The organism is Pseudomonas putida group bacterium ESBL64 (genome assembly GCF_045277175.1).
Lineage (GTDB): Bacteria > Pseudomonadota > Gammaproteobacteria > Pseudomonadales > Pseudomonadaceae > Aquipseudomonas > Aquipseudomonas alloputida.
Genome location: NZ_CP145799.1, coordinates 4,229,513 through 4,344,855, shown reverse-complemented (window position 1 = coordinate 4,344,855; position 115,343 = coordinate 4,229,513). Strand labels below are relative to the sequence as shown.

92 protein-coding genes and 2 pseudogenes (1 of these 94 cut by a window edge) are annotated in these 115,343 nt (G+C 62.3%); 32 read left to right on the top strand and 62 right to left on the bottom strand.

What is annotated here, in order from left to right; genetic code table 11:
* Window positions 1–108: 108 nt before the first annotated feature.
* Together V6093_RS19745 and V6093_RS19740 are read left to right on the top strand one after the other, a co-directional pair.
* A pseudogene (locus V6093_RS19745) lies at window positions 109–1,473 on the top strand (methyl-accepting chemotaxis protein); the annotation flags it as partial.
* Window positions 1,456–2,328, top strand: coding sequence for a methyl-accepting chemotaxis protein (locus V6093_RS19740; RefSeq protein ID WP_370626949.1), 873 nt, complete (start codon window positions 1,456–1,458; stop codon window positions 2,326–2,328). The pseudogene V6093_RS19745 and the gene V6093_RS19740, both read left to right, overlap by 18 nt.
* A gap of 109 nt (window positions 2,329–2,437) precedes the next feature.
* On the opposite strand, the gene V6093_RS19735 is transcribed toward V6093_RS19740, so the two are convergent.
* The 15 genes from V6093_RS19735 to hutC form a co-directional block, all read right to left on the bottom strand.
* Window positions 2,438–3,172: an amino acid ABC transporter ATP-binding protein gene (locus tag V6093_RS19735; protein ID WP_003249271.1), complete on the bottom strand. Its 735-nt coding sequence runs from the start codon at window positions 3,170–3,172 to the stop codon at window positions 2,438–2,440.
* Window positions 3,165–4,127 (bottom strand): amino acid ABC transporter permease, encoded by a 963-nt coding sequence (locus V6093_RS19730; protein WP_003249268.1) that lies wholly within the window; start codon window positions 4,125–4,127, stop codon window positions 3,165–3,167. The genes V6093_RS19735 and V6093_RS19730 overlap by 8 nt, the downstream gene beginning before the upstream one ends.
* Window positions 4,128–4,206: 79 nt before the next feature.
* The gene (locus tag V6093_RS19725; protein WP_029380729.1) at window positions 4,207–5,004 is read right to left on the bottom strand and encodes a transporter substrate-binding domain-containing protein; all 798 of its coding nucleotides are present in this window, start codon (window positions 5,002–5,004) and stop codon (window positions 4,207–4,209) included.
* A gap of 340 nt (window positions 5,005–5,344) precedes the next feature.
* Window positions 5,345–7,918, bottom strand: coding sequence for a glucans biosynthesis glucosyltransferase MdoH (gene mdoH, locus V6093_RS19720; RefSeq protein ID WP_003249265.1), 2,574 nt, complete (start codon window positions 7,916–7,918; stop codon window positions 5,345–5,347).
* Window positions 7,911–9,650, bottom strand: a complete 1,740-nt coding sequence (locus V6093_RS19715) for a glucan biosynthesis protein G (protein WP_003249263.1) — start codon at window positions 9,648–9,650, stop codon at window positions 7,911–7,913. The genes mdoH and V6093_RS19715 overlap by 8 nt, the downstream gene beginning before the upstream one ends.
* 263 nt (window positions 9,651–9,913) lie before the next feature.
* On the bottom strand, window positions 9,914–10,351 hold the full coding sequence (dtd, locus tag V6093_RS19710) for a D-aminoacyl-tRNA deacylase (protein ID WP_003249262.1): 438 nt from the start codon (window positions 10,349–10,351) through the stop codon (window positions 9,914–9,916).
* Window positions 10,348–11,319: a prolyl aminopeptidase gene (gene pip, locus V6093_RS19705; RefSeq protein WP_003249260.1), complete on the bottom strand. Its 972-nt coding sequence runs from the start codon at window positions 11,317–11,319 to the stop codon at window positions 10,348–10,350. Before pip ends, dtd begins: the two co-directional genes overlap by 4 nt.
* A gap of 169 nt (window positions 11,320–11,488) precedes the next feature.
* On the bottom strand, window positions 11,489–12,292 hold the full coding sequence (gene hutG, locus V6093_RS19700; RefSeq protein WP_003249258.1) for an N-formylglutamate deformylase: 804 nt from the start codon (window positions 12,290–12,292) through the stop codon (window positions 11,489–11,491).
* 10 nt (window positions 12,293–12,302) lie between these two features.
* Window positions 12,303–13,508 carry an imidazolonepropionase gene (gene hutI / locus V6093_RS19695; RefSeq protein WP_014860367.1) on the bottom strand — a complete coding sequence of 402 codons (1,206 nt, stop codon included), beginning with the start codon at window positions 13,506–13,508 and terminating at the stop codon, window positions 12,303–12,305.
* Window positions 13,509–13,523: 15 nt separating this feature from the next.
* Complete coding sequence (locus V6093_RS19690; RefSeq protein ID WP_003249253.1) at window positions 13,524–14,927, bottom strand: amino acid permease; 1,404 nt, start codon at window positions 14,925–14,927, stop codon at window positions 13,524–13,526.
* Between the two features lie 158 nt (window positions 14,928–15,085).
* Window positions 15,086–16,618 (bottom strand): histidine ammonia-lyase, encoded by a 1,533-nt coding sequence (hutH, locus tag V6093_RS19685; protein ID WP_003249248.1) that lies wholly within the window; start codon window positions 16,616–16,618, stop codon window positions 15,086–15,088.
* A gap of 108 nt (window positions 16,619–16,726) precedes the next feature.
* Window positions 16,727–18,400: a urocanate hydratase gene (hutU, locus tag V6093_RS19680; protein ID WP_004577162.1), complete on the bottom strand. Its 1,674-nt coding sequence runs from the start codon at window positions 18,398–18,400 to the stop codon at window positions 16,727–16,729.
* Between the two features lie 510 nt (window positions 18,401–18,910).
* Window positions 18,911–19,861 (bottom strand): IS110 family transposase, encoded by a 951-nt coding sequence (locus V6093_RS19675; protein WP_004577666.1) that lies wholly within the window; start codon window positions 19,859–19,861, stop codon window positions 18,911–18,913.
* Between the two features lie 287 nt (window positions 19,862–20,148).
* Window positions 20,149–20,721: a HutD family protein gene (locus tag V6093_RS19670; protein ID WP_047603575.1), complete on the bottom strand. Its 573-nt coding sequence runs from the start codon at window positions 20,719–20,721 to the stop codon at window positions 20,149–20,151.
* Window positions 20,718–21,428 carry a histidine utilization repressor gene (hutC, locus tag V6093_RS19665; protein WP_173881450.1) on the bottom strand — a complete coding sequence of 237 codons (711 nt, stop codon included), beginning with the start codon at window positions 21,426–21,428 and terminating at the stop codon, window positions 20,718–20,720. Before hutC ends, V6093_RS19670 begins: the two co-directional genes overlap by 4 nt.
* Before the next feature lie 144 nt (window positions 21,429–21,572).
* Between hutC and V6093_RS19660 the strand changes: the two genes are divergently transcribed.
* Window positions 21,573–22,937 carry a formimidoylglutamate deiminase gene (locus V6093_RS19660; RefSeq protein ID WP_406669588.1) on the top strand — a complete coding sequence of 455 codons (1,365 nt, stop codon included), beginning with the start codon at window positions 21,573–21,575 and terminating at the stop codon, window positions 22,935–22,937.
* Between the two features lie 149 nt (window positions 22,938–23,086).
* Here the strand turns inward: V6093_RS19660 and V6093_RS19655 are convergent, their stop codons facing one another.
* The 5 genes from V6093_RS19655 to V6093_RS19635 form a co-directional block, all read right to left on the bottom strand.
* Entirely contained in the window at window positions 23,087–23,659 is a 573-nt protein-coding gene (locus V6093_RS19655) for a lipocalin family protein (protein WP_004576931.1), read from the bottom strand.
* Complete coding sequence (gene bamE, locus V6093_RS19650) at window positions 23,656–23,910, bottom strand: outer membrane protein assembly factor BamE (protein WP_003249234.1); 255 nt, start codon at window positions 23,908–23,910, stop codon at window positions 23,656–23,658. Before bamE ends, V6093_RS19655 begins: the two co-directional genes overlap by 4 nt.
* A 227-nt stretch (window positions 23,911–24,137) precedes the next feature.
* On the bottom strand, window positions 24,138–24,734 hold the full coding sequence (locus tag V6093_RS19645) for a DUF924 family protein (RefSeq protein WP_003249232.1): 597 nt from the start codon (window positions 24,732–24,734) through the stop codon (window positions 24,138–24,140).
* A 3-nt stretch (window positions 24,735–24,737) separates the two neighbouring features.
* Window positions 24,738–25,748: a class 1 fructose-bisphosphatase gene (locus tag V6093_RS19640; protein ID WP_003249230.1), complete on the bottom strand. Its 1,011-nt coding sequence runs from the start codon at window positions 25,746–25,748 to the stop codon at window positions 24,738–24,740.
* Window positions 25,749–25,985: 237 nt separating this feature from the next.
* Window positions 25,986–28,436 carry a glycogen/starch/alpha-glucan phosphorylase gene (locus V6093_RS19635; RefSeq protein ID WP_047603580.1) on the bottom strand — a complete coding sequence of 817 codons (2,451 nt, stop codon included), beginning with the start codon at window positions 28,434–28,436 and terminating at the stop codon, window positions 25,986–25,988.
* Window positions 28,437–28,620: 184 nt separating this feature from the next.
* On the opposite strand from V6093_RS19635, the gene V6093_RS19630 reads away from it, so the two are divergent.
* Window positions 28,621–29,025: a YkgJ family cysteine cluster protein gene (locus V6093_RS19630; RefSeq protein ID WP_003249225.1), complete on the top strand. Its 405-nt coding sequence runs from the start codon at window positions 28,621–28,623 to the stop codon at window positions 29,023–29,025.
* Window positions 29,026–29,123: 98 nt separating this feature from the next.
* Here V6093_RS19630 and V6093_RS19625 read toward each other — a convergent pair whose 3' ends face one another.
* The 3 genes from V6093_RS19625 to thiI all read right to left on the bottom strand — a co-directional run bounded on the left by V6093_RS19625 (window position 29,124) and on the right by thiI (window position 34,134).
* Window positions 29,124–30,545 (bottom strand): PhoPQ-activated pathogenicity-related family protein, encoded by a 1,422-nt coding sequence (locus V6093_RS19625; RefSeq protein ID WP_047603584.1) that lies wholly within the window; start codon window positions 30,543–30,545, stop codon window positions 29,124–29,126.
* A gap of 185 nt (window positions 30,546–30,730) precedes the next feature.
* On the bottom strand, window positions 30,731–32,551 hold the full coding sequence (gene typA, locus V6093_RS19620; RefSeq protein WP_003249222.1) for a translational GTPase TypA: 1,821 nt from the start codon (window positions 32,549–32,551) through the stop codon (window positions 30,731–30,733).
* A 128-nt stretch (window positions 32,552–32,679) separates the two neighbouring features.
* Window positions 32,680–34,134, bottom strand: a complete 1,455-nt coding sequence (thiI, locus tag V6093_RS19615) for a tRNA uracil 4-sulfurtransferase ThiI (protein WP_003249221.1) — start codon at window positions 34,132–34,134, stop codon at window positions 32,680–32,682.
* 470 nt (window positions 34,135–34,604) lie between these two features.
* Between thiI and glnA the strand changes: the two genes are divergently transcribed.
* From glnA to ntrC, 3 genes are all read left to right on the top strand, one after another.
* Entirely contained in the window at window positions 34,605–36,011 is a 1,407-nt protein-coding gene (glnA, locus tag V6093_RS19610) for a type I glutamate--ammonia ligase (RefSeq protein WP_003249219.1), read from the top strand.
* Window positions 36,012–36,376: 365 nt separating this feature from the next.
* Entirely contained in the window at window positions 36,377–37,462 is a 1,086-nt protein-coding gene (gene glnL, locus V6093_RS19605) for a nitrogen regulation protein NR(II) (RefSeq protein WP_003249215.1), read from the top strand.
* Window positions 37,459–38,895 carry a nitrogen regulation protein NR(I) gene (gene ntrC, locus V6093_RS19600; RefSeq protein ID WP_003249213.1) on the top strand — a complete coding sequence of 479 codons (1,437 nt, stop codon included), beginning with the start codon at window positions 37,459–37,461 and terminating at the stop codon, window positions 38,893–38,895. Before glnL ends, ntrC begins: the two co-directional genes overlap by 4 nt.
* A 459-nt stretch (window positions 38,896–39,354) precedes the next feature.
* Here the strand turns inward: ntrC and V6093_RS19595 are convergent, their stop codons facing one another.
* Window positions 39,355–39,792, bottom strand: a complete 438-nt coding sequence (locus V6093_RS19595) for a hypothetical protein (RefSeq protein ID WP_003249211.1) — start codon at window positions 39,790–39,792, stop codon at window positions 39,355–39,357.
* Between V6093_RS19595 and trmL the strand changes: the two genes are divergently transcribed.
* Window positions 39,791–40,252, top strand: a complete 462-nt coding sequence (gene trmL, locus V6093_RS19590; protein ID WP_003249209.1) for a tRNA (uridine(34)/cytosine(34)/5-carboxymethylaminomethyluridine(34)-2'-O)-methyltransferase TrmL — start codon at window positions 39,791–39,793, stop codon at window positions 40,250–40,252. The two genes, V6093_RS19595 and trmL, sit on opposite strands and share 2 nt — an antisense overlap.
* Before the next feature lie 155 nt (window positions 40,253–40,407).
* Here trmL and secB read toward each other — a convergent pair whose 3' ends face one another.
* From secB to V6093_RS19575, 3 genes are read right to left on the bottom strand one after another with little or no spacing between them, the layout of a single operon-like run.
* Window positions 40,408–40,893: a protein-export chaperone SecB gene (gene secB / locus V6093_RS19585; protein ID WP_003249206.1), complete on the bottom strand. Its 486-nt coding sequence runs from the start codon at window positions 40,891–40,893 to the stop codon at window positions 40,408–40,410.
* Window positions 40,894–40,932: 39 nt separating this feature from the next.
* On the bottom strand, window positions 40,933–41,187 hold the full coding sequence (gene grxC, locus V6093_RS19580) for a glutaredoxin 3 (protein ID WP_003249204.1): 255 nt from the start codon (window positions 41,185–41,187) through the stop codon (window positions 40,933–40,935).
* Window position 41,188: 1 nt separating this feature from the next.
* Complete coding sequence (locus V6093_RS19575; RefSeq protein ID WP_003249200.1) at window positions 41,189–41,602, bottom strand: rhodanese-like domain-containing protein; 414 nt, start codon at window positions 41,600–41,602, stop codon at window positions 41,189–41,191.
* A gap of 207 nt (window positions 41,603–41,809) precedes the next feature.
* On the opposite strand from V6093_RS19575, the gene gpmI reads away from it, so the two are divergent.
* The 4 genes from gpmI (at window position 41,810) to V6093_RS19555 (ending at window position 46,973) form a co-directional block, all read left to right on the top strand.
* A complete protein-coding gene (gpmI, locus tag V6093_RS19570) occupies window positions 41,810–43,345 on the top strand; it encodes a 2,3-bisphosphoglycerate-independent phosphoglycerate mutase (RefSeq protein ID WP_003249196.1) in 1,536 nt (511 codons plus the stop codon).
* Between the two features lie 140 nt (window positions 43,346–43,485).
* On the top strand, window positions 43,486–44,802 hold the full coding sequence (locus V6093_RS19565) for a murein hydrolase activator EnvC (protein WP_012053937.1): 1,317 nt from the start codon (window positions 43,486–43,488) through the stop codon (window positions 44,800–44,802).
* Window positions 44,803–44,880: 78 nt separating this feature from the next.
* Complete coding sequence (locus V6093_RS19560) at window positions 44,881–46,197, top strand: S41 family peptidase (RefSeq protein WP_047603589.1); 1,317 nt, start codon at window positions 44,881–44,883, stop codon at window positions 46,195–46,197.
* Window positions 46,198–46,205: 8 nt separating this feature from the next.
* Window positions 46,206–46,973 (top strand): divergent polysaccharide deacetylase family protein, encoded by a 768-nt coding sequence (locus V6093_RS19555; RefSeq protein WP_014859110.1) that lies wholly within the window; start codon window positions 46,206–46,208, stop codon window positions 46,971–46,973.
* Between the two features lie 39 nt (window positions 46,974–47,012).
* Here the strand turns inward: V6093_RS19555 and V6093_RS19550 are convergent, their stop codons facing one another.
* The 3 genes and pseudogenes from V6093_RS19550 to V6093_RS19540 form a co-directional block, all read right to left on the bottom strand.
* Window positions 47,013–51,698 (bottom strand): dermonecrotic toxin domain-containing protein, encoded by a 4,686-nt coding sequence (locus V6093_RS19550; RefSeq protein ID WP_406669587.1) that lies wholly within the window; start codon window positions 51,696–51,698, stop codon window positions 47,013–47,015.
* Between the two features lie 117 nt (window positions 51,699–51,815).
* The gene (locus V6093_RS19545; protein WP_177331254.1) at window positions 51,816–52,280 is read right to left on the bottom strand and encodes a hypothetical protein; all 465 of its coding nucleotides are present in this window, start codon (window positions 52,278–52,280) and stop codon (window positions 51,816–51,818) included.
* Window positions 52,228–53,762, bottom strand: a pseudogene (locus V6093_RS19540) (BCCT family transporter). The gene V6093_RS19545 and the pseudogene V6093_RS19540 overlap by 53 nt, the downstream one beginning before the upstream one ends.
* 532 nt (window positions 53,763–54,294) lie before the next feature.
* On the opposite strand from V6093_RS19540, the gene betI reads away from it, so the two are divergent.
* From betI to betA, 3 genes are all read left to right on the top strand, one after another.
* Complete coding sequence (gene betI, locus V6093_RS19535; RefSeq protein ID WP_003249185.1) at window positions 54,295–54,951, top strand: transcriptional regulator BetI; 657 nt, start codon at window positions 54,295–54,297, stop codon at window positions 54,949–54,951.
* A 39-nt stretch (window positions 54,952–54,990) separates the two neighbouring features.
* A complete protein-coding gene (gene betB / locus V6093_RS19530) occupies window positions 54,991–56,463 on the top strand; it encodes a betaine-aldehyde dehydrogenase (protein WP_003249182.1) in 1,473 nt (490 codons plus the stop codon).
* 77 nt (window positions 56,464–56,540) lie between these two features.
* Window positions 56,541–58,238, top strand: coding sequence for a choline dehydrogenase (gene betA / locus V6093_RS19525; RefSeq protein ID WP_047603594.1), 1,698 nt, complete (start codon window positions 56,541–56,543; stop codon window positions 58,236–58,238).
* A gap of 42 nt (window positions 58,239–58,280) precedes the next feature.
* Here betA and V6093_RS19520 read toward each other — a convergent pair whose 3' ends face one another.
* Window positions 58,281–60,431 carry a dermonecrotic toxin domain-containing protein gene (locus tag V6093_RS19520; RefSeq protein ID WP_406669586.1) on the bottom strand — a complete coding sequence of 717 codons (2,151 nt, stop codon included), beginning with the start codon at window positions 60,429–60,431 and terminating at the stop codon, window positions 58,281–58,283.
* 177 nt (window positions 60,432–60,608) lie between these two features.
* Between V6093_RS19520 and V6093_RS19515 the strand changes: the two genes are divergently transcribed.
* The 4 genes from V6093_RS19515 (at window position 60,609) to trxC (ending at window position 67,868) form a co-directional block, all read left to right on the top strand.
* Window positions 60,609–62,351 carry a potassium/proton antiporter gene (locus tag V6093_RS19515; protein WP_003249176.1) on the top strand — a complete coding sequence of 581 codons (1,743 nt, stop codon included), beginning with the start codon at window positions 60,609–60,611 and terminating at the stop codon, window positions 62,349–62,351.
* A 35-nt stretch (window positions 62,352–62,386) separates the two neighbouring features.
* Window positions 62,387–65,695, top strand: a complete 3,309-nt coding sequence (gene mscK / locus V6093_RS19510; protein ID WP_047603599.1) for a mechanosensitive channel MscK — start codon at window positions 62,387–62,389, stop codon at window positions 65,693–65,695.
* Window positions 65,696–65,857: 162 nt separating this feature from the next.
* A complete protein-coding gene (selO, locus tag V6093_RS19505) occupies window positions 65,858–67,318 on the top strand; it encodes a protein adenylyltransferase SelO (RefSeq protein ID WP_014859118.1) in 1,461 nt (486 codons plus the stop codon).
* Between the two features lie 115 nt (window positions 67,319–67,433).
* Window positions 67,434–67,868, top strand: coding sequence for a thioredoxin TrxC (gene trxC / locus V6093_RS19500; RefSeq protein ID WP_406669585.1), 435 nt, complete (start codon window positions 67,434–67,436; stop codon window positions 67,866–67,868).
* Here trxC and V6093_RS19495 read toward each other — a convergent pair.
* Complete coding sequence (locus V6093_RS19495) at window positions 67,865–68,638, bottom strand: ParA family protein (RefSeq protein ID WP_003249168.1); 774 nt, start codon at window positions 68,636–68,638, stop codon at window positions 67,865–67,867. The genes trxC and V6093_RS19495 overlap by 4 nt on opposite strands.
* Before the next feature lie 76 nt (window positions 68,639–68,714).
* Complete coding sequence (locus tag V6093_RS19490) at window positions 68,715–69,614, bottom strand: LysR family transcriptional regulator (protein ID WP_143999834.1); 900 nt, start codon at window positions 69,612–69,614, stop codon at window positions 68,715–68,717.
* A 166-nt stretch (window positions 69,615–69,780) separates the two neighbouring features.
* Between V6093_RS19490 and V6093_RS19485 the strand changes: the two genes are divergently transcribed.
* A complete protein-coding gene (locus V6093_RS19485; RefSeq protein WP_218643496.1) occupies window positions 69,781–70,968 on the top strand; it encodes an MFS transporter in 1,188 nt (395 codons plus the stop codon).
* 36 nt (window positions 70,969–71,004) lie between these two features.
* Here the strand turns inward: V6093_RS19485 and V6093_RS19480 are convergent, their stop codons facing one another.
* The 24 genes from V6093_RS19480 to pilM all read right to left on the bottom strand — a co-directional run bounded on the left by V6093_RS19480 (window position 71,005) and on the right by pilM (window position 97,465).
* Window positions 71,005–71,352: a NirD/YgiW/YdeI family stress tolerance protein gene (locus V6093_RS19480; protein ID WP_014754709.1), complete on the bottom strand. Its 348-nt coding sequence runs from the start codon at window positions 71,350–71,352 to the stop codon at window positions 71,005–71,007.
* A gap of 70 nt (window positions 71,353–71,422) precedes the next feature.
* On the bottom strand, window positions 71,423–71,821 hold the full coding sequence (locus V6093_RS19475) for a hypothetical protein (RefSeq protein ID WP_406669584.1): 399 nt from the start codon (window positions 71,819–71,821) through the stop codon (window positions 71,423–71,425).
* 68 nt (window positions 71,822–71,889) lie between these two features.
* Window positions 71,890–72,999, bottom strand: coding sequence for a type II secretion system protein GspL (gene gspL, locus V6093_RS19470; RefSeq protein ID WP_406669583.1), 1,110 nt, complete (start codon window positions 72,997–72,999; stop codon window positions 71,890–71,892).
* Entirely contained in the window at window positions 72,992–73,810 is an 819-nt protein-coding gene (locus V6093_RS19465; protein ID WP_223817425.1) for a general secretion pathway protein GspK, read from the bottom strand. Before V6093_RS19465 ends, gspL begins: the two co-directional genes overlap by 8 nt.
* Before the next feature lie 35 nt (window positions 73,811–73,845).
* Window positions 73,846–74,436, bottom strand: coding sequence for a type II secretion system protein GspJ (locus V6093_RS19460; protein ID WP_047603608.1), 591 nt, complete (start codon window positions 74,434–74,436; stop codon window positions 73,846–73,848).
* The gene (gene gspI / locus V6093_RS19455) at window positions 74,423–74,806 is read right to left on the bottom strand and encodes a type II secretion system minor pseudopilin GspI (RefSeq protein ID WP_014754714.1); all 384 of its coding nucleotides are present in this window, start codon (window positions 74,804–74,806) and stop codon (window positions 74,423–74,425) included. Before gspI ends, V6093_RS19460 begins: the two co-directional genes overlap by 14 nt.
* On the bottom strand, window positions 74,784–75,248 hold the full coding sequence (locus V6093_RS19450) for a prepilin-type N-terminal cleavage/methylation domain-containing protein (protein ID WP_047603610.1): 465 nt from the start codon (window positions 75,246–75,248) through the stop codon (window positions 74,784–74,786). The genes gspI and V6093_RS19450 overlap by 23 nt, the downstream gene beginning before the upstream one ends.
* On the bottom strand, window positions 75,245–75,691 hold the full coding sequence (gene gspG, locus V6093_RS19445; protein ID WP_047603612.1) for a type II secretion system major pseudopilin GspG: 447 nt from the start codon (window positions 75,689–75,691) through the stop codon (window positions 75,245–75,247). Before gspG ends, V6093_RS19450 begins: the two co-directional genes overlap by 4 nt.
* A gap of 1 nt (window position 75,692) precedes the next feature.
* Complete coding sequence (gene gspF / locus V6093_RS19440) at window positions 75,693–76,898, bottom strand: type II secretion system inner membrane protein GspF (protein WP_047603614.1); 1,206 nt, start codon at window positions 76,896–76,898, stop codon at window positions 75,693–75,695.
* 1 nt (window position 76,899) lies between these two features.
* Window positions 76,900–78,363 (bottom strand): type II secretion system ATPase GspE, encoded by a 1,464-nt coding sequence (gene gspE, locus V6093_RS19435; RefSeq protein WP_047603617.1) that lies wholly within the window; start codon window positions 78,361–78,363, stop codon window positions 76,900–76,902.
* Complete coding sequence (gene gspD, locus V6093_RS19430) at window positions 78,360–80,201, bottom strand: type II secretion system secretin GspD (protein WP_047603619.1); 1,842 nt, start codon at window positions 80,199–80,201, stop codon at window positions 78,360–78,362. Before gspD ends, gspE begins: the two co-directional genes overlap by 4 nt.
* Entirely contained in the window at window positions 80,198–80,695 is a 498-nt protein-coding gene (locus tag V6093_RS19425; protein WP_406669582.1) for a protein XcpP, read from the bottom strand. Before V6093_RS19425 ends, gspD begins: the two co-directional genes overlap by 4 nt.
* Window positions 80,696–80,700: 5 nt before the next feature.
* Complete coding sequence (locus V6093_RS19420; protein ID WP_047603621.1) at window positions 80,701–81,213, bottom strand: cytochrome b; 513 nt, start codon at window positions 81,211–81,213, stop codon at window positions 80,701–80,703.
* 48 nt (window positions 81,214–81,261) lie between these two features.
* Complete coding sequence (gene gbpA / locus V6093_RS19415; RefSeq protein ID WP_047603798.1) at window positions 81,262–82,725, bottom strand: N-acetylglucosamine-binding protein GbpA; 1,464 nt, start codon at window positions 82,723–82,725, stop codon at window positions 81,262–81,264.
* Window positions 82,726–82,897: 172 nt separating this feature from the next.
* Window positions 82,898–83,962: a uroporphyrinogen decarboxylase gene (hemE, locus tag V6093_RS19410; RefSeq protein ID WP_017148005.1), complete on the bottom strand. Its 1,065-nt coding sequence runs from the start codon at window positions 83,960–83,962 to the stop codon at window positions 82,898–82,900.
* A 194-nt stretch (window positions 83,963–84,156) separates the two neighbouring features.
* Window positions 84,157–85,575 (bottom strand): FAD-dependent oxidoreductase, encoded by a 1,419-nt coding sequence (locus V6093_RS19405; protein WP_003249156.1) that lies wholly within the window; start codon window positions 85,573–85,575, stop codon window positions 84,157–84,159.
* A gap of 123 nt (window positions 85,576–85,698) precedes the next feature.
* Window positions 85,699–90,144, bottom strand: coding sequence for a glutamate synthase large subunit (gene gltB / locus V6093_RS19400; RefSeq protein WP_047603622.1), 4,446 nt, complete (start codon window positions 90,142–90,144; stop codon window positions 85,699–85,701).
* A gap of 373 nt (window positions 90,145–90,517) precedes the next feature.
* A complete protein-coding gene (locus V6093_RS19395) occupies window positions 90,518–92,119 on the bottom strand; it encodes an SPOR domain-containing protein (protein WP_003249151.1) in 1,602 nt (533 codons plus the stop codon).
* A gap of 15 nt (window positions 92,120–92,134) precedes the next feature.
* Window positions 92,135–93,232 (bottom strand): 3-dehydroquinate synthase, encoded by a 1,098-nt coding sequence (gene aroB, locus V6093_RS19390; RefSeq protein ID WP_003249149.1) that lies wholly within the window; start codon window positions 93,230–93,232, stop codon window positions 92,135–92,137.
* 96 nt (window positions 93,233–93,328) lie between these two features.
* The gene (gene aroK, locus V6093_RS19385) at window positions 93,329–93,847 is read right to left on the bottom strand and encodes a shikimate kinase AroK (RefSeq protein ID WP_003249147.1); all 519 of its coding nucleotides are present in this window, start codon (window positions 93,845–93,847) and stop codon (window positions 93,329–93,331) included.
* 4 nt (window positions 93,848–93,851) lie between these two features.
* Entirely contained in the window at window positions 93,852–95,114 is a 1,263-nt protein-coding gene (locus V6093_RS19380) for a type IV pilus secretin PilQ (RefSeq protein ID WP_080756735.1), read from the bottom strand.
* On the bottom strand, window positions 95,038–96,039 hold the full coding sequence (locus tag V6093_RS19375) for a pilus assembly protein PilP (RefSeq protein ID WP_047603626.1): 1,002 nt from the start codon (window positions 96,037–96,039) through the stop codon (window positions 95,038–95,040). The genes V6093_RS19380 and V6093_RS19375 overlap by 77 nt, the downstream gene beginning before the upstream one ends.
* A gap of 11 nt (window positions 96,040–96,050) precedes the next feature.
* The gene (locus V6093_RS19370; RefSeq protein WP_004575490.1) at window positions 96,051–96,587 is read right to left on the bottom strand and encodes a PilN domain-containing protein; all 537 of its coding nucleotides are present in this window, start codon (window positions 96,585–96,587) and stop codon (window positions 96,051–96,053) included.
* Window positions 96,584–97,465, bottom strand: a complete 882-nt coding sequence (gene pilM, locus V6093_RS19365) for a type IV pilus biogenesis protein PilM (protein WP_047603628.1) — start codon at window positions 97,463–97,465, stop codon at window positions 96,584–96,586. The genes V6093_RS19370 and pilM overlap by 4 nt, the downstream gene beginning before the upstream one ends.
* 206 nt (window positions 97,466–97,671) lie before the next feature.
* Between pilM and V6093_RS19360 the strand changes: the two genes are divergently transcribed.
* Window positions 97,672–100,122, top strand: a complete 2,451-nt coding sequence (locus V6093_RS19360; protein WP_370626948.1) for a penicillin-binding protein 1A — start codon at window positions 97,672–97,674, stop codon at window positions 100,120–100,122.
* A gap of 402 nt (window positions 100,123–100,524) precedes the next feature.
* Here V6093_RS19360 and V6093_RS19355 read toward each other — a convergent pair whose 3' ends face one another.
* The 3 genes from V6093_RS19355 to rpmE all read right to left on the bottom strand — a co-directional run bounded on the left by V6093_RS19355 (window position 100,525) and on the right by rpmE (window position 103,010).
* Entirely contained in the window at window positions 100,525–101,793 is a 1,269-nt protein-coding gene (locus V6093_RS19355; protein WP_004575488.1) for a malic enzyme-like NAD(P)-binding protein, read from the bottom strand.
* A gap of 177 nt (window positions 101,794–101,970) precedes the next feature.
* Window positions 101,971–102,792 carry a thermonuclease family protein gene (locus tag V6093_RS19350; protein WP_004575487.1) on the bottom strand — a complete coding sequence of 274 codons (822 nt, stop codon included), beginning with the start codon at window positions 102,790–102,792 and terminating at the stop codon, window positions 101,971–101,973.
* Window positions 102,793–102,794: 2 nt separating this feature from the next.
* Window positions 102,795–103,010, bottom strand: coding sequence for a 50S ribosomal protein L31 (rpmE, locus tag V6093_RS19345; protein ID WP_003249127.1), 216 nt, complete (start codon window positions 103,008–103,010; stop codon window positions 102,795–102,797).
* A gap of 167 nt (window positions 103,011–103,177) precedes the next feature.
* Here rpmE and V6093_RS19340 point away from each other — a divergent pair, with 167 nt between their 5' ends.
* The 3 genes from V6093_RS19340 to V6093_RS19330 all read left to right on the top strand — a co-directional run bounded on the left by V6093_RS19340 (window position 103,178) and on the right by V6093_RS19330 (window position 108,021).
* On the top strand, window positions 103,178–105,397 hold the full coding sequence (locus V6093_RS19340; protein ID WP_004575486.1) for a primosomal protein N': 2,220 nt from the start codon (window positions 103,178–103,180) through the stop codon (window positions 105,395–105,397).
* A 187-nt stretch (window positions 105,398–105,584) separates the two neighbouring features.
* Complete coding sequence (gene argS, locus V6093_RS19335; protein WP_265977849.1) at window positions 105,585–107,321, top strand: arginine--tRNA ligase; 1,737 nt, start codon at window positions 105,585–105,587, stop codon at window positions 107,319–107,321.
* Between the two features lies 1 nt (window position 107,322).
* Entirely contained in the window at window positions 107,323–108,021 is a 699-nt protein-coding gene (locus V6093_RS19330; RefSeq protein WP_003249122.1) for an SPOR domain-containing protein, read from the top strand.
* 91 nt (window positions 108,022–108,112) lie between these two features.
* Here V6093_RS19330 and V6093_RS19325 read toward each other — a convergent pair whose 3' ends face one another.
* Window positions 108,113–108,532, bottom strand: a complete 420-nt coding sequence (locus V6093_RS19325) for a TM2 domain-containing protein (RefSeq protein ID WP_003249120.1) — start codon at window positions 108,530–108,532, stop codon at window positions 108,113–108,115.
* A gap of 166 nt (window positions 108,533–108,698) precedes the next feature.
* Between V6093_RS19325 and V6093_RS19320 the strand changes: the two genes are divergently transcribed.
* The gene (locus tag V6093_RS19320) at window positions 108,699–109,325 is read left to right on the top strand and encodes a C40 family peptidase (RefSeq protein ID WP_003249118.1); all 627 of its coding nucleotides are present in this window, start codon (window positions 108,699–108,701) and stop codon (window positions 109,323–109,325) included.
* A gap of 127 nt (window positions 109,326–109,452) precedes the next feature.
* Here V6093_RS19320 and V6093_RS19315 read toward each other — a convergent pair whose 3' ends face one another.
* Window positions 109,453–110,451 carry a type IV pilus twitching motility protein PilT gene (locus V6093_RS19315; RefSeq protein WP_054888583.1) on the bottom strand — a complete coding sequence of 333 codons (999 nt, stop codon included), beginning with the start codon at window positions 110,449–110,451 and terminating at the stop codon, window positions 109,453–109,455.
* A 65-nt stretch (window positions 110,452–110,516) separates the two neighbouring features.
* Between V6093_RS19315 and V6093_RS19310 the strand changes: the two genes are divergently transcribed.
* From V6093_RS19310 to rdgB, 7 genes are all read left to right on the top strand, one after another.
* Complete coding sequence (locus V6093_RS19310; protein WP_047603634.1) at window positions 110,517–111,203, top strand: YggS family pyridoxal phosphate-dependent enzyme; 687 nt, start codon at window positions 110,517–110,519, stop codon at window positions 111,201–111,203.
* 38 nt (window positions 111,204–111,241) lie between these two features.
* Entirely contained in the window at window positions 111,242–112,060 is an 819-nt protein-coding gene (proC, locus tag V6093_RS19305) for a pyrroline-5-carboxylate reductase (protein WP_004575483.1), read from the top strand.
* A 10-nt stretch (window positions 112,061–112,070) separates the two neighbouring features.
* Window positions 112,071–112,661 (top strand): YggT family protein, encoded by a 591-nt coding sequence (locus V6093_RS19300; RefSeq protein WP_012053960.1) that lies wholly within the window; start codon window positions 112,071–112,073, stop codon window positions 112,659–112,661.
* 99 nt (window positions 112,662–112,760) lie between these two features.
* The gene (locus V6093_RS19295) at window positions 112,761–113,900 is read left to right on the top strand and encodes a homoserine O-acetyltransferase (RefSeq protein ID WP_003249108.1); all 1,140 of its coding nucleotides are present in this window, start codon (window positions 112,761–112,763) and stop codon (window positions 113,898–113,900) included.
* 7 nt (window positions 113,901–113,907) lie between these two features.
* Window positions 113,908–114,528: a methionine biosynthesis protein MetW gene (metW, locus tag V6093_RS19290; RefSeq protein WP_003249106.1), complete on the top strand. Its 621-nt coding sequence runs from the start codon at window positions 113,908–113,910 to the stop codon at window positions 114,526–114,528.
* 22 nt (window positions 114,529–114,550) lie between these two features.
* A complete protein-coding gene (locus V6093_RS19285; protein ID WP_047603637.1) occupies window positions 114,551–114,985 on the top strand; it encodes a DUF4426 domain-containing protein in 435 nt (144 codons plus the stop codon).
* A protein-coding gene (gene rdgB, locus V6093_RS19280) for an RdgB/HAM1 family non-canonical purine NTP pyrophosphatase (protein ID WP_003249101.1) crosses the window boundary here: on the top strand, window positions 114,982–115,343 show its 5' portion. Its footprint extends 235 nt past the window's final position; 362 of the gene's 597 nt are visible here — the first part of the coding sequence; it begins with the start codon at window positions 114,982–114,984; its stop codon lies beyond the right edge, outside the window. Before V6093_RS19285 ends, rdgB begins: the two co-directional genes overlap by 4 nt.

Below are 115,343 nucleotides of genomic sequence, written 5' to 3'. Positions count from 1 at the left end.
CTGGCCAATCTCCACCCGCCGCTCACCGTTGCCGGCACCACCGTATTCGCGGGTAAACCCGCTCCTACACACATGCACAGGCCGTCGTAGGAGCGGGTTCACCCGCGAATGGGCCGGCCCTGCTGGCCAACTTCCACCCGCCGTTCACCGTTGCCGGCACCACCGTATTCGCGGGTAAACCCGCGCCTACACGCATGCACAGGCCGTCGTAGGAGCGGGTTTACCCGCGAAGAGGACGGCACAGGACGAAATATATCCTACTGTTCGCGGCGAACTTTCCTACCTGTTTATCAGGTCAAGTCCTACAGCTCCGCTGCCGATGGGCAGAGATGTGATGCCAGCCATGCGCCTGCATCCTTTCTCTCACTCGCTCGGAGATTCCCCATGCTTGGCTCCCTCAACCGCAAGCTCGGCAACATCAGTGTCGCCGCCAAGCTGGCCCTCGGCTTCGCCGTGGTCCTGCTGCTCACCCTGGCCACCACCATCAGCGGCTGGCGTGCCCTGGATGGTGCCATCGTGCGCTCACAGCAACTCAGCGAAATAGGCCTGATCAACGACCTGACAAAAGACCTGCGCGCGGAACGCATCACCTACCGCGTGCTCAACGACGATGCCAGCAGAGCACGCATCAGCAACATCCTCGACCAGCTCAACAGCATGCTGACCACCCTGCAACAACGCAGCAACGTCGATGAGTCACGGCAGTTGCTGACAGAAAAAATGGCATTGTTGCAGAACCTGCGCGACACCTTCAGCGAACTGCAGCGCAGCGTCGTCAGCCGTGTAGCCCTGCGCGAAGCCCTGCAGTCACAGGAGCATGCACTCAGCGAGGCGATTGACCAACTGCAGACCCAGGCCTTGCTGAAAATGCCTGACAACAGTCAGCAAAGTGGTGTGCTGGGCCTGATGGATACCCTCAGCCGGCATGTCGAAGGTGCCAACCAGCAAAGCCTGGTTCCCGCCTACACCTTCGCCCCGGTCGAGGATTTTGCCAAAGTCGGTGATAACGCCCTGGATGCCGCCGACAATAGCCTTGCGCAACTGCTTGAAGGCCTTGCGCCGTTGGGCTTGCCACGCGCCATCACTGAGCAACCGGGTGTCGAGCTGAGCAAGTACCGCACCAGCCTGGATCAGTACCGCCGCGCCGCCGTACGTGTGGAGCAGTTGCAGAACAACATGGAAAACATGGGCAACGAGCTGCGAACGGTGAGCCTCGAACTGGGCAAACGCAAGGTCGAACAACGCGACAGAGAGGCCTTGGCCGCCCGGTCGCTGCTGACCAGTGTGGCGCTGCTGGCCATGGTGGTAGGGGCGCTGGCCGCTTGGCTGATCACCTTGCAGATCACCCAGCCGTTGCGCCAGACACTGGCCGTGGCTGCCCGCATCGCCAAGGGTGACCTGAGCCAGGTCGACACCGTGCAACGTCGCGACGAAATGGGCCAGCTGCAAACCAGCATGCGCGAGATGACCTTGAGCCTGCGCGAGCTGATCGGTGGCATTGATCAGGGTGTCGGCCAGCTGTCACAGGCCGCGACGCAGTTGGCGGCCAGTAGCGAAGACACCAAGCTGCGCATCAATCAGCAGCGCGAGGAAACTGACCAGGTGGCCACTGCCATGAACCAGATGAGCGCCACCGTGCAGGAAGTGGCACAGAACGCCGAGCAAGCCTCCCTGGCCGCGACCAGCGCTGACCAGCAGGCACAGGTGGGTGACCAGGTCGTCGCCGAAGCCATCGGCCGTATCGAACAGCTGGCCGGGCAGATGGACCATTGCCTGGCGGCCATGCAGCACCTGGCAGGCGAGAGCCAGCGGATTGGCAGCATTCTCGATGTGATCAAGTCGGTGTCCGAACAGACCAACCTGCTGGCGCTGAACGCAGCGATCGAAGCGGCACGGGCCGGTGAAGCCGGGCGTGGCTTTGCCGTGGTGGCCGATGAGGTGCGTGGCCTGGCACAGCGCACGTCGACGGCGACCGAAGAGATCGGCCAACTGATCGACAGCCTGCACAACGGTACCGACGAAGTGACCCGCTTGCTGGACAGCAGCAAGAGCCTGACCGAACAGAGTGTGGAGCTGAGCCGCAGGGCCGGGCACGCACTGAGCCAGATCACCGACACGGTGTCGAGCATTCAGGGCATGAACCAGCAGATCGCCACCGCCAGTGAAGAGCAGAGCGTGGTGGCCGAGCAGATCAACCGAAGTGTGATCAATGTGCGGGATGTTTCGGATCAGACCAGCGCGGCCAGTGAGCAGACGGCAGCCTCGAGTGGAGAACTGGAGCATCTGGGGCAGCAATTGCGGGGGATGGTGGGGCGGTTCAGCCTCTGACTTCGCCTCGCCCTCTTCGCGGGCAAGCCCGCTCACACAGGTACATCACCCCCCTCAAGGCAGTGGTGGACATGCAGGAGCGAGCTTGCCCGCGAAGAAGCCAGCGCGGTTACAGCACCTGGCGCAGGAATGCCTGCGCACGCGGGTCTTTCGGCGCAGCGAAGAACGCGGCCGGGGCCGAATCTTCCAGCAGTTTGCCGTGGTCGAAGAACAGCACGCGGTCAGCCACTTCGCGGGCGAAGCCCATTTCGTGGGTGACGCAAACCATGGTCATGCCTTCCTGGGCCAGGGTCTTCATCACGTCCAGCACCTCACCGACCATTTCCGGGTCAAGCGCCGAGGTAGGCTCGTCGAACAGCATCACTTTCGGGTCCATCGCCAGGGCCCGGGCAATCGCGACCCGCTGCTGCTGGCCGCCAGAAAGCCGGGACGGGAATTCGTTGGCCTTCTGCGCGATACCGACCTTTTCCAGCAGCGCCCGGGCCTTGGCCTCGCGGTCAGCCTTGTTGCGCTTGCGCACCACCTTCTGCGCCAGGCACAGGTTTTCCAGCACAGTCATGTGCGGGAACAGGTTGAAGTGCTGGAACACCATGCCAACTTCGCGGCGGTAGGCATTGATGTCGGTCTTGGGGTCGGCCAGTTGCAGGCCATCGATGGCCACATGGCCTTGGTCGAAATGCTCCAGGCCGTTGAGGCAGCGCAGGAACGTCGATTTGCCCGACCCCGACGGGCCGAGCACGACCACCACTTCGCCCTTGGCGACCTGAGTGGTGACGTTATCCACAGCCCTTACCACCTGGCCACGGGTGTCGAAGACTTTCAGCAAATCACGGACTTCAATCACTTTGCGCGAGCCTCCGCTCGAGCCGGCTGGCAATGTGCGACAGCGGCAGGTTGATCAGCAGGTACAGGCCTGCCACGCAGAACCAGATCTCGAAGGTAGAGAACGAGGTGGTGATGGCCTCACGGCCACTCTTGGTCAGTTCGGTGATGGCGATCACCGAGACCAGCGAGGTGTCCTTGACCAGGCTGATGAACTGGCCGGCCAGGGGCGGAAGCACGCGCTTGAACGCCTGCGGCAAGATCACATGGCGCATCGACTGGCCAGCGTTCAGGCCCAGCGACCGGGCAGCCTCGTTCTGGCCCTTGGCGATCGACTGCACGCCTGCACGGACGATTTCGGCCACGTAAGCACCAGTAAACAATGCCAGCGCCGCTACCCCGGCAAACTCGCGGGACAGGTTGAGCACGGTGCCGATGAAGAAGTAGAAGATGAAGATCTGCACCAGCAGCGGCGTGCCGCGCACCAGCTCGACATAGACGGTCGACAGGTCGCGCAGGGTCGGGTTGTTCGACAACCGGCACAATCCTGCGAACAGGCCGATCACCAGGCCCAGCGCCCCGGACACCACCGAGATCCACAAGGTGGTCCACAGGCCCCATGCCAGCGGGCCAGCGGCCCAATGGCGGGTTACCCCAATCTGGTCGCCTTCGGCAACATCGTCGCCGCGGCTCAGTTGCAGGCTGTCCTTGGCCACATCGAGCACTTGCTCGGCACCACTTTCGTCCTTCAGCGTGACGCGGGCGTTGTCACCGGAGATGACGATTTCCTGCACAGTGCCGTAGCCGGCAGCGCGTTGTGTTTCCTCGGCCTTGTAGGCGAAGTACTGCGGTACGCGGTTCCAGCGCCACTCGTAGGAAATCATCGAGGTGGCCATGTAAAGGCTGAGCGCCAGGCCTACCAGGACCAGGGCAGTCAACCCATGCCAAGGCCACTGGGCTTTCTTGTGTTTGATCACGTGGGGTACTTCCGTAAATGCGAACGCGCAGGGTTTGCCTGCGCGTCGGGGTCATAAAGCCGGGCTTGTGGCCTGAGCCTTATTCCATTTCCTTCAGCCAGTCCTTGTTCTTGAACCACTTGTCGTGAATACGATCGTAGGTCCCGTCGTGCTTGATCTGGTGCAGGAAGTTGTTGATGAAGTTGATGCTGTCGTAGTCGCCTTTCTTCAGGCCGAAGGCCAGCGGCTCGTAGGTGAAGGGTTCTTCGAGGAACAGCAGCTTGCCGGCGCCGGCTTTCTCTACCGCCACCACGTTGTACGGCGCGTCATAGACAAAGGCGTCGGCCTTGCCATTGACCACGTCCATCACCGCTTCCTGCTCGTTGTCGTAACCGTGGTACTTGGCTTTGCTGATCAGCTTCTTGGACACCATTTCGCCGGTGGTGCCAAGCTTGGAGGTCAGGCGATACTTCTCGTTGTTCAGGTCCTTGTACGACTTGATCTCGCCAGCCAGTTCCTTGCGGATCAGCAGGGTCTGGCCAACCACGATGAAGGGTTCGCTGAAGTTCAGACGCAGGTTGCGCTCCTGGGTCAGGGTCATGCCGCTGCCGATCATGTCGAACTTGTCGGTCAGCAGGGCCGGGATGATGCCGTCATAGGCGGTGGACACGGCCTCGAACTTCACGCCCATGGACTTGGCCATGGCTTTGAGGATATCGACTTCGAAGCCGATGATCTCGCCACGTTTGTTGGTCATCTGGAACGGCATGTAGGTTGGGTCCATGCCCACCCGCAAGGTGCCGCGCTTGACCGCGTCATCGATGGCGCCCGCCTGGGCCGCGGTCACGGCGACCAGGGCGGTCACACCGACCAGCAGTCGCGAAAGGTATTTCTTGATCATCACCAAGTCCCCTAGCAAGAAAAGTAGCGAATCTTATTGTGTTGGCACGGCCGTACTGGCCGAAGCGTCGTATCGGAGAGGGATGCTAACGCATGGCGGCCCGTGGACCTAGAGCCGCGGGGGGACTTTGTTGGCCAAAATGAGGGGGCTAGGCCAAAAAGCTTCGCGGGTGAACCCGCGCCTACAAGGGAATGTGTATCCCTGGTAGGAGCGCGTTCACCCGCGAAGAGCCCCGATCAGGCGCCCCGTAGGAGCGGGTTCACCCGCGAAGAGGCCCTGTCAGGCGCCCCGTAGGAGCGGGTCCATCGGGGCGCCGAACCGCCGCGAACAGGCCCGATCAGGCGCCGACGAGTGCCGGTTGGCCTGCGTTTTCCGGGTGCAACGGCAACAGCGGCGAATGCGGGTCATTGTTGATCGACGCACGCCACACATCGATCCAGGCCGCATTGTGCTCGGCCCACACCTGCTCGTGCAGGCGGCTCAGTGCCACCGGGTCGCTGAGCAGGGCCAGGCGAGTATTGAGGTCCAGGCCTTTTGGCCCGACTTCAATTGCCTTGGCAACGCGCTCGGCACGCAACGCTTCGATCGGTGCCGCCTGGCCATGGCGGGCAGTGGCCATGGCGCAGGCCAGGGCGTTCTGCCGCGGGTCGACCACGGCCCGCACGAAACCATCATGCAAGGCATGCCAGCGGTTTTCGTGGGTGTACTGGTCGGTAGCCAACAGCTCTTGTGGGGTGGCGTATTCCTCTGGGATGAGGAACAGCTTCTCGTCCTTGGCCGCCAGGCCCAGGCGGGTGCGGCTGGAAATCACCGATACAGGGATCGACAGCACCAGCGAACCGACGATAGGCGCCAGCCACCACAGGAAGCTCGGGTTCAACCACGCCACCAGTGCGGCCCAGGCAACGCCCAGCAGCGTCTGCGGGCCATGCCGGCGCACGGCTTCGCCCCACGGCGTGGAGTCGTCGTCACGCTGCGGCGAGTTCCAGGTCGCAGCCCAGCCGAGGAACGCGGCCAGCACGAAGCGGGTGTGGAAGATCATGCGTACCGGTGCCAGCAACATGGAGAACAGCATCTCCATCAGCATCGACAAGGTGACCTTGACGCGTCCACCGTACTCGACGGCGCCCTTGGCCCAGATCAGGATGACGCTAAGCAGCTTGGGCAGGAACAGCAGCACAATCGTGGTGGAGAACAGCGCCACAGCCTTCTCCGGGTGCCATTGCGGCCACAGCGGGTAAAGCTGGTAAGGCTCGATGAAATACTGCGGCTCCATCAGCGTGTTGGTCGCCAGCAGCGCGGTCGACAGCACCAGGAACAGGAACCACAGCGGCGCCGACAGGTAAGACATCACCCCGGTGAGAAACACCGCACGGTGAACCGGGTGCATGCCCTTGACCAGGAACAGGCGGAAGTTCATCAGGTTGCCGTGGCACCAGCGGCGGTCGCGCTTGAGCTCGTCGAGCAGGTTTGGCGGCAGTTCTTCGTAGCTGCCCGGCAAGTCGTAGGCAATCCACACACCCCAGCCGGCACGGCGCATCAGCGCGGCTTCGACGAAGTCGTGGGAAAGGATGGCACCGGCGAACGCGCCCTTGCCCGGCAACGGCGCCAGGGCGCAGTGCTCGATGAACGGCTTCATGCGGATGATCGCGTTGTGGCCCCAGTAGTGCGACTCACCCAACTGCCAGAAGTGCAAACCGGCAGTGAACAGTGGGCCGTACACGCGGGTAGCGAACTGTTGCATGCGTGCATACAGGGTATCCATGCCCGAGGCTTTCGGCCCGGTCTGGATGATGCCGGCGTCCGGGTTGGCCTCCATCAGGCGCACCAGGCTGCTCAGGCACTCGCCACTCATGACGCTGTCGGCGTCGAGCACAACCATGTACTTGTACTCGCCACCCCAGCGACGGCAGAAGTCATCGAGGTTGCCGCTCTTGCGCTTCACACGGCGCCGACGGCGGCGGTAGAAGATGCGGCCAAAGCCTTTGGTTTCGCGGCACACATCCAGCCAGGCCTGTTGCTCGGCCACGGCGATGTCGGTGTCGTTGGTGTCGCTGAGCACAAAGAAGTCGAACCGGTCGAGGTTGCCGCTGGCGGCCACCGACTCGAACGTTGCGCGCAGGCCGGCGAACACCCGCGGCACGTCTTCGTTGCAGATCGGCATCACCAGCGCGGTACGCGCCTCGGGCGCGATCGGCTCGTTGCCTGCGCTGCTGCCGGAAATCTTGTATTTGTCGCGCCCGGTGAGCAGCTCGAGGAAGCCCATCAGCGCGGTCCAGAAGCCCGCCGACACCCAGCAGAACAGGATGCCGAAGAGAATCAGGATGGAGGTTTGCAGGGCATACGGCCACACCTGCACCACCGTGTCCCACAGCGGCTGGTTGACGATTTCGTCAAAGTCCACGAACGACCAGCCCTGGTACGGCAGGATGCCTTTCATGTACCAGCCAGCGACGATGGTCTGGCCGATCATGAGCGTCAGCAGGATGTAACGGCGGATCGAGCCAACCGTGCGCCAGCGGGCCGGCGGCAGCTCGCGCTTGGGCGGCTGCGGGGCGTTGGGGCGGCCGGTCATGCGTCGCCACATGCGGATCAGCACATTGGTGCGCCATGGCTCGGGCACGACCTTGGTGCGCTTGATCGGCGGGGCGATCTTCAGGCACAGGCGACCGCTGCCGTCGACGCCGAGCATTTCAGCATCTTCCAGCTCGGCGGCGCTGCCCACGGTCAGGCGCGGGCCCACCGAGGCCTGCACGGCCTCGGCAGAGCTGGCGGCCGGGTTGGCCGCCAAGCGTTGGTGTAGCTCACTGAACGAGGTGCAGCTGGCAAGTTCAGCCCGCTGCTCGTCGCTCAGGGGTAGGTGGGCCAGGTACTCGCCAAGCGATTCCGGCCTTGCGCTTGAGTTACTCATCGGCAGGCAACTGATAGCTCCAGGTCTCGGTCAGCACCTTCTCGGTGGTGGCCGGGGCCCCGTTGGTGGGCGCCGCATCGGCGGCAGGTTGTTCGGCCTTGGCAGATTGCTCAGCCTTGACGGCTTTCTCGGCCTTGGCATGCTTGGCTGCGGCCTTGTCCTGCTTGGCGTCCTGGGCAGGCTTGGCGGGCTCGACCGGTACATCACGCACCAGTGCGGCGCGCATTTCGGTCGACTTGTTGGCTTCCTTGACCTTCAGGCGCAGGGTCAGGCGCCAGCCCTTGGTCTCAGGGTTATAGCGCAGATTGTTCTCGACCACCTCAGCGTTGTCGCCCACGCTGATCTGGCTGCGCACGGCGGTGTCTTCCGGCAGGGCGGCAAGCGCCGGGCCGGCGAAGTCGACCAGGAATGCCACGCTGCCATCTGGCTGGCGGATCAGGTTGGACTGCTTGACGTCACCCGTGGAACGCAGGGTCTGCTTGACCGAGCCCAGGTCAGGGGCCTGGAACTTCGGCTCGTCGATGGTCCAGTGCAGGCGGTAGGCGTACTCGAACGGTTTACCTGGCTCCGGCAGTTTCTCCGGGCTCCAGAAGGCCACGATATTGTCGTTGGTCTCATCGGCGGTCGGGATTTCGACCAGGTCGACGCTACCCTTGCCCCAGTCACCCTTCGGCTCGATCCAGGCGCTTGGGCGCTTCTGGTAGTTGTCGTCGAGGTCTTCGTAGTCGCTGAAAGCACGCTGACGCTGCATCAGGCCGAAACCACGCGGGTTCTCGACGCTGAAGTTACTTACAGCCAGGTGTTTCGGGTTGTTCAGCGGGCGCCACAGCCACTCGCCGTTGCCGGCATGGATCGACAGGCCTTCGGAGTCATGCAGTGCCGGGCGGTAGTTGAGCACCTTGGACGGCTGGTTGGGGCCGAACAGGTACATGCTGGTCAGCGGCGCAATGCCCAGGCGGCTGACATGGTCACGTAGGAACACGCGGGACTGCACGTCGACCACGGTGTCGTTGCCTGGACGCAAGGTCAGCTTGTAGGCGCCGGTAGAGCGCGGCGAATCCAGCAGCGCGTAGATCACCAGGTGCTTGTCGGCTGGCTTGGGCTTTTCAACCCAGAACTCGGTGAAGCGCGGGAATTCTTCGCCCGACGGCAGGGCGGTGTCGATGGCCAGGCCACGGGCAGACAGGCCGTACACGTGGCCCTTGCCGACAACGCGGAAATAGCTGGCGCCAAGCAGGGTCATGATCTCGTCCTGCTTGTCGGCCTTGTTGATCGGGTACAGCACGCGGAAACCGGCATAACCGAGGTTTTTGGTGGTTTCCGGGTCGTGCGGCACGTCACCGAACTCGAAGCGGTCCGGGTCGTACTTGATTTCCTCGACCTTGGTGGCGGTGACCTCGTTGATTTTCACCGGGGTGTCGAAGTGCATGCCCTGATGATAGAACGACAGTTTGAACGGGGTCTTGTCCTTCGCCCACTCGGCCTTTTCCTGCAGGAAACGGATTTTCTGGTAGTCCGCGAACTTCATGTCGCGGAACACGGCCGGCAGGTTGCTTTTGGGCGCGTCGTACTTCTGGCCGGCCAGATCCTTTGCCTTGGCAGCAACATCGTCAAGATTGAATGCCCACAGCTGGCCCGCGCTCATCAGGCCGACCAGAGCCACACTGGCCATCAGCGCCTTGCGTAGCCCGACGCTGGGGATTCTTGATGCTTTTTGGGGACTAACAATCACGAGCAACCCTCGCCGAAAACAGATCATGAAACCAACGGCCAGCGACAAATGCCGGGTTGGCGAGCACTGTTCGGACCCCGCGAGGGCGTAATGATTCCCCAAACGGATCCAGACAATGCTCGAGTCAGAGTGAAACGGACCTACGAACGCAGGTCCATGCAGCGCGCGATTATCCAGCAGGTTGCGTGACAACGCATCAGGCTGGAGCAACTATTTATCGTACAAAACCCCTTGTTTTCCTGTGAACAAAGGGTTTTTTGACCTCATATTTGTAACATAAATGTTACCGGGCCATCATTGACCAGGTGCACCTGCATATCTGCACCAAAACGGCCGCTGGCTACGTCGGCGTACTGTGCTTTTGCCTGTTGCAAAAGATAGTCGAACAACTCGGCGCCGAGGGCCGGTGGCGCTGCGGTCGAGAAGCTTGGGCGCATGCCGTTGCGGGTGTCGGCCGCCAAGGTGAACTGTGACACCAGTAGCAGGCCACCCCCGACATCCTTGAGCGACAGGTTCATTTTGCCCTGCTCGTCACTGAACACACGGTAGTTCAGCAGCTTGTGCAACAGCTTATCGGCCTGTTCACGGGAATCTTCAGGCTCGACCGCGACCAGCACCAGCAACCCTTGGTCGATGGCGCCGACCACCTCCCCCGCCACTTCAACCCGCGCACCGCGCACGCGCTGCAGCAGGCCCCTCATGCTTCTTCCAGGGGCAGGTCGAGCAGGCGCCGGGCCATCTGGTCGGCGGCACGCACCAAGGCATCGGTGATGCCAGGCTCGGAAGCCGCGTGACCGGCGTCACGGATCACTTTCAACTCACTGTTCGGCCAGGCCTGGTGCAACGCCCAGGCGTTGTCCAAGGGGCAGATCACATCGTAGCGCCCATGCACGATCACCGCCGGCAGGTGGGCGATTTTGGGCAGATCACGGATCAGCTGGTCCGGTTCGAGGAAGGCGTTGTTCATGAAGTAGTGGCATTCGATGCGGGCGATCGACAACGCCCGCTGCGGTTCGGAAAAGCGGTCGACCACCAGCGGGTTGGGGCGCAGGGTGGCGGTACGGCCTTCCCAGGTGGACCACGCCTTGGCGGCGTGCATCTGGGCGATCTGGTCGTTACCGGTCAGGCGCTTGTGGAAGGCCCTGACCAGGTCGCCGCGTTCCTCCGGTGGAATCGGTGCGATGTAGTCCTGCCAGTAGTCGGGGAACAGGCGGCTGGCGCCTTCCTGGTAGAACCACTCGATTTCCTGCGGCCGGCACAGGAAGATGCCGCGCAGGATCAGGCCGTGCACGCGTTCTGGGTGAGCCTGAGCGTAGGCCAGGGCCAGGGTCGAGCCCCAAGAGCCACCAAACAGCACCCACTTGTCTATGCCAAGGTGTTCGCGAATGCGCTCCAGGTCTTCGACCAGGTGCCAGGTGGTGTTGTTCTCCAGGCTCGCATGGGGCGTGGAGCGGCCACAGCCGCGCTGGTCGAAGGTGATGATGCGGTACAGGTTGGGATCAAAGTAGCAGCGGCTCTGGGCGTCGCAGCCAGCGCCTGGGCCTCCGTGGATGAACACCACGGGCAAACCTTCCGGCGAGCCGCTTTCGTCGACATAAAGCACATGCGGCGCTTCCACGGCCAGATCGTGCCTGGCGTAGGGTTTGATCTGCGGGTAGAGGGTCTGCATTGCGCACTCCGTGTGAGGATTATTCGGCCGTGGGCCATCATAAACCTGAATTGCGCTTTCAGCACCGTCCTTGCTGACGCGTTCGAACGGCGCGAATGGGCCATTGCGCAGATTTCCGGCAACTGCCCCCCACGGTGCCTGGCGACGCCGTTAGCGTCGCCGCCTCCACTCAACGCTTGTAACGCGCGTCGCCCCAGGCCAGCAGCGCTTGCAGAAGCTGCCTCAATACCGCTTGCGTCGGTTGCGCCAAGTCTTCCCGGTAGGCAAACGGCTCGACTTCCTCCATATAGGTGCTTTGCGCCAGCTCCAGTTGCACAGCATGGATATGGTTGGCCGGGTCGCCATAATGCCGGGTGATGTGACCGCCTTTGAACCGACCATTAAGCACATGGCTGTAACCTTGCACCTCGGCGCACACACCCTGCAGCCGCTCAGCCAGTGCCGGATCGCAACTGGCGCCGTTGAAAGTACCTAGGTTGAAGTCCGGTAGCTTGCCGTCGAACAGGTGCGGGATCAGCGAACGGATCGAATGGGCATCCCACAGCAGCGCATAGCCAAACTGCTCACGCAAGCGGTCCAGTTCACGACGAATGGTCGCGTGATAAGGGCGCCAGATTTGCTCCAGATAGCGTTTGCGCTCTTCGCCAGACGGCGCCAGCCCGTCTTTGAAGAGGGGTTCGCCGCCGAACAAGGTCGCCGGGTACAAGCCCGTGGTGGCGCCGGCGTACAGCGGCTTGTCGTCGTCCGGACGGTTCAGGTCGATGACGAAGCGTGAGTACTCTGCGGCCACCACGCTGGCACCCAAGTCACGGGCAAAGTCGTACAACTGCGGGATGTGCCAGTCGGTGTCCGGCAAGCTTTGCGCCTGGTCGACCAGGCCGTCGCGCACGGCGTCGGTCAGACGCAAGCCAGCGTGCGGCATGCTGATCAGCAGCGGCAGGCGACCTTGGTGAAAACTCAATACCTTGTCCATCGTGCCTCGCTCAGTTGGAGATTTCGTGGCCCATGCGCACTACGCGCTTGGGCAGGTCGCCACCCAGCCAGTAGGCCAGGTCGGCGGGGCGTTCGATTTGCCAGGCAACGAAGTCGGCCACCTTGCCCACTTGCAGCGAGCCGTGACTGTCACCCAGGCCCAGCGCCGTGGCGGCGTGCACCGTAACGCCTGCCAGGGCCTCTTCTGGTGTCATGCGGAAGCAGGTGCAGCCCATGTTCAGCATCAACCGCAGCGACAAGCCTGGCGAGGTGCCGGGGTTGAGGTCGCTGGCCAGGGCAATCTTTACCCCGTGGCGGCGCAATGCATCCATTGGCGGCAGCTGGGTTTCACGCAGGAAGTAGAACGCACCCGGTAGCAGCACGGCGACCGTGCCGGCGTTTGCCATTGCCACTGCGTCTTCCTCTGTCATGAACTCCAGGTGGTCAGCCGACAGTGCCTGGTAACGCGCGGCCAGGCTTGAGCCGTGCAACGATGACAGCTGTTCGGCATGCAGCTTGACCGGCAGGCCCAGTTCGCGCGCCTTGATGAACAGCCGCTCGACCTGGGCCGGCGAGAACGCGAGGTGTTCGCAGAAGGCATCCACCGCATCTACCAGGCCTTCGGCGGCCAGGGCCGGCAACATTTCATCGCAGATGTGCGCGATGTAGTCATCGGCCCGGCCTGCGTACTCCGGGGGCAAAGCGTGCGCTGCCAGGCACGTGGCACGCACCGTCAGCGGCAGCTCGTCGGCCAGGCGCCGGGCCACTCGCAGCATCTTGCGCTCATTGGCCAAGTCCAGGCCGTAGCCGGACTTGACCTCGAGGGTGGTCACGCCATCGCGCATCAGTGCCTGAACGCGCTGGCGAGCACTGGCGAACAGCTCGTCTTCGCTGGCCGCCCGGGTAGCCCGCACGGTACTCGCGATACCCCCACCCTGCGCGGCGATTTCGGCATAGCTCACGCCCTGCAGGCGCTGCTCGAACTCGCCGCTGCGGTTGCCACCGAACACCGCATGGGTGTGGCAGTCGATCAGCCCGGGGGTGACCCAGGCCCCGCCCAGGTCAACCGTGCGGTCAGCTTCGACGGGCGCCAGCTCGGCGCGTGGGCCTATCCACTCGATCAGCCCGGCGCTGGTGACGATCGCCGCGTCCTCGATGGCCGAGTAACGGCCATCGGCCATGGTTGCAACATGGCAATGCTGCCAGAGGGTTCTCATGCACAATCTCCTTTGCTAGCGGTGCAGCTCGGCCGGCTCCGCTACCGGCTGGCCCTGCCCTGCGCGCGGCTTGCACCACAGCAGGTAGGACGCCACCAGGAACACCACCCAGATCACGCCGACGATCAATGCCGCCTGGGTGTCCGGGAAGTAACCGAGCACGCCAAAGATGAACACCATGAACGCAATGGCCATGGCCGGGCCGTATGGCCAGAACGGTACCGGGAACTTGAGCTGGGCCACTTCCTCGCGGCTCATGCTGCGGCGCATGGCTACCTGGGTGAGCAGGATCATCAGCCACACCCACACCGTGGCGAAGGTGGCGATCGAGGCAATCAGCAGGAACACATTTTCCGGGATCAGGTAGTTGAGCAATACGCCGATCAGCAGCGCAGCCCCCATCACCACGACGGTCATCCACGGTACGCCATGTTTCGACAACTTGCTGAAGCCGCGCGGGGCGTGGCCTTGCTGGGCCAGGCCATACATCATGCGGCCAGCGCCAAAGATGTCGCTGTTGATGGCAGAGATGGCAGCGGAAATCACCACGACGTTCAGCACAGCAGCGGCAGAACCAATGCCCAGGTTGCTGAAGATCTGCACGAACGGGCTGCCCTGGCTACCGATCTGCGGCCATGGGTACAGGCACATCAGCACGAACAGGGTGAGCACGTAGAACAGCAGGATACGCAGTGGCACCGCGTTGATCGCTTTGGGAATGACGCGCTGCGGGTCTTTTGCCTCACCGGCGGTGACGCCGATGATCTCGATACCGCCGAAGGCGAACATCACCACGGCAAACGACGCAATCAAGCCCCCCACGCCGTTAGGCATGAAGCCGCCGTGGTCGAACAGGTTGCTCATGCCTACGGCATGCCCGGTACCCACCTGGCTGAAACCGAAGGCCATGATGCCGAGGCCGGCCAGGATCATCGCCACGATGGCGCCGACCTTGAGCAGCGACAGCCAGAATTCCATTTCGCCGAATACCTTGACGTTGCACAGGTTGAGGCCGCCGATCAGGAAAACGATGCCCAGCACCCAGATCCAGCGGGCTACCTCCGGGAACCAGAAGCCCATGTAGATACCGAACGCGGTGACGTCGGCGATGGCGACGATGACCATCTCGAAAGCGTAGGTCCAGCCAAGGATGAAACCGGCCATTGGGCCGAGGTAGGTCGTGGCGTAGTGGCCGAAGGAGCCGGCCACCGGGTTGTGCACGGCCATTTCGCCAAGGGCGCGCATGACCATGAACACGGCGGCGCCGCCGATCAGGTAGGCCAGCAGCACGGCCGGGCCTGCCATCTGGATGGCCGAGGCAGAACCGTAGAACAGGCCGGTGCCGATGGCGGAGCCGAGGGCCATGAAACGGATGTGGCGGGCACTTAGCCCGCGCTTGAGACCTTGAGCTTGTTGCATGTCACGTCCTTGAATTGTTTTTGTGGTCGTGAGATTGAGCGGCTGCTGCGCAGCCCCTTCGCGGGCAAGCCCGCTCCTACATGGATAGCGTTTGCAGATCGCAATCTGTGTAGGAGCGGGCTTGACCGCGAAGGGCCGCCAAGCGGCCCCAAGGGGCATTACAGGCTTGGCAGCACACCCGCCGGCAGCAAGCCGGTCAGACTACCCTTGGCCAACAGGTCCACGGCCTTTTCGATATCCGGCGCGAAGAAACGGTCACGGTCGTAATGCGGCACCTCGCTGCGCAGCGCCTGGCGCGCCTGCTCCAGCTTGGCCGAAGTCTTCAGGCCTTTGCGCAGGTCCAGGCCCTGGCACGCGCCCAGCCATTCGATGGCCAGCACGCCACGGGTGTTTTCGGCCATTTCCCACAGGCGCTTGCCGGCAGCCGGGGCCATCGACACGTGGTCTTCCTGGTTGGCCGAAGTTGGCAGGCTGTCGACACTGTGCGGGTGCGACAAAGCCTTGTTCTCGCTGGCCAGGGCGGCAGCGGTGACCTGGGCGATCATGAAGCCAGAGTTGACCCCGCCGTTTTCCACCAGGAACGGCGGCAATTGGGACATGTGCTTGTCCATCATCAGCGAGATGCGGCGCTCGCTGAGCGAACCGATTTCGGCGATGGCCAGGGCCAGGTTGTCGGCGGCCATGGCCACCGGTTCGGCGTGGAAGTTGCCGCCGGAGATCACATCACCTTCGGCAGCGAACACCAGCGGGTTGTCCGACACGGCGTTGGCTTCGATGCCCAGTACCTCGGCGGCCTGGCGCAGCTGGGTCAGGCAGGCACCCATGACCTGCGGCTGGCAGCGCAGCGAGTACGGGTCCTGGACCTTGTCGCAGTTCTTGTGCGACAGCGACACTTCGCTGGAGTCGCCCAGCAGGTCGCGGAAGCAGGCAGCGGTGTCGATCTGGCCGCGCTGGCCACGCACTTCGTGGATACGCGCATCGAACGGCGAACGCGAGCCCAGCGCAGCTTCGACGCTCAGGCCACCGCAGGCGATGGCAGCGGCATACAGGTCTTCGCCCTGGAACAGGCCACGCAAGGCATAGGCGGTGGAGGCCTGGGTACCGTTGAGCAGGGCCAGGCCCTCTTTGGCGGCCAGGGTCAGCGGCTCGAGGCCGGCAATCGCCAAGGCCTCGGTGGCCGGCAGCCACTGGCCCTTGTAGCGTGCCTTGCCTTCACCCAGCAGCACCAGCGACATATGCGCAAGCGGCGCAAGGTCACCGGATGCGCCGACCGAGCCTTTCAGCGGGATGTGCGGGTAGACTTCGGCGTTGACCAGGGCAATCAGCGCGTCGATGACTTTGCGGCGGATGCCGGAGAAGCCACGGCTGAGGCTGTTGATCTTCAGCACCATGATCAACCGCACCAAGTCGTCATCCAGCGGCGCGCCGATACCGGCGGCGTGGGACAGCACCAGCGAACGCTGCAGGTTCTCCAGGTCATGGCTGGCGATGCGGGTCGAGGCCAGCAGGCCGAAGCCGGTGTTGATGCCGTAGGCAGTACGGTCTTCGGCAATGATCTGTTCGACACAGGCGACGCTGGCGTCGATGGCCGGTGCGGCGCTGGCATCCAGTTGCAGGCGCACGGGCGCGGCATGGATCGCGCGCAGCTGGGCCAGGGTCAGGGTGCCAGGCTTGAGGGTGAGTTCGGTCACGTTACTACTCCAAATCGCGTGGAGCCGCAGGCCCGCTTGTGGGTGCCTGCGCGCTCCTTCTTGTTGTTCAGTATCACCCCTTGCAGGGTGCGATCCAAAGCGTGGTGATCAGCCGGTGATCATCGGCAGGTCCAGGCCCTGCTCCTTGGCGCAGTCGATGGCGATGTCATAACCGGCATCGGCGTGACGCATGACGCCAGTCCCTGGGTCGTTGGTCAGTACCCGGGCGATGCGCTCGGCGGCCTCATCGGTACCGTCGCAGACGATGACCATGCCCGAGTGCTGCGAGAAGCCCATGCCCACGCCACCGCCATGGTGCAGCGATACCCAGGTGGCGCCGCCTGCGGTGTTCAGCAGGGCGTTGAGCAGCGGCCAGTCGGAAACAGCGTCCGAACCATCACGCATGGCCTCGGTTTCGCGGTTCGGGCTGGATACCGAGCCGGAGTCGAGGTGGTCACGGCCGATCACCACCGGTGCCGACAGCTCGCCGCTGCGGACCATTTCGTTGAAAGCCAGGCCCAGCTTGGCGCGAAGGCCCAGCCCCACCCAGCAGATACGTGCCGGCAGGCCCTGGAAGCTGATGCGCTCGCGGGCCATGTCCAGCCAGCGGTGCAGGTGGGCGTCGTCGGGGATCAGTTCCTTGACCTTGGCGTCGGTCTTGTAGATGTCCTCGGCTTCACCGGACAGCGCCGCCCAGCGGAACGGGCCGACCCCGCGGCAGAACAGTGGGCGGATGTAGGCCGGGACGAAGCCTGGGAAGTCGAAGGCATTGGCCACGCCCTCTTCCTTGGCCATCTGGCGGATGTTGTTGCCGTAGTCGAAGGTCGGGATGCCCTGCTTCTGGAAGTCCAGCATGGCCTGCACGTGCACGGCCATCGACTGCTTGGCAGCCTTGACCACTGCAGCTGGTTCGGTCTGCGCACGGTCGCGGTACTGTTCCCAGGTCCAGCCGGCAGGCAGGTAGCCGTTCAGTGGGTCGTGGGCGCTGGTCTGGTCGGTGACCATGTCCGGGCGCACGCCACGTTTGACCAGCTCTGGGAGGATTTCGGCGGCGTTGCCATGCAGGGCGATGGAGATGGCCTTGCCTTCGGCGGTGTACTTGGCGATGCGTGCCAGAGCGTCGTCGAGGTCAGTGGCCTGCTCGTCGACGTAGCGGGTTTCCAGGCGGAAGTCGATACGGCTCTGCTGGCATTCGATGTTCAGCGAGCAAGCACCGGCCAGGGTCGCGGCCAGTGGCTGGGCGCCGCCCATGCCGCCCAGGCCAGCGGTGAGTACCCACTTGCCTTTCAGGCTGCCGCCGTAGTGCTGGCGACCGGCTTCGACGAAGGTTTCATAGGTGCCCTGGACGATGCCCTGGCTGCCGATGTAGATCCAGCTGCCGGCGGTCATCTGGCCGTACATGGCCAGGCCTTTGGCGTCCAGTTCGTTGAAGTGTTCCCAATTGGCCCAGTGTGGCACCAGGTTGGAGTTGGCGATCAGCACGCGCGGTGCGTTGCTGTGGGTCTTGAACACACCGACCGGCTTGCCCGACTGCACCAGCAGGGTTTCGTCGTCTTCCAGGCGGGTCAGGGTTTCGACGATCTTGTCGTAGCAGGCCCAGTTGCGCGCGGCGCGGCCGATACCGCCGTATACCACCAGCTCTTTCGGGTTTTCCGCGACCTGTGGATCGAGGTTGTTCATCAGCATGCGCAGTGGCGCTTCGGTCAGCCAGCTTTTGGCGGTCAGCTTGTTGCCACGTGGGGCACGGATTTCAACGTCACGGTATTTGTTGTTGTCGGTCACGGGAAAGGTCCTCTGCGGTCGTCCGCGGGCGGGTATGTCGTGGTCAATATACAAACACACCTTTACTTGTATGTACAAGCATGGACAACCAAAATAATTGGACCTGTTGTTCCTGCTTTGATTTTTTTTTGGGGGGGGGTGAAGCGAGCGTCGGTCCGGCTTGAGTTTTGCGGCGGCGCATAAATCGAGCGCCGCCCGCGCGGCGCATCGCGACGCAAGGCCGCTCCCACATTTGTTTCGGGCCAATTACTCCTGTGGGATTCGCGCGCGAGCCCCTTGGCGCATGGCTCAATATCGCGTCGTACAAACAAGGCGGTCGCGCGCGCATGGCACAGGAGGGACTGGCCCGAAACAAATGTGGGAGCAACTGTCTTGCTCAATTTCTAAAAGCTGGCGCCTTCCCTGTGGGAGCGGGCTTGCCCGCGAACACGGGCGAAGCCCGTGCCATCCACCACGGTGTTGGCTTCGCGGGCAAGCCCGCTTCCACGCGGCTCACGCTGCGTTCTGGATTTACGTTGTACTTTCAGGCTGCGGTAGCACTAGATCGAGCCATGATGTACCCGTTCTGAGCATGGCATTTAACCGCACGATGAACGTTCTCATGCAGGCCACGATAGCGACTTTGGGAAGTTTTCCGCGCTCCCGCAGTGACTGATAACGAGCCTTGAGTGCTGGGTTGTATCTCATCGCCACAAGGCATGCCATGTACAGCGATCGCCTGACCGCAAATCGTCCGCCAGAGATAGAGCGCTTGCCCATGAATTTCCCGCTGTCGTGGTTGAAGGGCGCCACTCCGACCAGGGAGGCAATTTCTCTGGATTCAACCCGACCCAGCTCCGGCAGCAGCGCTACTAGCTTGCCCGCTGTCACCATCCCAATGCCTTTCACTTTAATCAGTTGGGTAACCCGTTCGTCGTTCAGCATCGCGGTTTGCTGTTCGATCTCACGCTCAACCAGTTTGATCTGCGCTTTGAAGTGTTTCAGGTTGGCATTCAGGTAGTTAGCAACTGCAGTCGATTGCACCTGCTTCAGGCGCCGCAGGTCGTCATCTCGCTGTTGAACCAACCGATCACGTTGCTGAAGCAACTCTCGCAGAAGCGCTCGTTCGGGGCTGATTCGCAGGGAGGGTTGATCTGGAATGACTTCGGCATAGTGCGCCAGAACCTCGGCGTCGATGGCGTCAGTCTTGGCCTTGATGCCTAGAGAGTCAGCGAATGACCTGGCTCGCCTGGGATTAACGCGTATGACCTTGTAGCCAGCGTCCTGTAGAAAACGCATGACATCTCGCTCGTAGCCACCCGTCGCCTCTAACAGGACGCGCTTGATACTGAGCTTGCGAAGGCTCTCCAGTAGCGCCTCAAAGCCTGTGGGATCATTGCTTAAATGCATTTTGATGCCCTGTGGCCGCACCGCAGCATCAAGGGAGAGACTGGAAACATCGATACCCAAGAAGGAAGCCATCACCAAAACCTCCTAAACTCAACACAGTGAGAGGACTTTGGCTTGGCCCACGCTTGTGATTCGAGATCAGAGCCGCATCCAACTGTTCGGGCTCTCGCCAAAGTGGAACGGTGAATGGCAGCTTGTGCTCCCACACGTGCTCAAGGCACCTACGGCATTCAGCTTGCCATTCACCGCTCTCACTCCAGATTCTAATCCCCCATCAAGACACAAGCGGCCTTGCGTCGCGATGCGCCGCGCGGGCGGCGCTCGATCTCACAGGCGATGAAAATGTATCGCCAAGCCCATCAGCGAGAAATGAGCTCAATCAAGCAAAACCGCCCCTGGACCTCCAGCCCAAGCAACTCATCGTTGCCCTCCAGCCGCAGGCAGTCATACAACCCCAACCGCTGCACCTCACGCCCCGCCATGGACACTTCCACGTGACTGCTGGCAGCAAACAACAGCACTGTCGACGCCGAGCTGTACAAACGGCTCGTGCCATCAAACCACTGCAACCTCGCCCGGTACCGTTGCGGTGCATAGATCAGGTTGAAATCGCGGATCGCCCCGCCCAGCAACTTGCAGCTGACCTGGCTCTCGCCGCTGAACGCAAACGCATCGAACGCCAGCAATGGCCGACTGGCCTGGCCGTCGACCAGCAGGCGCATGCCGTCGCCCTGCAGCACGGTGATGATCCGCTGGTAGCCGGCAAAGGTGGAAAACCCGCCCGACTCTTCGATATCGGCAATCGACAGACGCCAGCCAAAACCGTCCAGGCCCTCGCCACTGTCGCGGGTAATCTCTTCGGTGAAACCGCCACCGTTCTTCCACGGCATGCGCGGGTAATCGTGCGCACGCAACAACTGCAGCTGACTCATTTGCTGAAACGTCCTTCCAGGCGATGACGGGAACCGGGGTGGATCAGCCGTGCAGCGGTCACCGGCTGGCGGCCGGACCAGGTGCGACGACGAATCAGCAGGCAAGGCTCGCCCCGCTCGATCTGCAACAGGCGGCATTCTTCCGGCTCGGCCAGGATCGCCTCGACCACATGCTCACCTTCGGTCAACGGCGCCACCTGGGACAGGTAGGCGTAAGGCGTCTGCCGGGTGAAATCCTGCTTGAGGTAATCGGGCGCAATGGCCGCGTTGACGTAACGGTCCTCGATCTGCACCGGCACACCGTTCTCAAAATGCACGATCAGCGAATGGAACACCCGCTGACCTTCACGCATGTCCAGAGCCAGCGCCCGCTCGGAGCCGGCCGCTTCTTCGGCAAGCGTGATCACCTGGCAGCTATGCTGGTGCCCGCGCGCGGCAATTTCGTCGGCAATGTTGTTGACCTCGAACAGCGCCGAACGGCCCTTGGGCTCGGCCACGAAGGTGCCGACCCCTTGCATGCGCACCAGCAGGCCTTCGGCGGTGAGTTCACGCAGGGCGCGGTTGATGGTCATGCGGCTGAAGCCCAGCTCGTTGACCAGCTCGCTCTCGGAGGGTACCCGGTGATGCGGTGGCCAGCTGCCGTTGTCGATCTGCTGGATGATCATCTGTTTGACCCGGGCGTAGAGCGGCGCCGGGCCCTCGCCCATCTGGGCAACCAGCACGGAGACAGGAGGTGTCGGCACGGCGATGGATCCTTGTGCAAATGAAATGAGCGGTAGCTTGCCGCAGTTTACCCGGCAGGCAAACGCCTGTATATGTATATACAAGTTAACAATAACAGGATTCCACCGATGTCAGCCTACTTCGTCGAACGCGCCCTGCTACCTACGGGCTGGGCCAGCCATGTGCGTATCGAGGTCGCCAGCGATGGCCGTGTGGCCAGCATCGAGCCTGGCGCTTCGGCCGAAGACGCCGAGCGCCTGGCCGGCCCGCTGCTGCCCGGCATGCCCAACCTGCACTCGCACGCTTTCCAGCGCGCCATGGCAGGCCTGGCGGAAGTTGCCGGCAACCCCAACGACAGTTTCTGGACCTGGCGAGACCTGATGTACCGCCTGGTCGGGCAGATCAGCCCAGAGCAGCTTCAGGTCATCGCCCGCCAGCTGTACATCGAGATGCTCAAGGCCGGTTATACCTCGGTGGCGGAGTTCCACTACGTGCACCACGACCAGGCCGGCAAGCCCTACGCCGACCCGGCCGAGCTGTCGCGACGCATCAGCGCGGCCGCAGCCGACAGCGGCATCGGCCTGACCTTGCTGCCGGTGCTGTACAGCCATGCAGGCTTTGGCGGCCAGGCGCCGAACGACGGGCAGCGGCGCTTCATCAACTCCACCGGGCAGTACCTGCAGCTGCAAGCCCAGCTCGCCCCGCTGCTGGCCGCGCAACCGGCGCAGCAACTGGGCCTGTGCTTCCACTCACTGCGGGCGGTAACGCCTGGGCAGATCGCCGAAGTGTTGGCGGCCAGCGACAGGCAGTGCCCAGTGCATATCCACATCGCCGAACAGCAGAAGGAAGTCGACGACTGCCTGGCCTGGAGCGGCCTGCGCCCGCTGCAGTGGCTGTACGAGCACGTGGACGTGGACCGCCGCTGGTGCCTGGTACACGCTACCCATGCCGAACCGGACGAAGTCACTGCCATGGCCCGCAGCGGCGCAGTGGCCGGGTTGTGCCTGACCACCGAAGCCAACCTGGGCGATGGGATCTTCCCGGCAGTGGACTTCCTGGCACAGGGCGGACGTATGGGCATTGGCTCGGACAGCCATGTGTCGTTAAGCGTGGTGGAGGAGTTGCGCTGGCTGGAATATGGCCAGCGCCTGCGGGACCAGCGGCGCAACCGCCTGTATCGCGGCGACCAACCGATGGTCGGGCGCACGCTGTATGACGCGGCGTTGGCCGGTGGTGCACAGGCGCTGGGGCAGGCGGTCGGCGAGTTGGCGGTGGGCAAGCGTGCCGACTGGCTGGTGCTCGATGGGCAGGACCCCTACATCGCCATGGCGGAGGGTGATGCCATTCTCAACCGTTGGCTGTTTGCCGGCGGCGATCGCCAGGTGCGCGATGTGATGGTGAATGGGCAGTGGGTGGTGCGCCAGGGGCGGCATGCGCAAGAAGAAGAAAGCGGGCGGGCGTTTGCCGAGGTGTTGCGCCAGCTTTTGGGCTGAGTGTACCGGGGCTGCGTTGCAGCCCTTCGCGGGCAAGCCCGCACAGGTTGGACTGCCCCACAAAATCTCTTGGGGGCAGCCCAGGGTTCAGCGCAGAACCTGTGGGAGCGGGCTTGCCCGCGAAAGGTTGCAAACCAACCCCAAAAAACTCAGTGCATTTTTACTATTTGCTGATCGGACGCCCGCCAGATCAAGCGGCTGGTGTCATACCCCTGCTGCCGCGCCCTGGACAGCAGGTTCTCACGCTCCCAGGCCGGCAGTGTCGGTGTGCGCGACAGAATCCAAAGGTATTTGCGGTCCGGGCTGCCGACGATGGCCGTACGGTAGTGGTCGTCCACATAAAGAATCCAGTACTCACCCCGCGCCACGCCTGGCACCAGCCTGGTGAACCAGTTATCGAACTCGACCCACAGCTTGTCGGTGTGCCCCGGCTCCTGGATATTCGCATGCCCTTCTGCGCGAAGCCATTCATCACCCATGGTGCGGCAGCGGTTGAGCACGCCATAACTGCCATCAGGCCTGAGGTTGTAATGGGCCTCGGACTGCTCGCAGCCTTCCTGGAAGCGCATGGGCAGGCGCGCCAGCTCGTACCATTTGCCCTGGTAGCGCTTGAGGTCGACATGGCCGGCGGTTTTCGGCGCCAGCGGGTCGTGCACGGAACCTGCACAACCGCCCAGCAGCAACGCCAGGCATACCCCCATCAGCAGGTACGCACGCCTCATTTGAGGCCCTGCCCGGAATACATCAGCACCTTGTCAGCTGCGTACTGCACGCTTATGAAGCTCTTCTCGTCCCCCCAGGTGCAGCTGCTCATGCCCAACGCGCCAGAACACTCGGTCGGCGTGCCGAGCAACTGCTCGACCTCGGCCTTGTTCATACCGGCCTTGATCTTGGAATAGTTTTCCTGATTGATCTTGCTGCAGGCAGTCAGCACGACGCACAGCGACAACAGGGCGAGGGAACGCAACGACATGAAGGGACACTCCTGAAAGATGATACAGGCGAGTGGCCTGCAGTGACCTTCGACGTGAAAATCCCTCCCAGGTTCCCTGCCCCACCCCCTATGTCCCTACACCATTGGTCGGATGGCCACTACTGTGCGATTAATCACAAAGCACTAATCATGCGCCCAATAAAAAAGGCCGCCCCCAATGGGAGCGGCCTTGCGTCGCGATGCCTGCACAGCAGGCCCCTTGGGCCTCAGAACCGGGACCCAGGCTCCAGCAAAAAGTCCATCTCTTCGCTGGTGCTCGGCCGCTCCAGCACCAGGTTGCGGTGCGGGAAGCGCCCGAAGCGAGCAATTACCCGCTGGTGCTGCTCGGCATAGTCGAGGAAGCCTTCAAACAGCCGGCGGTTGGCCTCGGGCTGTTCGTCCAGCAGCATTCGATAACGCTCCACGCACAGGTTCTGCCAGTCCAGCACTTCGGCATGCTCCAGTACCAGCAGCACGAACACGCGCTGGATCGGCAGCAGCTGGTAATCCCAGCCCTTCTGCAGGCCCTGCATGGCCACCACCTGGGCACGCCGGTCGCCCTCGAAGGCACGCTGCGTGTCGCGGTAGATCATGCGTGGCAGCTGGTCGAGCAAAATCAGCAGGCCCAGCCAGCCCTGCGGGCTTTGCTGCCACTCTTCGAGCCCACCCGCCAGGGCATGCTCGACCAGGTCGCCAAACAGCGCATGGGCCTCGGCATCGTAATGTTTGCCGAACCACAGCGTGCTCTTCTCGTCAGCCACGGCCTGGGCACTGGTGCCCCAACCGAACCACCACTCCAGCAACGGCTGCCAAGGTGCGAGCATGACTTACTCCTTGTGGTAAGCGGTGACGCGCTCGACCTCTTCCTTCGAGCCGAGAATCACCGACACGCGCTGGTGCAGGCTTTCTGGCTTGATGTCGAGGATGCGATCGTAACCGTTGGTGGAAGCGCCACCGGCCTGTTCGATGATGAACGACATCGGGTTGGCTTCGTACATCAGGCGCAGCTTGCCCGGCTTGCTTGGTTCGCGGGCGTCACGTGGGTACATGAACAGGCCGCCACGGGTCAGGATGCGGTGCACGTCGGCCACCATCGAGGCGATCCAGCGCATGTTGTAGTTCTTCTTCAGCGGGCCGGTCTCGCCTGCCAGCAGTTCGCCCACATAGCGCTGTACCGGGGCTTCCCAGTGGCGCTGGTTGGACATGTTGATGGCGAACTCGGCGGTGGTCTCCGGTACGCGGATGTTTTCGTGAGTCAGCACGAAGCTGCCCAGTTCGCGATCCAGGGTGAAGCCCTTGACGCCGTTGCCCAGGGTCAGGATCAGCATGGTCTGCGGGCCGTAGATGGCATAACCGGCAGCAACCTGCTCGGTACCTGGCTGCAGGAACGCTTCTTCGTTGAGGCTTTCGTTCTGGCTCAGGTACTGGTTAGGGCAACGCAGAACCGAGAAGATGGTACCGACCGACACGTTGACGTCGATGTTCGACGAACCGTCCAGCGGGTCGAAGACCAGCAGGTAGGCGCCTTTCGGGTACTTGCCCGGGATCTGGTACGCGTTGTCCATTTCTTCGGAAGCCATGCCAGCCAGGTGACCGCCCCACTCGTTGGCTTCCAGCAGAATATCGTTGGAAATCACGTCCAGTTTCTTCTGGACCTCGCCCTGCACGTTTTCAGTGCCCATGCTGCCCAGCACACCACCGAGGGCGCCTTTGGACACGTGATGGCTGATTTCCTTGCACGCACGCGCTACCACTTCGATCAGGAAGCGCAGATCGGCAGGGGTATTGTTGCTGCGGGTCTGCTCAATCAGATAGCGACTCAGGGTAACGCGGGACATGTATGGCTCCGAACGGATTGGGGGGATGAAAAACCCCCGCAGTTTACAGGGAGAGTGACGGGCTAGCGAGTGATGAGACTCGCCACGGCTCTCAGACGGCACAATAGGTCGGTAGTTCAGCCTTCGCCAGGCCGGTGGTCTGGTTGTGGGGCCATTCGCGGACGCGCCCGCGCCTACAGGTGGATAAGGGCCCTGTAGGCGCGGGTTTACCCGCGAACAAGCCAGCACAGGCCCGCCTCAGTCCAGCGCCTTCCAGATCTCGGTCGCATACTCGCGAATGGTCCGATCCGAGGAGAACCAGCCCATCCGCGCGGTATTGAGCACCGCCTTGCGCCACCACTCCTGCGGTGTGTGCCACAGATCCTCGACCCGCCGCTGGGCATCCCAGTAGGCATCGAAATCGGCACACACCAGGAAGCGATCGTAGGCCACCAGGCCGTCGATCAACCCGGTGTACCGAGAAGGGTCGTCTGGCGAGAACACACCACTGCGGATGGCCTGCAACACATCGGTCAAGCGGTTGGAAGCAGCTATGGCGGCATTGGCGCCAAAATCACCGGCACGCTTGCGCGCTTCAACCTGCTGCGCGGTCAGGCCAAAGATGAACATGTTGTCGGCCCCCACCTGTTCGCACATCTCCACGTTGGCGCCATCCAGGGTGCCGATGGTCAGCGCACCATTGAGGCCGAACTTCATGTTACTGGTACCGGAAGCTTCGTAACCCGCGGTGGATATCTGCTCGGAAAGGTCCGCCGCCGGGATGATGCTCTCGGCCAGGCTGACGTTGTAGTTGGGCAGGAACACCACCTTCAGCAGGCCGCGCACCGTCGGGTCGTTGTTCACCACCCGGGCGATGTCGTTGGCCAGCTTGATGATCAGTTTGGCCTGGTGGTAACTGGCCGCAGCCTTGCCAGCGAAGATCTTCACCCGCGGCACCCAGTTGGTGCCAGGGTCGTTGCGTATGGCCTGGTACAGTGCAACGGTGTGCAGCAGGTTGAGCAACTGGCGCTTGTATTCGTGAATACGTTTGACCTGAACGTCGAATAGCGCCTCGGGGTTGACCGTGACGCCGATACGATCCTGAATGATGCTGGCCAAGGCGCGCTTGCTGTGCAGCCGCTGGGCAGCGAACTGCTTGCGGAAACCGGCTTTTTCGGCGAACGGCACCAGGCCCGCCAGACGCGTCTGTGGGTCGTCCTTGAGTTCCGGCCCAAGCGCCTCGACCAGCATCTCGGTCAGTTGAGGGTTGGACTGGTACAACCAGCGGCGGAAGGTAATGCCGTTGGTCTTGTTGTTGATCCGTTGCGGGTAGAGCTTGTGCAGTTCGGAGAACACCGTGCTTTTCATCAACCTGCTGTGCAGCGCCGACACGCCGTTGACGCTGTGCGAGCCGAGAAACGCCAGGTTGCCCATGCGCACCCGTCGGCCGTTGTCTTCCTCAATCAGCGAAACCGCGCGCAGCACGTCGAAGTCGTGCAGGCCTTTGGCCCGCAACGCATCGATATGGTAGGCATTGATCAGGTAGATAATCTGCATGTGCCGTGGCAGCATGCGCTCCATCAGCGCTACCGGCCAGGTTTCCAGGGCTTCTGGCAACAGGGTATGGTTGGTGTAGGCGAGCGTGCCGACGGTCAGCTCCCAGGCCTTTTCCCAAGGCACTTCGTGCTGATCCACCAGCAACCGCATCAGCTCCGCCACCGCAATCGAGGGATGGGTGTCGTTTAGCTGGATGGCCGCTGCATCAGGCAGGTTGAGCAGGTCCTTGTGCATGTTCAGGTGGCGCCGCAGCAAGTCCTGCAGCGAAGCCGAGACGAAAAAGTACTCCTGGCGAAGGCGCAGTTCCTGACCGGCCTCGGTACTGTCGGCGGGGTAAAGCACACGCGAAATGCTCTCGGCACGCGCCACTTCAGCCACAGCCCCCAAATGGTCACCGGCGTTGAAGCGCTCCAGGTGCAGCTCTTCCAGCGCGCGCGCGCGCCACAGGCGCAGGGTGTTGACGCTGGATCCGCGCCAGCCGACTACCGGCGTGTCGTAGGCCACCGCCCGCACCGTCTCGCCAGGCCACCATACCTGGCGCTGGCTACCGCTTGCATCGTGCACCGTTTCGACACTGCCGCCAAAGCTGATCGGGTAGATCACCTCGGCGCGCTCGAACTCCCAGGGGTTGCCGAAATCCAGCCAGTTCTCGGTCTGTTCCTGCTGCCAGCCATCGACCACGGCCTGACGGAACAGCCCGTGCTCGTAGCGGATGCCGTAACCATGGGCAGCGATACCCAGGGTAGACATGCTCTCCATGAAGCACGCAGCCAGACGGCCAAGGCCACCATTGCCCAGCGCGGCGTCCGGCTCGAGCAGGCGAATGCGTTCGAGGTCCACATTCAGCCCTTCCAGCGCATCGCGGGCGACGTCCAGCAGGCCCAGGTTGCTCAGGCTGTCGTACAGCAAGCGGCCGATGAGAAACTCCAGGGAAAGGTAGTAGACACGCTTCTGGCTGCGCCGATAGGCCTGCCGGGTGTGATCCATCCAGTGGTCGACCATGTGATCGCGCGCAGCCAGGGCAATGGCTTCGAACCAGTCATGGTCGAAGGCGTGCTCGGGATCCTTGCCGACCGCGTAGGTCAGCTTGTTCAGTACAGCAGCGCGAAAATCCGCGACTTCGGCGTCACGTGCTTTGGGTTCCTGGGACATGCGGCATCCTCGGGCAAGTTGACGAAAGCGGAGGGAGAGTGTTGAGACTAGACCCTTCGACAGAGAGCGACAGTTACGGTTCGCAGTTTTCATGCCCACTCTGCGATTCCGGCAAAAGGTTGTTCATAAATTGAACAATTCCGGTATCATCGCGCGCCCCAAGACCGTGATCCACCCTATAAAGATGAAAACGACCCTGATCGCCGCGGCCGAAGTCGACCGCCTGGAGACCTGGCAGCGCTATACCAGCAACATGTGCCATGGCTGCCATTCGACCTGCTGCACCCTGCCGGTGGAGGTGAAGATCAAGGATCTGATCCGTATCGGCGTGGTCGACGAGTTCGAAAAAGACGAACCCCCCAAGAACGTGGCCAAGCGCCTGCAAAAAGAAGGCATCATCGAGCGCTTCAACCAGAAGTCCGGGATCTTCACCCTGACCCGGATGAGCAACGACGACTGCATGTACCTGGATCGTAAAAGCCGGCTGTGCACCATTTATGACAAGCGCCCGGATACCTGCCGCAACCACCCCAAGGTCGGGCCGCGGCCGGGGTATTGCGCCTACAAGCCCAAGGTGGTTGGGCGTTGAGTCTTGCGCCGGGGCATAAATCGAGTGCCGCGCGGGCGGCGCTCGATTCTGTGGCGATGCCGAGTTGGGCATGAAGCACTGAACCCACCGCTCCCATTTCAACCAGCGGGGAAGCTCCGGCAAGCACCCCCCTGATCCGCTGGTGGATGCTCAGGATAAGTCTGCGGCAAAACGCTGACCGGGCTGGTGACTACGAAACCATCAGCAAACCGCGCCTCTACGAACCGCGCCTGCCAGCCTTGCGCCGGCGGCGCCCAGTCAAGGCTGAAGGCCTCACTGGGGATGATCGTCTGCGATGTGTAGCGTACCCCACAGGCATGGCGGAAGTCCCGATCCAAGGGGTTAGCCGCAGTCCACACCTTCACTGCTACAGGCATTTCCGAAAGCCGTACCAGCACATGCGCAGCTCCTTCGCCCGGAGCCACTTGCACGCGAGGCATGGGCAGGCTGGCCTGGATACGCTGAACCATCGGCACGAGGGTAGTGACAACATGCGCACGCACGCCCCCATGGTCCGAGTTCGGCAGCACCCTGAGGCTGGTCTGGCCAGGCAGGCGCTGCAGGTAGTCCGTGGCGTGATCAGGGGCGAAGAAATCATCCCCGCTGGCGGACACCAGGTATTTCGGTATCTTCAGGCGAGCACCCGGCTCATCCAGGTACTGCATCGGGTCCATCAGTGCCATCAACCGAGCGAAGGCCGGGCTGCCCAACTGCTGCAATACTTCCGCAGCCTGATAGGGCCAGAGCGCCAATGGCCATGAACCACCGTACCGCTTGCGCAAGCCCTCCAGCATGCTGGAAGTGTCGGCAACATCGATGACGCTGGGCACGATGGCAACTACCCGATCATCAGCCATGGCCGTCAGCCATGCACTCCAACCGCGTTTCGAGGCACCGGTGATGATGAACTGCTCGAGGCGTAGCTCGGGCAACGCGTCAGCCATGAGGTCCATGCCCCTGCTGGCGACAGCGGCCATTGGCACATGCAGCGGCAGCTCCGGGGCAGCCGCTTCGTTACGCAGCCAATGCGCCCAGGTGTGAGCCACGGCATCATCCTCGCGCATCGGCGCTTGTGCATCACGGAAGGTCACATACTGGTTGGGCACATCGCTGATCGACGCCACAACAGTCTGTGTCTGCACGGCAATGGCACTCAACGCCTCGGACGAGTAGTCAGGGATTTGTTGTTCCTCACCAAACCTCACACCGTTATTGACCACTACCAACGCTTTCTCCGCCAATGCCACGTCTGGCACGAACAGTTCGACGCGGTGCTCCCACAGGCGGGGCTCAACAACGGGCTCAGGCGACCAGGTCTGTGAGGTCATCCGGTATTGATACAGCGTATAGCCCTGTGCGGGCGTCTTCTGCTCCAACTGGTACTGCAAGGGTGCCTGTCTCACCTTCTCGACATGACAGCGGGCTAATTCCTGCGGTCGCAGCGCGCTACACGCCTGCTGGGCACTGGCCTGAAAACTGACGGCGAGACACGGAATAAACAACAGGTAACGACAATTCATGTTCCAAGCTCCAAAGCAAGAGCCAGCCAACCTAGGCAGGGCCTCTGATTGTCACAAGGCTCCTCGGTTTGCCGTCGAACAAGCACCTGCAAAACACCGTCGCTTCCTACTGGAGCTTTCCACAAGGCAAACAAAAACGCCCCCGGCCTTTCGACCGGGGGCGTTTTCATTCAGCCTGAGCTAACTCAGTTCTTGGCTTTCTTGGCTGCGCGGGTACGCTCGCCTTCGTCCAGGATCTTCTTGCGCAGACGGATCGACTTAGGCGTCACTTCGCACAGCTCGTCGTCCTGGATGAATTCCAGGGCCTGCTCGAGGGTGTGGCGAACTGGTGGTACCAGGGCGATGACTTCGTCTTTGCCCGAAGCACGCATGTTGTCGAGCTTCTTGCCTTTGGTCGGGTTCACGCCCAGGTCGTTGTCACGGCTGTTCAGACCGATGATCTGACCGTTGTAGATCTCCTGGCCGTGTTCAACGAACAGCTTGCCGCGAGCCTGCAGGGTTTCCAGCGAGTAGGTCAGTGCCTTGCCGGTCTCGACCGAAACCAGTACGCCGTTGAGGCGGCCGGACATCTGGCCCGACTTCATGGTGTCGTAGCGATCGAAGATCGAGGTCAGGATGCCTGCACCGTTGGTCAGAGTCAGGAACTGGTTACGGAAACCGATCAGACCACGGGCTGGAATGTTGTACTCCAGACGAACGCGGCCCTTGCCATCCGGAACCATGTTGGTCAGGTCGCCTTTACGCAGACCCATCTCTTCCATGACCTTGCCCTGGGATTCTTCAGGGATGTCGATGGTGACGTTCTCGAACGGCTCCTGCTTCACGCCGTCGACTTCGCGGATGATCACTTCAGGACGGCCCACGGCCATTTCGAAGCCTTCACGACGCATGGTTTCGATCAGCACCGACAGGTGCAGCTCACCACGGCCCGAAACCTTGAACTTGTCAGGGGAGTCGGTCTCCTGAACGCGCAGGGCAACGTTGTACAGCAGCTCCTTGTCCAGACGGTCCTTGATGTTACGGCTGGTGACGAACTTGCCTTCTTTACCGCAGAACGGCGAGTCGTTGACCTGGAAGGTCATCGAAACGGTCGGCTCGTCAACGGTCAGCGGCTTCATCGCTTCTACCGCATCCGGGGCGCACAGGGTGTCGGAGATGAACAGCTCATCGAAACCGCTGATGCAGACGATATCGCCAGCCTGGGCTTCTTCGACGTCAACGCGGTGCAGACCGTGGTGACCCATCAGCTTCAGGATACGGCCGTTACGCTTCTTGCCGTTGGTGTCGATGGCGACAACCGGGGTGTTCGGCTTGACGCGGCCACGGGCGATGCGGCCAACACCGATAACGCCGAGGAAGCTGTTGTAGTCCAGTGCGGAGATCTGCATCTGGAACGGGCCGTCGCGGTCAACAGACGGTGCTGGTACGTTGTCGATGATCGACTGGTACAGCGGGGTCATGTCTTCGGCCATGGCAGTGTGGTCCAGGCCGGCAATGCCGTTCAGGGCCGAGGCGTAGACCACTTTGAAGTCCAGCTGTTCGTCGGTGGCACCGAGGTTGTCGAACAGGTCGAAGATCTGGTCCAGAACCCAGTCAGGACGTGCGCCCGGACGGTCAACCTTGTTGATCACGACGATTGGCTTCAGGCCGGCTTCGAAAGCCTTCTTGGTCACGAAGCGGGTTTGCGGCATCGGGCCGTCTTGGGCGTCGACCAGCAGCAGCACGGAGTCGACCATCGACATTACACGCTCAACCTCGCCACCGAAGTCGGCGTGGCCGGGGGTGTCGACGATGTTGATGTGGTAGCCGTTCCAGTTGATGGCGGTGTTTTTCGCCAGAATGGTAATACCGCGCTCTTTTTCCTGGTCGTTGGAGTCCATGACGCGCTCGTCATTGAGCTCGTTACGCTCCAGAGTGCCGGACTGACGCAGGAGTTTGTCGACCAGAGTGGTTTTACCATGGTCAACGTGGGCGATGATGGCGATGTTACGCAGATTTTCGATCACAAGTGTATCTCGATCAGAGGATTCGGTTGCCGCCCAGTGTAGGCGGCCAATATGTACTGTTTAAGGCTCAGCGGGCCCGGCGGTCGGGAGGGCGATGGCGGATACTGCCGCCATACAGCCCCGGCGTCTTATGTCGGACGATAAACACGCACATTGGCATGTCCCTCACTGAGCAGGTGGTGTGCGTGCAAACGGCTCATCACACCCTTGTCGCAATACAGCAAGTACTGGCGCGTGGGGTCCAGGTGCTTGAACTTGCTGTTGATGGCGTAGAACGGCATGGCCTGGACTTCGATACCTTCCAGCACCAGAGGTTCGTCCTCCTGGGCATCGGGGTGGCGAATGTCGATGACGATCTGGCCTGGCAGCGCCTCGGCCACTTCCTCGATTTCGATGTCCTTGCCCAGCTCATCGATCACATGGTCGATGGAAATGAACTTGGCGCGCTCAAGAGCGCGCTCCAGCACGGCCATGTCGAACTGCTTTTCTTCGTGCTCCATGCGGTGACGCTTGGCATGGGTGGTCGGGTTTACCGAGATCACGCCGCAGTATTCCGGCATGTGCTTGGCAAAGTCCGCGGTGCCGATTTCGGTGGCCTGGTCGATGATGTCCTGCTTGTGGCTGGCCAGCAGCGGGCGCAGCACCAGCTTGTCGGTGGCCGAGTCGATGATCGACAGGTTCGGCAGGGTCTGGCTGGACACCTGGGAAATCGCTTCGCCGGTCACCAGCGCGTCGATCTGCAGGCGGTCGGCCATATGGGCGGCGCCGCGCAGCATCATGCGCTTGAGGGTCACGCCCATGTAACTGTTGTCGACCTTGTTGAGGATCTCGCCAACCACTTCTTCGAACGGCACGCTGATGAACAGTACGCGCTGGCTGCTGCCGTACTTTTTCCACAGGTAGTGGGCCACTTCCATCACGCCCAGTTCGTGGGCACGGCCGCCGAGGTTGAAGAAGCAGAAGTGGGTCATCAGGCCGCGGCGCATCATCTGGTACGCCGCAACGGTGGAGTCGAAACCACCGGACATCAGCACCAGGGTCTGCTCCAGGGCACCCAGCGGATAACCGCCGATGCCGTTGTGCTGGTTGTGGATCACGTACAGGCGCTGGTCGCGGATTTCGATGCGCACCAGCACTTCAGGCTTTTTCAGCTCGATCCCGGCGGCGCCACACTGCTGGCGCAGCTGGCTGCCGACGTAACGGTCGACGTCCATCGAGGTGAAGTCATGGTGGCCACCGCGCTTGCAGCGCACGGCGAAGTGCTTGCCGGCCAGCAGGTGGCCGAAGTGGTGCTTGCACTTGGCGACGATGTCGTCGAAGTCACCCAGCGGGTATTCCTCTACCTGCAGGAAGTGGGTGATACCCGGGGTGCAGGTGAGGCGTTCGATCATCTCGCGCTGGACTTTTTCGTCTTCGACGCGGGTGACCACCTCGAGATTGTCCCAGACACCATCGACCGCGAGCTCAGGGTCGAGATCCTTGAGCACGTTGCGGATGTTCTTGCCAAGCTGGCGGATGAAGCGCTTGCGCACCGGCCGGCTTTTGATGGTGATTTCTGGGAAGACTTTGACGATAAGTTTCATTGGTTAACAGCGCGCGCAGGGCCTGCCGAAAATGAGGGGCGCGAATTATATCGGAAATTGCTCAGGATTTGACCAACTTTTGATCAGAAGCTTTGAGATAAATGCAGAGGCCAGGTTTTGCAGTGCCTGTTACGGCCCTTTCGCGGGTAAACCCGCGCCTACAGGCGGTGCAAAGCCCGTAGGAGCGGGTTTACCCGCGAAGAGGCCCTAGAACCTGGCACACCACTCACGCAACGCACCCTATTGGTGCGATACGATCAAAAAACGCATCGTAAGGGTGCACTTTTACCCGCCAACCCAACGCCAAATGCCCGCAAACGCCCCCTTTTATCCCACCCTCGCCATTTTCGGGCACTGGCATGCAATTTGCTCCCTTGTGAGGCAGGTAAGCTTGGCCGACTATCCGCGCCCGGCAACACCCTTTTTCCAGGGCAGCGGCCCACCGCGCTCTAGACCATCCGGAGGACAACATGTCGAAGTCGGTTCAACTCATCAAAGATCATGACGTCAAGTGGATTGATCTGCGTTTCACGGACACCAAAGGCATTCAGCACCACGTGACCATGCCGTCGCGTGATGCGCTGGACGAAGACTTCTTCGAAGTCGGCAAGATGTTCGACGGTTCCTCCATCGCTGGCTGGAAAGGCATCGAAGCTTCCGACATGATCCTGATGCCGGTCGACGAAACCGCCGTTCTGGACCCGTTCACCGAAGAACCAACCCTGATCATCACCTGCGACATCGTCGACCCGTCGAGCATGCAGGGCTACGACCGCGACCCACGCGCCATCGCCAAGCGTGCTGAAGAGTACCTGAAGAGCACCGGCATCGGTGACACCGTATTCGCCGGCCCAGAGCCTGAGTTCTTCATCTTCGACGAAGTGAAGTTCCACTCGGACATCTCCGGTTCGATGTTCAAGATCTTCTCCGAGCAGGGCTCGTGGATGACCGGCGCTGACGTGGAAGGCGGCAACAAAGGCCACCGTCCAGGCGTGAAAGGCGGCTACTTCCCGGTTCCGCCGTTCGACCACGACCACGAAATCCGTACTGCCATGTGCAACGCCCTGGAAGAAATGGGCCAGACCGTTGAAGTTCACCACCACGAAGTGGCGACTGCCGGCCAGAACGAAATCGGCGTCAAGTTCAACACCCTGGTGAAGAAGGCTGACGAAGTACAGGCGCTGAAATACGTCGTGCACAACGTTGCCGACGCTTACGGCCGTACCGCCACCTTCATGCCGAAGCCACTGTACGGCGACAACGGCTCGGGCATGCACGTGCACATGTCGATCTGGAAAGACGGCAAGAACACCTTCTCGGGTGAAGGCTATGCCGGCCTGTCCGACACCGCCCTGTACTTCATCGGCGGTATCATCAAGCACGGTAAGGCCCTGAACGGCTTCACCAACCCGTCGACCAACTCGTACAAGCGTCTGGTCCCAGGCTTCGAAGCCCCGGTAATGCTGGCCTACTCGGCTCGCAACCGTTCCGCCTCGATCCGTATTCCTTACGTTGGCAGCCCGAAAGCCCGCCGTATCGAAGCACGCTTCCCGGACCCATCGGCCAACCCGTACCTGGCGTTCGCGGCCCTGCTGATGGCTGGCCTGGACGGCATCCAGAACAAGATCCACCCAGGCGACGCGGCCGACAAGAACCTGTACGACCTGCCGCCAGAAGAAGCCAAGAACATCCCGCAAGTGTGCGGCAGCCTGAAAGAAGCTCTGGAAGAGCTGGATAAAGGCCGTGCGTTCCTGACCAAGGGCGGCGTGTTCTCCGATGACTTCATCGACGCCTTCATCGAACTGAAGAGCGAAGAAGAAATCAAGGTCCGTACCTTCGTACACCCGCTGGAATACGAGCTGTACTACAGCTGCTGATCTGATTGGCGCCTCGCGCCGATGACATGATCACAACGGCCTCCCTCGGGAGGCCGTTTTTGTTTCTGCGCACCTTGCAGAAGCACCACTGATTCGCCTGCCACGCTATGCTCTATCTTGGTGCACTAATTCACGCCATGCCCTCAATTGCTCCCCAATCTGGTTCAGATTAAACGTTTCACCAAGACTTTCTGATCCGAATTTGCGCAGATTCAGGCCTTTATCGGTAAATCCCGCTTCTTTTCGGAGCTTTGGTTTGTTTCTTGCATTTTCTTATCCAGAGTCTCGCATCAGTGGATCCACCCCGCGTCCGGCCCTGACCAAAGCAGTGCCAGGCAAGCGCCAAACGAGGTCAACGACGCCTTATGACCATCAGCGATGCACAGCACCGTCTGCTTCTGGACAACCTGACCACCGCCACGTTGCTGCTCAACGCCGAGCTGCGCCTGGAGTACATGAACCCGGCCGCAGAAATGCTACTGGCCGTCAGCGGCCAGCGCAGCCATGGGCAGTTCATCAGCGAGCTGTTCACCGAATCGACCGAGGCGCTCAGTTCGCTGCGCCAGGCGGTCGAGCAGGCGCACCCGTTCACCAAGCGTGAAGCGCAGCTTACATCGCTGACCGGGCAGACCATCACCGTCGACTACGCGGTAACGCCGATACTGCATCAAGGCCAGACCCTGCTGTTGCTCGAGGTGCATCCGCGGGACCGTCTGCTGCGCATCACCAAGGAAGAGGCCCAACTGAGCAAGCAGGAAACCACCAAGATGCTGGTGCGCGGCCTGGCCCACGAAATCAAGAACCCCCTTGGCGGCATCCGCGGAGCGGCCCAGCTACTGGCCCGCGAACTGCCCGAGGAAGGGCTGCGCGACTACACCAATGTGATCATCGAAGAGGCCGACCGCTTGCGTAACCTGGTCGACCGCATGCTCGGCTCGAACAAGCTGCCGTCGCTGGCCATGACCAATATTCACGAAGTGCTGGAGCGGGTGTGCAGCCTTGTCGATGCCGAAAGCCAGGGGTGCATCACTTTGGTGCGCGATTACGACCCAAGCCTGCCGGACGTGCTGATCGACCGAGAACAGATGATTCAAGCCGTACTCAACATCGTGCGCAACGCCATGCAGGCGATCAGCTCGCAGAATGAGCTGCGCCTGGGTCGCATCACCTTGCGCAGCCGTGCCCTGCGCCAGTTCACCATCGGCCACGTGCGTCACCGCCTGGTAGCGCGGGTAGAAATCATCGACAACGGCCCGGGCATCCCGCCGGAACTGCAGGACACCCTCTTCTATCCCATGGTCAGTGGCCGCCCGGACGGTACCGGGCTGGGCCTGGCCATTACCCAGAACATCATCAGCCAGCACCAGGGCCTGATCGAGTGTGAAAGCCACGCTGGCCATACCGCCTTCTCGATTTACCTGCCTCTGGAACAAGGAGCCACCGCCTCATGAGCCGAAGTGAAACCGTATGGATCGTCGACGATGATCGTTCCATCCGCTGGGTCCTGGAAAAAGCCCTGCAACAGGAAGGCATGACCACCCAGAGCTTCGACAGCGCAGACGGTGTCATGGGACGCCTGGCACGCCAGCAACCCGACGTGATCATTTCCGACATTCGCATGCCTGGCACCAGCGGCCTCGACCTGCTGGCGCAGATCCGCGAGCAGCACCCGCGCCTGCCGGTCATCATCATGACCGCCCACTCCGACCTGGACAGCGCCGTGGCCTCGTACCAAGGCGGTGCCTTCGAGTACCTGCCCAAGCCATTCGACGTCGACGAAGCGGTATCACTGGTCAAGCGCGCCAACCAGCACGCCCAGGAGCAGCAAGGCCTGGATGTGCCACAGAACCTGGCGCGCACCCCGGAAATCATTGGTGAAGCCCCGGCGATGCAGGAGGTGTTCCGCGCCATCGGCCGCCTCAGCCACTCCAACATCACCGTGCTGATCAATGGCGAGTCCGGCACCGGCAAAGAACTGGTGGCCCACGCCCTGCACCGGCACAGCCCACGCGCAGCATCGCCGTTCATTGCCCTGAACATGGCCGCCATCCCCAAGGACTTGATGGAGTCGGAGCTGTTCGGCCATGAGAAAGGCGCCTTCACAGGTGCTGCCAACTTGCGTCGCGGCCGTTTCGAGCAGGCCGATGGTGGCACGCTGTTCCTCGACGAAATCGGGGACATGCCTGCCGACACCCAGACCCGCCTGCTGCGTGTGCTGGCCGATGGCGAGTTCTACCGCGTGGGCGGCCATGTGCCGGTCAAGGTCGACGTGCGCATCATCGCCGCCACCCACCAGAACCTGGAGTCACTGGTGCAGGCCGGCAAGTTTCGTGAGGACTTGTTCCACCGCCTGAACGTGATCCGCATCCATATTCCGCGCCTGGCCGACCGCCGCGAGGATATCCCCGCCCTCGCCCGCCACTTCCTTGCCCGGGCGGCCCAGGAGCTGGCAGTCGAGCCGAAGATCCTCAAGCCGGAGACTGAAGAGTTCATCCGCAACCTGCCATGGCCGGGCAATGTGCGGCAGATGGAGAACACCTGCCGCTGGATCACCGTGATGGCCTCCAGCCGCGAAGTGCTGATCGGCGACCTGCCACCCGAACTGCTGAACCTGCCACAAGACGCCGCGCCGGTAACCAACTGGGAGCAGGCCCTGCGCCAGTGGGCCGACCAGGCATTGGCGCGCGGGCAGACCAGCCTGCTGGACAGTGCAGTGCCGAGCTTTGAACGGATCATGATCGAAACGGCACTCAAGCACACCGCCGGCCGCCGTCGCGATGCCGCGCTGTTGCTGGGTTGGGGGCGCAATACCCTGACGCGCAAGATCAAGGAGCTGGGGATGAATGTGGCCGGGGGGGATGATGAGGAAGGTGATGACCACTGAGCTCTGAATTAGCTTTTTAGATTGCTGGGGCTGCTTTGCAGCCCATCGCGACACAAGGCCGCTCCCACAGGATCACCTCTGCCCCCTGGCTGATGCGATCCTGTGGGAGCGGCCTTGTGTCGCGATGGGGCGCAAAGCGGCCCCAGTCATTTCAGCCTTCTGAATGCACCGTTCCTGTGCCGGCTGCACCTCTCGAAGGCACAAATCCCCTCAAAATCCGGCCAAATCACCCGCAAAGCCCAGTATTCACGGCTTTTGCAAAACTGGCACGCCCCCTGCAATAAGCAATACATCTCCAGTTTCGGGGGCCCTGGTACAGGCAGGCCGGGTGAACCCCTCTTTTATTTGCAGCACCGCCGCTTTTGGGGACCTCGGTACAGGCAGGCCGGGACATCCCCCCTTTATACGCAGCACCCCTTTTGGGGACCCTGGTACAGGCAGGCCGGGATATCCCCTCTTTTATTCGTGCAGTTTCACTTGCACACGCCAGCGTCCAGCGTCCTCTGCACCGGCCCATTCGCCGTGCAGGGGGCGCGCGGCCACCACCGTCAACAACAAACCTTCCTTGCTGTGCTGTACCCGCCAGCTCACCGGCTTGCCCTGCAGGCTGAGCTGCCCTTGCTGAGCCTTGCCCTGGGCCTGAAACAGCAACGCCACCGTCCCTTCCACGTTCTCGCCATGCAGCTTGGGCTCTTCGTTGAACCACAGCTCCAGGCCATCCTGCGTCGCTTGCACCTGCTGCAGCTCACGCTCGTCCGGCGTAGTCAGGCGACCGATCATCAGCCCTACCATCAAGCCAACGATCGCCAATGACAGCATCACCCGTGGGAAGGCCTTCGAACGCACGTCCGGTTCAGGGGTAGAATGCCCGTCATCTTCACGTTTGGAGCCGTGCATGTTTCACGTCATCCTTTTTCAACCAGAAATTCCGCCGAATACCGGCAACATCATTCGTCTATGCGCCAACAGCGGCTGTGCCCTGCACCTGATCGAACCCATCAGCTTCGAACTGGATGACAAGCGCCTGCGCCGCGCAGGGCTGGACTACCACGAGTATGCCACGCTCAAGCGCCACGAGAGCCTGGCCGGATGCCTGGAAAGCCTTGGCAACCCACGGTTGTTCGCCTTTACCACCAAGGGCTCGCACCCGTTCCACGAAGTGGCCTTCCAGCCGGGCGACGCCTTCCTGTTCGGGCCAGAGAGCCGCGGGTTGCCGGCCGAGGTGCTGGACAGCCTGCCGGCCGAGCATCGCCTGCGCCTGCCGATGCGGCCAGGGTGCCGTAGCCTGAACCTGTCCAATACCGTGGCGGTGACGGTGTATGAGGCGTGGCGGCAGAACGGGTTTGCCGGCAGCTGATGTGTTGCCTGTGCGGGCCTCTTCGCGGGTAAACCCGCTCCTACGCAGGCCGAGAGAACGGCGCAATCCCCTGTAGGAGCGGGTTTACCCGCGAAGAGGCCCGCACAGGCAACAAAAAAGCGCCCCGAGAGGCGCTTTCTTGATACCGGCAGTAATTACTGCACAGTAGGCGCTTCACCCGCTTCCTGCATACGCTGCATTTCTTGCGCGTACAGGGCGTCGAAGTTGACCGGCGACAGCATCAGCGCCGGGAACGAACCGCGGGTCACCAGGCTGTCCAGGGCCTCACGGGCATAAGGGAACAGGATGTTCGGGCAGAACGCACCCAGGGTGTGGCTCATCGAAGGCGCATCGAGGTTGGCGATCAGGAAGATACCGGCCTGCTGCACTTCAGCAATGAAGGCCACTTCATCACCGTTCTTGACGGTAACCGACAGGGTCAGCACGACCTCGTGGAAGTCACCTTCCAGGGATTTCTGCTTGGTGTTCAGGTCCAGGGCAACGCTCGGTTCCCAGGTCTGACGGAAGATCTGTGGGCTTTTCGGGGCCTCGAACGACAGGTCGCGCACATAGATGCGCTGCAGGGAGAACTGAGGGCTGTTGTCTTCTGCAGCAGCGCCGTTGGTCTGTTGGTCAGTCATGTCAGATCCTTATCCTAATGTTTTTGAATGCAGTGCAAATCAGGCCGCCAGCAACGCGTCGAGCTTGCCCGCGCGCTCCAGGGCATAGAGGTCATCGCATCCACCGACATGGGTACTGCCGATCCAGATCTGCGGCACCGACGTACGGCCGGCTTTCTGACTCATCTCGGCGCGAACCTGCGGTTTGCCGTCGACCTTGATTTCCTCGAAGGCCACGCCCTTGCTCTCGAGCAGGTACTTGGCACGCATGCAGTAGGGGCAGTAGTCGCTGGAATAGACGATGACAGGCTTCATATCACTTCACCAGGGGCAGGTTATCGGCTTTCCAGCTGGAAACGCCACCGCTCAGTTTGGCGGCGTTGTAACCAGCTTTGAGCAGCTCGCGGCAAATGGTGCCGGACTGCTGGCCCATCGCGTCGACGACGATCAAGGTCTTTTCTTTATGCTTGTCCAGCTCGGTCATGCGGTTGGCCAGCTTGTCCTGCGGGATGTTCACCGCGCCGACGATGTGACCGGCGGAGTATTCCTTGGCCGGGCGAATATCGATCACCAGGGCCTTCTCAGCATTGACCAGGGCTGTCAGTTGGCCATTAGTCAGGCTCTGGCCACCACGACGGATTTCATTGACGAGCAGCAGGACCAGCAGAATGAGGAAGATCGCAACCAGGATGTAGTGATCTGTCGCGAATTGAATCAGGTGAGCAACCATCAGCGGTGTTCCAGGCGATTGAAAATGCCGGCCAGTATACACAGCCCCTTGGTGCCACCAAAGCCCGACGGGCCGGCCACAAAACCACCTTCATGTTGCTACCACAGGTGCGCCGGTCGGTGGAATGGGACGAATATTCGCCGCAGGTGGCGTATTTGCCCTAAAATGCGTGTCTTTATCATCTTTGAACAACCGTGAGTTTGATTGATGACGAGCACGCCCAAACCCCTGGTCCTGATTATCCTGGATGGCTTCGGCCATAGTGATATCCCCGAACACAACGCCATCTTTGCCGCCAATAAACCGGTCTATGACCGCCTGTGCGCCACCCAGCCGCATGGCCTCATTTCCGGCTCGGGCATGGATGTCGGCCTGCCGGACGGGCAGATGGGCAACTCCGAAGTCGGTCATATGAACCTCGGCGCAGGTCGTGTCGTCTATCAGGACTTCACCCGGGTGACCAAGGCCATCCGCGACGGCGAGTTCTTCGAAAACCCGGTACTGACAGGTGCTGTGGACAAGGCAGTCGGTGCTGGCAAGGCCGTGCACATCCTCGGCCTGCTGTCCGATGGTGGCGTACACAGCCACCAGGAGCACTTGGTGGCCATGGCCGAACTGGCCGCCCAGCGTGGCGCTGAAAAGATCTACCTGCACGCCTTCCTCGATGGCCGGGACACCCCGCCACGCAGCGCGCAGTCGCCCATCGAACTGCTCGACGCCACCTTCGCCAAACTGGGCAAGGGCCGCATTGCCAGCCTGATCGGCCGCTACTACGCCATGGACCGCGACAATCGCTGGGACCGCGTCAGCGCCGCCTACAACCTCATCGTCGACAGCACTGCCGAGTACACCGCTGACACGGCCCTGGCAGGCCTTGAAGCGGCTTACGCCCGCGACGAAAGCGACGAGTTCGTCAAGGCCACGCGCATTGGCGAAGCCGTCAAGGTCGAAGATGGCGATGCCGTGATTTTCATGAACTTCCGCGCCGACCGCGCTCGCGAACTGTCGCGTGCATTCGTAGAGCCAGACTTTACGGAGTTCGCCCGTGCGCGCCTGCCGAAGATGGCGGCGTACATCGGCCTGACCCAGTATTCGGCGAAGATCCCGGCCCCGGCAGCCTTTGCCCCGTCCAGCCTGAACAACGTGCTGGGCGAATACCTGGCGAAAAACGGCAAGACCCAGCTGCGCATCGCCGAAACCGAGAAATACGCCCACGTCACCTTCTTCTTCTCGGGTGGCCGTGAAGAGCCGTTCGAAGGCGAAGAACGCATCCTGATCCCGTCGCCGAAGGTCGCCACCTATGACCTGCAACCGGAAATGAGCGCACCAGAGGTGACCGATCGCATCGTCGAAGCCATCGAACAGCAGCGCTTCGACGTCATCGTGGTCAACTACGCCAACGGCGACATGGTCGGCCACACCGGCGTGTTCGAGGCGGCGGTCAAGGCCGTCGAAGCACTGGATACCTGTGTAGGGCGCATTGTCGATGCACTGGACAAGGTCGGCGGCGAGGCCCTGATCACCGCTGACCACGGCAACGTCGAGCAGATGGAAGACGAGTGCACCGGCCAGGCGCACACCGCGCACACGACCGAGCCGGTACCGTTCATCTATGTGGGCAAGCGCAACGTGAAAGTGCGTGAAGGCGGCGTGCTGGCAGACGTGGCGCCGACCATGCTGAAGCTGCTTGGGCTGGAAAAGCCGGTGGAAATGACCGGTACCTCGATTCTGGTCGACGCCTGAATGTCGAAAGGGGCTGCGTTGCAGCCCCAATTGCACATGAATTCCAGACAAACGCCCCCCGGCATCCGCAGCGAGGCGTTTTTTTTGCCTGCCCAGGCGGGCATACTAGGCCAGTCTCCATCCTTGGTACGCCAAACCCCATGCTTCGCGCCCTGATCCTCCTAGCCCTGTCTTGCCTGCTCAGCCCGGCCTTCGCCGATGAGCGTGCGCAGACCCAGCAGCAACTGGATGCCACCCGCCAGGACATTGCCGAGCTCAAGAAAACGCTGAGCAAGCTCCAGGAAGAAAAGGCAGGTGTGCAAAAAGACCTCAAAGCCACCGAAACCGATATCGGCAACCTCGAAAAGCAGGTGGAGGCCCTGCAGCAAGAACTAAAAAAGACTGAAGGCGAGCTGGAGCGCCTTGATACCGAGAAAAAAAAACTCCAGAGCGCCCGCGTTGAACAACAACGACTGATCGCCATTCAGGCCCGTTCGGCTTACCAGAACAACGGTCGCGAGGAATACCTCAAGCTGCTGCTCAACCAGCAGAACCCCGAGAAATTCGCCCGCACCCTCACCTATTACGACTACCTGAGCAAGGCGCGCCTGGAGCAATTGCGCACCTTCAACGAGACCTTGCGCCAACTGGCCAACGTCGAACAGGAAATTTCCAGCCAGCAACAACAACTGCTGGCCCAGCGCACCGACCTCGATAGCCGCCGCCAGGCCCTGGAAACCGAGCGCGCCAAGCGCCAGCAGGTACTGGCAAAGCTCAACAGCGATGTAAAAGACCGCGATCAGAAGCTGCAAGCGCGCGAACAGGACCAGGCCGACCTGGCCAAAGTCCTGAAGACCATCGAGGAAACCCTCGCCCGCCAGGCGCGTGAAGCTGAAGAGGCACGCAAGAAGGCCCTGCTGGCACAGCAGGAAGCAGAAAAACGCCGCCAGCAGGAAGCGCTGGCCGCCGCCGCTGCCCGCGACCGGGCCCGTGAGCCCGCAGAGCCAGTGGAACCGCCGAAAAAGGCCCGCACCACCCTCGGGCCGATGGTTTCCAGCGATGGCGCGAACTACGGCGGCGCATTTTCTGCTGCGCGGGGCAAACTTCCATGGCCAGTCAATGGTCGATTGCTGGCACGCTTCGGTGATGCCCGCGGTAGCGACGCTCGTGCCAAGTGGGACGGGGTTATGATCAGCGCCAACCCAGGCACCCAGGTACGTGCCGTGCACGGCGGGCGTGTGGTATTCGCGGACTGGTTGCGCGGCGCCGGGCTTCTGGTCATTCTCGACCATGGCAACGGTTACCTGAGCCTGTACGGCCACAACCAGAGCCTGCTCAAGAATGCCGGTGATATCGTCAAGGCCGGTGAAGCCATTTCCACCGTTGGCGACAGCGGTGGCCAGGACGCGGCAGGCTTGTATTTCGCTATCCGCCAGCAAGGCCGGCCTGCCGACCCTTCGCAGTGGTGCCGGGGCTAGTCAAATTTCTACGGCGCAGCCTGAGTGCTGCGCCGATGCTCCCCAGGGAGCGCTTACAGGATCAGGAGTTCGTTCGACATGCTGCACTCGCCTCGTCTCACCCAGCTGGCCCTGTCCATCGCCCTGGCGGTCGGCGCGCCCCTGGCCACCGCCGCAGAGCCGGCCAAGGCCGCCGCAGTGCCAGCCACCGAGGTGACCGCCAAGGCGCCACTGCCGCTGGAAGAACTGCGCACCTTCGCCGAGGTCCTGGACCGCATCAAGGCCGCCTACGTCGAACCGGTAGACGACAAGACCCTGCTGGAAAACGCCATCAAGGGCATGCTCAGCAACCTTGACCCGCATTCGGCCTACCTTGGCCCCGAGGACTTCCAGGAGCTGCAGGAAAGCACCAGCGGCGAGTTCGGCGGGCTGGGTATTGAAGTAGGCCAGGAAGACGGCTTCATCAAGGTGGTTTCGCCAATCGACGACACCCCAGCCTCGCGGGCCGGCGTGCAGGCCGGTGACTTGATCGTCAAGATCAACGGCGCCCCGACCCGCGGCCAGACCATGACCGAAGCGGTCGACAAGATGCGCGGCAAGGTCGGCGAGAAAATCACCCTGACCTTGGTACGCGACGGCGGCAACCCGTTCGACGTGACCCTGACCCGTGCAGTCATTCAGGTCAAGAGCGTGAAGAGCCAGCTGCTGGAGAACGATTACGGCTACATCCGTATCACCCAGTTCCAGGTCAAGACCGGTGACGAAGTGGGCAAGGCCCTGGCCAAGCTGCGCAAGGACAACGGCAAGAAGCTGCGCGGGGTGGTGCTGGACCTGCGCAACAACCCAGGCGGCGTGTTGCAGTCGGCAGTGGAAGTGGCCGACCACTTCCTGACCAAAGGTCTGATCGTCTACACCAAGGGCCGCATCGCCAACTCCGAGCTGCGTTTCTCGGCCGACCCGGCCGATGCCAGCGCAGGCGTGCCGCTGGTGGTACTGATCAACGGTGGCAGTGCATCGGCATCGGAAATTGTCGCCGGCGCCCTGCAGGACCAGAAGCGCGCCGTGCTGATGGGCACCGACAGTTTCGGCAAAGGCTCGGTGCAGACCGTGCTGCCACTGGCCAACGACCGCGCCCTGAAGCTCACCACTGCGCTGTACTACACCCCCAACGGCCGCTCGATCCAGGCTCAGGGCATTGTCCCGGACATCGAGGTGCGCCCGGCCAAGCTCACCGCCGAAGCCGACACCGAAAACTTCAAGGAAGCCGACCTGCAGGGCCACCTGGGCAACGGCAACGGCGGAGCCGACCGCCCGACCGGCAGCAGCAAGCGCAAGGAGCGCCCGCAGGATGACGACTTCCAGCTGAGCCAGGCACTGAGCCTGCTCAAGGGCCTGAACATCACCAAGGGCGACTGAGCCACCCTATGCGTTTTCTGCTGTGTCTGTTGTTTTGCCTGATGGCCGGAATCGCGCAAGCGGCACCGGCCAACAAGGCCTACATGAGCATCATCATCGACGACCTGGGCCAGAGCCCCGAGCGCGACAGCCGTACCCTGGCCCTGCCTGGGCCGGTGACCATGGCGATCATGCCCGACACCCCGCATGCCACCGACTTTGCCCGCCAGGCGCACAAGGCCGGCAAGACGGTGATCCTGCACATGCCCATGGACCCGGCCACCGGGCCCTATGCCTGGCACCCGGGCATCGCCATCGAAGAGCTGGCGCGGCGCCTGGACGCAGCATTGGTCAAGGTGCCCTACGCCGCCGGCATCAACAACCACATGGGCAGCCGCATGACCGCACAGCGTGAACCCATGGCGTGGTTGATGGGTGAGCTGCAGCGGCGCCATCTGTTCTTTGTCGACAGCCGCACCAGTGCCGCCACGGTCGCCGCAGCCGAGGCTCAAGCACACGATGTCGCGCATGTGTCACGGGATGTATTTCTGGATGACGTGCGCACGCCGGAAGCCATCGACGCTCAGCTGCAACAGGGTATTGCACTGGCCCGCAAGCAAGGCTCGGCCGTATTGATCGGCCACCCCTACCCGCAGACGCTAGCGGTACTGGAAAGTCAAATTCCACGGCTCAAGCAATTGGGGATCGAACTGGTCACGCTGCCACAGATGATCGCCACACGTGGCAACCAGGCCATGCCTGCACACGGCAAGCATGGCCGTTACAGCAACCGCTAACATTCGCTGATCGCGGCGCTGGGCCACCCGGGCGAAGGTTCAGAGGTTGAACGGAATGACATCCTTGGCCTGTGCGTAGGTCAGGTTACCCCGATAAATGCTCAGTACCTGCCCCTCGCTCGCCGCCTTCATTTGCTCGCGATACCCCATCTTGCGCTGGCTCCACAGCTTGAGATGGCCTTTGCCAAACGCCGTCGGCGCCGCCTGCGAGTCGGCAAAATGGAAATGTGCGGCCCACAAGGGTTTACCTCGACCCTCACCGGGAGCACGCAACAGGCTGATCCGGTACTCGTCCAGATAGCCATCGGAGACCACCTGCCGAGGCCCGACATATTCCACGGCGAGCAGCCCCTGTTGATGGAGAAAATTGAGCCCTCTGGAACCTGGATAGCGCGTCTTGCTGTAAAGCGCTACCAAACAGTCGCGGCGGGCCTGACGCAACTGAATCAACGCATCGTCCATGCCCGCCAGCAGCGCGTGCTCGGCGTCGGCATCGCTGAGCTGTTCACGTAGCTCGGCCACTTCGTTGATCTGGCCGTCCAGCATCGACATCAGGCCCATGTCGTCAGCATCCTTGGCAACCAGGGCTCTGGCTTGAGCGATGACATTTTCGTTCTGTGCCAGCATGGCCTCGGCCAGCTCCCGGTTGTTCCTTTTGGACTCCGGCGTAGAAGTCCGCGATGGCTGTTCCGGTTCGCCCGAGGCTACCTCTTCAACCCAGGTGTTTCCCTGTTTCTGGAAGCGATGCAACGCGCTCTTGTTGAAAGCCGCTACAACTTGCAGCACAGCCTGCCCCTCGACCACCGATTCGCTGCCGATGACTATCTGACCAGCCCGCGTATGGGCCACCTGCAGGCTCTTTCGTGAATAAACCGCACGACGTGTGCCACGGACCTGCCCGTCCGCCTGCTCGCGCATGGCCTCGACCAACGCCTCACCGGCTATGGTTTTCAGTTCCACCATCTGTTGCTTGTAGGCCTCAAGGCGCTGGACATCGATGAGCTTGCTGCCGAGTGTCTTGATCCGTTCGGCGTTGAGAATCGCCGCGAGGTATTCGTCCCACGCACTTTGCAGCACCTCGATTCGTTCGGCGACAGGCAAGTCACAGAACATCAGCAGATGATGCGTTTGTGCGGCCACCCGCAGACGCTGACTGGCGAGTGCATGGCGGAAGATCATGTAGTGCTGGGTAGGCGTGCCTTTGTGCCACTGCAGGGCCAGCTCGACCAGGCCCATGGCCTGGAAAAACCGGATGTTGATCGTGGTCGTCTTACGGCTCGCGATAATGCTCGAGACGGTCAGAGTGGAATTGATGTAAGGCACTTGCATGTCGATATCGGTGATGGCCAACAGGCGATCCAGCTGGCTGGAGACATTGATGATCCTGGGCTGCTCTTCAAGCAACTTCTCCAACATCGTCCGGAACCTGACATACAACTCGGCCTGTTTCTCTGGCGGTGCGTCATTGAGCGCATTGGTGAGTTGGTCGTATTCCCTGAACCCTCCCAAGGCCAGGAGCTCATCAATGAAGAACATGCCAAAGCTGATCAGGTTCTTTCGGACCTGGCCCAAGAGTATCCGTTGATCTCTCACGCTGCCGACGTGCGTCGAGGCGCTCGACTTGTCAAGCACGTAGGTAATGTTGCGTTCGGCCTCGAGATAACCAAGGAACAATCTCTCGTTCAAGGGCAGGCGCTGGTTGCGCAGCTTACTCGTCTGCTCTTGCAACTGCTGGAACTTGAGCTTGAACAACGCGGTAGCCTGCTCGAATTGCGCACGTTCGCCCGGCTCGGTGGGAGGCGCCTTTTGCAACCGTTCCTCGACTTTTTTAACCGGATCACGCAAACCGACAATCTGCTCGCTCAACGCGTTGAAATCCTCCGTGGCAGCCTCTGCTGCCAGGATAAGCCGCTCTATCTCGGCCTGAGCCTTGGCGATCGGCCCGCTAAGCTTCTTGCGCAGTCGCTCGCGGGCCAACTCGCCGGAGCGATCATTGCCACCGTGCAAGCGCGAATTATTGAGGTGCCAGACATCGCCGTCGCGCATCAGGTAGGGCCCAACCGTGCCGTCCGGACCGATGATGCGAAACGCTGCGTTATCAAGGCTGACTCGGTAGACATTACCGCCCAGAGACACGTAGAAATCATCCCCAATCCGCACCAGCCCCGCAGCCACGCCCTGCGTCTGCGGTTTACGCCCCTCCAGCGAAACGCTGGCCGCCAACGCCCGCATTTGGCCGCGCTGGGCACTCGACAGGCCGTTGAGCCCCCCAGCCCCACGCCAGGAAAAGTCGAGGTGGGTGTTGGCCATCGCCTGCAGGCTGTCGACCGAGACGCTGGGCTCCCGCGTCGCGGTGGAAAGGTTCGCCAACTCGATCCCATCGCCTGCAGCTGGCCCCTGGAGCAGCGATGGCAGCAGGTCGCCAGAGACGGGCGGCGCTGCCAGTTTCGGCGTCTGCAGGTGTATCAGCGCCAGCAAGGTGTTGTTCAGCACATCGACCATCGCCTGGATGCGCTCGTCGAAATGCGAACTGGCCAGGCCATGCACATCGTTGATCAAGCTGCGCATGCCGATGTAGAGCCAGGCAACCGAGGTGAGCGGCCCCGGTAACACTGGAAACACAACATTCAGCAGTTCCCAGGAAAATGCCGTGACCAGCCGCCAGCGCACCTCGCTGTTGCTCATGGCGCTGCGATCCGCCAGCTCCAGCAACATCCGGCCCTTGGCTTCGAACATTTGCCGATCCACATCCTGCGCCCAGAATTGCAGCGCCAACTGAACAGGCTGCGGTTTCTCCGGGAGGGTGTAAGGGTCGAGCAGCCATTGGGGCAGGTGCGGCTCCCGGAAGCCGCCATTATCGTAGACCGCGCGCTGAGATTGCTCGATCCACAGCAGCACACTGTCCTGCAACGCCCCCGGGCGGCTGATCGCATCCAACAGTGCCTGAGCGCTGCCGAACTGAATCAGCGCCTTTTCGGTGTACAGCGGGCAGTACAACAGATGAACACCCAACTCGATGATTTCGATCACGTAGAAACCATGCGCCACGTCGACCCTCTCTGATGTCGGCGAGCGTTTGAACGCCAGCGGTGCAATCCGCACAGCGGCTGCACCTTCTTGGCCGCTACGGCAGAATTCTGCCAGGGCGCCGTAGGCAAATTTGTCGAGCCGTTTGACGGCACGCGCCCGCGCAGCATCGAACATCAGTGTGATACGCCAGCGTATGGCAAATGCCGAGATGTGTTCGGCCCGGCTCGCCGAGCGATCGATCATCGACTGTACATGACGTGGATAACTGCCGCCGATGTCGACTCGCTGTACCAGCTCACGGACGTAATCAATGGTCATCCACTTCATGATCAGCTGGTTTTCACGGTGCGCGATGTGTGTCACCACCCCTCCTGCGGTGGCATCCAGGCGGCCGATCGCCAACTGCGTCAAAGTCAGCTTCTTGTCGCCGGTCTTCTGGCCGAAGCCCAGCCCGTGACCGTCACTGACAAAGCGCTCGACAGTGAGGATAAGGTCATCAGGAAAGTAATTGGCGTCTACCGGGTGGTCATGCAGCATCTCCTCGCGCAGGCGCGTCGCCGCATAGGTGTGCAAGTCCGGTAGACCGTCCTGAATGCCCTGGGCTGGGGTGCGCTGTTGCAGTAGCGACAAGTCGAGCATGGCTTGTAGGTAGGCGGTCTGGCTATCCGTATCGGCTCGCGACAGGCCCTTGGGGAGCGCCAAGCCCAGCCCACCGGAGCCATAGTCACTGAACTCGGCAAAAAAGGACGCGGGGTCGCAGGCCAAATGGCAGTAATGCTCCAGTTGGTCGACGCTGTCGATCGCACTCCAGCGCAGGCGGGCCACGCGCTCGAGCAAGATTTCCAGCAACAAGGCGCTGTACAGGGCGAAAGCGTCGCCCTCCACCGTCAGGCCTTGCCAGCTCAACTCATCAAACCGGTAACGTCCCGCCATCTGCATTTGCAACGCCGAGCCGAACGCAGCCTGGGCGTCGAAACTGCGGACCAGGCCTTCGGGAGAACACCAGAGTGTCAGTTCGCGAACTTCACTGGAGGCGGTAATCAGCAAACCGGGCAACAGTTCATGGAAAGTGTCTTCGCCCTCACGTAACGCTACCCGCACCAGCTGCACATCGAGCCCGGTACGGTTGCCCATCATCAGGTCACGCAGCAGCTTGCGTTGTTCGTCATCCAGCGCTTCGTCCTTCAGGCCATCGAGCAGGTTGGCGCGCAACAACTGCTGCAACCACAGGTCCCGGTCGATCGTGGCGTCGCCGTTCCAATAGCCGATCTGCGCTTGCTGGAAGTGCCAAAGCAGTATCGGCAGCAACGCGTTGAGGCCATCGGTCAGGCGCGCGGGCTCGATCAAATCGCCCTCAGCAGTTTCGAAGCTCGACTCGATGGCGAAAAAGCGCCGAGGCGGGTTCAGGCTAAGGCGGTAGTCACTTGCTGGGGTGAGGTCCAGTGGTTTAGCCGCAAGCAGGGCCTGCAGCACAACATCCACCAGCGGCTGAGGGTGCCAGACACCATCCGGCTGCAGGGACATCAGGTATAGCGGTGCAGCCGAGGTCATTTCAGGGCGATGCACGCCAACCAGAGGATAGTGCTCCAGAATCACCTTCATGATCTGTTCACCTGCGACCTGCCGGAATGTAGGACGGCTGGCGAACTGGGCGGCGACTGCGTGATTGAGGTTGTGCGCGTGAGTGGCGGGCATGACCAGGACTCGTTGTGGAATGAACCACAAAGCGTCCTGGAGATGTTATCGAATGAGGTGCTACATATTGCTGCTGGCAAGCCGCGACACCTGGCAGTGCGGCGGCCTGCCGGGAAGTCAGCTATAGACGCGGCCAAGCACCTGGCGATGGCTCTCGAACTGATCGAGCACATCACGCACGATCTGGTCTGGGGCAAAGCCCATCAGGTCGTACTCCTGACTGCCGTCATGCAGGTAGACCTCGGCGCGGTAGAAGCGCTGGCGCAGTTCAGGCTCACCCTCGACCGGCGGCTCGCTCGACGCGGCCATATAGCCGTCAAGGCTCACTTCGTAGACGAAAGGGTTGCCTTCTTCCATCATCACCCGCAAGCCCATCAGGTTGCGCGACTGGCCAACGCGGGTTTCCACCTCGAAGCCCTGCGTCTGCAGCTGTGCAGCGGCTTCTTTCAACGCCGGGCTGACCTGCTTGTCCATGAAGCGCTGTACCACGGCCTGGGTCGGCTGCAGTTCCAGCTGGGTCAGGCGCTCGCTAAAGCCGCGACGGCCACGGGCGGCCAGTTCGGCGCGCTCCTGCTCGATCACCACGTCCTGCTTCATGGCCTTGTACAGGCCGAACATGAACAGCACCAGCACCACCGAGAATGGCAGGCCCGCCAGCACGACCATGGTCTGCATGGCTTCGAAGTTACCGGCAAACAGCAGGCCGATCGTGACCAGGGTGATCACCACGGACCAGAACACCACCATCCAGTGCGGGGCATCCTCGTCGACCTTGCCGCCTGTGCACGACAGGTTGGCCATCATCACCGCGCCGGAGTCGGCCGGGGTGAGGAACAGCACGAAACCGACGAACACTGCCACACCAATGACGATCTTGGCTGCCGGGAAGTATTCCAGCAACTGGTAGATCGACATCGATGGCTGTTCCAGCGCAGTCTTGCCCAGCTCCACGGCGCCCTGGTTGATCACCAGGTCCAGTGCGGTGTTGCCGAAGATCGACAGCCAAGCCAGGGTGAAGCCCAGCGGGATCAGCAGCACACCCATCACCAGTTGGCGCACGGTGCGGCCCTTGGAAATACGCGCAATGAACATGCCGACGAACGGGCCCCAGGAGATCCACCAGGCCCAGTAGAACACGGTCCACAGGCCCAGCCAGCGCTCCGACTTGCCGGCTTCGCCTTCATACACATAGAGGTCGAAGGTTTTCAGCACGATGCCGTTGAGGTAGTCGCCAACGTTCTGCACGAAGCCGTTGAGCAGGTGCAGGGTCTCGCCGCCCAGCAGCACGAAGATCAACAGGCCACTGAACAGCATGATGTTCAGGTTGGACAGGCGGCGAATGCCGTTTTCCACACCCGATACCGCTGCCACGGTAGCCACGCCAGCCATGACCAGGATCACCACCAGCAGGTTGGTCTTGCTGTGGTCCATGCCGAACAGGTATTCCAGGCCGGACGACACCTGCATCGAGCCGATGCCCAAGTTGGTCACCAGACCCAGCAGGGTGACGAACATGCCGAAGATGTCGACAGCGTTGCCGGCAGCGCCCTTGACCCAACGCTCGCCCACCAGCGGGTACAGCGCCGAGCGCAGTGCCAGCGGCTGGTTGTGGCGGTAGGCAAAGTAACCCACCGCCAGGCCCACCAGGGCATAGATCGCCCAGCCGTGCAGGCCCCAGTGCAGGAAGGTCAGCTGCAGGCCCTGGCGCGCGGCCTCGAGGCTGGCCGGGGTGCCCTCCGGTGGGTTGAAGTAGTGGTCCAGGGGCTCGGAGGCGCCGAAGTACAGCAGCGAAATACCGATACCGGACGAGAACAGCATGCCGGCCCAGGCGCCGTAGCTGAAGTCAGGCTGGTCGTCCTTGCCACCCAGCTTGAGGCTGCCGTAGTCGGAGAAAGCCAGGTAGACGACGAACAGCAGGTATCCGCAGATGACCAGCATGTAGTACCAGCCAAAGGTGCGCGTCAGCCACTTCTGGGCCACGCCCAGCACCTGGCCGGCGGTTTCGGGTACAGCGATCAGCAAGGCAGTCAGAACAAGGATCATCAGCGCGGAGGTGAAAAACACCACGCGGTTGACCCGTACCCTCTCGGCGGGGGGCTTGGTAAGTGAGGCAGAACTCATTGCACGAATGCTCCGGGCAGTGCGGCTGTGGAGGCTAATCAGTCTTTCCCGAGCAATTGGTGGAATATCCCCACTGCATCAGGTGTTATAAAAGAACCCTGGAAACCGTGATCCCGAATCGATACGTTGCCAAAAACAGACAGGTGGCCTGCTGAAAATGCCACGCCTCAACGGAGGTGCGCGCATTCGTCACAGATCACCCCGCCCGCTCCAAGGGCCTGTCGCAGGGCCAATGGCCGTACGGCAGAATCTGCATTTCGCATCGCTCATGCCCGTCAACACCTTGTATTCCGGGGGTTACGCGATTTCCTGGGGTGTCAATCCGTGCCGTCTCGACCGCCTGAAAAACTGTCAATGGCACAAATTGTCGCAGAGCTTATTCTTTATTGATTGAACGTTCAATCAAAACAAAATAGACTGGCCTTCGCCGAGTCAGCCGCCTGTCGTCTGCTCGCAGGCCTGAGGAGATAGCAAGATGCCCAAGGTCGGTATGCAACCCATCCGGCGCCAGCAGTTGATCGAAGCCACATTGCAGGCGGTCGATCAGGTCGGACTGGGGGACGCCAGCATTGCGCTGATTGCCCGTTTGGCCGGTGTGTCGAACGGCATCATCAGTCACTACTTTCGGGACAAGAACGGCCTGATCGCAGCGACGATGGGTTACATCATGAGCATGCTCAACGAAGGCGTCAGAGCACGTCGCCAGGCCCTGAAAGACGACAGCCCGCGCGCTCACCTGAAAGTGATCATCGAGGGCAACTTCGATGCCAGCCAGGTAAACGGCCCGGCAATGAAAACCTGGTTGGCCTTCTGGGCTTCCAGCATGCACCAGCCCGATTTGCACAGGTTGCAGCGGATCAACGACCACCGCTTGTATTCCAACCTGTGCTGCCAGTTCCGCCGCGCCCTGCCGCTTTACCATGCGCGCAAGGCAGCCCGCGGCCTGGCAGCCCTGATCGACGGTTTGTGGCTGCGTGGTGCCCTGTCGGGTGATGCATTCGACACCGATCAGGCAATACGGATTGCTTACGAATACATGGATCTACAACTGGCTAAGCAGCACACCCTGGGCACCAACGACCAGGCCGCTGAACAAGCGCGCACGGCACTTGCCAACCCGGCAGGAGCGTGACGCGCAAGCCAAACCACACACTGCACTTGCGAGGACACTATGGCCCGTTTCGGAACGCAAAAACTCTACATTGATGGCGCTTACGTCGACGCTGGCAGCGATGCCACGTTCGAAGCCATCAACCCGGCTACCGGCGAAGTCCTCGCCCACGTGCAACGTGCTACCGAGGCTGACGTCGAGAAAGCCGTCGAAAGCGCCGAGCGTGGCCAGAAAGTCTGGGCTGCGATGACTGCCATGCAGCGTTCGCGCATCCTGCGCCGCGCCGTCGACATCCTGCGCGAGCGCAACGACGAACTGGCCATGCTGGAAACCCTGGACACCGGCAAGTCGTACTCCGAAACCCGCTACGTCGACATCGTCACCGGTGCCGACGTGCTGGAGTACTACGCAGGCCTGGTACCGGCCATCGAAGGCGAGCAGATCCCGCTGCGCGAATCGTCCTTCGTCTACACCCGCCGCGAGCCGCTGGGCGTAACCGTGGGTATCGGTGCCTGGAACTACCCGATCCAGATCGCCCTGTGGAAATCTGCCCCGGCCCTGGCCGCTGGCAACGCGATGATCTTCAAACCGTCGGAAGTCACCTCGTTGACCACCCTGAAACTGGCCGAGATCTACACCGAAGCCGGCCTGCCAAACGGCGTGTTCAACGTTCTGACCGGCAGCGGCCGCGAAGTCGGCACCTGGCTGACCGAGCACCCGCGCATCGAAAAAGTGTCTTTCACCGGCGGTACCACCACCGGCAAGAAAGTCATGGCCAGCGCCTCCAGCTCTTCGCTGAAGGAAGTGACCATGGAACTGGGCGGCAAGTCGCCTCTGATCATCTGTGCCGACGCCGATCTGGACAAGGCCGCTGATATCGCCATGATGGCCAACTTCTACAGCTCGGGCCAGGTGTGCACCAACGGCACCCGCGTGTTCATCCCGGCTGAAATGAAGGCGGCCTTCGAAGCCAAGATCGCCGAGCGCGTTGCCCGCATCCGCGTTGGCAACCCGGAAGACGAAAACACCAACTTCGGCCCGCTGGTCAGCTTCCAGCACATGGAAAGCGTGCTGGGCTACATCGCCAAGGGCAAGGAAGAAGGTGCCCGCGTGCTGTGCGGTGGCGAGCGCCTGACTGCCGGTGACTTCGCCAAAGGTGCCTTCGTTGCGCCGACCGTGTTCACCGACTGCACCGACGACATGACCATCGTCAAGGAAGAGATCTTCGGCCCGGTGATGAGCATCCTCACCTACGAAACCGAAGAAGAAGTGATCCGCCGTGCCAACGACACCGACTACGGCCTGGCCGCCGGCGTCTGCACCAACGACATCACCCGCGCCCACCGCATCATCCACAAGCTCGAAGCCGGTATCTGCTGGATCAACGCCTGGGGTGAATCGCCAGCCGAAATGCCGGTAGGTGGCTACAAGCAGTCGGGCGTCGGCCGTGAAAACGGCGTCAGCTCGCTGGCTCAATACACTCGCATCAAGTCGGTCCAGGTCGAGCTGGGCGGCTACAACTCGGTTTTCTAAACCCTGTCTAGCCCCGCCCGTGCCACCGCGCACGGGCGTACCCGCTCCCCGATCACCGCCAACACGAGGGTACTTTCATGTCCCAAGAATTCGATTACATCATCGTCGGTGCCGGCTCGGCCGGTAACACCCTGGCGACCCGCCTGACCGAAGACGCCGGCGTCACCGTATTGCTGCTGGAAGCCGGTGGCCCCGACTACCGCTTCGACTTCCGCACCCAGATGCCAGCCGCCCTGGCCTTCCCGCTGCAAGGCCGCCGCTACAACTGGGCCTACGAGACCGACCCGGAGCCGTACATGGACGGCCGCCGCATGGAATGTGGCCGTGGCAAGGGCCTGGGTGGCTCGTCGCTGATCAACGGCATGTGCTACATCCGCGGCAACGCCATGGACTTCGACGGCTGGGCAGAACTGCCAGGCCTGGACGACTGGACCTACCTCGACTGCCTGCCGTACTTCCGCAAAGCCGAAACCCGTGATATCGGCCCTAACGACTACCACGGAGGTGACGGCCCGGTCAGTGTCGCCACGCCAAAGGCTGGCAACAACCCGCTGTTCCACGCCATGGTTGAAGCAGGTGTGCAAGCCGGTTACCCGCGTACCGAAGACCTCAACGGCTACCAACAGGAAGGCTTCGGCCCGATGGACCGTTCGGTGACCAAGAACGGCCGCCGCTCCAGCACCGCCCGTGGCTACCTGGACCAGGCCAAGAAACGCCCGAACCTGACCATCGTCACCCACGCCCTGACCGACCGCGTGCTGTTCGACGGCAAGCGCGCCGTAGGCGTAACCTACCTGGTCGGCGACAGCGAAGAACGCGTGGAAGCCCGCGCCCGCAAGGAAGTGATCGTCAGCTCTGGCGCCATCGCTTCGCCGCAGCTGCTGCAGCGCTCCGGCGTCGGCCCGCGCGCCCTGCTGGAAAGCCTCGACATCCCGGTTGTGCACGACCTTCCGGGCGTTGGTGAAAACCTTCAGGACCACCTGGAGCTGTACCTGCAGTACGCCTGCACCCAGCCGGTATCGCTGTACCCATCGCTGCTGTGGTGGAACCAGCCGGCCATCGGTGCCGAGTGGTTGTTCAATGGCACCGGCATCGGCGCCAGCAACCAGTTCGAGGCTGGCGGCTTCATTCGTACCCGCCCTGAGTTCAAGTGGCCGAACATCCAGTACCACTTCCTGCCGGTTGCGATTAACTACAACGGCTCCAATGGCGTTAAGGAACATGGCTTCCAGGCGCACATGGGCTCCATGCGCTCGCCTGCCCGTGGCCGCATCCAGGCCAAGTCGAAAGACCCGCGCCAGCACCCGAGCATCCTGTTCAACTACATGTCCACCGAGCAGGACTGGCAGGAATTCCGTGACGGCATTCGCCTGACCCGTGAAATCATGGCCCAGCCGGCGCTGGACCCGTACCGTGGCCGCGAAATCAGCCCAGGCGCCGACGTGCAAACCGACGAACAGCTGGACAAGTTCATCCGCGAGCACGCCGAAACTGCCTTCCACCCATCCTGCTCGTGCAAGATGGGCACCGACGACATGGCGGTGGTCGACGGCGAAGGCCGCGTGCACGGCATGAAGGGCCTGCGCGTGGTCGATGCCTCGATCATGCCGCTGATCATCACCGGCAACCTCAACGCCACCACGATCATGATCGCCGAGAAGATTTCGGACAAGATCCGTGGCCGCAAGCCACTGCCGCGCAGCACCGCCAAGTACTACGTGGCGGGCGATGCGCCAGTGAAAGGCAAGCCGATGCGTGAAGTGAAGCAGGGCTGAGGCCTTGATCAGGGGCCGCTCAGCGGCCCCTTTCACGTGCGCTCAGGAGGGCAGCGCAAAGAATGTGCGCATCAACGAATCATCCTCCGTGCCCAGCCGCATCGCCAGTGCCTGGCGATCGAACAGCTTGCCTGTGCGCATATCACGCACTGCCTTCCCGCTTGGCGCCTGCGCCAGCGCCTTCAGGCACACCTCGGTAAAGCGATAATTGTGCCCTTGAACGGCCGCCACCTTTTCCACTTGCAGGTAGCGCCCGGGCATCATCAAAGACTCCGCCTCATCCGGTCGCCTTGAGAAGGGCCCGATAGGCGTCGCCTGCATATCCTCGCCCGGCTCCAACACATAAACCAACGCGTTTTCATCAAAAACATCCCTGCCACTGATTTGAGCCTGCGGGTCGTTGAAAACCTCCCAGAGGGCATAGGGGTTTTCAGTGAATGACGTGAAGTCGGTGGTCACCAGCACGTCACCCACTTCAACGGCGCCCTCACCAACTGCCTGAAAACCCGTGCCCCGCAGGCTGGAGGCAGCCCGATACAGCCTCACTTGATTAGTCACGCCGATTTGCCCAAGTGCGTGAGAAAGCGCATGGCTGCGCTGGATATGCGCGGCGCGCGTGCCCTCTAGCGGCATACCCCGCCACAGGTTGTTGTAACGCTCCGGCGAGCTGGTGTACTCGGCAATGGCGGGCGAGCCAAAGCCGTGCTCATCGCGAAAGACGGGGTAGGGTTCACTGAAGGCATCCAGATACTCGCCATTGGGCCCCAAGGCATCGAGATCAGCCCACGGTACCGCGCCCAACAGAGCTTGCTGGCGGGCCAGCGCCTGATCCGACAACGCCAGCAATTCATCCGCCGCCGGGGCCATGTAAAGCCCCCAGTCGACCTTGGCGGCAGAGGCTTGCGCCTGACCAGCCACCCGCGGGGGGACGTGACCATCGGTAAACAGCTCGCTGGCTCGCAGCATGGCTATATCAAGCAGGATGAACAGGATATCCGTCAGTACTGACCACCATGCTGCTGTGCGCCAGCCCTGCTTGCCATTGATTGCCCGGTCCAGATGCAGCGCCAGGCTGGCGGTGCCTAGACCGAGCGATGCCAATATCACTGGCCAGCCAAATGGCGCCATCGGTGCTATCACGAAGCTCGCCGCTTGCACGCCCGCCAGCCACTCGGCCTTTCGCAGCTGGGCATTGGTGGTCAGCCGTTCATGAGCGTCGCGGGTCAGATCATCCATCACCGCATCACGTAGACGAACGAACAGGTCCCCTTCAATGGACTGCCCCAAGATGGCGGTGTCACCTCGCGACTGAGCGAGCAACTTGAAGTAATTGCGTAGTCGCGGGCGTAGCGACTGCGCCAGTACCCCGTCCCCGACGAACAGCCTGACCAGCCGCTCTCGCCCCACCGTCGTGGCGGCCTGGTCAGCCATCCACTCCTGAAACGCATGACGATCGTCGAACACCTGCACCACAGCCTGAACATCGGCAAGATAGAGGCACAACCTGCCAGTCTTCAGCTTGCGCAAGAACATCAGCTTGGCGCTGATACTGCCAATGACAAGCGTGTTCCACCCAGATTGAGCACTCGCTTGCCGGGCGAGTCGCAAGGCTTTTACGGTAGTCGGCAGTGCGGGTGCAGCGAGCGTCACCCCCATTAGCTCCTGGCGCTCATGTTCGCTCAACCCAGATTGGCCCACAGCAGCCATGAAGCGGGCACGAGCCAGCACACAGTAGTCTTCGCCATGCCGTGCCCGAAACGTGCTCAGCGCCTCGGTGTAGCGCCCTGCAAAGTCCAACCGCCAGAACGCCGTCAGTACTTGCTGAGGGTCGAGCCGCACTTCGTTGCGCTCGTCGTAAACTGCGTGGCTGGCATCCACCCGGTAGAAGCCACCATAAATACTCAACTCGTCAGCACTGGCCTGCTGCTGCGGGCTGAATCGCTGGATGACCAGTTCGGTAAGGCTCAAAGAGCGTCGTGGCGGCCCACTGTGGCGCCAGCCGGTGAAGCTCAACGAACTGCTGGCCGCCGACTGGAACTCGTGCCAATAGAGCCCGTCCGGATCCAGCCAGTACCCCAGTTGGCGGCGAAGCACATGGCCCGCCGCCTGGCGCGCCAAACTGTGCAAATCAGGAAATTGCCCGAGCAGGCGCTGGGCCACCTGGGCGAGAGAAATGGTTTCTTTGACATTCATGTCACTTGGCTGCCTGACAGTGGGCAAACCATTACAGCCGCAAGCCGCAGCGACGATGCGGTATCGCTTTACAGCCTGCGTCGGCCTCAGGTTAGAATCGATTGGCACGCGACCTGCTAGCTTTTGCTGGAAAATGCGCTACCACGTCCCTTCCCCGCTGTCTCGGAGTACCTGCCTTTGGATGCAAGCACCATCAACAGCCTGTTCCTGATCGGCGCATTGCTGGTGGGTGCAAGTATCCTGGTCAGCTCGCTATCGTCGCGCCTGGGCATCCCTATTCTGGTCATCATCCTCGCCGTCGGCATGGTCGCCGGTGTCGATGGTGGCGGCATCATCTTCAACAATTACCCAACCGCCTACCTGGTGGGCAACCTGGCACTGGCCGTCATCCTGCTTGACGGTGGCCTGCGTACGCGGGTGGCAAGCTTCCGCGTGGCGCTGTGGCCGGCGCTGTCGCTGGCCACGGTCGGGGTGATGATCACCACCGCCCTCACCGGCCTGGTTGCCGCCTGGCTGTTCAACCTGAGCCTGATTCAGGGTTTGCTGATCGGTGCGATCGTCGGCTCCACCGACGCCGCTGCAGTGTTCTCGCTGCTCGGCGGCAAAGGCCTGAACGAGCGGGTTACGGCTACCCTCGAGATCGAGTCGGGCAGCAACGACCCGATGGCGGTGTTCCTCACTGTCACCTTGATCGACATGATCGCCAGCGGCCAGACCGGGCTGCACTGGGGCCTGCTGGGCCACTTGTTGCGTGAGTTCGGTATCGGCGGGCTGCTGGGCTTGGGCGGTGGCTGGCTGATGCTGCAACTGGTCAACCGCATCAACCTGGCCGGCGGCCTTTACCCCATTCTGGTAGTGGCCGGCGGCCTGGTGGTGTTCTCGCTGACCAACGCCCTGCATGGTAGTGGCTTCCTCGCCGTTTACCTGTGCGGCCTGGTGCTGGGCAACAAGCCTATCCGCAGCCGCCACGGCATCCTGCACATGCTCGACGGCATGGCCTGGCTGGCGCAGATCGGCATGTTCCTGGTGCTGGGGTTGCTGGTCACGCCGCACGACCTACTGCCCATCGCCCTGCCGGCACTGGGCCTGGCGCTGTGGATGATCCTGGTGGCGCGGCCACTGTCGGTGGTCGCGGCCCTGCTGCCGTTCAAGGCTTTTCACGGCCGCGAAAAGGGCTTCATTTCGTGGGTCGGCCTGCGCGGCGCGGTACCGATCATTCTGGCGGTGTTCCCGCTGATGGCGGGCCTGCCAGACGCCCAGCTGTTCTTCAACCTGGCGTTCTTCATCGTGCTGGTGTCACTGCTGGTGCAGGGCACCAGCCTGCCGTGGATGGCCAAGCTGCTGAAAGTGACCGTACCGCCAGACCCGGCGCCGATTTCCCGCTCCGCCCTGGAAGTGCACATCACCAGCGAGTGGGAAATGTTCGTCTACCGCCTGGGCGCCGAAAAGTGGTGCATCGGTGCCGCCCTGCGCGAGCTGAAAATGCCCGAAGGCACACGGATTGCCGCGCTGTTCCGTGGCGAGCAACTGCTGCACCCGTCGGGCAGCACCGTGCTGGAAGTGGGCGACATGCTCTGCGTGATCGGCCACGAGCACAACCTGCCGGCCCTCGGCAAATTGTTCAGCCAAGCGCCACAGCGTGGCCTGGACCTGCGTTTCTTCGGCGACTTCGTGCTCGAAGGCGATGCCGAACTGGGGGCGGTGGCAGCGTTGTATGGCCTGAAGCTCGATGGCCTCGACGCGAAAATGCCGCTGGCGCAGTTCATCCGACAGAAGGTCGGAGGCGCTCCAGTAGTGGGGGACCAGGTCGAATGGCATGGCACGATCTGGACCGTGGCGACCATGGACGGGAACAAGATCCAGAAAGTAGGCGTCAGATTCCCCGAAGGAACGCGACCCGGACCAGGATTGTTCCTCTAAACTTCGTTTCAGCCGGATCCACAAGTAGTCTGCCTATGTCCCTGCGCGTGTACCTTCGCACAACCCTGCTCGGGTTGTGCCTGTCCCTTTCTTTTGCCGCTAGCGCGGCAGAAGCCCCGACCACCGCCAGTATCCAGAACAGCCTCGACAAGATCGCCGAGCGCAAGCTGCCCGAGGCAGACCAGAAGGCGCTGCAGCAGGTGCTCGAACAAACGTTGAGCCTGCTTGCTGCCAAGGAAGACAACGAAAAGAAACTGGCTGCACTCAAGCAGCAGCTGAGCAGTGCCCCCAAGGAGACCAGCGACAGCCAGAAGGAGTTGGCCAGGCTCAAGGAAACCAAGGCACAACCGGTGGCACAGCGCTACGCCAACCTCACCGTGCCACAGCTTGAACAGATGCTCAGCGAACGCAACACGCTGCAGGGCGAGCTGCAAAAGGCGTTGTCTGAAGCCAACAGCCTGATCATCAACTCGCAAACCCGCCCCGAGCGTGCCCAGGCGGAGATCAGCAGCAGCCAGACCCGCACCCAGCAGATCAACAACATACTCAAAACCGGCAAGGACGGTGGCAAAGCCATCAATGCCGACCAGCGCAATCAGCTCAACGCCGAGTTGGCTTCGCTCAACGCGCTGACCCTGCTGCGCCGCCAGGAACTGGCCGGCAACAGCCTGCTGCAAGACCTCGGCAATGCGCGTCACGACCTGCTGGTCGAGCGCGCTGCGCGCCTGGAGCAGGAAATCCAGGACCTGCAGACGCTGATCAACGCCAAACGCCTGGCCCAGTCCCAGGAAGCCGTCACCCAGCAGTCGATTGAGGCTCAGAAGGCTGGTGGCAGCAGCCTGCTGGCCACTGAAAGCGCGATCAACCTCAAGCTTTCCGACTACCTGCTCAAGAGCACCGACCGCCTTAACGAACTGACCCAGCAGAACCTGCGCACCAAGCAGCAACTCGACAGCCTGACCCAGGCCGACCAGGCGCTTGACGAGCAGATCAACGTGCTCAAGGGAAGCCTGCTGCTGTCGAAGATTCTCTACAAGCAGAAGCAGACCCTGCCGCACCTGAAGGTCGACCGCGACCTGGCCGACCAGATCGCCGACACCCGCCTGTACCAGTTCGAAGTCAACCAGCAGCGCGAGCAGATGAGCAGCCCGGTCACCTACGTCGACAAGCTGCTGGCGGCGCAACCGCAGGAAGATGTGACCCCGCAGCTGCGCAAGGCACTGCTGGAAGTGGCCATCACCCGCAGCGACCTGTTGGAGCGGCTGAACCGCGAGTTGTCGGCGCTGCTCAACGAATCGATCACCCTGCAGCTCAACCAGAAGCAGCTGCTGGGCACCGCGCAGAGCCTGCGCACCACCCTCGACGAGCAAATGTTCTGGATCCCCAGCAACAAGCCGCTGGACTGGGACTGGCTGCAATACGTGCCGGAGCGCCTGGCCGACCAGGTCGCCAACCTGCCGTGGGGCTCCAGCCTGAAAGAGCTGGCCGATGGCCTGAGCCAGCGCCCGTTGCTGTTCCTGCCGCTGCTGTTGGTGATCGGCGCGCTGTTGTGGCGGCGCAAATACCTTTACCAACGATTAGGCAAAGTGCACCAGGATATCGGCCACTTCCGCCGTGACAGCCAATGGCACACGCCCCAGGCAATCCTAATCAACATTCTGCTGGCGATGCCGGTCAGCCTTGGTCTGGCGCTGTGCAGCTACGCCCTGCAGATCGACGCCCGCGGGCAGAATGCCAACCTGGGCGCCGCACTCTGGCAGCTGGCCCAGGCCTGGCTGGTGTTCTATACCGCCTACCGTATCCTCGCACCCGGTGGCGTGGCGGAAGTCCACTTCCGCTGGCACAAACCGCAGGTCGAGTTCCTGCGCGGCTGGGTTCGCCGCCTGGGCACCGTTGTGCTGGCACTGGTCGGCGTGGTGGCGGTGGCCGAGCACCAGCCTTCGGCATTGGCAGACGACGTGTTGGGCATCGGCGTGGTGCTGACCTGCTATGCGCTGATGGCCTGGCTGCTCAGCCGCCTGCTGCTCAGCAGCCCGGCACACCGTGACACCTCGCTGTTCCGCAGGGCGGTGGGGGTAGCGTTCACCGCCCTGCCCATCGCCCTGTTCGTCGCCGTGTGCTTCGGCTACTACTACACGGCACTGAAGCTTACCGACCGACTCATCTACACCCTGTACCTGCTGCTGTTCTGGCTGGTGATCGAGGCCGCCTTCGTGCGCGGCCTGTCGGTGGCTGCACGACGCCTGGCCTACCAGCGTGCGTTGACCAAGCGTGCGGCAGCCAAGGAAGGGCTGGATGGCGAAGTCATCACCGAAGAGCCAACGCTGGATATCGAACAGGTCAACCAGCAGTCGCTGCGCCTGATCCGCCTGGCCCTGCTCGGCGGCTTCATCGCCGGCCTGTACTGGGTGTGGGCCGACCTGATCTCGGTGTTCGCCTACCTCAACAATTTCGTCCTCTACGAATACACCAGCGGCACCGGCGCCGCCGCCAGCATGGTACCGATCAGCCTCGGCGACCTGCTCGGCGCGCTGGTGATCGTCGGCATCACTTTCGCCCTGGCCGGCAACTTGCCAGGCTTGCTGGAAGTACTGGTGCTGTCTCGCCTGAACCTGGCCCAGGGCAGTGCCTACGCCACCACCACGCTGTTGTCGTACACCATCGTCGGCATCGGCATCGTCAGCACCCTGTCGACCCTGGGGGTGAGCTGGGACAAGCTGCAATGGCTGGTGGCTGCGCTGTCAGTAGGGCTGGGCTTCGGCATGCAGGAAATCTTCGCCAACTTCATCTCCGGCATCATGATCCTGTTCGAGCGCCCGGTACGGATTGGCGACACCATCACCATCGGCAACCTGTCGGGCACGGTAAGCAAGATCCGCATCCGTGCCACCACCATCACCGACTTCGACCGCAAGGACATCATCGTCCCCAACAAGACCTTCATCACTGGCCAACTGATCAACTGGTCGCTGACCGATACGGTCACCCGGGTGACGCTGAAGCTGGGCATCGACTATGGCTCAGACCTCGACCTGGTGCGCGACCTGCTGCTCAAGGGCGCGCATGAGAACCCACGCGTGCTCAAGGATCCGGAACCGATCGTGTACTTCCTCAACTTCGGCGAGAGCTCGCTGGACCACGAACTGCGCATGCACGTGCGTGACCTGGGCGACCGCAACCCGACGCTGGACGAGATCAACCGCTACATCAACCGCGAGTTCAAGGCCCACAACATCAAGATCTCGGTACGCCAGGTAGAGGTATTCCTGATGGACGCCAAGGGCAGCAAACAGCAATTGATTCCGATGGAACAGCCAAAATCGGATGGCACTGCTTCGGCCTGAATAGGCTCGAATACTTTATTGTGTGCAAAATGGCTGCGAGGGCTTCGCCCTCGTTCGCGGGTAAACCCGCTCCTACATCGGGCGCTGGCCGCTGTGGGAGCGGGTTCACCCGCGAAAGGCCGCCAAGCGGCCCCATTGGCACCGATTCCAAGGAGCAGTCCCGTGAAAGCCCTCGACCAACTCACCTTCGACAACCGCTTCGCCCGCCTGGGCGATGCGTTCTCCACCCAGGTGCTGCCCGAGCCCATTGCAGACCCGCGCCTGGTGGTAGCGAGCGAGTCGGCCATGGCCTTGCTCGACCTCGACCCCGCCCAGGCCGAGCTGCCGGTGTTCGCCGAACTGTTCAGCGGCCACAAACTGTGGGAAGAGGCCGACCCTCGGGCGATGGTTTATTCCGGCCACCAGTTCGGCTCGTACAACCCACGTCTGGGCGACGGCCGTGGCCTGCTACTGGCCGAAGTGCTCAACGACGCAGGCGAACACTGGGACCTGCACCTCAAGGGCGCCGGCCAGACACCCTACTCCCGCATGGGTGACGGCCGCGCCGTGCTGCGCTCGTCGATTCGCGAGTTCCTCGCCTCCGAAGCCCTGCACGCTCTGGGCATCGCTACCAGCCGGGCACTGTGCGTGATCGGTTCCAGCACCCCGGTGTGGCGCGAAACCCGTGAAAGCGCGGCCATGCTGACGCGCCTGGCGCAGAGCCATGTGCGTTTCGGTCATTTCGAGTACTTCTACTACACCAAGCAGCCCGAGCAGCAGCGCGTGTTGATCGACCATGTGCTGGAACAGCACTATCCCGAATGCCGTGACGCCGAGCAGCCTTACCTGGCCATGTTCCGCACCATCGTCGAGCGCAATGCCGAACTGATCGCCCGCTGGCAGGCGTATGGCTTCTGCCACGGCGTGATGAACACCGATAACATGTCGATCCTCGGCATCACCTTCGATTTTGGCCCCTATGCGTTCCTGGATGACTTCGACGCCAACTTCATCTGCAACCACTCCGACGATCGAGGCCGCTACAGCTACGCCAACCAAGTGCCCATCGCCCACTGGAACCTCAGCGCGCTGGCCCAGGCACTGACCACCGTGATCGAAGTTGAGCCACTGAAGGAAGCGTTGGGCCTGTTCCTGCCGCTGTACCAGGCCCATTACCTGGACCTGATGCGCCGGCGCCTGGGGCTGACCAACGCCGAAGATGATGACATGGCGCTGGTCGAGCGCCTGCTGCAGTGCATGCAACGCGGTGGCGTGGACTACAGCCTGTTCTTCCGCAAACTGGGTGAGCAGCCGGTGGCCGAGGCGCTGAAGGCAGTGCGCGATGACTTTATCGACCTGGCCGGCTTCGATGCCTGGGGCGCAGACTACCTGGCCCGCTGTGGGCGTGAACCCGGCAATGCCGAAGGCCGCCGTGAGCGGATGCATGCGGTAAACCCGCTGTACGTGCTGCGCAACTACCTGGCGCAGAAAGCCATCGAAGCGGCCGAGGCGGGGGATTACAGTGAAGTTCGACGGCTGCACCAAGTCCTGACCAGGCCGTTCGAGGAACAGCCCGGGATGCAGGCCTACGCCGAGCGACCGCCGGAGTGGGGCAAGCACCTGGAAATCAGCTGCTCTTCCTGATTAGCGCCGAATCCTGAGCGGTTTTACCGGCGAAGCCGGTGCCATGCACCGCGTCGCATTCTTCGCGGGTGAACCCGCTCCTACAGGGAACCGCGATAGACCTACTGGAGATGAAATGACCGACCCACTGGTAATCCCCTGCCCCCACTGCAACGGCCTCAACCGCCTGCCCGCCGAGCGCCTGGGCGATGCGCCGAAATGCGGTCGCTGCAAACAGGACGTGCTGTTGAGCACCCCTTTCGAGCTCACCGAAGCCAGCTATGCCAGCCAGATCAAAGGCGACCTGCCGCTGCTGGTCGACATCTGGGCCAACTGGTGCGGCCCGTGCAAGTCATTTGCCCCCACCTTCGAAGAGGCCGCCCGGAAGCTTGCAGGCCGCTGCCGCCTGGCCAAGCTCGACAGCGAAGCCAACCGTAACCTCGCAGGGCAACTGGGCATACGCTCGATCCCCAGCCTGCTGCTGTTCAAGAACGGCCGCGAAGTCAGCCGGCAGGCCGGGGCGTTTCCACTCCAGTCCCTGCTGGAGTGGCTGCGTAACCACGGGGTTTAAGCATTCTCCTCAAGCAGCGAATGCAACTCGACAAACTGCAGAGTCAGCTTGTGCCGCGGCTCCAGGTGAATCAGCGGCAGGCTGGCGTGGTGCGATTCGCGCATTTTCACCGAGCTGCCCAAGTACACCGGCAGCACCGGTAACCCTTCGGCCAGCAGTTCGTCGAGCATCTGCTGTGGCAGGCTGGCACGTGACTGGAACTGGTTGACCACGATGCCTTCGACCACCAGGTCTTCGTTGTGGTCTTCCTTGAGGTCTTCGATCTCGGCCAGCAGGCCATACAGGGCCTGGCGCGAAAAGCTGTCGCAGTCGAAGGGGATCAGCACGCGATCGGCAGCGATCAGCGCAGAAACCGCATAGAAATTAAGCGCCGGCGGGGTATCGATGTAAATACGCTCGTAATCCTCGTCCAGCTCGTCGAGCAACTTGCGCAGCTTGTTGATCTTGTGTTTTGCCTCCAGCTTTGGCTGCAGGTCGGCCAGCTCGGCAGTGGCGGTGACCACATGCAGGTTGTCGAATGGGGTTTCGTAGATATCGACCTTGTTCTTCTTGCTGAACGGCCCGCTGGAAAGGCTTTGCTTGAAGAAGTCGGCGATGCCCATGGGGATGTCCTCGCCGGTCAGGCCGGTGAGGTATTGGGTCGAGTTCGCCTGGGCATCCAGGTCGATCAACAAGGTCCGGTAGCCTTCATTGGCACTGACCGCCGCCAGGTTGCAGGCAATGCTCGACTTGCCCACGCCACCTTTCTGATTGAACACCACGCGCCGCATGATTGACCTCCGTGTATCAACGAATGCCCGAGTATGTGGCGGCAGTGGGGCAATGACCAGTGCCAATTGACCGGCATCACGACTGACCGACCACCTGCCCTGTCAACAACTCGGCAAATGCCTTGGCCATGACCGAATGGCCGCGCTCACGCTGCACCAGCCACACCGCCGACATCGCCTCTTCATCGAGCAAGGTGCGGTACACCACACCTTCTATACGCATGCGCTGGAACGACGCCGGCAGCACCGACACCCCCAGCCCCGCCGAGACCAGGCCGATGATGGTCATCGCTTCCCCTGCCTCTTGCGCAAAATGGGGGCTGAAACCCGCATGCCGCGCCAGGCTCAGCAATTGTGCATGCAAGCCGCTGCCATAACTGCGCGGGAAGAACACGAAGGGCTCAGGGGCCAACGCCGCCATGTAGACGCCTTGCTCAGTGCCCTCAGCCAGCGGATGCGAAGCATTGATCACCGCCACCAACGGTTCTCGGAACAACTCGGTGGCCACCAACCCCTCCGGCAGCGGCATCGGCCGCATCAACCCCACCTCGATGGACTCGTCGAATACCCCTTCGGCAACATCACGGCTGCTCATTTCCTTGAGGTTCAGGTGCACCGCCGGAAAGCGCTGACGGAAAGCATGAATGGCCTTGGGGATTTTCGAGGTGAACGGGGCCGAGGAAGTGAAACCGATTTTCATCTCGCCCAGCTCGCCCAACTGCGCACGCCGGGCTACATCCGCGGCCTTCTCCACCTGCGCCAATACCTGGCGCGCTTCCTCGAGGAACAATCGCCCGGCCTCGCTCAGTTCGACACGACGATTGGTACGGTCGAACAACCGGGCCCCCAACTCCTGCTCCAGAGCCTGGATCTGCTGACTCAAGGGCGGCTGGGAAATACCCAGCTGCTGGGCGGCGCGGCCAAAGTGCAGCTCTTCGGCCACAGCAATGAAGTAACGCAGATGACGCAATTCCATGATCCGCTCCAAACAAGTCGCCAAACATCTCAAATAGGTCGAACAATATATTGGATCTAATCGTTAGCCAGCTATATGCTTTTTTTCATTGCGCCAGAGGTACCCGCCCGTGAAAACTGCAGTAGCCCCCCTCCTCCTTGAGCCACAACCTGCCATCCTGACCGAAATGTGGATCGAAAAAGGCACACCCGCTTTCATGAAAACCGTGCTGGCCTTGTTCAGCGGCGGTTTCGCCACCTTCGCCTTGCTGTACTGCGTACAGCCAATGATGCCTCTGCTATCCAACGAGTTTTCCATCAACGCGGCGCAGAGCAGCCTGGTACTGTCGGTGTCCACCGCCATGCTGGCGTTCGGCCTGCTGATCACCGGCCCCATTTCTGACCGCATAGGGCGCAAACCCGTGATGGTGTTCGCGCTGGTCTGCGCCGCCCTGTCCACCTTGGCCAGCGCAGTGATGCCCAGCTGGGAGCTGGTACTGGCCACCCGCGCCTTGGTCGGCCTGTCGCTGAGCGGCCTGGCGGCAGTGGCGATGACCTATCTGAGCGAAGAGATTCACCCGCAACACATTGGCCTGGCCATGGGCCTGTACATCGGCGGCAACGCGATTGGCGGCATGAGCGGGCGGCTCATCACTGGCGTACTGATCGACTTCGTCAGCTGGCACACGGCGATGCTGACCATTGGCGGCCTGGCCCTGGTGGCCGCGCTGGTGTTCTGGAAGGTGCTGCCGGAATCACGCAATTTCCGCGCACAGACGATGAACCCACGCAGCCTGCTGGACGGTTTTGTCATGCACTTCAAAGATGCAGGCCTGCCCTGGCTGTTTCTTGAAGCCTTCTTGCTGATGGGCGCCTTCGTCACCCTGTTCAACTACATCGGCTACCGCCTGCTGGCCGAGCCCTACCACATGAACCAGGCGCTGGTCGGCTTGCTGTCGGTGGTTTACCTGTCGGGTATCTACAGTTCGGCACAGGTCGGCGCGCTGGCGGACAAACTGGGCCGGCGCAAGGTGTTCTGGGCCAGTATCGTGGTAATGGCAGGTGGCTTGCTGATGACACTGGCCAGTCCGCTGGTGATGGTGATCCTGGGCATGCTGGTGTTCACCTTCGGCTTCTTTGGTGCGCACTCGGTGGCCAGCAGCTGGATCGGCCGCCGGGCGCTGAAGGCCAAGGGGCAGGCGTCGTCGCTGTACCTGTTCTGCTACTACGCTGGCTCCAGCGTGGCCGGTACGGCGGGCGGGGTGTTCTGGCACCAGTGGGGCTGGAACGGGATCGGGCTGTTCATTGGCAGCTTGCTGGCGGTGGCATTGCTGGTGGCGTTGCACCTGAGCAAGTTACCACCCAAATCGGTGTGAGGCATTCGCGGGCATGCCCGCGAACAAGCCCTTGGATTAGTTGATGATCTCAACCATATCCACATCAACCTCGCGGCTCATCAGGTGTTTCTCCACCTCACCGGTCAGCTTGACCTTGGTCTTTTCGTTGAACGGCGTCGGCGGCAAGTCTTCATCATCAATTTCTACGCTGATGGTGCCGGTGTTGTCCTTGAATTCGTACTTGTCGTCGTTGTTGATCTTCTTGGTCACGAAGCCCTGCAGCACCACCGGAGTGTCATCGGCGGCATCGTTGGCCGTGGCAACGGTGGTAACCGGCTGGGCACCGGGGCCGGTATAGCCCGCAGCCAAGGCGGCAGTGCTGAACAGCGGGGCAAGGATCAGGGCGAGGTAGCGAGCTTTCATGGTGGCAGGTCCTGTTTCGTTTTCGATGGGAACAGCCTACCCAAGCTGGCTGAAGCGAATCTTAATCGGCTCAGACTCCATCCAGCTCCAGTGCCAGCTGCGCTTGCAACTGTTCGCCGCTCACCTGCAACTGCAAACTGCGGAACTGCACGCCATCACGTTCCAGCGCGTGCAGCCAAACCAGCAGTTTCGCAGGCTCGCCCTCCAGGCTGACGTCCACCTGAGCGGCACGCGTCTGCAGCCCGGTGATTCGCAGCCCAGCAACCAGCGCTCGCTCATTCAGCCCGGCGGGCGTCAGTGCCTGCACAGCGTCCAAGGCCATGGCCGGGCCTGCCGAAACCCTCTGCAGGTGCCCGGCCAGCTCCAGGGCTCGCGCATGATCAAGCTCGGCCTGCTGCAAGCGCTGCTTGCCGGGGCTCCAGGCAACTTGCCAGAGAACGACCAAGGCCAGGCTCCAGAGAGTGGCCACAATCACTCCCCGCCGGGCGCCGGGTATCGATTGCCATTGGCGTAGCCAGGCCTGCCCAAACCACCGCATCATCGAGCCCCCAGCCAAGTCAGGGTCGCCCGCACGCCTTGCCCGGCCTGGCGCGCCTGGTCCATCAGCACCGCAGGCGCCTGTTGACGCAAGCGCTCAAGGTCAGCGAACCCTTGCGCTACCACCTCCATGCGCCACCCTTCGGTGGGGCTGAACACAGCCCGTTCAACGGTGATGTTCCCGGCTTCAACCAACCGCTCGCTGAATACTGCCAGTTCGTCGACAGTGGTCACTGCCTGGGGACGGAACTCCAGCGCCCTGACCTGCGCAACCAGGTTGCCAGTGACAGGCTGCCCAGGCGCCCAGCGCTGAAATACCTGAACGTTCTCGGCATCCAGCTGTGCCGTGCGTTGCATCAACCACGCGATGCGCAGATGATCCGCCAGGCACACCATTGCCAATGCCAGCAGCACCCCGCCCGCCAAGGCGGGCCAAGGCAAGGCCGATCCGCGTCTCCGGAATGCCCCCTGGCGCAGGTCCAGGGCCGTGGCTCGCCCTTGCACCAGGGTGTGGACGGCGCTATCGACAGTTTGGTTGCAGAGCGCCTCCCCTGCATGAGCAAGCTCAGCCTGCCATGCCATCGGCGGCAACTGCTGCGCCAGGACCTCGGCGGCCTGCGGACTGGCGACCAGACATAGGCCATTCGGGCCGCCCAGCAGCCAGCGGCCCTCGAACCACAATGCGCAGGGCTGCCCGGCCCCCAGCAAGTCGGCATCGGCGTAGATGCCAAGCGGGTCGATACCCTGGGCTTGCAGCAGCGCCACCAGGTTGGCCATGACCTGAAGCTCTATCACCAACGCGCGGCGATACCCTTGTGTACAGGGCGGACCAAACACCAAGTGCAACGTTTCCAGCGGCGCTGCCAACTGATCCTCGGCGGCGTACGCCAGTGTTTCCGGTTTCGGCCGTTTACCCGGTACAGGGCCGATCTCACAGCTGCCCAGCATTTCCATGGGCACCACCACGATCACTGGGCCGGACAGGGTCGAGGCCAGCTCACCCAGGCGCGCCTTGCTCAGGTTGCCGTCCCCCGAACGCAACCACACCGGCCACTGCGCATCAGCTGCCGCAATGCCTTCGGGCAACAGGTACAACCAGTTCTCACTCATCTGCACTTCGCTCCCGCCTTGCCGAAAACACACGCCGCACCACACGAACCTGGTGCGTGTTCAAATCGATCTCCAGATCGCTGTACAAGTACATGCGCCGACCTGCCAGCTCCGCCTGTACCTCCAGGCGAAACCAGCGGCTGCTCACTGCCAGCCCACGCCTGTCCAGGCCCTGGCCCTCCAGCTGGGGCTGGGCAAGAAAGCGCTCCACGGTGGGGTATCCCGCCTCGGGGCGCGTCCTTGCGAGCTCCGCGGCTACCGTCGGTGACAGCTCGGCGAACGCCGCCAGCAAGCGCGCCGGGGCCGTATTGATGTTGAGCCGCGCCTCCTTGGGCAATACCACCACCCACGGCTGCAACCGCGTCATCACCTCGGCGGTGACCCCCGGCAATGCGCGCAACTGCGTTGGGTCGAGCATCGGCTGGCCAACGAGCCCGTCCAATGCCGGTGGCTCCAGCTGCAATGAATGGCACAGGCGTTCCCAGCGTTCGAGCAGCAACGGGTCGGGTGCCTTTCCGGCCATCAGGGCTCCCAGGTTCAGCCGACCCGAAAGGTCTTCCAACTGCAGGCTTACCTGCCCTTGATCGAGGTTCAACACCCGGGGCTGGGCCCAGGCTTGCCGATCATGGGTGACCTGCAATACCTCGCCCAGCTCGCGGCGCAGGGTCACCAGACCCTGCTGCTCGCCTGCCTGGGCCAGGCGCATTAAACGCGTACCCTCGATCTGCCGGGTAACCCCGCCAACCAACAGTTGATGGCTGTGCAACATGCCGGCTACCAGCATCGTGAGCAGCGCCATGACCAGCAGCACGGTAACCAATGCGAGCCCCCTTTGCCGTTGCCACCTCACTGGCTGGTGCCCCCCAGTGGCAGTACCCGCCGAACCTGCTCAAACCGCTTGGTCGACAGCGTCACCTCCAGCGCCTGTGGGGGCACCGGCCGCCGCTGGGTCATGGGCCAGCGTGCCTGCCAGCCGCTTCCGGGCACATGCACCCGCCAATGCAGCTCGCTTACACCTTCGAGCAAGCGCTGCGGCCGAGGCTGGTCTTGCCCCTGCGTGCGCCGTTGACGCCACAGCACGCCTTCCTCGAGCCAATACTCGACAACCCTCAACTCGCTGCGCTTGAGCGCCTGGTTGTCTTGCTCCCTGGCCAACCAATGCGCCCGTGCGCCGTGCAGCAGTACACCGTAACCGCCCTTGCCGAGACTCGCAGGCTGATAACCCAGCAGGGCATCGCGTTGCATCAGGCTCATGGCCCTGCCCAACGCTCGCAGCTCATTGGCCTGCATCTGACGTGCGCTTTCGGCACGCATGAACACATCGAGCACGCGTGCGCTGCCCACCGCCAGCGAGGCAAAGATGGCGATCGCCAGCAGCAGCTCGATCAAGGTGAAGCCCCGCTGACCGGTCAACCTGCCTGGCCTAGCGTGGCGCATCGACCAGCCCCAACCACCCCGTAGCCTGGTGCAGTACTTGGCGGTCCGAAGCAAGGCCTACCCGTACGTGTACTTCCAGCAGGGCACCCTCACCCAGGCGGCGGCGGGTTTCCTGCAGGGTCCAGCGACGCTGGCCGAACATGACATCCAGGGTGCGCTCGCCAGGACCCGGTGCAGGTTGCAGGCGCATCTCCATCAAGTGGTTGTCCGCGACCCAGCTGGCAAGCAAGCGCTTCTCAAGCCCCTGCGATTGCACCAGCACATGCTGGCTGGCCGAGGTAACCGCCACGGCCAGTACCGCGAAGATCACCAACGCCACCAACACTTCCAGCAAGGTGAAGCCGCGTTCAGCGCAGGAAACTGGGGTCATTGATGCCATCACTCGACACAGAAACAAGGCGTACATCGTTCACCCCGAAATGAAGGGCAAACGGCGTGTGCTCGTCGTTGCCATACATCACCAGTTGCGGTGCCCTCCCAGGCACACCGGGAGGCACCGGAACCCCATCGATCTCCACGTGCAGGTCCAGGTCGATATCTCGATGCTTGCCCGCAATCTCCCAGCGGTGTCCGGCGGCTCTAAGCAGTTGATAGCCCCGGGCATCAATGCGGATACCCAGTGCCAATCCTTCCAGCACCGCCTGGTGCCGCGCGTGCTGTACCAACTGGAAAAAAAGGCTGGCTTCCTGATTGGCCATACGTTGCGGGTCACGCCCGAACATGACCCCTGCCATGCTCATCACGATGCCCAGCAGCAGCATGACCAGCAGCAGCTCCAGCAGCGTAAAGCCTTGAGAGCGGCGCTGTTTCATTCAGGCCAGTTACCGATATCGGCATCCATCTCCTCGCCACCCGGCTGACCATCGGCCCCCAGGGAGTAAAGGTCATAGCCTTGGGCCGAACGGGTGCCTGGGCTTGCAAACCGGTAAGGCGAGCCCCAGGGGTCGATGGGTGTGCTCTTGAGATAGCCTTGGGCACTCCATTGACGCGGGAGTGGCGCTACGGTTGGTCGTGTCACCAAGGCTTCCAGGCCTTGCGAGGTGGTCGGGTAGCGGCCGTTATCCAGACGGTAGATTTCCAACGCGGTAGAGATCGACTGGATATCGGTGCGGGCTGCAGTCAGCTTGGCATGGTCAGGGCGGCTCATCACGTTGGGCAGCACCAGCGCACCAAGCACCCCAAGAATGATCACCACCACCATGATTTCGATGAGGGTGAAGCCGCGTTGCGCGCGGCGTGCTGAACGTATGGACATATCAGTTGACCAGTTGGTTGAGGTTGAGAATCGGCAGCAGGATCGCGAGCACGATGAACAGCACGATGCCGCCCATCACCAGCAGCATCAGTGGCTCGCACAGGCTCACCAGCAACGAGATGCGCCCCGCCAGTTGCTTGGCCTGAAGATCTGCGGCACGTTCAAGCATGGTGTCCAGCTCACCGGCGCGTTCGCCACTGGCGATCATGTGCAGCATCAGCGGCGGCAAGGTGTCGCTACGTGCCAGGCAATTGGCCAGCGAGCAGCCCTCGCCCAGCTCGCGGGCGGCCTGCAGCAAACGCTCGCGCAGGATCTGGTTGCCGATCACCGCTGCGCCGATGTTCATTGCCTCGACCAGGGCTACCCCGCTGCGCCCCAGGATTGCCAAGGTACTGATGAACCGTGCCGCTTCACTGGCGCGGACAAACTCGCCATAGCCCGGCAGGCGCAGTGAAAAGCCATGCCATTGCCTGCGCAGTGCCGGCTGGCGAAGTGCCCAGGCAACCAGCGCAGCGGCTACCACCAACAGCGCCAGCGCTGCCAAGCCGTAATGTTGGGTGGCATCGCTCAGGGCGATCAGCACTTGCGTTGCCAGCGGCAGCTGCGCCTGGTCGCGCGAAAAGGCTTGCACCACATCGGGCACCACATAACCGAGCAGAAACCCCACCACCAGTAACGAAACAACCAGGAGGATCACCGGGTAAACCATGGCCAGCTGTACTTTCTGGCGCAGGGCCTGCTGGTTCTCGCCATGCTCGGCCAAGCGCTCGAGTACACCCGCCAGGTGGCCGGAGCGTTCGGCGGCGGCCACGGTGGCCCGGTAAACCATGGGGAACGCCTGAGGGTAGTGCGCCAGAGCCTGGGCCAGGGCGAGGCCTTCGGCAACCCGCTCAACAACACCTCCCAGCACCAGCCGTACCTGGCGCTGGGTGCTCTGGCCGGCGACTGCCTGCAAGGCCTCGATCAACGGCACCCCGGCATGCAGCAGCGTCGCCAACTGGCGGGTCAGCAACGAGCGTTGGGCCAGGCTCATGCCTTTACCTGTGCGCCAGCCGGCCATTGGCGATGTCCCTACGGGGGCCAGCTTCAGCACCAGCAAGCCTTGCTCGCGCAAGGTTTGCCGGGCCTGACGCGCCCCCGGTGCCTCCAGCGTTCCTCGCTGGCGCGCCCCCTGCGCATCCTGGGCCTGGTAGCGGAACATCGGCATGTCAGCCCTGCCCCGTCACACGCAGCAGCTCTGCCAGGCTGGTCTGCCCCAGGCAGACACGCTGGACGCCATGCTGGAACAGGCTTGGTGTGGCCGCGCGGATCACTTCGGACATGTCAGCCAGGTTCGCACGGGCGTGGATCGCCTGGGCCAATGCGGGCGTCACCACCACCATCTCGTGCAAGGCCAGGCGCCCGCTGTAACCCTGCAGGCATTCGCTACAGCCCTGCGCTTCGTAGAGCTGCGACGGCAACCCGGCGGGGTGGCCCAAAGCGCTGGCCGTGGCCTCGTCCACCTCATAGACGACCTTGCAGTGGTCGCAGAGCCGCCGCACCAGGCGCTGGGCCATCACCCCGGCCAGCGATGAGGCAAGCAAACAGGTGTCGATACCCATGTCGGCAAGGCGCGTGATGGCCCCCAGCGCACTATTGGTATGCAGGGTGGACAGCACCAGGTGGCCGGTCAGCGAGGCCTGCACCGCGATGTCCGCAGTCTCCCGGTCACGGATTTCGCCCACCATGACCACGTCCGGGTCCTGACGCAGGATGGCGCGCAGGCCACGGGCGAAGGTCATGTCGACCTTGGTGTTCACCTGGGTCTGGCCGATGCCGGGCAGGTGATACTCGATCGGGTCCTCGACGGTGAGGATATTGCGGGATACCTGGTTTAGGTATGACAGCGCGGTATACAGCGTCGTGGTCTTGCCGGACCCGGTGGGCCCGGTGACCAGAAAAATGCCGTGCGGTTTTTCCAGCATGTGCATGAAGCCAGCTCGCACCGAGCTGGGCATCTGCATGTGGTCGATGTCGAGGCGTACTGCCTGCTTGTCCAGCAAGCGCAGCACGACCCGCTCGCCATGGGCGGCAGGCAAGGTCGACACCCGCACGTCCACTTCATGGCCGGCAAGACGCAGGCTGATCCGGCCATCCTGGGGCACGCGCTTTTCGGCGATATCCAGGCGCGCCATGACCTTGATGCGCGAAACCAGCAGGGCAGAAAGTCCCCGCGGCGGCGTCAGTACTTCGCGCATGACGCCGTCGATGCGCATGCGCACGCGCAGCTGCTGCTCGAAGGTTTCCAGGTGGATATCCGAGGCCCGCGATCTCACCGCCTCGCTGAACAAAGCGTTGAGCAAGCGAATGATCGGCGCGTCGTCTTGTTGCTCAAGCAGGTCGCAGGTCTGCGGCAAGGCTTCGGCCAACCGCGACAGGTCGATTTCCTGGTCAAGGCCCTGGACCACCGCCTGCGCGGCATCTTGGCCTGGACCGTAGCATTGGGCCAGGCGCTCGGCAAAGTGGGCGTCGCTCACGCGACGCAGAGGCCAGGTACTGCCCACTCGCCTGCAGGCCTCAGCCATGGCGGCCAGTGAAGCGCCTTCACGCATCAGCAAAGCAGGCTCGGCTGCCTGGCGGTCGAGCAGGATGCCGTGACGTCGGGCAAAGCTGAACGGCAGGGCGATGCTCATGGGCGCGGCCGGTGCGCGTCAGGCAGACGCCGCGTATCGAACATCCGCCGGGCATCTTCCGGCAAGGTCGAATCATCCGCATTGCGCAACCCTTCGTAGGCACGCCCCCCCGCCTCGACCCGCTCGGCCTGGCTGCGCAAGATGGTCGGACGCAGGAACACCATAAGGTTGGTTTTTTCCTGGGTGTCGCTGCGCCACCGGAACAAGCCACCCACCCAGGGAATACGGCTGAGCAGCGGCACGCCGCGCTCCACCTGGCGCACGCTGTCCTTGATCAGGCCACCAATCACGATGATCTCGCCATCGGAGGCCAGGATGGTGCTCTTGAGCGTGCGCTTGTTGGTGATCAGATCATTCTCGGCCGCGCTGGGCGCAATTTCCGAGCTTTCCTGCTCGACCTCGAGGCGCAGGCTGTTGCCTTCGTTGATGTGCGGGCGCACCTTCAGGCTGATACCGATGTCCTTGCGCTCGACCGTGGTGAAGGGGTTTTCCGAACCACTGCCGGGGGTCACGTAAGAGCCTGTCTTGAACGGCACGTTCTGCCCAACCAGGATCTGCGCCTCCTGGTTATCCAGCGTCAGCAGGCTAGGCGTGGACAACAGATTGCTGCGGCTGTTGCTGGCCAAAGCCGATACCAGGGCGGCAAAACGATCAGAGCCGATGGCCAGGGCGGCGCCCCCCGGCAGTTTGGCCTCTTTGCCCAGCAGGTCGGCCAATGTAGCGCCGCTTTCGCTGTAGGTAATGCCACCTTTGAGGCCACCCTTGTCCATGCCCCATTGCACGCCCAGTGCCTCCTCGATGCTGCCGCTGACTTCAACGATTGCCGCATGAATAAGCACCTGCGCCCGCGGCTGGTCCAGTTGCAGGATGATCTGTTCCACACTGGCCAACGTCTGCGGCTCGCCCAGCAGCACCAGCGCGTTCTGGCTGGCATCGGCCTTGACGATGGCCTCGCCGGTAATGTCGACGCCCGGAGTGTTTGTGCCCTGCGTGCCATCCAGGCGTTTGCCCACCTCGCCCAGCACTTCGGCAAGCTGCTCGGCATTGCTGTGTTGCAGGCGCACCACCCGCCAGTTCTGCGAGGTAGCGGGTGCTGGTACATCCAGCGAGCGTGTCAGTTGCGCCATGCGTTGCCTGGACTTGGCCGGGCCAAGGATCAGCAGGCGGTTACCGCCCGTATCAACCAGCACCCGCACGCCGCTGTCGGGCCCTCCGGCGGCTGCTTCGACCACCGGGAACACCGCATCGGCCCGGGCTTGGCGCAAGCTCACCAGCTCATGGTCATGCCGCTGGCCGCTGTCGAGTTGCAGAACCAGGTGCTCCAGGCGATCAAGGTTGGCTGCGGAGTCGGTCACCACCAAGGCATTGGCCGAACTGGACGGCCCGATGTAGCCACTGCTGGAAACCAACGGCCGTAACAGCCCGGCCAGGTCAGCAGCCACACTGCCCGACAGGTTGAAAACACGCGTCGTGAACGCTGCCGGTATCGCCTCCACCTGCTGGTTGGCCCAGGCCTTGGCCTCACTGGCCGGCAGCACCAGCAAACGGTCGCCGTCGTTCACAGCGGCAAAGCCCTGGGCATTGAGCACCGAGTAGAACAGCCGGCGGATCCCTTCGCGGTCCAGCGCTTCGCTGGAAAGGACTGTGATACGGCCTTGCACGCGCGGGTCGAGGATGATCGTCTGGTCAAGGATCGCGCCCACTTCGCGTACCACCTCGCGTACATCGGCATCGCTCATCGCCAGCTGCCAGGTGGGCGCCTCGGCCAGCGCCAGGGAACAGTTCAGGGTAAGACAGGCGCCGAACGAGGCGACGCGCAGATATCGCTTGAGAGTCATTGCACCTCCCGCAACAGGCGGGATGAAGGGGCGGGAGTGTGGTGCGGGCGAACGGCAGCACCTGCAGGCAGGAACACGGTTGGAGCGGGCGCGGACATCGACACGACTTCCTCGCGGCCTCCGGACCACAACACGATGGAACGCACATCGATGTGGCGCAGCACGCCGCGGCCCGGTATGCGGTCACCGACGCGGTAGATAGCCTCACCGCCATGGCTTTTCACCAAGGCGCGAGCCTCGCCCTGGCTGGAAACAAAACTGGCCTTGAGGGCGACATCCGCTTGGCCCGACTGCTGCGGGCGCGTTGCCTGGAAGCCGAACGCCAACGCCACGGTGGCCGCCGGCAACGGTTTTGCCGGCAGCTGGGGTGTCTCCACCGGCACTGCCGGAACCACCGGCGGGGCAGCGACGGGATAAGTCCTTTCCCGCCATGCCAGCCAGGCAAGCGTTGCCACCACGCACGCCAGCCAGATCAAATGCGAAGTGCGCTTCATCCGGGTCAGGGCAGCATCCGCCGTAGCACGCGTCGCCCGCTCAGTTCATGCAACACCACGGCAGCGATATGCAGCGCTACCCCCGTGGCCAGCAGCAGGCAGGCAGCAATGTGAATGTAGAACCAGACGCGGTGCCAGAACGGCTCGCTCAGCACTGGCGCGATGGAGAACCAACCGAACACGTCTATAGCCCTGTCCATCATCAGCAGGCCGGACGCCAATACGATCGCCGTGGTCCAGTACAAGCCTTCGTGCACGACATGTGCAATGCGCTGGCCCTTTGGATCATCGTGCAGGCTTCGTGGCTTGAGACGGGTCATACGCAACAGCCAGCGCAGCAAGAATACGGGGATGAACAACGTAGTCATGGCGACATTGATGAAGGCGACCCGGTGGAGCGTGGCGGGGGTGACATCCATGTGCGCCACGTAAAAACCGCTGATCAGCGCCCAAAGGATGACCATTGCAGAGACCCAGTGCAGGAGGATCTGCTGCCAGCAATACTTTTGTACTTGCATTTGGAGTACTCGAAGAGCCTGGCCCCCTCAAGGGCCAGGTTTGATGCCTTATTTCTCGGTCCAGGCCATGTTCCAGTGAGAGCCAGTGCCTGGCTCGAACTGGCCAGCGGCTGCGGAGTACTGCACGCAATAACCCGAGGCAGGGAATGGCTGGCACTCGTAGACCTTGCCATTCTTGGGCTGCAGTACTTTGGTACCCGCTTTGTAGTTCGAGAGCGATTCAGGGAAGACAAAGTCATAGGAGGCATCGCCCGCCGCTTTGAGCTGCAGCGTCTTCTGGTCCTGGAGCAGCACCCGATCAAGCTTGTCTACGCCCACGACCTTGAGGGTGTGCATACCTTCACCACTCACAACATTCAGCGCGAACGGTTCCGTACCGTTAACGTTCTGGCGCGAGTAAGAGACCTGCTTGTTGTTGCTGTCGAACAGCCGCGCCGTCACGGTCAAGGCCTTGTTGGTCATGACGGAGAAGTCCACGCCACCTGTGCCGTCCACGATCGTGTACTCGGGTTTCACATCGTGCAGGTGCATCGTGGTCGGATCGCCAGCGGCGGTTTCAAAGTCCAGAATGTAGTTGGTCAGGCCGCTTTCGGCTTTGGCGAAGATGCTGTTGGAGCCCTGCACGGGCTCGATGTTGCCGTCCGTGTCCATCTGACCGGCACGTACCAGCGTCTGGGTTTCATTGATCTGCCTGGCCAGCTTGTAGGCCCAGTTGGCAGCGATGCCCTCTTCGGCGCTATCGACCGTGATGCTCACATGGTGCGACGTACGCTCGCCATTGGCATCGAATGCGCGTGCAGTGACTTTATCGCCAACTTCAAGGTCACGATTGGCACTGATTTCAGCCAGGCGCGGCCACTCAGGGGCTGGGCCGCCATCGAGCTGGATATCGACGTCAGCAACGCTATGGAAAGCCTTGTCGGTATCGCCAACTTTCCAGACGCCAAGAATCACGTGCTGGCCCGTGCGGTCAGTCGGCAATGTGCAGCTGTGCTTCGGGTTGGTACCTGTACCAGCAGCGGGTATCTGATGCTTGCCATCTACCACGCAGAACGGGGTGGCATCGAAAGCGGCACGCGTCAACGCTGCGTTGGGGTTCCAATCCGCCTTGGTAATGAAGTACTCCCACGAGGTAACCGGATGCGGGGCTTCATAATGCCAGTCGAATTGCATGTTACGGTCAGTGACCGGGGTCAGGTGCCAGCGGTTGGCTGATTGCTCATCCAGGGCGCCGAAGTCGCCACGCGCACCGCCACTGGCAATTTTTCCATCAACAGGGCCAGCACCTGGGAAACGCCCTATCGCCTCACCGACTGACCACGGTTCGTACTGAGCGCCACCACAGTTGGTGTTGAGGTTTTTCTGGTTCGCATGGCAGAGCGCCGCGCGAGAAGGTGGATCTGCCAGGTTGCCATGCGCATTGGCCATTTGAGCTTGTAAAGCTGTGCCTGCAATCGCCATCCACACACCGGTGGCGACAACGCTTTTTCGCAGGGTCTTTGTTGTATTCATCACGAACTCCGAACGCATTGCTGGTGAAATGCGCAAGGGCGCATTTACTGGAAGCGAATGCGCCTTCTGCGCAAGGGGAGTCCGGACTTTAGAGAAAAGCAGTTTGCCTATATGTAGGAATAAACCTGTCTAGCTCCCCGATTCGCAACCTTTGCGCTCGGGGAGCTTCGAATCAGCCGTGATACTGCGCAGAAAGCTCGTGAACGGCATTGATGAATACGCCGGCATGCTCCGGGTCGACTTCCGGGGTAATGCCGTGGCCCAGGTTGAACACATGGCCAGTGCCGTGGCCATAGCTGGCCAGGATGCGCGCCACTTCCTTGCGAATGGCCTCGGGCTTGGCGTACAGCACGGTCGGATCCATGTTGCCTTGCAAGGCTACTTTGTCACCCACGCGGCGGCGGGCGTCGCCAATCTCGCAGGTCCAGTCCAGGCCCAGTGCGTCGGCACCTGCGTCGGCGATGCTTTCCAGCCACAAACCACCATTCTTGGTGAACAGGATCACCGGCACCTTGCGCCCCTCGTGCTCGCGGATCAGGCCGCTGACGATCTTGCGCATGTAGGCCAGTGAGAACTCCTGGTAGGCCGCCGCCGACAGGTTGCCGCCCCAGGTGTCGAAGATCTGCACGGCCTGGGCGCCGGCCAGGATCTGACCGTTAAGGTAGCTGGTGACCGACTGGGCCAGCTTGTCCAGCAGCAGGTGCAGGGCTTGCGGATTGTCGTAGGCCATGGCCTTGGTCTTGCGGAAGTCCTTCGACGAGCCGCCTTCGACCATGTAGGTGGCCAGGGTCCACGGGCTGCCGGAGAAGCCGATCAACGGCACACGGCCATTGAGCTCACGGCGAATGGTGCTGACCGCGTCCATCACGTAGCCGAGGTCTTTCTGTGGGTCCGGGACTGGCAGCGCTTCGATGTCGGCGGGGGTGCTGATGACCTTCTTGAAACGCGGGCCTTCGCCGGTTTCGAAGTACAGGCCCAGGCCCATGGCATCGGGAATGGTAAGGATGTCCGAGAACAGGATCGCTGCGTCCAGCGGGTAGCGGTCCAGCGGCTGCAGGGTGACCTCGCAGGCGAACTGCGGGTTCATGCACAGGCTCATGAAGTCACCGGCCTTGGCGCGGCTGGCGCGGTACTCCGGCAGGTAGCGGCCGGCCTGGCGCATCATCCACACCGGGGTGACGTCTACGGGTTGCTTGAGCAGTGCACGCAGGAAACGATCGTTCTTCAGGGCAGTCATGTCGGCATCCGGAAAAATAGTGCGGGCATTTTCTCAGACACCAGCGCAAAAGGCACGGCCATGACCATGTGTTTTGTCTATTGGATGCCACAGATCAAGCGTTTTTGTATACAAAAGCTTCGCGGGCATGCCCGCTACCACGGGTTCTACGCTTAACCCTGTGGGAGCGGGCATGCCCGCGAACAGGCCGAAAATCAGACTTCGAGGTAGTCCAGGATACCCTCGGCGGCCGTACGCCCTTCGAAGATCGCAGTCACCACCAGGTCCGAACCACGCACCATGTCGCCACCGGCAAACACTTTCGGGTTGCTGGTCTGGTGCTTGAACTTGCCCTTCTCCGGGGCAACCACACGGCCCTGGCTGTCCAGCTGAATGCCATGCTGCTCAAACCACGGCGCCGGGCTCGGGCGGAAGCCGAAGGCGATTACCACGGCGTCTGCCGGCAGGATCTCTTCGGAGCCCGGGATTGGCTCAGGGCTGCGGCGCCCACGGGCATCAGGCTCGCCCAGGCGAGTCTCGACCACTTTGACGCCTTCGACCTTGTCCTCACCCACAATGGCGATGGGCTGGCGGTTGTAGAGGAACTTCACACCCTCTTCCTTGGCGTTCTTCACCTCTTTGCGCGAACCCGGCATGTTGGCTTCATCACGACGATAAGCACAGGTCACTGCCTTGGCACCCTGACGGATCGAGGTACGGTTGCAGTCCATCGCGGTGTCACCACCACCCAGCACCACCACTTTCTTGCCCTGCATGTCGACGAAGTCTTCCGGCGACTTCTCGAAGCCCAGGTTGCGGTTGACGTTGGCGATCAGGAAGTCCAGTGCGTCATGCACGCCCGGCAGGTCTTCACCCGGGAAGCCGCCCTTCATGTAGGTGTAGGTACCCATGCCCATGAACACCGCGTCGTACTCGGCGAGCAGCTGTTCCATGGTCACGTCCTTGCCCACCTCGGTGTTCAGGCGGAACTCGATGCCCATGCCGGTGAACACTTCACGGCGGTTGCTGAGCACGGTCTTTTCCAGCTTGAACTCGGGGATACCGAAAGTCAGCAGGCCACCGATCTCAGGGTTTTTGTCGAACACCACCGGGGTTACCCCAGCGCGCACCAGCACATCGGCGCAGCCCAGGCCAGCCGGGCCTGCGCCGATGATGGCGACGCGCTTGCCGGTGGGCTTGACCTTGGACATGTCCGGGCGCCAGCCCATGGCGAAGGCGGTGTCGGTGATGTACTTCTCCACCGAGCCGATGGTCACCGCGCCGAAACCGTCGTTCAGGGTGCAGGCACCCTCGCACAGGCGGTCTTGCGGGCAAACACGGCCGCATACTTCCGGCAGGGTGTTGGTCTGGTGCGACAGTTCCGCCGCGGCCAGGATGTTGCCTTCGGAGACCAGCTTCAACCAGTTGGGGATGAAGTTGTGTACCGGGCACTTCCACTCGCAATACGGGTTACCGCAGCCCAGGCAGCGGTGCGCCTGCTCCACGGACTGCTGCGGCTTGAACGGTTCGTAGATTTCCACGAACTCCTTCTTGCGCTGGCGCAGCAGCTTTTTTTTCGGGTCCTTTCGGCCCACTTCGATGAACTGGAAGTCGTTGTTCAGACGTTCAGCCATTTTTCAAAACCTCTTTACAGCAGCTGCAAGCTACACGCTGCAAGCCGCAAGACGATCACTTAAGCCGGGCAAACCTCTCACTGCCATTACGTGCAGCTTGAGGCTTGCCACTTGCAGCTGTTTTTACTGCGGGTTGGCACGGGTGCTGGACAGCAGCTGCTTCAGGTTGGCTGCCTTCGGCTTGACCAGCCAGAAGCGCCGCACGTAGTCGTCCAGGTTCTCCGAGAGCTCACGCCCCCACTCGCTGCCGGTCTCATCCACATACTCGGCAAGGACACGCGCCAGGTGGCTACGGTAGGCCTCCATCGCTTCGCCACTGATACGCTGGATTTCCACCAGCTCGTGGTTGAGCTTATCGACGAAGCTATTGTCCATGTCGAGCACGTAGGCAAAGCCGCCAGTCATGCCAGAACCGAAGTTGTAACCGGTCTTGCCCAGAACGCAGACAAAGCCGCCGGTCATGTATTCACAGCAGTGATCGCCAGTGCCCTCGACAACAGCATGGGCGCCGGAGTTACGCACAGCGAAGCGCTCGCCCGCAGTACCTGCGGCAAACAGCTTGCCGCCAGTGGCACCGTACAGGCAGGTGTTGCCGACGATGGCGCTGTGCTGGGTTTCGAACGGGCTGCCGGCTGGCGGCACGATGGTGACCTTACCACCGGTCATGCCTTTGCCGACGTAATCGTTGGCGTCGCCTTCCAGGTGCAGGTTAAGGCCACCAGCGTTCCACACGCCAAAGCTCTGGCCCGCAGTCCCCTTGAAGCGGAAGGTGATCGGCGCCGCGGCCATGCCCTGGTTGCCGTGCAGGCGGGCGATTTCGCCCGACACACGCGCACCAATGGAGCGGTCGCAGTTGCAGATGTCGAGGCTGAACTCGCCACCCGCCTGGTCGCGGATGGCCGGCATAGCCATATCAACCATCTTCTCGGCCAACTCGCCCAGGTCGAACGGCGGGTTCTTGTCGACTTCGCAGAACTGCGGTTTGTCCGCCGGAATGTGCGAGCTGCCCAGCAGCGGCGACAGGTCCAGGTACTGCTGGCGTTCGGTGTCACCTGGCAGCACTTCGAGCAGGTCGGTACGGCCGATCAACTCGCCAAGGCTGCGCACACCCAGCTTGGCCAACCACTCGCGGGTTTCTTCGGCGACAAAGGTGAAGAAGTTGATCACCATGTCGACGGTGCCGATGTAGTGGTCCTTGCGCAGCTTGTCGTTCTGGGTGGCCACGCCGGTGGCGCAGTTGTTCAGGTGGCAGATGCGCAGGTACTTGCAGCCCAGGGCAATCATTGGCGCGGTACCAAAGCCGAAGCTTTCGGCGCCGAGAATGGCCGCCTTGATCACATCCAGGCCAGTTTTCAGACCACCATCAGTCTGCACCCGCACCTTGCCACGCAGGTCGTTGCCGCGCAGGGTCTGGTGGGTTTCCGCAAGGCCCAGCTCCCAAGGGGCGCCGGCGTATTTGATCGAGGTCAGCGGCGAAGCACCGGTACCACCGTCGTAACCGGAGATGGTGATCAGGTCGGCATAGGCCTTGGCCACACCTGCGGCGATGGTGCCCACGCCCGCTTCGGCTACCAGCTTGACCGATACCAGCGCCTGCGGGTTGACCTGCTTGAGGTCGTAGATCAGCTGCGCCAGATCTTCGATCGAGTAGATGTCATGGTGGGGCGGTGGCGAGATCAGGGTCACGCCCGGTACCGCATAACGCAGCTTGGCGATCAGGCCGTTGACCTTTCCGCCCGGCAACTGGCCGCCCTCACCCGGCTTGGCGCCCTGGGCAACCTTGATCTGCAGCACTTCGGCGTTGACCAGATACTCCGGGGTCACACCAAAACGGCCGGTGGCCACCTGCTTGATCTTCGAGCTCTTGATGGTGCCATAGCGCGACGGGTCTTCGCCGCCTTCACCCGAGTTGGAGCGTGCGCCCAGGCGGTTCATGGCCTCGGCCAGCGCTTCGTGGGCTTCCGGCGACAGTGCACCCAGCGAGATACCCGCCGAGTCGAAACGCTTGAGAATTGCCTCCAGCGGCTCGATCTGCTCCAGCGCCAGCGGCTGGTCGGCCACTTTCACCTTGAGCAAGTCACGAATCATCGACACCGGGCGCTGGTCCACCAGCGTGGTGTATTCCTTGAACTTGGCGTAGTCGCCCTGCTGCACGGCGGCTTGCAGGGTGTTGACCACATCCGGGTTGTAAGCGTGGTATTCGCCACCGTGGACGAACTTCAGCAGGCCACCTTGCTGGATCGGCTTACGCGCGCTCCAGGCTTCGGCCGCCAGCAGCTTCTGGTCGTTCTCCAGGTCTTCGAAGCGCGCACCCTTGATGCGGCTGGACACGCCCTTGAAGCTCAGGCCGACCACTTCCTCGGCCAGGCCAATGGCTTCGAACAGCTGTGCACCGCGGTACGAGGCGATGGTGGAGATACCCATCTTCGACAGGATCTTCAGCAGGCCCTTGGAGATACCTTTGCGGTAGTACTTGAACACTTCGTCCAGGTCGCCCAGCACTTCACCGGTACGGATCAGGTCAGCCAGTACTTCATACGCCAGGTACGGGTAAACGGCCGAGGCACCGAAGCCCAGCAGCACGGCGAAGTGATGCGGATCACGGGCGGTAGCGGTTTCCACCAGGATGTTGCTGTCGCAGCGCAGGCCCTGTTCGGTCAGGCGGTGGTGCACTGCACCAACGGCCAGCGAAGCATGCACCGGCAGCTTGCCCGGGGCGATATAACGATCGCTCAGCACCAGCTGGGTCTTGCCCCCACGCACAGCTTCTTCGGCCTGGTCGGCAATGTTGCGGATGGCCGCTTCCAGGCCGACGCCCTGCTCATAGTTGAGGTCGATCAGCTGGCGGTCGAAGCCTTCGCGCTCCAGGCTCATCAGCGAACGCCACTTGGCGGGCGAGATGACCGGCGAGCTGAGGATTACCCGCGAAGCGTGCTCCGGGGACTCCTGGAAGATGTTGCGCTCGGCACCCAGGCAGATTTCCAGCGACATCACGATCGCTTCGCGCAGCGGGTCGATCGGCGGGTTGGTTACCTGAGCGAACTGCTGGCGGAAGAAGTCGTACGGCGAACGCACGCGCTGCGACAGCACGGCCATCGGCGTGTCGTCACCCATCGAGCCAACGGCTTCCTGGCCCTGCTCACCCAACGGGCGCAGTACCTGGTCACGCTCTTCGAAGGTGACCTGGAACATCTTCATGTATTGCTTGAGCTGGTCAGCGTCGTAGCTGGCCACACCCTGGTCGTCGGTCAGCGTCGCCTGGATGCGGGTGGCGTGCTGACGCAGCCAGCGCTTGTACGGGTGGCGCGACTTCAGACGGTTGTCGATGGCATCGGTGTCGAGGATCTGGCCCGTTTCGGTGTCCACGGCAAGGATCTGACCTGGGCCGACCCGGCCCTTGGCCAATACTTCCTCAGGCTGGTAACCCCATACGCCGATTTCCGAGGCGATGGTGATGTAGCCATTGGTGGTGGTGACCCAACGCGCCGGGCGCAGGCCGTTGCGGTCAAGCAGGCACACCGCGTGGCGGCCTTCGGTCATGACGATACCGGCCGGGCCATCCCACGGCTCCATGTGCATGGAGTTGTATTCGTAGAAGGCGCGCAGGTCGGCGTCCATGGTCTCGACGTTCTGCCACGCTGGCGGTACCAGCATGCGCACGCCGCGGAACAGATCGATGCCACCGGTGACCATCAGTTCCAGCATGTTGTCCATGCTCGACGAGTCGGAACCGACGCGGTTGACCAGCGGGCCGAGCTCTTCGAGGTCGGGGATCTGGTCATTGGCGAACTTGGTGCGACGAGCAACGGCCCAGTTACGGTTGCCGGTGATGGTGTTGATCTCGCCGTTATGGGCGAGGAAGCGGAACGGCTGCGCCAGCGGCCATTTCGGCAGGGTGTTGGTGGAGAAGCGCTGGTGGAACACGCAGATCGCGGTTTGCAGGCGCTCGTCACCCAGGTCTGGATAAAACGCCGCGAGATCGCGCGGCATCATCAGGCCTTTGTAGATGATGGTCTTGTGCGAGAAGCTGCAGATGTAGTGGTCGGCGTCGTGGGCGTTGGCCACCGACGAACGACGACGGGCACTGAACAGCTTGATGGCAAATTCCTGGTCGCTCAGGCCTTCACCGCCAATGAACACCTGCTCGATCTGCGGCAGGCGCTCGAGGGCCAGGCGGCCGAGTACGCTGGTGTCGATCGGCACCTTGCGCCAGCCAACCAGTTTCAGGCCAGCGGCGACGATCTCGCGGTCCATGTTGGCGCGGGCAGCTTCGGCTTTGACCGGGTCCTGGTTGAAGAACACCATGCCGACGGCGTACTGCTTGGGCAGCTCGACAGCAAAGTGCTCCTGGGCCATGGCACGCAGGAATTGATCGGGCTTCTGCATGAGCAGACCGCAACCGTCACCGGTCTTGCCGTCAGCATTGATGCCACCGCGGTGGGTCATGCACGTCAGCGCCTGCATGGCGGTTTGCAGAAGGTGGTGGCTCGGCACACCCGTCATATGGGCGATCAGGCCAAAACCACAGTTGTCCTTGAATTCTTCGGGATGGTACAGACCTGTTTTCATAGACACATTCTCACCAGGTTCACCTCTCAACGGAGGTAAATCTCTTTTTTAACAACCACTTACCATCCACGCCGATCAAACGCCAGCTTTTTTGCGGTGGTCATGGAAAACCATTGTTGCACAGCGACAGCGAAGCCCACAAATTTTCATGTCTCATCATTGAAAATTTATGTCGCAATTTTGAATGTTTTTGCGCCATGCGCCGTGATAGCGGCTTGGCTCGAGTCTGAAGCGTTTCAGCCATGACTGCAACTAGGGGCTTGTGGCCGGCAGTCCGGGACAGAAAAGCCTGCCGCGCTCGGGCGCAGCAGGCTAGTCGAAAGCTAGAATTCGCTTAGCTACTGGGCGGCGGGGTGATGCCGCCCGGAAGGTATCAGCGGGCCGTGGCCAGCTCTTGTTGGACGCTGCCGACGGTACGTGGCCAAGGTTTACCAGCCTGGACCTTCGCTGGCAAGTTCTTGATTGCCGCTACCGCTGCGTCGCGGTTGGCGAAACTGCCGTAAGTCACGACGTACAAGGGTTTGCCCTGCAGGTTTTTCTTGAAGTAGCGATAGTCGCCACCCTGGGCCTTGACGTAAGCCTGGGCCGACGCCTCGGAGCTGGTACCGAGGATCTGCACCACGTAATTGCCCGGCTTCTGTCCGGCATACCAGCCGCTGTTGCCAGCGCTAGCGGGGGCTGGTTTTTCAGCTGGTTTTTCGGCCGCTTTGGCGGCCGGCTTGGCCACGGCGACCTGGGTCGGCGCTGGTGCTGGCTTGGCCGGCGCAACCGGTTTCGCGGGCTGGGTTGCAACAGGCTTGGGCGCAGGCGCAACCGACTGAACTGGCTGGGCCGGCGCAGGCGCCGGGCCAGCTGGCACACCTTGTGGCGGAGCGATGGTGGTCACGGTGGGTGGCGGGTTGCCAGGCTGCAGCGCGGTGTCGACAGCCGGGCCTCCCTCTTCACCCTCGCCCATGCCTGCGGCTTGGGCCAGCGGCTCGCGCATCACCGGCTGCGACTGGCCAACCAGTGGCAGCGGCATTGGCTGGGACGAGCCAGAGAACTCGATGGCAGCACCCTGCTTGCCGTCACCCAGCGGCAACTGGGCCTGGGCGGCCGGCGCTTCGGCAGGGGCCTTGTCGCCTTTCTTGGGCATCAATACCGCGGCCGCAACGGCAACCACGACCACAGCGGACAGTGCGAGCACATGTTTTTTAGGCATCTTGAACCCCATGGTTGGTCGCTTGGCCGTCGAGCGGCTGGCGATCATGGCTTCGATCAAAGTGTCACGGGCGACCTGATTGATGTTGCCAGGCCAGCCGTCGGAGTTTTCATGGATATCGGCGATCTGTTCACGGCTGAACACCTCGATGCCCCGACCAGCCCCTTCCAGGCGCTGTTCCAGGTACTCGCGGGTTTCTTCTTCACTGTAGGGCGCAAGCTCGATGATGTGGAAACGTTCTTCCTCGACATTGAGCTCATCCAGCCCGGCAATCAGCGATGGCTCACCGAACAGAAACACGTGCGGACGCCCTTCAGGAACCCCCGCCGCCAACTCCAGCAACGCTTGGAGTGCCGACTCGTCGAGTTGTTCCGCATCGTCCACCAGCAAATACACTTCCTGCCCGGTCAGTGCCAGCTGCACCACCTTCGACAGGATCGCCTGCACCTCGGGCTGGGCCACACCCAGCTCCTGCGCGACCTGCGCGAGCATACTGGAGGCGTCGCTGGCGCTGCGGGCCGACACCACCACACTTTGCACAGTCTGCTTGTTGGTGCTGGCCACCAGGGCCTGGCGAAGTAGCGACTTGCCGCTGCCCAACGGGCCGCTGACCACCAGCATCAACTGGCTATAGCGCGCCAGGTGGTGCAGTTGACCAAGCACCGGTTTGCGCTGGGCCGGGAAGAACTTGAAGCCAGGTACGCGGGGCGCGAACGGATCATGGCTCAACTGGTAATGGTCGAGAAAGGCCTCATCGGCATGCAAACTTGTCATTGCGCTGTCACAACCTCAAAGCTGGGCCACGATCGCGCGGTAATCCGCCGACAGCGTGGCCTGAAGAATCTCTTTCGAATAGTCGTCGGTCACCACGGCCTCGCCCATCTGGCGCAGCAGCACCAAACGCAAACGACCGTCGAGCACCTTCTTGTCGACCGCCATGTGCTCCATGAAGTGCGCCGGGGTCATTTCCTGTGGTGGCACCACCGGCAAACCTGCGTCCTGCAACAGGCGGATTCCACGATCGCGCTCAGCCTGGTCGATCCAGCCAAGGCGCATGGACATTTCCAGGGCCATCACTGTGCCCGCCGCGACAGCCTCGCCGTGCAGCCACACGCCATAGCCCATGTGGGTTTCGATAGCATGCCCGAAGGTATGCCCCAGGTTCAGCGTGGCCCGTACGCCCGACTCGCGCTCGTCAGCACCCACCACTGCGGCCTTGGCCGCGCAAGAGCGGCGGATGGCCTCGGTCAGGGCTGCCGAATCGAGGGCACGCAGTGCCTGCATATTGTCTTCGAGCCAGGCGAGGAACGGCTTGTCGCAAATCAGGCCGTACTTGATCACTTCGGCCAGACCTGCGGACAGCTCGCGCGCTGGCAGGGTCTTGAGGCTGGTGGTATCGATCAGCACCGCATTGGGCTGATAGAACGCACCGACCATGTTCTTGCCCAGCGGATGATTGATGCCGGTCTTGCCACCCACGGAAGAGTCGACCTGGGACAACAGGGTAGTCGGCACCTGGATGAAGTCGACGCCGCGCTGGTAGCAGGCGGCTGCGAAACCAGCCATGTCACCAATCACGCCACCACCAAGCGCGACCACAGTAGTACGACGATCATGCCGAGCTGTCAGCAGGCCATCGAAGATCAACTGCAATGTTTCCCAGTTCTTGTGGGCTTCCCCATCGGGCAACACCACTGGCAGTACCGAGTAGGCTCCGAGGGCCTTGCTCAGGCGTTCGAGATACAGCGGCGCGACGGTCTCGTTGGAAACGATGGCTACCTGCCGACCCGCAATGTGCGGCGCCAGCAGCTCAGGCTGGTCCAGCAGGCCTTCGCCAATGTAGATCGGGTAGCTACGCTCGCCCAGGTCGACCTTTAGTGTCTGCATGTATCCCCACAATGTACTTGGGCGCGGCGCCATCCGGCGACCTGCGCGGTAACGTTGAGCCTCGCCTCGGCGCTGGAGGCCGAGAATAGTCCCGGGTTAACGGGGCGGCAACTGCTGCAAGCGCTCGAGAATATCGATCACCACCATGCGTGGTGGCCGCTCGTCGGTTTCAACCACCACGTCGGCGATCTCGCGGTAGAGCGGGTCGCGGGTTTCCAGCAAGGTGCGCAAGGTCGCCTCCGGATTGGCTGTGCGCAGCAGCGGGCGATTGCGGTCGCGCGCGGTGCGACCGACTTGCTGCTCGACCGAAGCATGCAGGTAGATCACCCGGCCACCCTGATGCAGCGCCTGCCGGTTGGCTTCGCGCATCACCGCGCCACCACCGGTGGCCAGCACCACACCGTCGAGCGCGCACAACTCGGCAATCATCGCTTGCTCGCGATCACGGAAACCCGGCTCGCCTTCCTTGTCGAATATCCACGGGATGTTTGCGCCGCATCGCAGTTCGATTTCCTTGTCGGAATCCTTGAACAGCAGGCGCAGCTCTTTGGCCAACAGGCGTCCGATGGTGCTTTTACCAGCGCCCATGGGCCCCACAAGTATCAAATTTCGCACAGAATCAACGACTCACAGCAATCGCCTGGTCACTCATGATACGCGGAGTCAGGAAGACCAGCAGCTCGGATTTTTTCTCTTGTAATGCATCGCGTCGAAACAGCCGCCCAACATACGGCAGATCGCCGAAAAATGGCACCTTGTCGACCACATTGTTTTGCGAAGTCGAGTAGACGCCACCGATCACGATCGTTTCGCCGTCAGCCACACGAACCTTGGCATTGACCTCGTTCTTGCGGATCGGCGGTACGTTGTTCAAGGCATTGACGTAATCCGGCTCGTCCTTGGTCACCCGGACGGTCATGATCACCTTGTTGTCCGGAGTGATCTGTGGCGTTACTTCCAGCGACAGCGAGGCTTCGCGAAACGATACCGAGGTAGCGCCGCTTTGGCTGGTTTCCTGGTAAGGCACCTCGGTACCCTTGAGGATCCTCGCCGTTTCCTTGTCAGCCGTGACCACCTTGGGCTGCGAAATGATCTCGCCGTTGCCGCTTTTTTCCATGGCACTGAGTTCCAGATCCAGCAACACGTCACCGCGCAACAAACCCAGGCCGATACTGCTGCCGGCTCGCTCCAGACCGAGGTCGACGAACAGCTCCTTGCCGGGCCGCAGTTTCTCGCCGTACAGCGGCCCACCCCAGCGTACCCCCAGGCTTTTCTCATAATCGACGTTGGCCTCGACGATACGCGCCTCAATCGCTACCTGACGCACCGGCACGTCCAACTGCGCCACCAACTGGCGCATCTCGGCCAGGCGGTCAGCGGGCAGGTACACCACCAGCGTATTGGTGCGCTCATCGACACTCAGGCTACCCGTGGAGATGCTGCCACCCTCCAGACTTGCCAGCAGCAACTGCGCCAAATCGGCGGCCTTGGCGTGGTGAATGGTCAGCAGCTCCCGACGCAATGGCTGCAGCTGCGCATCCAGCACTTGGCTCACCCGGGCGTCTGCCGATTGCGCGGCAAACTCGGCCGCAGGCGCCACCAACAGCACATTGCCCTCCTGGCGCCGGGACAGGCCCTTGCTGCGCAGCACCAGGTCGAGCGCCTGATCCCACGGCACGTCCTGCAAGCGCAAAGTGACGCTGCCTTGTACCGCATCACTGGCGACCAGGTTGACGCCGGCGTAGTCAGCCAGCACCTGCAGCACCGCACGCACCTCTACATCCTGGAAGTTCAGCGACAGGGGTTCACCCTGGTAAGGCGTCGCCGAAGCCAGCGGGATCGACAGCAGGGTTGCCAGCAGGTATTTCATCCACGTTTTCATTCGGGTCCGAGGCCTCCTTGCCCTGGCGCTTGGCGAGGGTGATGAACGCCGTGCGCTCGTGCCACACCCCCGCCATGAACAGCCGCTCACGCACTTCGACCTGACGTTGGTCTATATGCATCACTACCCCCTGATCACGCCCTACCCGGTCGCCCGGACGCACGCGATAGAGCTTGCCAGCCGCCATCAGCAGTGCCTCGCGTGCCGCCCCGCGCGCCAGGCTGCCGACCATTTCCAGCTGCGCCAACGGCACGCCGACCAGCCCGGCACTGGCCACTCGCGCAGCAGCCGGCGCAAACGGGTCCACTTCAGGTGCAACCATTGCGGCCCTTGCCGGCAGGTCCGCCAGCATTGCAGGTGCCTTCAGGGGCGTAGCCGCGTGATAGGCATCAACCCGCAACTGCAGGCGCAACAGTCCAGGCTGGCGATCAACGGTTGCCAGGCTCATGTCACCGCTGCGCAGAATCCGCGCCTGCCCCAACCAGTCGCCCAGCCACAGCCGCAAGGCCGAGTAACGCCCTACCACTTGCACCACCAGCGGTACCTTACTGAATCCGGCCTGTTGCTCGCCCTCACCTACATCGAGGCGCTCGACAAGCAAGCCGTGCGCATGCCCCGACACTGCCAGACGCTCAAGCAGGTCGCTCATGCTCTCCCCGGCGGCCAGATACCAGTGCGCCGCTTGCAACCGCTGTTCGGCAATCACCGTTAGAGCCTTCAGCCGCTCCAGTTCGGCCAACTGCGATGAACTGGCTGCCTGCAGCTGGCTCAACTCGACATGCCTGGCATCCTCCCGCGCCTGCTGCTGCAACAGGGCGGGCAGGCGCATCGCGCAGCCCAGGCTGAACAACACAACAGCCACCAGCACTGGCGCCAGCCGTCGGAAGCGCCCTGAGCCCTCGACCACCGCCAGCCAAGCGAGCATCTGCGCAGTACTCACGACCAGAACGCCGCAACGCGAGCGGTCAGCAGAAACTCATCGCCGTCCGGCAGGCTCTTGATGCGTTTGAGTTCCAGATCGAGCAAAACGCTCGAGCGGTTCAAGTCGCGCATGAACTGAGCAACCACAGCACCGGACGCAGCCACCCCTGTCATCTGCAAGCGGCCACTATCAAGGCTCAGGTCAAGTAACTGCACACCTTCAGGCAACGCCCCTTCAAGGTCGGCGAAGACACCGGCCAATACTCCCTGATGGGCGCGCAGGCCTTCCAGGGCCACCGCCCGGGCAAGTAGCGCTTCATGCTGCGCACGCACGTCGGCCAGCGACTGCAACTGCTCATCCTGTGCATCAAGGGTCGCTTGGCGCTGGGTATTGGCCAGCACCTGCTGATGCCCGCGTTGGCGGGCCAGCTGATCGACCAGCATCACGGCGCACAAAGCCAAGAGTGCACCACCCACCAGCTGGCCTCGAAAGCGCCGCAGCGCCGCCTGACGCTGCCGTTCGCGCCAGGGCAGAAGGTTCAGTCGCATCATGGGCGCAAACCTCCCAAGGCCAAGGCGCAGGCCAGGAGCATCGCCCCATCAACATGCTCAAGCCCTGCCAGCCCAGGCAGGTACGTGCACCGCACATTCAGCCGGCTGCCAAGGCCTTGCAGCCAGCCCGGATTGATCGATGAGCTGCTGGCAACCCACAACCCCGCAGGCAGGCTCTGCCTGGCAAGTAAAGCCTGCAGGCGCTCTGACCATTGCCCGTTCATATCCGGGCCAGTCGTTTGTAGTTCACAGCGCTGGTACACCCTGCCTGGCTGCCAGTCATGAAGCGTTACACTGCGGGTTTCGACACGCAGCAGCGCTGCTCCCTCAAGGCCACCCTGTGGCAACATGCGGCACAAGGCAATGGTGTCGACCTCGACGGCTTCCAACTGCAAGCCCGCCTCCTCGACGACGGATTCGAGTGACGCCAGCGCACTCTGTCGACAGGCAGCAACCATTACCTCTGAGCAACCTGGCTGGTCATGGGAAGCCCCCATGACCTGAAAATCCAAGGCCAGGTCTTCCAGCGGAAACGGAAACAGCCGCTCTGCATCGGCAAGCAGTTGTGCCTCCAACTGCGCCCCGCTCTGCTCCACCGGCAGATGGCACAACTTGCAGATAACCTGACTGGCCGGCAGTGCCAGCGCTACCCGGCGTTGCCTGAGGCCGCTGCGCCGGTAAGCGCGCTGCAGCGCAGCCACCACCCCGCCAGGCGCCTCAGCCCAGTCATCGGCCAGCGGCGCCTGAAACAGCTCTTGTGCCGACCCCATCACACGCCAGCGTCGATTGCGCTGCTGCAGTTGCATTATCCGAACGGCGTCGGGCGTGATTTCCACCCCCACCAGTGAACCGGCATCCTTGCCGAAGCGTCCAAACATCGCGACTCCTTTGCTGTCTGTTGCAGCTGCCAAGCGCAGCCACCTGTCGCAACCCCGCGGCAACACTGAGCCGGGGCTACTCATCGAGTCGACGGGTAGCCTGGCCGGTCACCCGGAGAGGCGAAAAATGCTTATAATGCCCAGCGTTTTTTGGTCCACCGGACCTGCGTGCAATCCACTCCCAACCTGGACACCGAAAAGCCTTGATACGTCTGCTGAAGTTCTTCTGGTGGTCTTCCGTCGCAGTCATCTGCGCGCTCGTACTCGGTGTGAGCGGTGCGTTTCTGTATCTTAGCCCCAGCCTGCCCTCGGTCGAGTCCCTCAGAAGCATCCAGTTGCAGATCCCCCTCCGGGTGTACAGCAGCGATGGCAAGCTGATTGCCGAATTCGGCGAAATGCGCCGCTCGCCGATCCGCTTCGCGGAAATTCCCCCACAATTCATTCAGGCGCTGCTGTCAGCCGAGGACGACAATTTCCTCAACCACTACGGTGTCGACCCCAGCAGCCTGATGCGCGCCGCGACCCAGCTGGTGAAAACCGGTCATATCCAGACCGGCGGCAGCACCATCACCATGCAGGTGGCGAAGAACTTCTTCCTCACCAGCGAACGCAGCTTCTCACGCAAGACCAACGAAATCCTGCTGGCCCTGCAGATCGAGCGTGAGCTGACCAAGGACGAAATCCTTGAGCTGTACGTGAACAAGATCTACCTGGGCAACCGCGCCTACGGTATCGATGCAGCAGCACAGGTGTATTACGGCAAGTCCATCCGTGACGTGAGCCTGGCGCAGATGGCGATGATCGCCGGCCTGCCCAAGGCACCGTCGCGCTTCAACCCGCTGGCCAACCCGGTGCGCGCCAAAGAGCGCCGCGACTGGATCCTTGGGCGCATGTACAAGCTAGGCAAGATCGACCAGGCCAGCTACGAGGCCGCCCTGGCCGAGCCGCTCAACGCCAGCTATCACGTGCCGACGCCTGAGGTGAATGCCCCGTACATCGCCGAAATGGCCCGCGCGGAAATGGTCGGCCGCTACGGCAGCGACGCCTACACCGAAGGCTTCCGCGTCACGACCACCGTGCCTAGCGACATGCAGGAAATGGCCAACAAGGCCGTCCTCAAGGGCCTCTCCGATTACGATGAGCGCCACGGCTACCGTGGCCCTGAAGCACGCTTCCCGGGCCGCACCCACGCAGCCTGGCTGCAGGAGCTGGGTAAGCAACGCACCCTTGGCGGCCTGGAGCCAGCCATTGTCACCCAGGTGGAACACACCGGCCTCAAGGTGCTGACCCGTGACGGCCAAGAGGCGCAGGTTGCCTGGGACACCATGAAATGGGCGCGCCCGTTCATCAACAACAACGCCCAGGGCCGTTCACCGCAATCGCCGGCCGACGTGGCCCAGGTCGGTGACCTGGTGCGCCTGCAACGCCTTGACGATGGCACATTGAAGTTCAGCCAGGTGCCCGTTGCGCAGAGTGCCCTGGTCACCCTCGACCCGAACAACGGCGCCATCCGCGCCCTGGTCGGCGGTTTCTCGTTCGAACAGAGCAATTACAACCGCGCCGTGCAGGCCAAGCGCCAACCGGGCTCGAGTTTCAAACCCTTCATCTACAGCGCCGCGCTGGACAGCGGCTACACCGCTTCCAGCCTGGTCAACGATGCGCCGATCGTGTTCGTTGACGAGTCGGTGGATAAAGTGTGGCGACCGAAGAACGATACCAACACCTTCCTCGGCCCTATCCGCATGCGTGAGGCGCTGTACAAGTCACGTAACCTGGTGTCGATCCGCCTGCTGCAAGCCATGGGCGTGGACCGCACCATCGACTACATCGCCAAGTTTGGCTTCAACAAGCAGGACCTGCCGCGCAACCTGTCGCTGGCCCTGGGCACCGCCACCCTGACCCCGATGGAAATCGCCACCGGCTGGAGCACCTTTGCCAACGGTGGGTACAAGATCACCCCGTACCTGATCGAGCGCATCGAGAGCCGCAGCGGCGAGACACTGTTCACCGCCAACCCGGCCCGCGTACCGCAAGGTGCCCAAGACCAGGCGGGCCTGGCCGCACCCGAGCAGCCAATCAGCACTGCGGTCATGCCGGGCGAAGCACCTTCTGCCTTGAGCCAGGTGGCCGCGGCACCGCAAGCGCCGGCAGTGGCCGAACAGATCATCGACGGGCGTACCACCTACATCCTCACCAGCATGCTGCAGGACGTGATCAAGCGCGGCACCGGCCGCCGGGCGCTGGCCTTGGGCCGCACCGACCTGGCGGGCAAGACGGGTACGACCAACGAATCCAAGGACGCCTGGTTCTCCGGTTACAACGCCGATTACGTGACTACCGTTTGGGTCGGCTTCGACCAACCGGAAACCCTCGGCCGCCGCGAATATGGCGGGACTGCGGCACTGCCGATCTGGATGAACTTCATGGGCGCGGCGCTCAAGGACAAGCCTGCGCATGCCCCGGCAGAGCCGGAGGGCATTCTCAGCTTGCGCGTCGACCCGGTCAGCGGGCGCGCGGCATCGCCGAGCACACCGAATGCCTACTTCGAGCTGTTCAAAGCCGAAGATTCGCCGCCGTCGGTGGACGAGCTGGGCAATGGCGCGGCACCGGGCAGCCCGCTGCCAGCCGATGAAGCGACGCCGATGGATTTGTTCTAAGGCAGGGCGCCTGACTCAGGTTTTGCGTGGGCGCGTGAATCGAGCGCCGCCCGCGCGGCGCATCGCGACGCAAGGCCGCTCCCACATCTGCTGCAACGTGCCGAACCTGCCAGGCCATGGTTGCCCGCCTGGGTGCATGCCTTGAGACAGGCGGGGCGGCATCAATGCCCACCTCCAAATCCAGTCATGCCAGCAAGGCTGACAACCATGGCCGCACAGGCATGGCCACGTTGCAACAAATGTGGGAGCGGCCTTGCGTCGCGATGCGCCGCGCGGGCGGCGCTCGATCTGATAGGCGCCACAAGTGCCCTGACGAACACCTTGCAGCCCTGACACATTCCCAAGCCCCAACAAAAAGCCCCGGCTCATGCGAGCCGGGGCTTTTTATGTCGCTTGCAGCAATCAGCCGTTGAACACTTCATCCACGCTGGTCAGCGGGTAGTGCTTCGGATATGGCAGGGTAGCCACGCCGGATTCGATGGCAGCCTTGGCCACAGCATCGGAAACGACGGTGATCAAGCGTGCATCCAGCGGCTTCGGAATGATGTACTCACGGCCGAACTCCAGGCCTTCAACGCCATAGGCTTCGCAAACTTCCTTCGGCACTGGCAGCTTGGCCAGGTCTTTCAGGGCGATAGCGGCAGCGATCTTCATCTCTTCGTTGATACGCTTGGCGCGAACGTCCAGAGCACCACGGAAGATGAACGGGAAGCCCAGTACGTTGTTGACCTGGTTCGGGTAGTCGGAACGACCGGTCGCCATGATCACGTCGTTGCGAGTGGCGTGCGCCAGCTCTGGCGAGATTTCCGGGTCCGGGTTCGAGCAGGCGAACACGATCGGGTTGGCAGCCATCGACTTCAGGCCTTCTGGGCTCAGCAGGTTCGGGCCAGACAGACCTACGAACACGTCGGCACCGTCAAGGGCGTCGGCCAGAGTACGCTTGTCGGTCGCGTGGGCGAACTGCGCCTTGTACTGGTTCAGGTCGTCACGGCCAGCGTGGATCACGCCACTACGGTCGATCATGAAGATGTTCTCGACCTTCGCACCCATGCTTACCAGCAGCTTCATGCAGGAAATGGCAGCAGCGCCGGCGCCCAGGCAGACGATCTTGGCTTCTTCCAGTTTCTTGCCAGCGATTTCCAGGGCGTTGATCATGCCGGCGGCAGTCACGATGGCAGTACCGTGCTGGTCATCGTGGAACACCGGGATGTCGCACTGTTCGATCAGGGTACGTTCGATTTCAAAGCACTCAGGCGCCTTGATGTCTTCAAGGTTGATGCCACCGAAGGTGATCGAAATGCGGCGAACGGTGTCGATGAACGCTTGCGGGCTTTCCGATTCGACTTCGATGTCGAACACATCGATACCGGCGAAACGCTTGAACAGAACACCCTTGCCTTCCATGACCGGCTTGGAAGCCAGTGGGCCGAGGTCACCCAGACCGAGGATGGCAGTGCCATCGGAAATCACCGCAACCAGGTTGCCTTTGCCGGTGTATTTGTAAGCCAGCTCTGGATCACGGCCAATTTCGCGCACCGGCTCTGCAACACCTGGGCTGTAGGCCAGGGCGAGGTCACGGGCGGTGGCAGTGGGCTTGGAGAGTTCAACGCTCAGTTTCCCCGGACGAGGTTGAGCGTGATATTCGAGAGCGGCGGTTTTCAGGTCTGACATGGTGGGCATTCCGCTATTTACTGTTCTGACGGACCGCCGAGGATACGCAAAGAGCCGGGGAGCCACAAGACTGGCCGGTCACTTGTGTCAAGGCCTTTAGCCTACGACTTTACGCTACAACCCACGGGGCATACGACCAACAGTGTGTACAATCTCGTAGCGAAATGTCTACATCTTTTAACCTGAAATGCGCTCCAACATGCTTGGATCGGTCAATGGCAACACCCAACGTCGCTGCCCGGGCTTGAGGCCACCCCTGCGGGAACGATCCAGCACCCAGCCGCGCGCTTCGACCTGGCGTCCCTTGAGATTATCGAAGAAGCTGGCGGGGAAGTTGCGCTGCAGACGAGCGGGAACCTGCAGTACCAGGGTACCGCCCAGGGTAAGCCAGACCCCACCACGATTTCGCTCGATGCCTTCGATACGACCACGCACAACAGCGAAACCTGACTGCCTGACATCGCTTGCAGCCACTACGGGCGAACGCCGCCACAGGCCAACGCCAGCCTGGCGCGCTACTTGTTCGGCAAGCTGCTGGCAACCACTGAAACGCACATTAGGGGCAATGGCCACGCGGTAGCCCAAGCCCTCGCTAAGCAATTGTGCTTCCAGATTGTCGCCATTGCGGCTGTAGATGTGCGCCAGTGTGCGACCGTACTTGTCCTTACCTTCAACACCAGGCACCAGCCCGACACGATCGTCATTGGCCTTTACCAAGGCCTGCAATCGCCGCCTGGCAGCTTCGGCATAGGGCTCACTGGTACGCCCCTTGCGGCCTATTTCCGGGGCATTGATACCGATCAGCCGCACACTGCGGCCATCGACCAGACGCAAGGTGTCGCCATCAACCACCTGTCGTACCGCTACCCATTGGGGCTTATCCGGCTGTGGGCAGAACGCCAGGACCGGGAAATGCCAGATAACGCCCACAAAAAAGGCGCCCACAAGGGACGCCTTCTTCAGCAACAATGCGAAGCCCGAAGGATTCGCCCTGCGCATGATTACTTCTTGGCACCGAACATGCCGAAGCGATCGGCGAACTTCTGTACGCGACCACCGGTGTCCAGAACTTTCTGCTTACCGGTGTAGAACGGGTGGCACAGGTTGCAAACGTCGATCGACAGGACGTTGCCCAGGGTCGAACGAGTTTCGAACTTGTTACCGCAGCTGCAGGTGACTGCAACTACTTCGTAGTTCGGGTGGATACCTTCTTTCATGGTCACTTCCTCGAGCTGCGTGCCGCCACCCAACACCAATTGTTGAATACCGCACGTAATTAGGCGGCAAATAATACCAGAGCACACCGTCAGCGCAAGATGTCGCTTGCACCGACCGTCGTCTGCTAGGCTCGCCAGTCCTTGTAACGCCCTCCGAGACTTTCCGCGTGTCCGACGTCATCCTGCGCCTTGCCCTGCCCTCTCCGCTGCGGCGCCTGTTCGACTACAAGGCGCCGGCGAGCATGGCGCGCCAGACCTTGACCCCTGGCATGCGCATCCGCGTGCCCTTTGGCCGCCGCGAAATGATCGGTGTGCTGATAGAGGTGTGCACGCAGAGCGAAGTGCCCGCCGACAAACTGAAGCCGGCCACTGCCCTGCTCGACCCGGTGTCCCCCATCCCCGCGTCGCTGTTCAAGCTGTGCCTGTGGACCGCCCAGTACTACCAGCACAGCCTGGGCGATACCCTGAGCTGGGCGCTGCCCACGCTACTGCGCCAGGGCGAAGCTGCCGAAATGCGCCAGGAACGCTTCTGGCACATAGCCCCTGGCGCCCGCCTGGAGGACCCGCGCATCGCCCGCGCGCCGCGCCAGCGCGACGCCCTCAAGACCCTGGCCCAGCACCCGCACGGCGTGGCCCACAGCCTGCTGGCCAAACTCAACCTGAACAAGGACAGCCTCGACCTGCTGCTGGCCAAGGATCTGGTGCAGATCGAGACGCGCCGCCACTTGCCGGCCCTGCGCCATGAGCACTGGCTGGCACAGCCGGAACTCCCCCTCAACGAAGAGCAACGCGATGCCTTCGACGCCGTGTGCGAGGGCTTTGGCGGTTTCGGCGCGTTCTTGCTGGCCGGCGTCACCGGCAGTGGCAAGACCGAGGTCTACCTGCAACTGATCCGCGAAACCCTGGAAGCCGGCAAGCAGGCGCTGGTGCTGATCCCGGAGATCAACCTCGGCCCGCAAACCCTGGCGCGCTTCGAGCAACGCTTCAACGCGCGCATTGCCCTGCTGCACTCTGCGGTGAACGACCGCGAACGCCTGGATGCCTGGCTGGCGGCACGGGACGGCGAGGCCGATATCATCATCGGCACCCGCTCGGCATTGTTCACGCCGATGAAAAACCCCGGCCTGATCATCATCGACGAAGAGCACGACGGCTCCTATAAACAGCAGGAAGGCCTGCGGTACCACGCCCGCGACCTGGCACTGGTACGCGCTCACCAGGAGAACATCCCGATCCTGCTCGGCTCCGCCACACCGTCGCTGGAAACCCTGCATAACGCCCTGACCGGCCGCTACCGCCTGCTGCGTATGAACCAACGCGCAGGGGGGGCACGCCCGCCGCGCATGCTGCGCCTTGATGTGAAGAGCCTGCCACTGGACAGCGGCATCAGTGGCCCGCTGCAGCAGGCTATCCGACAGACCCTGGAAGCTGGCCAACAAGTGCTGGTGTTCCTCAACCGCCGCGGCTTTGCCCCAACCTTGCTGTGCCACGATTGCGGCTGGCTGTCCGAATGCCCACGCTGCGATGCGCGCATGACCGTGCACCAGCGCTCCGGCGTGCTGCGCTGCCACCACTGTGGCTATGACGAACGCCTGCCGCACCAGTGCCCGCAATGCAACCACGTCGACCTGCGCCCGGTCGGTGCCGGTACCGAGCGCGCCGAAGAGCGCCTGAAGGTGCTGTTCCCGGATTACCCGATCCTGCGCGTGGACCGCGACAGCACGGCGCGCAAGGACGCCATGCACAACCTGTTCAGCACCATCCAGCGCGGCCAGCCAAGCATCCTCGTCGGCACCCAGATGCTCGCCAAGGGCCACCACTTCCCGCGGGTGACCCTGGTGGCCATCCTTGATGCCGATGGCGGGCTGTTTTCCGGTGACTTCCGCGCCAGCGAGCGCATGGCACAACTTATCGTACAGGTGGCCGGGCGGGCCGGGCGGGCCGAAGAACCCGGCAAGGTCATCATCCAGACCCACCTGGCCGACCACCCACTGTTGGTCCAGCTAACCGAGCAAGGCTACTTCGCCTTCGCCGAACAGGCCCTGGACGAACGCCGAGCCGCCGGGCTGCCGCCCTACTCGCACCTGGCCTTGCTGCGTGCCGAAGCACACAAGCCGGGGCAGGCCGAAGGTTTCCTCGACGAAGCCTGTGCCGCCGCCGAGCGCCTGGTGGCCGAACAGCACCTGCCGGGCATCGAACTGCTGGGCCCGGTACCGGCGCCCATGGAGCGCCGCGCCGGACGATTCCGCGCACAATTGTTGATACAGGCCAATACCCGGGCGCCGTTGCATCGACTGATCAGCGCCTGGTTGCTAGTGTTGGAACAGTTGCCGAGCGGGCGCCAGGTGCGCTGGTCGCTGGATGTCGACCCGGTAGACCTGTATTGAGCTGCAAGCTGCGAGTGACCAGCGGCAAGCAAGCGCCGGGCGGGTGCGATGCCGCTTTTTCTTGCCGCTTGTGGCCCCCAGCTTGCCGCCCAAAGGTTGGCAACCTGCTCCCGGCAACGGATAATGCCCAGTTTTTCCACCTGCGCATCCAGGCGCTCACCGCGCTTGCGGTCGAAAAGAGATCCCCATGAAAGACACCATTCGCCAGCTGATCCAGCAAGCCCTCACCCAACTCGTCACCGACGGTGTGCTGCCTGAAGGGCTGTCGCCGGCGATCCAGGTGGAAAACGCCCGGGACAAGACCCACGGCGACTTCGCCAGCAACATCGCCATGATGCTGGCCAAGCCGGCCGGCATGAAGCCGCGCGACCTCGCCGAAAAACTGATCAACGCCCTGCCGGCCAGCGCCGACATCAGCAAGGTCGAGATTGCAGGCCCCGGCTTCCTCAACTTCTTCCAGAACACCGACGCCCTGGCCAACCGCCTGGATGCCGCTCTGGCCGACGCCCACCTGGGTGCACGCAAAGCCGGCCCGGCGCAAAAGGTGGTGATCGACATGTCGGCGCCCAACCTGGCCAAGGAAATGCACGTCGGCCACCTGCGCTCGACCATCATCGGCGACAGCGTTGCGCGCGTGCTGGAGTTCCTGGGCGACAACGTCATCCGCCAGAACCACGTCGGCGACTGGGGTACCCAGTTCGGCATGCTGATGGCCTACCTGCAGGAAAACCCGATCACCAGCGACGAGCTGTCGGACCTGGAAAACTTCTACCGCGCGGCGAAGAAACGCTTCGATGAATCGGAAGAGTTCGCCACTCGCGCCCGCGGCCTGGTGGTCAAGCTGCAAGCCGGTGACCCCGAGTGCCTGGCCCTTTGGACACGCTTCAAGGACATCTCGCTGTCGCACTGCCAGAAGACCTACGAGCTGCTCAACGTCAAACTGACCATGGCCGACGTGATGGGCGAAAGCGCCTACAACGACGACTTGGCCAACGTGGTGGCCGACCTCAAGGCCAAGGGCCTGCTGGTCGAAGACCAGGGCGCCCAATGCGTGTTCCTCGACGAGTTCAAGAACAGCGAAGGCGACCCCCTGCCGGTGATCGTGCAGAAGGCTGACGGCGGCTATCTGTACGCCACCACCGACCTGGCTGCCGTGCGTTACCGCAGCAACGTGTTGAAGGCTGACCGCGCACTGTACTTCGTCGACCAGCGCCAGGCCCTGCACTTCAATCAGGTGTTCGAAGTGGCCCGCCGCGCTGGCTTCGTCGGCCACCCGATGCAAATGGAGCACATGGGCTTCGGCACCATGAACGGCGCCGACGGCCGCCCGTTCAAGACCCGTGACGGCGGCACCGTGAAGCTGATCGACCTGCTCACCGAGGCCAAGGAGCGCGCCTACGCGCTGGTCAAGGAAAAGAACCCGAGCCTGGCCGACGACGAACTGCGCCACATCGGCGAGGTGGTGGGCATTGGCGCGGTGAAATACGCCGACCTGTCCAAGCACCGCACCAGTGACTACAGCTTCAACTTCGAGCTGATGCTCAACTTCGAAGGCAACACCGCCCCTTACCTGCTGTACGCTTACACCCGCGTAGCCGGCGTGTTCCGCAAGCTGGGCAAAGGCTTTGACGAAGTCGACGGCAAAATCGTGCTGCACGCAGCCCACGAGCAGGACTTGGCCGCGCGCCTGGCGCAGTTTGGCGAAATCCTCAACAACGTCGGCGAAAAAGGCACGCCGCACGTATTGTGCAGCTACCTGTACGACTTGGCCGGCCTGTTCTCGAGCTTCTACGAGAACTGCCCGATCCTCGCTGCCGAAACCCCTTCGCAGCAGCAGAGCCGGCTGCGCCTGGCCGCCCTGACCGGCCGCACCCTCAAACAAGGTCTGGAACTGCTCGGCCTGGAAACCCTGGAGCGCATGTAAGTTGGCTGCCAAGAAAAAACCTGCCCCGAAACGCGGCGCCAGCCGCCAGACGGCACCGGCCAAACAGCCGATCCCCGGCTGGGTATGGCTGGCGGTCGGCCTGACCGTAGGCGCGTTCATCGTGTTCCTGATGAAGCTCGAACCCGGTGGCGATGACATCAAGCGCACCAAGCCCGAGCAGGAGAAACCGGCGAAAACGGCCGAAGCCGGCAAGCCCGCGCAAGCTACCCCGCAACAGCCGGTGAAGCCGAAGTACGACTTCTACACCCTGCTGCCGGAGTCTGAGGTGATCGTGCCGCCGGAAGCCGTACCGGAGAAAACGCCACCGGTGCCGGCCCAGCCGGTAACCCCGGTGACACCAGCAGAAGCGGCAAAAATCGACACGGCGAGGGCCCAGGCAGCGCTGCTCGGCCAGACCCCGCCGCCGCCACCGCCTGTGATCAAGCCGGCGGCGACCACGCAGTACTTCCTTCAGGCCGGCTCGTTCCGCAAGCAGGCCGATGCTGACAAGGTACGGGCACAGATCATCCTGCTGGGCCAGTCCGTGAAAGTGGAGTCGGGCACGGTCAAGGATGAAACCTGGTACCGCGTGCTGGTCGGGCCGTTCAGCAACCGCGAGCAGTTGACCGGGGCACAGAAGCAGCTGGCTGGGGCCGGATTCAGCAACCTGTTGCTGCAACAGCGGCAGACCCGCCAGTAAAAAAGAAGGCCTTGCCGCGGCGACGCGACAAGGCCTTTTTCATGGGGGGCTGGCTTGCCCCTGAATGGGCTCTAAAACAGCCCCGGTACCGTCAGCCCCGCCCCGCATTCCTCTCGGACACCTGGCTGTTCAACGTCCAGAAGTCATACAGCACCCCCACCAGGAACAACCCGCCGGTAAAGAAGTAGATGATCGCGGTGATCCATTTGCCCTGATACAGCCGGTGCAGGCCAAACACCCCCAGGAAGGTCAGCAGAATCCAGGCGATGTTGTAGTCGATACGCCCGGACTGAAACCTCAGGTCGGCTTCACGGTCCATGGACGGGATCAGGAACAGGTCGATCAACCAACCAATGCCCAGCAAGCCGAAGGTGAAGAACCAGATGGTCCCGGTAATCGGCCTGCCGTAATAGAAACGATGGGACCCGGTGAAGCCGAAAATCCACAGCAGGTAGCCAATGGTTTTGCTGTGGGTGTCGTGAAAGGGCACCCCCTGTTGATAACTGTTCATTCATAGCCCCCGTGGGTTATCCGAAAATTTTCTAAGAAAAAATGTGACTTTCTCGTCGCTACCCGACATACGGCGCCTAAGCAATCGACCAACGGATCAATAACTGATCAAAAAGCTGTTATAAAGTTGCGCGCCCAACACATAACTATTCATAAGAGCTTCATCTATGCCGCCTTTGATCAAGACATGGCTGACCCTCTGCCTATTATTGCCCCTGGCCGCCCACGCCACCAATCGTGAGCAACGTCTTCCCAATGGTTTCACCGGCTACACGACCAACGCGTCGGTGAAACACGCACCCGCCAAGCAGACCGCGCTGCGCGCCCGCCCAAGCAATGCCGTCAGCAACCGCGGTGCGAATGTCGCCGCCATGTCGCCTAAGCAAAGCAGCGATGTGCTGAGCCGTGCGGTAAATGTGCTCGGTACCCCTTATGTTTGGGGCGGCAGCAGCCCGAAAAAAGGCTTTGACTGCAGCGGGCTGGTCAAATACGCCTTCAACGACGTCGCCGACGTCGACCTGCCGCGCACCTCCAATGCCATGGCCCAGGGCCACGGGGTGAAGGTGGCCAAGGGTGATCTGAAGCCTGGCGACCTGATCTTCTTCAACATCAAGAGCCGTCGGGTCAATCACGTCGCCATTTACCTGGGTAACGACCGCTTCATCCACGCGCCACGCCGTGGCAAGCGGGTGAGTATCGACACCTTGAGCAAGCCTTACTGGCAGAAGCACTACGTGGTGGCCAAACGGGTGCTGCCGAAAGAGCAGCAGCAGCTGAGTCTGGCCAAGCGTTAATCTGATCGGCGCTATCCGGTACCGGCCCCTTCGCGGGCACGCCCGCTCCCACAGCTACCGCGTCGCTCTCGCGGGCAGCGCCATACCTGTGGGGGGGGGCGCGCCCGCGAAAGGGCCTTTGCAGGTACTACAAGCCTTTGATCAACCCTCGCTCCCTCAGCCTCCGCAACGCCCCCTCCATCGTCAGCATCCCCTCCGCCGCCCCGCCCTGCATCACCGAAGACAACTGCGCCAAGCGCCCCTCCCGAATCAGGTTACGCACCGCCGGCGTCGCCACCAGCACTTCCCGCGCCGCCACCCGCCCGCCCCCCACGCGCCTGACCAGCACCTGCGCGACCACCAGGCGCAGCGACTCGGCCAGCATCGCCCGCACCAACGGCTTTTCCTCGGCAGCAAAAACCTCCACCAACCTGTCGATGCTGCTGGTCGCCGAACGCGCATGCACGGTTGCCAGCACCAGGTGCCCGGTTTCGGCCGCGCGCAGGGCCAGGCGAATGGTTTCAAGGTCGCGCAACTCGCCGATCATGATCACGTCCGGGTCCTGGCGCAGCGCACTGCGCAGCCCCTGAGCAAAGCCGCGACTATGGCGCCCCATCTCACGCTGGTTGACCAGGCTGCGCTGGCTGGCATGGATAACCTCGACAGGGTCTTCCAGGGTGATGATGTGCAGCGCCCGCTCGCGGTTCAGCTGGTCGAGTAGCGTTGCCAGGGTACTGGACTTGCCACTGCCGGTCGGCCCGCCCACGAGGATCAAGCCATCCCGGCATTGCGCAACAGCTTGAAACACATCCGCAAGGTCCAGCTCACTCACCGTCGCAATGCGCCCCGGAATCAACCGAAAGGTAACCGCCGGGCCATTCAACTGGCGAAACAGGTTCAGCCGAAAGCGCCCAAGCGCCGGCAACTCCAGCGCAAGGTCCATTTCATCGCCTTGGGCCCACTGCCGGCGCTGGTCGTCATCCAGCACGCTCGCCATGCCCTCGTTCAAGGCACCCTGGCTCAAGGGCGGCAAGCCCATACGCTGCAACTCGCCATCCAGGCGCAGCATCGGAATCTGGCCCGTCGCCAGGTGCAGGTCTGAAGCCCCCGCATCCACAGCTCGGGCCAACAGGTCGGTCACATCCATGAGACTCCCCAAAGGCCTTCAAGCAGGTAGAATGCCGCAGACCCTACAGCTGCCGGCATCGATCCATGTCCACCCTAGCAGACAACCTTTCCGCGATTTCCGCCCGTATCGCCAGTGCTGCCCAGGCAGTCGGGCGTGATCCGGCCAGCGTCCAGTTGCTGGCCGTGAGCAAGACCAAGCCCGCCAGCGCTATCCGCGAGATCCATGCCGCCGGTGTGCGCGACTTCGGGGAGAATTACCTACAGGAAGCACTGACAAAGCAGCAGGCCCTCAGCGACTTGCCCTTGATCTGGCACTTCATCGGCCCCATTCAGTCGAACAAGACCAAAGCCATCGCCGAGCATTTCGACTGGGTGCATTCCGTGGACCGCCTGAAAATTGCCCAACGCCTGTCGGAACAGCGCCCTGCCGGGTTGGCGCCGCTGAACATCTGCCTGCAGGTAAACGTCAGCGGCGAAGACAGTAAATCCGGCTGCACCCCGGTCGACCTACCCGCGTTGGCCAAAGCCGTAGCCGCACTGCCCAACCTGCGCCTGCGCGGGCTGATGGCAATCCCGGAACCCACCGAAGACCGCGCCACCCAGGAGGCCGCCTTCGCCAGCCTGCGCAAGTTGCAGGAAGGCCTGGGGTTTGGCCTGGACACCCTGTCCATGGGCATGAGCCACGACCTGGAAGCGGCTATCGCCCAGGGCGCGACGTGGGTACGAATTGGCACGGCCCTGTTCGGCGCCCGCGACTACGGCAACACCTGATTCCATGCTTCACTCACTCTTTTCCACAAGGACCTGACATGAGCAAGACACGTATTGCCTTTATCGGCGCCGGCAACATGGCCGCCAGCCTGATCGGTGGTCTGCGTGCCCAGGGCCTGGACGCCTCGCAGATCCGCGCCAGCGACCCGGGCGCCGAGACCCGCAGTCGCATCCAGGCCGAGCACGGCATTGAAGCCTTCGAGGACAACGCCCAGGCCATCGATGGCGCTGACGTCATCGTGCTGGCGGTCAAGCCACAAGTCATGAAAACCGTATGTCAGGCACTGCAACCCAACCTGCAGGATGGCCAGCTGATCGTTTCAATCGCCGCCGGCATCACGTGCGCCAGCTTGCAAAGCTGGGTGGGTGCTCGCCCGGTGGTGCGCTGCATGCCCAACACCCCGGCATTGCTGCGCCAAGGCGTGAGCGGCCTGTACGCCACCGCTGAAGTGTCCGGCGAACAGCGTCAGCAGGCCGAACAACTGCTGTCGGCCGTGGGCACCGCCCTGTGGCTGGAGCAGGAACAGCAACTGGACGCCGTGACAGCTGTGTCCGGCAGTGGCCCGGCGTACTTCTTCCTGCTGATCGAGGCCATGACCGCGGCAGGCGAAAAACTCGGCCTGCCACGCGAAACGGCCTCCCAACTGACCTTGCAGACGGCCCTGGGCGCCGCGCGCATGGCAGTTGCAAGCGATGTCGATGCCGCTGAACTGCGCCGCCGCGTCACTTCGCCCGCCGGCACCACGGAAGCGGCGATCAAGTCGTTCCAGGCCAGCGGCTTCGAAGCCATCGTCGAGCAGGCGCTGCAGGCTGCAGCCACGCGCTCCGCCGAGCTGGCCGAACAACTGGGCAAATAAGGAGCTTTAGATGAATGCACTGTCAGGCGCCGCGATTTTCGTGGTGCAAACCCTGGTCAGCCTTTACCTGGTCATCGTCCTGCTGCGCTTCGTGCTGCAACTGGTCAAGGCCAACTTCTACAACCCGCTGTGCCAGTTCGCCGTTCGTGCCACCCAACCGCTGCTCAAGCCGATCCGCCGGATCATCCCTAGCGTTGGCGGGCTGGATACCTCGTCGCTACTGCTGGCGGTAGTCATCCAGGCCTTGCTGATGGGCTTTGTGCTGATGGTCACCTACGGTACCTTCGGCGACGTCCTGCACCTGCTGATGTGGGCGATCATCGGCATTACCTCGCTGTTCCTGAAGATTTTCTGGGTGGCGATGATCGTCATGGTGATCGTTTCCTGGGTTGCCCCCAACAGCCACAACCCGGCGGCCGAACTGGCCTACCAGATCAGCGAGCCCGTGCTGGCGCCGTTCCGCCGCCTGGTGCCAAACCTGGGCGGCATGGACATCTCGCCGATCTTCGCCTTCCTGGCGATCCAGGTGATCCAGTCGTTTGTCATGCCTCCGCTGGCCGCCTACGCGGGCATGCCTCAAGAGCTGTGGCGAATGATCTGAGGCTCGCCAGAGCCAGCGTGCCCCCAGTCGCAAGCCTTTGCTTGCCGCTGGGGGTAGCGCTCTTTAGACTTACGCCTCCGTCAAGCGTGAGCAGGGTCGATGTCAACTGTCTTTCCCGAAGATTCCGTCGGTCTGGTAGTACCGCAAACCGCCCGGTTCGATGAACCGCTGGCACTGGCCTGTGGCCGTTCACTGGCCAGTTACGAACTGGTCTACGAGACCTATGGCACCCTGAACGCCAGCGCGAGCAACGCCGTGCTGATCTGCCATGCCCTGTCCGGCCACCACCATGCCGCTGGCTACCATGCCGCCACCGACCGCAAGCCGGGCTGGTGGGACAGCTGCATCGGCCCTGGCAAACCGATCGACACCAACCGCTTCTTCGTGGTCAGCCTGAACAACCTCGGCGGCTGCAACGGCAGCACCGGCCCCAGCAGTGTCAACCCGGCCACCGGCAAGCCATATGGAGCCGAGTTCCCGGTATTGACCGTGGAAGACTGGGTGCACAGCCAGGCACGGCTGGCCGACCGCCTGGGCATCCAGCAGTGGGCAGCTATCGTCGGCGGTAGCCTGGGGGGCATGCAGGCGCTGCAATGGACGATGACCTACCCCGAACGCGTACGCCACTGCGTCGACATCGCCTCGGCACCCAAGCTGTCGGCGCAGAACATCGCCTTCAACGAGGTGGCGCGTCAGGCCATTCTTACCGACCCCGAGTTCCATGGAGGCTCGTTCCAGGACCAGGGCGTGATCCCCAAGCGCGGCCTGATGCTGGCACGCATGGTCGGCCACATTACCTATCTGTCCGATGATTCGATGGGTGAAAAATTCGGCCGAGAGCTGAAAAGCGACAAGCTCAACTACGACTTCCACAGCGTCGAGTTCCAGGTCGAAAGCTACCTGCGCTATCAGGGCGAGGAGTTTTCCGGCCGTTTCGACGCCAACACCTACCTGCTGATGACCAAGGCACTGGACTATTTCGACCCGGCCGCCACGCACGGTGGTGATCTGGCCGCCACCCTGGCCCACGTCAAGGCAGACTACTGCATCATGTCGTTCACCACCGACTGGCGCTTCTCTCCGGCCCGTTCGCGCGAGATCGTCGACGCGCTGATGGCCGCGCGCAAGAACGTCTGCTACCTGGAGATCGATTCGCCCTACGGGCACGATGCCTTCCTGATCCCCACACCTCGCTACATGCAGGGTTTCTCGAACTACATGAACCGCATTGCCATCTGAGGACAGCATGAGAGCCGATCTGGAAATCATCCACGACTGGATCCCCGCCGGCAGCCGGGTACTCGACCTGGGCTGCGGTAGCGGCGAACTGCTGGCCTCGCTGCGTGACCGCAAACAGGTCACCGGCTACGGCCTGGAAATCGACGCCGACAATATCGCCGCCTGCGTGGCCAAGGGCGTCAACGTCATCGAACAGGACCTGGACAAAGGCCTGGGCAACTTCGCCAGCAACAGCTTCGACGTGGTGATCATGACCCAAGCCCTGCAGGCCGTGGAATACCCCGACCGCATCCTCGACGAAATGCTGCGAGTAGGCCGTCAGTGCATCATCACCTTCCCGAACTTCGGCCACTGGCGCTGCCGCTGGTACCTGGCGACCAAAGGCCGCATGCCGGTATCGGACTTCATGCCGTATACCTGGTACAACACGCCGAACATCCACTTCTGCACCTTCGCCGACTTCGAAGAACTTGTGCACGAACGCCGAGCCAAGGTACTCGACCGCCTGGCGGTCGACCACTTGCACCGCAACGGGTGGGGTGGCCGGCTATGGCCTAATCTTCTAGGTGAGATCGGCATCTACCGCGTCAGCAGTCCGGGCCTGCAAGAGCATCAGCTCGCGGTCTGACGCCCACCGGAGGAATCGCACCATGCGTCGCCTAGCCCTGTTCCTGATCAGCCTGTGCCTGGCCCTGCCAGTATTGGCTGCCGATGCCGCACGCCCCGAGCGCAAGGAGGTATTTGGCGACGTGACGGTGCACTACAGCGCATTCACCTCGAGCATGCTCCCACCCGAGGTGGCCGCGGCCACCGGCCTGGTGCGCAGCAAGAACCAGGGCGTGCTCAACATTACCGTGCTCAAGGCCGGCAAGCCCACCCCAGCACTGGTCAGCGGTAAGGTCAGAGACCTGACCGGGCGCATCAGCCCGCTGTCGTTCAAGCAGATTACCGAACCGGGCGCGGTGTACTACATCGCCCAGTTCAAGATCGAACAACCAGAAACCGTCACCTTCGACCTGACCATCGAAACCGGCGGCATCAGCAACTCTCTCCGCTTCAACCAGGAAGTGTTCCCAGGCGAATGATGAATTTCCAGCAACTCGTATTGGCCAGCCACAATGCCGGCAAACTGAAGGAACTCCAGGCCATGCTCGGCCATTCCGTGCAACTGCACTCGATTGGTGAGTTCAGCCAGGTGGAGCCGGAAGAAACCGGCCTGTCGTTCGTCGAGAACGCCATCCTCAAAGCGCGCAACGCCGCCCGCATTTCCGGCCTGCCGGCCCTGGCCGATGACTCTGGCCTGGCGGTGGACTTCCTCGGCGGCGCGCCGGGCATCTACTCGGCGCGCTATGCCGATGGCAAAGGTGACGCGGCAAACAACGCCAAGCTGCTCGAAGCCTTGAAAGACGTGCCTGAAGCTGAGCGCAGTGCACAGTTCGTCTG

What these genes read in the sequence shown, in the direction of transcription:
- V6093_RS19740 (WP_370626949.1), top strand. Translation starts at nt 1,456, where the DNA reads ATGCGCGAGATGACCTTGAGCCTGCGCGAGCTGATCGGTGGCATTGAT.
- mdoH (WP_003249265.1), bottom strand. Translation starts at nt 7,918, where the DNA reads ATGAGTAACTCAAGCGCAAGGCCGGAATCGCTTGGCGAGTACCTGGCC.
- dtd (WP_003249262.1), bottom strand. Translation starts at nt 10,351, where the DNA reads ATGAGGGGCCTGCTGCAGCGCGTGCGCGGTGCGCGGGTTGAAGTGGCG.
- pip (WP_003249260.1), bottom strand. Translation starts at nt 11,319, where the DNA reads ATGCAGACCCTCTACCCGCAGATCAAACCCTACGCCAGGCACGATCTG.
- hutG (WP_003249258.1), bottom strand. Translation starts at nt 12,292, where the DNA reads ATGGACAAGGTATTGAGTTTTCACCAAGGTCGCCTGCCGCTGCTGATC.
- hutI (WP_014860367.1), bottom strand. Translation starts at nt 13,508, where the DNA reads ATGAGAACCCTCTGGCAGCATTGCCATGTTGCAACCATGGCCGATGGC.
- V6093_RS19690 (WP_003249253.1), bottom strand. Translation starts at nt 14,927, where the DNA reads ATGCAACAAGCTCAAGGTCTCAAGCGCGGGCTAAGTGCCCGCCACATC.
- V6093_RS19675 (WP_004577666.1), bottom strand. Translation starts at nt 19,861, where the DNA reads ATGGCTTCCTTCTTGGGTATCGATGTTTCCAGTCTCTCCCTTGATGCT.
- V6093_RS19670 (WP_047603575.1), bottom strand. Translation starts at nt 20,721, where the DNA reads ATGAGTCAGCTGCAGTTGTTGCGTGCGCACGATTACCCGCGCATGCCG.
- hutC (WP_173881450.1), bottom strand. Translation starts at nt 21,428, where the DNA reads ATGGGCGAGGGCCCGGCGCCGCTCTACGCCCGGGTCAAACAGATGATC.
- V6093_RS19660 (WP_406669588.1), top strand. Translation starts at nt 21,573, where the DNA reads ATGTCAGCCTACTTCGTCGAACGCGCCCTGCTACCTACGGGCTGGGCC.
- V6093_RS19655 (WP_004576931.1), bottom strand. Translation starts at nt 23,659, where the DNA reads ATGAGGCGTGCGTACCTGCTGATGGGGGTATGCCTGGCGTTGCTGCTG.
- bamE (WP_003249234.1), bottom strand. Translation starts at nt 23,910, where the DNA reads ATGTCGTTGCGTTCCCTCGCCCTGTTGTCGCTGTGCGTCGTGCTGACT.
- V6093_RS19645 (WP_003249232.1), bottom strand. Translation starts at nt 24,734, where the DNA reads ATGCTCGCACCTTGGCAGCCGTTGCTGGAGTGGTGGTTCGGTTGGGGC.
- V6093_RS19640 (WP_003249230.1), bottom strand. Translation starts at nt 25,748, where the DNA reads ATGTCCCGCGTTACCCTGAGTCGCTATCTGATTGAGCAGACCCGCAGC.
- V6093_RS19635 (WP_047603580.1), bottom strand. Translation starts at nt 28,436, where the DNA reads ATGTCCCAGGAACCCAAAGCACGTGACGCCGAAGTCGCGGATTTTCGC.
- V6093_RS19630 (WP_003249225.1), top strand. Translation starts at nt 28,621, where the DNA reads ATGAAAACGACCCTGATCGCCGCGGCCGAAGTCGACCGCCTGGAGACC.
- V6093_RS19625 (WP_047603584.1), bottom strand. Translation starts at nt 30,545, where the DNA reads ATGAATTGTCGTTACCTGTTGTTTATTCCGTGTCTCGCCGTCAGTTTT.
- thiI (WP_003249221.1), bottom strand. Translation starts at nt 34,134, where the DNA reads ATGAAACTTATCGTCAAAGTCTTCCCAGAAATCACCATCAAAAGCCGG.
- glnA (WP_003249219.1), top strand. Translation starts at nt 34,605, where the DNA reads ATGTCGAAGTCGGTTCAACTCATCAAAGATCATGACGTCAAGTGGATT.
- glnL (WP_003249215.1), top strand. Translation starts at nt 36,377, where the DNA reads ATGACCATCAGCGATGCACAGCACCGTCTGCTTCTGGACAACCTGACC.
- ntrC (WP_003249213.1), top strand. Translation starts at nt 37,459, where the DNA reads ATGAGCCGAAGTGAAACCGTATGGATCGTCGACGATGATCGTTCCATC.
- trmL (WP_003249209.1), top strand. Translation starts at nt 39,791, where the DNA reads ATGTTTCACGTCATCCTTTTTCAACCAGAAATTCCGCCGAATACCGGC.
- V6093_RS19595 (WP_003249211.1), bottom strand. Translation starts at nt 39,792, where the DNA reads ATGCACGGCTCCAAACGTGAAGATGACGGGCATTCTACCCCTGAACCG.
- secB (WP_003249206.1), bottom strand. Translation starts at nt 40,893, where the DNA reads ATGACTGACCAACAGACCAACGGCGCTGCTGCAGAAGACAACAGCCCT.
- grxC (WP_003249204.1), bottom strand. Translation starts at nt 41,187, where the DNA reads ATGAAGCCTGTCATCGTCTATTCCAGCGACTACTGCCCCTACTGCATG.
- V6093_RS19575 (WP_003249200.1), bottom strand. Translation starts at nt 41,602, where the DNA reads ATGGTTGCTCACCTGATTCAATTCGCGACAGATCACTACATCCTGGTT.
- gpmI (WP_003249196.1), top strand. Translation starts at nt 41,810, where the DNA reads ATGACGAGCACGCCCAAACCCCTGGTCCTGATTATCCTGGATGGCTTC.
- V6093_RS19565 (WP_012053937.1), top strand. Translation starts at nt 43,486, where the DNA reads ATGCTTCGCGCCCTGATCCTCCTAGCCCTGTCTTGCCTGCTCAGCCCG.
- V6093_RS19560 (WP_047603589.1), top strand. Translation starts at nt 44,881, where the DNA reads ATGCTGCACTCGCCTCGTCTCACCCAGCTGGCCCTGTCCATCGCCCTG.
- V6093_RS19555 (WP_014859110.1), top strand. Translation starts at nt 46,206, where the DNA reads ATGCGTTTTCTGCTGTGTCTGTTGTTTTGCCTGATGGCCGGAATCGCG.
- V6093_RS19550 (WP_406669587.1), bottom strand. Translation starts at nt 51,698, where the DNA reads ATGCCCGCCACTCACGCGCACAACCTCAATCACGCAGTCGCCGCCCAG.
- betI (WP_003249185.1), top strand. Translation starts at nt 54,295, where the DNA reads ATGCCCAAGGTCGGTATGCAACCCATCCGGCGCCAGCAGTTGATCGAA.
- betB (WP_003249182.1), top strand. Translation starts at nt 54,991, where the DNA reads ATGGCCCGTTTCGGAACGCAAAAACTCTACATTGATGGCGCTTACGTC.
- betA (WP_047603594.1), top strand. Translation starts at nt 56,541, where the DNA reads ATGTCCCAAGAATTCGATTACATCATCGTCGGTGCCGGCTCGGCCGGT.
- V6093_RS19520 (WP_406669586.1), bottom strand. Translation starts at nt 60,431, where the DNA reads ATGAATGTCAAAGAAACCATTTCTCTCGCCCAGGTGGCCCAGCGCCTG.
- mscK (WP_047603599.1), top strand. Translation starts at nt 62,387, where the DNA reads ATGTCCCTGCGCGTGTACCTTCGCACAACCCTGCTCGGGTTGTGCCTG.
- trxC (WP_406669585.1), top strand. Translation starts at nt 67,434, where the DNA reads ATGACCGACCCACTGGTAATCCCCTGCCCCCACTGCAACGGCCTCAAC.
- V6093_RS19495 (WP_003249168.1), bottom strand. Translation starts at nt 68,638, where the DNA reads ATGCGGCGCGTGGTGTTCAATCAGAAAGGTGGCGTGGGCAAGTCGAGC.
- V6093_RS19490 (WP_143999834.1), bottom strand. Translation starts at nt 69,614, where the DNA reads ATGGAATTGCGTCATCTGCGTTACTTCATTGCTGTGGCCGAAGAGCTG.
- V6093_RS19485 (WP_218643496.1), top strand. Translation starts at nt 69,781, where the DNA reads ATGTGGATCGAAAAAGGCACACCCGCTTTCATGAAAACCGTGCTGGCC.
- V6093_RS19480 (WP_014754709.1), bottom strand. Translation starts at nt 71,352, where the DNA reads ATGAAAGCTCGCTACCTCGCCCTGATCCTTGCCCCGCTGTTCAGCACT.
- gspL (WP_406669583.1), bottom strand. Translation starts at nt 72,999, where the DNA reads ATGAGTGAGAACTGGTTGTACCTGTTGCCCGAAGGCATTGCGGCAGCT.
- V6093_RS19460 (WP_047603608.1), bottom strand. Translation starts at nt 74,436, where the DNA reads ATGCGCCACGCTAGGCCAGGCAGGTTGACCGGTCAGCGGGGCTTCACC.
- gspI (WP_014754714.1), bottom strand. Translation starts at nt 74,806, where the DNA reads ATGACCCCAGTTTCCTGCGCTGAACGCGGCTTCACCTTGCTGGAAGTG.
- V6093_RS19450 (WP_047603610.1), bottom strand. Translation starts at nt 75,248, where the DNA reads ATGAAACAGCGCCGCTCTCAAGGCTTTACGCTGCTGGAGCTGCTGCTG.
- gspG (WP_047603612.1), bottom strand. Translation starts at nt 75,691, where the DNA reads ATGTCCATACGTTCAGCACGCCGCGCGCAACGCGGCTTCACCCTCATC.
- gspF (WP_047603614.1), bottom strand. Translation starts at nt 76,898, where the DNA reads ATGCCGATGTTCCGCTACCAGGCCCAGGATGCGCAGGGGGCGCGCCAG.
- gspE (WP_047603617.1), bottom strand. Translation starts at nt 78,363, where the DNA reads ATGAGCATCGCCCTGCCGTTCAGCTTTGCCCGACGTCACGGCATCCTG.
- gspD (WP_047603619.1), bottom strand. Translation starts at nt 80,201, where the DNA reads ATGACTCTCAAGCGATATCTGCGCGTCGCCTCGTTCGGCGCCTGTCTT.
- V6093_RS19425 (WP_406669582.1), bottom strand. Translation starts at nt 80,695, where the DNA reads ATGAAGCGCACTTCGCATTTGATCTGGCTGGCGTGCGTGGTGGCAACG.
- V6093_RS19420 (WP_047603621.1), bottom strand. Translation starts at nt 81,213, where the DNA reads ATGCAAGTACAAAAGTATTGCTGGCAGCAGATCCTCCTGCACTGGGTC.
- gbpA (WP_047603798.1), bottom strand. Translation starts at nt 82,725, where the DNA reads ATGAATACAACAAAGACCCTGCGAAAAAGCGTTGTCGCCACCGGTGTG.
- hemE (WP_017148005.1), bottom strand. Translation starts at nt 83,962, where the DNA reads ATGACTGCCCTGAAGAACGATCGTTTCCTGCGTGCACTGCTCAAGCAA.
- V6093_RS19405 (WP_003249156.1), bottom strand. Translation starts at nt 85,575, where the DNA reads ATGGCTGAACGTCTGAACAACGACTTCCAGTTCATCGAAGTGGGCCGA.
- gltB (WP_047603622.1), bottom strand. Translation starts at nt 90,144, where the DNA reads ATGAAAACAGGTCTGTACCATCCCGAAGAATTCAAGGACAACTGTGGT.
- V6093_RS19395 (WP_003249151.1), bottom strand. Translation starts at nt 92,119, where the DNA reads ATGACAAGTTTGCATGCCGATGAGGCCTTTCTCGACCATTACCAGTTG.
- aroB (WP_003249149.1), bottom strand. Translation starts at nt 93,232, where the DNA reads ATGCAGACACTAAAGGTCGACCTGGGCGAGCGTAGCTACCCGATCTAC.
- V6093_RS19380 (WP_080756735.1), bottom strand. Translation starts at nt 95,114, where the DNA reads ATGAAAACGTGGATGAAATACCTGCTGGCAACCCTGCTGTCGATCCCG.
- V6093_RS19375 (WP_047603626.1), bottom strand. Translation starts at nt 96,039, where the DNA reads ATGCTCGCTTGGCTGGCGGTGGTCGAGGGCTCAGGGCGCTTCCGACGG.
- V6093_RS19370 (WP_004575490.1), bottom strand. Translation starts at nt 96,587, where the DNA reads ATGATGCGACTGAACCTTCTGCCCTGGCGCGAACGGCAGCGTCAGGCG.
- pilM (WP_047603628.1), bottom strand. Translation starts at nt 97,465, where the DNA reads ATGTTTGGACGCTTCGGCAAGGATGCCGGTTCACTGGTGGGGGTGGAA.
- V6093_RS19355 (WP_004575488.1), bottom strand. Translation starts at nt 101,793, where the DNA reads ATGTCAGACCTGAAAACCGCCGCTCTCGAATATCACGCTCAACCTCGT.
- V6093_RS19350 (WP_004575487.1), bottom strand. Translation starts at nt 102,792, where the DNA reads ATGCGCAGGGCGAATCCTTCGGGCTTCGCATTGTTGCTGAAGAAGGCG.
- rpmE (WP_003249127.1), bottom strand. Translation starts at nt 103,010, where the DNA reads ATGAAAGAAGGTATCCACCCGAACTACGAAGTAGTTGCAGTCACCTGC.
- argS (WP_265977849.1), top strand. Translation starts at nt 105,585, where the DNA reads ATGAAAGACACCATTCGCCAGCTGATCCAGCAAGCCCTCACCCAACTC.
- V6093_RS19325 (WP_003249120.1), bottom strand. Translation starts at nt 108,532, where the DNA reads ATGAACAGTTATCAACAGGGGGTGCCCTTTCACGACACCCACAGCAAA.
- V6093_RS19320 (WP_003249118.1), top strand. Translation starts at nt 108,699, where the DNA reads ATGCCGCCTTTGATCAAGACATGGCTGACCCTCTGCCTATTATTGCCC.
- V6093_RS19315 (WP_054888583.1), bottom strand. Translation starts at nt 110,451, where the DNA reads ATGGATGTGACCGACCTGTTGGCCCGAGCTGTGGATGCGGGGGCTTCA.
- V6093_RS19310 (WP_047603634.1), top strand. Translation starts at nt 110,517, where the DNA reads ATGTCCACCCTAGCAGACAACCTTTCCGCGATTTCCGCCCGTATCGCC.
- proC (WP_004575483.1), top strand. Translation starts at nt 111,242, where the DNA reads ATGAGCAAGACACGTATTGCCTTTATCGGCGCCGGCAACATGGCCGCC.
- V6093_RS19300 (WP_012053960.1), top strand. Translation starts at nt 112,071, where the DNA reads ATGAATGCACTGTCAGGCGCCGCGATTTTCGTGGTGCAAACCCTGGTC.
- V6093_RS19295 (WP_003249108.1), top strand. Translation starts at nt 112,761, where the DNA reads ATGTCAACTGTCTTTCCCGAAGATTCCGTCGGTCTGGTAGTACCGCAA.
- metW (WP_003249106.1), top strand. Translation starts at nt 113,908, where the DNA reads ATGAGAGCCGATCTGGAAATCATCCACGACTGGATCCCCGCCGGCAGC.
- V6093_RS19285 (WP_047603637.1), top strand. Translation starts at nt 114,551, where the DNA reads ATGCGTCGCCTAGCCCTGTTCCTGATCAGCCTGTGCCTGGCCCTGCCA.